This is a genomic window from Bacillus cereus group sp. BfR-BA-01311 (assembly GCF_022664295.1).
Classification (GTDB): Bacteria; Bacillota; Bacilli; order Bacillales; family Bacillaceae_G; genus Bacillus_A; species Bacillus_A cereus.
The window spans coordinates 1-115,343 of sequence record NZ_JAKUHC010000004.1 but is presented as its reverse complement, the minus strand read 5'-3'; the positions used below and the strand labels follow the sequence as shown (position 1 = coordinate 115,343).

The window sequence follows — 115,343 nt, the reverse complement described above, 5'->3', positions numbered from 1 at the left end:
TGTATCTGCAATATGGCCGATTACTTCTTTTATACTCCATTTAGTAGGAGCATATCGGAAAAGTCCCTCACTATCAGAAATCTCTTTTAATAAAAGATTTGTTTCCTCTATTTGTTGTTCTAAAATTTTTATGATATTTCCGTCTGATACTAAGTTAACATACGTTGCATAATAGGAGTTATATTCACTTGCCTTTGGTCTAATTAGCATACGAATCATCCTTTATATTTAATCTTTAAGTACAGCTTATCACAAAAGAGTTTCAAATTAACCTGAAAGTTCGGAATTAAAAAAATCATCTACTATAGTCGAAATCATGTACTTTCACATCATTTAACAAACAGAAAAAGGGTTTTTGATTTAATTCTTAGAATATCGTTCTATTAGAAGTTCTTTGAGATGAATTGTTTTTTTTGATTACTTTTGATGATAACTAGGAAATATAGGAAGGTTGTGAATTTATTTGATGGGTTATAAAGCTATGCTGTTTGATTTAGATGATACGTTACTTGATAGGGATAAAGCAGTAGAGGCATTATTTTTAATTGTTTTAGAAAAGTGTTATGAAAATGTAGATGGTGCGGTTAAAAGCAACATGTTACAGAAATTCAAAGAATACGATAAAAGAGAATATGGCATAAGTAATAAAACGACAGTTTTAGAATCATTGTTTGATGAATTCACGCCAAGGTATAGATTGCCACGCAATTACATCCAAGATTTTTGGAATAATAATTTCCCTAGATGTTTTTCAATAGACCAAAATACTATTCATTTCTTAAATCAAATAAAGAAGCACTGTAAAGTTGGAATTATAACAAATGGCTCAACTCAGAGGCAAAAAGCTAAAATATTTAACACGAATTTAAATAAGTATTTTGAAACAATCATTATTTCTGAAGAAGTGGGATTTAGTAAACCGGATAAACGTATATTCAAACTAGCATTAAATAAGCTAAATTTACAGCCGGAAAATACTTTATTTGTTGGGGATGACTTAGAAAGGGATATTGCTGGTCCTCAAAATGCAAATATAAAAGGTGTGTGGTTTAACCCTCAGAAAATCAAGAATACTACCAAAATACAACCATATGCCGAGATTAACACTTTGGATAGTTTGTTAAGTTATGTTACTCCACAATATTTTTATAACAAGTAAAGGCAATTCCATATATATATTCAAAAATATAAAAAAAGAGAAACGATCATTAATTTCATTGACCGTATTAGTAATAAAAAATATATACTTACAATAAAAAATAGAGACGATTTTAATAGCTGTGGCTAATTTAATCTATGATTAATACGAAGTTTTGTAAAACAATTTTACTCATACTGTGTAAATTATAAAGGGGTGGACTATGGAAATAAAGAAAGCAGTAATCGATGGAATCAATATTGCGGTCATTAGGAACGATAAGGTATTAATATCGGATGTTCAGTCTGCATTAGATACTATGGCAACAGTTCAATATGAGGTAGATGCGAAACATATTATTATCCATAAATCTTTAATAAGTGAAGATTTCTTTGACCTAAAAACACGGCTTGCGGGCGATATCCTTCAAAAGTTTATAAACTACAAGGTAAAGATTGCTATTGTTGGAGATTTCTCTATGTATACTAGTAAAAGCTTAAAAGATTTTATTTATGAATGTAATAAAGGGAATGACATTTTTTACTTAGCAACTGAACAACAAGCAATTGAAAAACTAAGTACATTAAAGTAATAATTATATCCTGCTAAATTCCCCCATTTCACTTAGTTCATAATTATATACGATATAGAAGAACTGATGTTTGTGGTAAACTAAGAGATGAATAAAGGGGGAGTTTTTTTGAACAATTTTAATAATATAATCCAAAATTTAAATAATATAGTTTACAAACCTAACAACTTAATGATTACGAATCTAAAAGAAGAAAAGCAAAACGCAGAATATGCCGGATGTTTATTCCACTTAAATAACAAAACCATTCGTTTTAGAAAATCAAAAGTTACACCTAATAAAATTGGTCAATTTGTTTCTTTTTGGGAGAAAGATGAAAATATGCGAAATAGAGCTTTCTCTTATGAAGCTGCTCCTGATTTATTAGTAATCACTTGTATTGCTGATAATAAACTAGGGCAATTTATTTTTCCTAAAGAGATTCTTCTTAAAGAAAAAATATTGAGAACACAAAGTCAAACAGGGAAAATGGCAATGAGGATTTATCCTGTTTGGGATACCACTGTTAGTAATCAAGCTAAAAAGAGCCAAACGTGGCAACTTCAATATTTTGTTGATTTAAGTGATAGTAATAATTTGCCTATAGATAAACTATTAAATTTATATTCGTAGCTTTTGATTTGCCCCAAAAAGAAGTAATTACAGAAAAGACATTTGTAATGACGCCTTCTATTAATTTACCTCGTGAATCGTAATTTTTGTACCGGTACAGTTAAATGAAATGTACATTGTTACAGTACCCCTTAAAATTTACAATCAGCATATATTATTTAAACTTATAAATTTTTAAGGGGTGCTAAATATGACAAGTTTACAAGATCAGCTTTTCACAAGATTAAATCTTAAAAAACGTAATGATGTAACGTTTGAAGAATTACCTACCATACTCTTTTCGTTTGCGCATACTATACCATTTGAGAATTTAGATGTTATAGCACGAAATACGAATCAAATCTCTCTGGAAAACTTACGAGAGAAAATTTTAACTAGTTCCCGTGGTGGACTTTGCTACGAATTAAACACTCTTTTTTACTATTTTTTAAGAGACTGTGGTTATGATGTACAACTGGCATTAGGTACGGTTTATAAAAACGATATAAATGCATGGGCACTTGAGGATGGCCATATAACAATTATTTTAACTTATAATAATGTACAGTATTTAATTGATGTAGGTATAGCTTCGTTAGTACCTCTTGTTCCTGTACCTTTTACTGGTGAATCTGTTTCTTCAAAAAATGGTTCGTACCGGGTGAGACAAAAAGATACGAGTAGAGGAAATTATGTTTTAGAAAGAAAAGATGCTGCTGGAGAATGGAAAGTTTGTCATGCTTTTTATAAACATAATATTGATGAGATAGTAGTAAATGATGTTCAAAGAAGAGTGATAGAAGATGAGAAGTCTATTTTTAATAAAGGACCAATTGCAGTAAAGTTGACGAACTCTGGCCATATTTCATTAACGAATACAAGTTTAACCGAAATTATTCATGGGGAAAAAACTAAGCGTGAAATTACAGAAGATCAATATAAAGAGTTTTTATATACTTTATTTGCTATTAAGTTATGAATAATAAAGATAGCCGGTTCTTATTCAGAAGCGGCTATCTTTATTATTTTTGGTGTAAATGGTTTTCTTCTAATATGTTTCGGAAACTGCGGTATAGTTAATGTTTTTAATGTTTCCTCAGCTTCTTCATATGTATGAAAAATTGGTTCTTTTCCATCATCCCCTTATAAAACTAGCCCTTCATCTCGGATTACATATGGCATAAAACCACCCCATCTAGTAAAGAATTATGTTCTTTTGCAGCAGAATAATACGATTTAAAGTTTGATTTTCTTAATACATATAATACACTAGAACAGTACGAAAAAGTATGTACAATGAATTTTGAATGTAAAGGAAGATTATTATGTCAGTTATTGATAAATTGAAACTTAATAAGTATACAAATATGGTCGTTATTAACGAACCAAGTGATTATGACATTTTTACAGGTAAAGAAACTGCATTCTCAAAAGAACACGATGCTATCTTTATATTTGTAGAAACGCTTGATGAAATGGTGAAACAAACGAATTTTATTATTAGTAATGAAGAATTACTAATTGAAAAAGGTTACGTATTCTTCGCATATCCGAAAAAAGGTAATGCGCGTTATAGTACGTTTATTCACCGTGATGAAATGTTTCCGGCATTAAACGTTGGAGAAGATGGTTATGTGGGAGAAAGCGATATTAAATTTGCACGAATGGTAAGTATGGATGAAGTCTTTACTGTTGTTGGTTTAAAACGTGAAAAGAAAAAAACAACAAAAACATCTGCTATGAGTCAATGTGTTGCCGATTATGCAGATCGAATTAAAGATGTTGAAGCATTATTAGCTAATCATCCGAATGAACTTAAGTTTTATCAAAGTTTAACGCCTGGATACCAAAAAGATTGGGCACGTAATCTTTTTTCTGTGAAACAAGAAAAAACACGTGAAAAACGTCTAGAGAAAATGATAGAAATCCTTTCACAAGGCTATAAAACAATTGAATTATTCCGTAAGAAGAAAAAATAATGATTAAGGAAGTCACAATGCTGCAACAATTAATTGTGATAAGTACATTGAAAAAAGCATTCCTTCCATTATACTAAGGAATGTTCTTATATTTATATAATTAGCAAAAGAGAAAAGGTGTTTGAAATGAAATCGTATATTGTAGTTGGATCTGGAATTTTAGGAGCGTCTACTGCTTATCATCTTGCTAAGGCAGGTGCGAATGTTACTATCGTGGATCGCCAACAATTAGGGCAAGCAACTGATGCAGGAGCAGGTATTGTATGTCCATGGCTATCACAGCGTCGTAATAAAGCATGGTATAAAATCGTTAAAGGTGGTGCACGTTACTATTCTTCGTTAATTCAGCAATTAGAAGAAGACGGTGAAACTGACACAGGATATAATCGTGTAGGTGCAATTAGTTTACATACTGACGAGAAAAAGTTAGATCAAATGGAAGAGCGAGCTTATAAACGACGTGAAGATGCCCCGGAGATTGGTGAAATAACTCGCCTATCAGCTGAAGAAACAAAAAAATTATTCCCAGCATTATCAGACGAATATAGTTCTGTTCATATTAGTGGTGCTGCACGAGTAAATGGAAGATTATTACGCAATGCATTAATAAGTGCTGCGAAAAAACATGGTGCAACTTTCATAAAAGGCGATGCTATATTAGTCCGTGAAGGAAATCATATTACGGGAGTTACAGTAAACGATGAAACAATTTTAGCGGAAAAGGTTATTGTAACTGCAGGCGCATGGGCGAATGAAATCTTGAAACCATTAGGAATTAATTTCTTAGTTACATTCCAAAAAGGACAAATTGTTCATCTGCAAATCGAGAATACAGCAACAGAAAATATGCCAGTTGTTATGCCACCGAACGATCAATATATTTTAACGTTTGACAATGGGCATGTCGTAATTGGTGCAACACATGAGAATGATACTGGTTTCGATCATCGTGTAACAGCAGGTGGTTTACATGAAGTATTTCATAAGGCATTAACAGTTGCGCCTGGCTTAGAAAATGCTACAATGCTTGAAACGAGAGTTGGATTCAGACCATTTACACCAGGATTCTTACCTGTTATCGGACCGCTACCTAACTTTGAAGGAATTCTCGTTGCGAATGGATTAGGAGCTTCGGGTTTAACAGCTGGTCCATATCTAGGAGCGGAACTTGCTAAACTAGCGCTCGGACAAACGATTGAATTAGATTTAAATGATTATGATGTTGCTGGCGCAATTGAATAATATAGGGTACTGCTAACATTTAGGAAAAACCATGCTAAACAAATTCGACAAGAAATAATCAGTTTTTCCTCTGTTAAAAGTAAGCCTGTTTATGAAAAATAAAATTATTTAAAAATAGAGGGCCGACATTATAAACCTGCATTAATAATGTAGAATTGTGATGGCGGCTCTTTATTCATATTGATTTAAAACTTATTTTCGAGAGGAGGTTAAGTAATGAGAGCGCCATATCAAGTATTGATATTTCCTTATATAAAAACTGCCGATTCTATTCAATATGCCATTTTTAACCGAAGTGATTATGGTTATTGGCAAGGAATAGCTGGTGGCGGAGAAGACGGTGAGATTCCTATTGAATCAGCAAAACGGGAAGCGTTTGAAGAGGCTCGTATTACAAGAGAATGTCCATATATACAATTAGATTCTGTGTCTTCACTACCAGTAGAGGATGTAGTTGGAGGATTCCGTTGGGGAGAAGAGGTTTATGTAATAAAAGAATTTTCTTTTGGAGTTAAAGTCCCTACAAAAAACATATCATTATCTAAAGAACACTTCAATTATAAATGGTTATGCTTTGAGGAAGCAGTAACGCTTTTGAAATGGGATAGCAACAAAACAGCATTGTGGGAATTAAACAAAAGACTATTAAAACAATGAAATTGTTAGCTAACAAAAATAGTAGTGGAACAAGAATTGAGTCATTAACAACCCCTTGCTACACTTCTAAACAATGTTTTAGATTATAAAATAGTGTAATATAGATTTGGCATGTTATGCTAAAATTCGCTTAGTGTATATTTTCGTTAAAATGTGGGTGGGCCCCCTTTTAGCAAAACCGGAGTGGGAATGATGAGTATAAATAGTTTTGTGGGATTGATAAAGAACGAATTATTAAAAGAGGTAAGAATAAGAAGTGAGGGTGAATTCGAGCCTGTAGTAGTTAAAGATATTCCTAGACTTTGGAAGTGTTTAGGAACAGGTAATTATGCCGCAGTATTCATGCACAGAGAATACAAAGATTGGGTAGTGAAAGTTTACGTGCGAGAAGGAGAAGGAATTGAAAAAGAGTCAGAAGTATACCGAAGAATTGGAGATCATCCTTCTTATTCAAAGCTTATATATAAAGGAGAAAATTTCATAGTATTGAAACGTTTAAAAGAAATTACCTTATACGATGCTGTTCATAAAGGGATTAAAATTCCTAAGCAGGTGATCCTTGATATCAATAAAGCTTTAGAGTATGCGAGGGAACAAGGATTAACTCCTTGTGATGTTCACGGGAAAAATGTGATGATGGAAAAAGGAAGGGGATATGTAGTCGATGTATCTGATTTCTTAAAAACAAAAGAAGATAGTAAGTGGAGGGACCTAGAAAAGGCATATTTCACTTTTTATTTTCCTTTCATTTATAAATTGCCTTTCACTGTTAAAATACCGTATTTTATGTTAAACATTGTTAGACGTTCGTACAGAAAATATAAAAAGCTTAAAAAGAAATTCAAATTGTAAAAGGACCACAAACTTATCTTTAAGTTAGATAAGTGAATCAATAGTAAAATTAGTACCGTATATTTCAGATATGTCTAATATGTACGGTACTAATTTTATAACTTCATGAAGTAATCAGAAAGTACTAGATTGCTGCTGGTTAACTAGACTAGCGTAATCACTTATCATTATTGGCTACTTTCAGTTTCACATTCATTATTTTATCTTCCATACCCTTATCCCGAGTATTGGTATAAGCGACATAACTGTATTCTATTTTGCTCATTTTTAGCTCCGTGTTATGTTTAGTCTGCTCCTCTCTCTTTGACGAACATCCATAATCCAATTGCAAAGAAAAACAAAATATAGGTGATATCTATCGCTAACGACATAAGTAAGCCAACTAATTCCGATTTATATTGTGACGTGCTCCAATAGACACTTAAATCATCATGATGAATGAATAGAATGTGTGTCCATGATGTAGATAAGAGACTACCTCCAAATATCATTTGTAAAAAGTATAGCACTAAGCTACTGCCTACTGCGATAGCAGCTGATCTCGTCCACACGCCAATCAAGGATGCTAGACTTGCATATAGGCAACATTGCAATGCGATTGCTCCAATAGAATATATAACATCCGTCATGTCGCCCCATTGTATGTTTTGGGGAGCCATCAGAAGATTCGCTAACAAAGAAACAATGCATATATTAACAATACCCGTAATGATGAGCAAAATCATCGCAGCAATTTTTGCAACATACAACCGTGAGCGCGAGGACGTATGCAGGAACAGTTGTTTCAAAGTTCCATATTGATACTCATCCGTCCAAATAAGAGGTGACAAAACAATCGCCCAAGGTAGAATAACAAGCATTCCCGATAGGCCAAGCAAAGCATTTACTATTTGAGCCACCGTATCATCAGCCTTGAGATCACTGGTGTATGCCCAAGATAACAGTACCGTCATCACAATAAAACCAATGTGTGAAAGAATAAAGATTCTTTTATTCACTATCTTCAAACATTCATTCCATAACAACTTAACTCACCTCACCACGCGCAGTTGTCCATTTTAAAAACTTATCCTCTAAACTCGTATGTGTCGACAACACCCGATGAACTTCCACCCCGGCAGCACACAATGCTCGAATCAACATTGGAACCTGCCCTTCATCAATAGCTACTGTTATAGTATGCACACCGTTAGATAATTTCTCTGTCTGCATATAATCCAATGCATGATGATCATCCCCAAACAAGTTAACCAAAACTTCGCTTGTAAGCTCAACATTATCAATGTGAAGAGTGATACAGAATTTCCCATCATTTAAGCCATCATCAATCCTTTGCTCTGTCACTAAGCAGCCATTCTGCATAATAACCACTCGACGTGCCATCTGCTCAATCTCAGACAGTTGATGACTGGAAATCACAATTGCTACGCCCAAATCTGTCGCAATTCTATTTAAATAGTTCCGGGTTTCACGGACACCAGCAGGATCAAGTGCATTCATCGGCTCATATCTAACACAAGCAACTTTGGCTTTCGCAGTAGTGCTTGTGCAATTCCCAAGCGTTGTTTCATTCCCATGGAGTACGTGCCTACTCGCTGATCAAGCGCATGTTCTATGCCGGTTAGACTGGCTACCTCCAGCAACCAGTCCTTACTTGCATTTTTGTGCAAACGCTGATATTGACGTAAATTTTCATACCCACTCAAATAAGGATAGAATGCAGGTGCTTCAATCACAGCCCCTACATTGAGGATTGCTTTAGAAAACTGACTTTTAATACTGTAACCTGCAATTTGCACGTCCCCGGCACTTATTGTGCTTAGACCAACTATCATCTTCATCGTGGTTGTCTTGCCTGCTCCGTTCGCACCAAGTAGTCCAATAATTTCTCCCGCTACCATATCGAACGATATGTCTTGTACAATCAACTTGCCCTTGATTTCTTTCGTTAGGTGTTGCACCGATAGTACTGTTTTCAATAGTCCCACTCCTTACAATATAAGTACAATCCCATTTCATGAATTCATTAAGAACAGCCTGTAAAGAAAAATCAGATTTGTCGCAACCGCACCTTTTGATTGATAAAATTTCGTTAATCCTTTTACTTCATTAACACTCATTTTCATATCATCTTATTTGTTTTCTTCTTATCCTTACTATAGAAAAAAATGGCGAATGAAACGAGTGATTTCCCTTACAAAATAGTTCGTTATCTTACAGTTTTGTCATTTTTCACATCATTTTGTGATACCTGGGATACTATCCACATCGTCATCAACTTAAGAAATTGATTCTTCCCCAAAACGGAAAAACGAGCCGAATTCTCATAAATAATTGTGAAAAGGTAAAGTTCTCGTTAAGGGGGTGTCTTAAAATCTTAGCTTGCTGGGCATATGGTGCTACCTCAAAATATAAAAAGATTAGGAGTGAATCCTAATCTTTTTATTTATACATATTTTTGTTAGTTATATCACTATCAATTCCAAAACGGGATATTTTGAATAAATGAAACCGTTAAAATAAGTGTTGATACGGAACCAGCAGTTACTAAAGTTACTATTTTTCGTCCATTCTGTTCTTTTGAAGGTTTTATAAGTTCTGTAATTAACACAATCCATATTATGATAGATACTATTGAAATAATATTTATAGACATATGTAACACATCCCTTCGTGTTTTTACATAAATATTTCTGCTTTTATAAAATAAAAGCAATTTAACAAGAAAATATGTAACGCATTAAAAATCAATATTTCCCTGTTAAACCACCTTTTTTAAATAGAAATACGACTGATAAAACGATAACAACAGCCTTCAAACTGCCCCAATATGGATAAATAGCATGATCTGTTAGACTAGCATATTGAAAAATATTCTCTAAACCGAAAATTCCTATCATGACTGCTAAAATGAATGAAGCTGATCCATACGTCCCGTTATGATAGAGGGTAAATAAATAGACTGCGAAAATTAGTGGTAAGATGATTTGTAGTACGATTATCATAGTTCGTCCCCCATATTATTTATAATTATATTATATACAAAATTGTAATAAAAAGGAATACGACTTATTTGATACTAACAGAACTACTCTAATCATATTCTTCTATAAAAAGAAGAAAAAGGGGTGTACAGTTAATTGACAAAAGTTAAAGTTAGTTTACGACCCATTGTTCAAAACGTAAATTTACCAACCGTATTGAAAACAACGATACTTCCAGGTGAATCGATCGAAAGACTATTTATCGCAACCCAATTAGGAGAGATTTTTTACATAGGGGACGGAGTTATAAAGACATTTTTAGATATTCGTCACCTAATTATTAAATTAGGTACATTTGAAGAAGGTGTTTCTAGTAGCGGTTATGATGAACGCGGATTGCTTGGACTTGCGTTCCATCCACAATTTTATCAAAATGGGTTATTTTATCTTCATTATTCAGTAGCTGGAACTCAAGGGCCAGTGCATTTTCTGAGCAATTTAAACCGAATCCTTGTGACCCTAAAACGCTAAATTTAAAGTGGGTTAATAGAAATACGCAATATGATCACATTGATACAGTAGAAGAATGGACTTTACAATCTAATGGTCAAGCTCAAAAGCGACGAACATTACTGAATGTAAGAAGACCATTTTTTAATCATAACGGAGTCAATAGTTTAAACTTTTCACCTGAGACTGGAAAACTTGTTTTTACAAATGGAGATGGCGGATCAGGTTATGATCCATTTAATTTAAGCCAAGATGATTTAGAAATAGCAGGTAAAATAATTGAAATCGATGTAAGTAAAAATACATTTATAAATAACCCTCCTGTAGTTACACGCTTTAATGAACTCCCTTTATCTATACAAGAAACACTTACAGTAATTGCAAAAGGAGTACGTAATATAACCGGCATTTCATTTCAAAGGTTTTATAATCAATATATCAAATACGCCGGAAATGTCGGACAAGATATTGTAGAGTCTATTTTTTCATTTATTCAATATAAACCTATACCGGTTACAGAACTTGTTCAAATGCATTTTATGAGGTTAACTCCCAATCAAGATGGGGTTATCAATTTTGGGTGGCGAGGATGGGAAGGGGATTTACCTACTTCTTTTATACGGCATTGTTCTGAGAATCAGACTTTGGATGAGAGAACAATGGTTTATTATGATGAAACAATACAAACTTCAGTGAAGCGTATTCTGCCTCTACTTAGTTATTTTCATAAAGATTCTAGAACAGATAAGTTTGGAGGAACTTCCCTTACAGGAGTTCAGCCATATATGGGAAATGCAATTCCAAATTTAACAGGTAGCGTAGTGTTTACTGACCTTGCTAAGAAAGAAGATTCTCGACCGCCAGTTAAAGGTGTTTTAGCCTTTACTAGAGCAGGTACAGACGGTAAACATGCTGACTTTCATGCTATTGAAACCAATTATGATTTTGGTACGCAAGCAGCTTATTATATGAGTTTAGGAACAAATTTGAATCAAACTAAATTATATTTAGGAGTTTACGGTTCTATGAAAGTAACTGATTTTAATAAAGGTACCATTTTTGAAATTATCCCTTAATACGATACAAATTATCAGTCTAACAATATAATATAAGGAATTAATTCTGTTCCCAAAACGCACGACTTAACTTATCCCCCTAAAAATCTTCAATGTATGAGCATCTATTAACTTGCAGAAAGTAACTCATAAACCGTATGTGTACGAATAATATAGAAAGTAATGAATGAGGTGTCTTTAGGGGGGATTTTAATGAATTGGTTTGTACGTTATTGGTATCAACTGATGATAGAACATGATACGAGCTTTGTTCATAAAAGAAAATTGTCCCTTGCGAATAAGTTAGTACTTACAGCTTTGATGAGTACATTATAGCCACCATGTTTCAAGCAGCAGGAAACCTAGTTCCTGGTATAGGTTTGCTCATTAGACCATTTTCGACATTACCGATTTTTTTTGCTATTTTCTATTCTATTCGTGAGGGAATACTTTCTTATATTCTTACTATTTTTCTATTATTTATTATTGAGCCAAGTGAACTAATTGTCTTTCCTTTTACTACAGGCTTATTAGGTCTAGCCTTAGGAGTATCTTTTTTAAAATTAAAGAGGAGAATTTGGATTGTTTCCTTTTCAGCAACTTGTCTAATTATTGGTATTATGATTGTTCTCGATGTTTTCCGTTTTCCGGTACTTGGTCCTGCTGTTCATACAACTATGGATATAAAAATTATTTTATCAATATCTATAATGAGCTTTCTATACTGTTGGATTTATGCAGGTTTTTGCAGAATAATGATGAATAGATTATATAAAGTGTTGTATTAACAATGGCATAATGAGGATTGGAGATTGAATTCATGACTAACGTTGCAGTTAGAAGACCGAATTTGAATGATGTAGATGAACTATATTTATTTTTCCGTATCGTTATTACGAATACATACAAAAATGAAGGATTGTCACAATCATTGGATGACATAGAAAATGAAATTAACTCAAAAAAGCAGTATTTGAAAAGTGATTTTGATAGTAACGGAGAAGGTCGTTACTTTTTATTAGCAATTGATACAAGTAACGATAAAATCATTGGAACAATCGAAATCGGTCCAGCAAGTACATTGATTAATAGTTGTACAGGTGGTGTACTTAAAAATTTGTATGAAATAGGAACTGTATTCATACTTCCGGAGTATCAGAGAAAGGGAATAGGGAGTTTATTACTACATACAATGTTTCTTACATTACTTAGCAGAGGGATAACAGAATATTGTTTAGATAGTGGATATAAAAATGCGCAAAGTATATGGACGAAAAAGTTTGGAAAACCTAGCTATGTATTGAAAGATTACTGGGGAGAATCCAGCGATCATATGATTTGGAAGAAAAGTTTACATGATACACCTATAATATTTGAATTATAAAATGAAATATGCCTCTGAACATAGCTTTTCTTACTTATGTATGCTATTATTTATCTTTATAATAAAAGAGGACGTGAATGAACTTGATTAAAATTAATATTCCTGAAGCTGATGTTTCAATTACTGAACGTAAACAAGTTATTAAAGGAGACGAGCCAATCATTACTCCAATTAATGGATTTATCGATTTCCACTTGTTCCCTAGAGATAAAGGCGGCATTTTTATGTTTTACAATATTAATGACGAACTTCTTTTCGTAGGTAAAGCTCGTAAAATTAGACAACGTATTAAGAAGCATTTTGAAGATAATGTTTCACCAATTAAAAATCACCGTGATGAAGTATACCGCATTGATGCATGTATCGTAGAAGATCCAACAGAAAGAGAAATTTACGAAACATATATCATTAATGAATACAAAGCGAAATATAACGTTGATAAAGTATTCTACAAATAATCAACATTAATAAAAAGCAATCCTAGCTAATATGCCAGGATTGTTTTTTATTTAGATTTATTCTTCATATCTTTCTCCTTTTTTCAAATGATTAGCAGCAACAAAACAGATTACACCTATAAATATAAGTACAATACCAACCGTTTTATGTTTTCCCTCAAAGAAAGGAATATCTGAAATAACATTTGTCATACATAGTCCTAAAAATACAAGGATAGGGCCCACCCAAAGTAATACATTACCGAATTTTGTGTGCTTCCACATAATAACCCTCCTTAACCCTCTTTACATATATATCCATAAATGAAAAGTAAATTCATAGAGAAATATAGTTTTTTTCATATCGAAAATTTAACCCTCATATATTGGTACAAGCAAAAGAGAAAGGAGACCATCATGAATTGGTTAGAAGCTTTCATACTAGGTATAATTCAAGGTTTAACAGAATTTTTACCAATCAGTAGTACCGGACATCTTTATTTAGGAAGGCATTTGTTCCGATTAGATGAGGCTGGCTTATTTTTAGATACGATGCTGCATATTGGGACTTTACTTGCGGTTTTTATTTATTACAAAAAAGAATTTATATATTTAATTAAAAACCCATTTTCAAAGCTCATGTTATTACTTATCGTTGGGACAATACCCGCAGTTGTAATTGGTTTATTGTTTAAAGATTTCTTTGAAGATATTTCAAAAACAGGAATCACGATCGGTTGGGAGTTTTTAGTGACCGGATTCTTTCTTTACACGGCAGATAAACAAAAGAATGGTCGTAAAAAAATGGATGACATAACATATAAAGACGCATTAATTATCGGTTCATTTCAAGCTGCTGCTATTTTTCCAGCCATTTCCCGTTCTGGAATGACAATTGTCGCTGCATTATGGAGAAAATTAGACCGTGAAACTGCTGCTTACTTTTCTTTTTTACTATCGACACCAGCCATTGTTGGAGCTATCATTTTGCAATTTGTAGACGTTTTTCAAGGGAAAGCAGAATCTATTTCTAGTACATCTTTAATTGTCGGAACGTTATCAGCAGCATTTTTTGGATACATAGCCGTTTCATGGATGATTCAATATTTAAAACGTCACTCTTTAAAAGTATTCGCGTATTACGTATGGGGATTAGGTATTTTAATTTTAATGTTGCAATTTACTGATGTATTTTAAGTATAATGATAAAGAAGTTAATTAGTTTAAGATCCTGTTTCATTCATACAAGGCAGGATCTCTTTTTATTAAGGGGGAAAATATGTTTAATAAGGCTATCGTTATTGGTGGAAGTATAGCAGGAAAGTTTGCAGCAAAAGCATTATCAACTTCTTTTAAAGAAGTAATCATTATAGAAGCTGGTGAAAGGTGGGATGGAAAGTCTTCGAGAAAAAGAGTTCCACAAAGTAATCATCCTCACGTGTTATTAAAAGGTGGAGAAAACGCAATTGAAGAATTGTTTCCTAATATTACGAATGAATTAATAGAAGCAGGTAGTATCGTAAATAACTTTACTCGTGATTTAAAATGGCATCAATTTGGTTTATGGAAACAGCCATTCATAGGGGAAGTACATATGATTCAACAAAGTCGTCCTTTGCTAGAATGGCATATTCAAAAACGAATACATCAAATTTCAAATATTACTATTAAATATGAAACATTGGTTAAAGGGTTATTGGTAGATGCAAAGCTTAACAAAGTGTGTGGAGTAAAAGTTAAATATTTAGAGACAGACATACAAGAAGAAGTTCATGCAGACCTTGTAGTTGATGCGAGTGGATTTGGCTCAAAAAGTATAGAGTGGTTACGAGAATACGAAATTGAAGTACAAGAAGAGAAAGTTCGTATTGATTTATTTTACGCAACGAAAATGTTCAAACTTAAAGAAAACGAGAAATTAGACTGTTGCAATGTGCTAATGTCTCCGAGTTTCCCTGATAACCCTTATGGCGTTCTTATTCAAACGATAGAAGATAATCGTTATTTTGTTACTTTCAGTGGATACGCAAACGAGAAAGCACCACAAACAGATGATGAGTTTTATGATTTTGCTGAAAACCTATCAATTTCTAATGTTACAGACTTCCTAAACAAGGCTGAGGGAATTACTGATATAAAGACATACAAAATTCCTTATCAAGTACGCCGGCGATTTGATTTAGTGAATAATGTACCAGAAGGCTTATTAGTTGTTGGAGATGCGCAATGTCGTTTTGATCCCGTTTTCGGCCAAGGCGTATCAGTTGCTGCTATGGAGGCTCACCAGTTGCAATTACTTCTGCAAGGTAGAAAACAACTTGATAAAACATTTACACAACAATTTTATAAAAAGGCAGCTACTATAATAGAAACCCCATGGGATATGACAACAACGGAAATATCACGTCATCCGCAACTAAAGAGAGAATTAACTACAAAACAAAAATTTCAGCTATGGTATACGAAACAAATATATCGACTATCCGCAAGTAATTCTGATGTTTATATTCGGTTAGTACGAGTTATGAATTTAATTCGTAGTCCATTTCATCTTTTTCATCCGAAAGTGCTACTATCTGTATTACTTAATCGAAAGTAATAGCAGGAATATAATTGATTAAAAAAGAATGTATAACAGTTAGTAAATCTAGAAGGAGAATACGGGATGGAAATATACATAGAGCAACTAAAGAAACAAGATGCTAAGGATTTATTTACGTTTGAACTTACGAATAAATCTTTTTTTGAAACAATGGTACCAAATCGTGGCTCAAAATATTTTGAATTTGAATATTTCCAAAAACTACTAGACGATTTATTAATAGAACAAGCAGATGGAGATTCTTATTTTTATTTAATTCGTAATGAAGAAAAAGAAATTGTAGGGCGAATTAATTTAGTAGATATAGATACGGAAACTCGAATTAGTTCGCTCGGGTATCGGGTCGGAGAAAAATTTACTAAAAAAGGAGTTGCAACAGCAGCCGTAAAATTAATTTTAGATGTAGCGAAAAATAATGAAATTACTGAAGTTCATGCTAAAACAACGACTAATAATCTCGCATCACAAATTGTACTAGAAAAAAGCGGATTTTCTTCTTACCAAAACGAATCAGATATAACATCTGTAGAATTACATGGAGAACATGTGAAGTTTGTACACTATATTTGGAGAAATACTTCGCGCTTATAATAAGGAGGACTTATTCATGAATGATTTACGTTATCCAATTGGCCAATTTACATACAAACGTCCTATAACTGAAGAAATGATTGATACATGGATTCAAGAAATTGAAGATTTACCTAATGAACTAACGAAGGCAATTAAAGATTTAGATCAGAAGCAGTTAGATACACCATATCGCGTTGGAGGGTGGACTGTCCGTCAAGTTGTTCATCACGTTGTTGATAGCCATATGAATAGCTACATACGCTTTAAATTAGCACTGACAGAAAAGAATCCAACTATTAAGCCGTATAAAGAAGAGAAGTGGGCAGAGTTACCCGATTCAAAATTACCGGTAGATGTTTCACTAGTAATGCTAGATTCATTACATAAAAGATGGGTTAACCTTTTATATTCTCTAGAAATTGAAGATTTAGAAAAGACATTTAACCATCCTGAAACTGGTGAAACAAAACTTGCTGTTGCAATAGGACTATACGCATGGCACGGACGGCATCATACAGCTCATATAACTTCATTAAGAAAGCGACTAAATTGGTAACATGGAGATTACATTAGAGAAGGCGACAGAAAGTGATGCAGAAGTTATATTTCAAATGCAAATAGACTCATTTAGCCCTTTATTACATAAATATAAAGACTATGAAACAAATCCAGCAAATGAAACTATCGAAAAAACTATTTGTAGAATAAATCATGTAGACGGTGGCTTCTATAAAATAATAGTGGCAATGAATCTTGTTGGAGCGATATGCATTTCACAAAAAGAAACACCCTCTAAATTTTGGATCAGTCCAATGTTTATTCACCCGAGTTATCAAGGAAAAGGAATTGCCCAAAAGGTACTTACATTAATTGAGGAAATGTTTCCTGAAGCAACGAGCTGGGAACTTGCTACTATTTTAGAAGAAGAGAAAAATTGTTTTTTGTATGAAAAGATGGAGTATAAAAGAACAGAAGTTATAAAGAAATTAAATGATGAAACTACACTTATTTATTACAAAAAAGAAAGGTAAAGCATATAAAATACGCTTTACCTTTTTATATTATTTTAGATTAAATATACAAAAACAATGTATATTCTTCCAAAATACTCGGGTTAGTAATTTTAAAAATGAATAAAAATACAAAAACCACTACTTGGTCGTAAAGGTTACTAACGCTTTTTGAATGCTTAAAATACTATCGTCACCTTTAAATTCTTTCGTAATTGGATCCTCCATACTAGACACCCAAATTTTAAGTTCTGCATCTAAATCAAAATGCCCAGCCGTTTCGATGCTATATTGTGTAATACTTTTATAAGGAATAGAATGGTATTCTGTTTTTTTGCCAGTTACTCCTTGTTTATCTACTAAAATAAGACGACGATTTGTAAATACGATTAGATCACGAATTAATTTATAAGCATGCTCTACTTTTTCATCGTCTAGCATAATCTTCTCTAAATCACGTTCTACACTTTCAGAACTCGTATTTGATGCATTTCCTAAAATACCGCTAAATAAACCCATATTAAATTCCTCCTTTAATATATGTGGAATGAATTACTTATATTGTAACATGTTACTCACAAAGATATTATGACATTACTTTAGTAGTTTCTGGTTATTGTTGTAATTAGTTTATAAAACCTCATCTTAAAATCTTATGCTAATATGAAATTAAGAAAAAAGAAGCAGAGGGATATAGCATGAAGAATATTGGTTTAGTATTAGAGGGCGGAGGAATGAAAGGTTTATATACTGCAGGTGTACTCGAATATTTCATGGAAAAGAACTTATTCTTTCCGTATGTAGTCGGCGTATCAGCTGGAGCCTGTATGGGAGCAACCTATTTGTCACGTCAAAAAGGTAGAAATAAGAAAGTAAATACAGAGCTAGTATCAGATTACAGGTATATATCTTATCGAAACTTAATTCGAAAACGTGAATTATTCGGAATGGATTTTTTATTTGATGAAGTACCTAATAAAATTGTACCATTTGATTTTCAAACTTTCTTAAACTGTAATGAACAGTTTGTTATAGGGACGACTGATTGCGAATCAGGACAAGCCATTTATTATAATAAAGCAGAACACGGAAATGATATTTTAAAAATCATTCGCGCCTCAAGCTCTGTACCGTTTATAGCACCTGCTGTAGAATATGATAATCGAAAATTACTAGATGGAGGAATTATAGATCCTATACCAGTTTTAAAAGCTCAAACTGATGGTTATGAAAAGAACGTTGTAATTATGACAAAGCCAGAAGGATATGAGAAGCAGCGGAATAAATTTTCAGGCCTGGCTAAAATTTTATATAGAAAATATCCGAAAATCGCAGAGAATTTAGTAGACCATTATCGTTTTTATAATGAGACGATATCTTATATGAATCGAGAAGAACAAAAAGATAATTTTTATGTAATTCAACCAAGTGTACAGCTTCCTATAAGCGGAATAGAAAGAAATAAGGAAAAGCTCGTTAATCTATATAATCTTGGGTATATCGATGCTCAATATCATTATGAAAACTTATTAAATTGGATAGAGAAATAAAGGGGTGGAAAGTTGCTATTAGGTAAAAAGGTGATTTTTAATGAATTGCAGAGAATGCATAGTCCACTGCACAAATCGTTTCCTTATCGTGCTACAGCAAAAATGCAGCTAAACTTAAAAAGTGAGTTTACCGAAGATGACTGTATAAACGCTGATTTTAATCATTATTGGATGCATACAGCAGCTACTTTAAATTCTATACTAAATGGAAACGAACTGAACATTACGTTTCAACAAATAAAGTGGTTAAGAAAATCGTTTTTTGAGTGGTTTTCGCAATATCGTTTTCTAGAAACAGAAATTGTGAATTATCCCATTTTGTATAGAGATTTCATAAGTTATAAAGCGAAAACGTACAGGTTACATTACTTGTACGTTTTTTTGTTCATAAAACATTCAATTTTAACAACTAGTTTATATAGGAATTCTAACGAGAAGAAAGAAGTACATATTATAGAATGATGTAGGGGAGGAGAGAGGAATAGCTGTTTTCCTTTAAGATATTGTCCAATTCGAATACAGTTAGTTATTTATGTTAAAATATTTCGAGTGAAATCAAGCTTTAAACAAAATAAGTCAACAATGCAGAAGGGACAACATTAACATGGAAAACGTATCAAAAATAGATAAATTGGAATCAATAAAATCTTTACAGTCAACAATCCGTAAACTTGAAAATGCCTTATCACAGATGACTCAAAAGGGCTCAAATACTACTTTAGTGAAAAAAAGACTCAAAGCAGCTAGTATCAGCTTAGCTATGTTAGAAAGTGTTTGGAAGCAAGAAACTCATCATTATACTCAAGAAGATTTAGCAGAAGCTCGTAATGTTCTGATTGGTTTGCTTCCATCAATTGAAAAGATTTACGATAAGTCAAAGCTTGGGAGTCCTCAAAGAACACTTTTAGAAAGAAGAATAAAATCATTGGAACTTTCTATTCAAGCGATTGATAATTTTTCTAATCAATAACTTCTCTAAACACATTACTTACGACTACTTTTATATAGGGATTCTAATGAAAAAACTACATATAGAGTACTACAAAAGAGGAAGAGAGGTGACTTCGATCATTAGTCATAAGTTAGAGCAGCTTAAAAATCAATTAAAGAATGGAAACGAAAAAGCTCTTTATACTTTTTTGCATGAAATCAAATCATACACCACTAATAGAACTATGCCCTATAGATAATCAGTATAAACTTATAACGTATATATGGTTAGGCAATCAAAATACTGAAAATGTTTATGTATTCGGTAGTTTTCCTGGTTGGGATCTGTCTGTAAATCAATTACAACGATTGTTACAGACAGATATTTGGTATGTTACGTTTAGAACAAATAAGAGTTTTATTTCAACTTATTATTTTACAGTAAATGATTTTTTCGAAAATAATTGGATAAAGCGTAGTGAACAGTATCGATTAGACCCATTTAATAAAAATACATTTGGAGAAGGTACCAATAAAGCGTCTGTGTTAAAAATAAGTATGGACATGCAGTATAGCAGTCGTTTCCCTTCAAATCATTATCCATCTGGGAGAATTGAAACATATTCTTTTCATAGTTCGATTTTAAATAACACACGTAAAATTCATATTTATACGCCTCATGATTATTCTCACACTCCACATCTTCAAGAACTTCTCATTGTATTTGATGGGAATTCATTCATTCAGAGCCTTTCAATTGAAAAAACACTTAATTATTTAATTTACGAAAAAGAAATCCCATCTTGCATTGCTGTTGCTATAGATCCTGTCGATCGATTAGAAGAGCTAACTTATAACGATAAAATGAATGCATTTTTAACGAAGGAATTACTTCCGTGGATTCAAGCTAAGTATCACGTTTATCAAGAAAAGAATCATACAACAATTGCTGGTTTCAGTCTTGGTGGCTTAGCAGCTTTTTATGCAGCACTTCAAAATCCACATATTTTCGGAAATGTGTTGTCAATGTCTGGATCCGTACATTGGAAAAAGGATAATTATGAAAATACAATTCCTTGGATTGAAAATCAAATTTCATCAATAAATTCTAATGCGACTCATCTACATTCTTACATAGCAGTAGGTGAACTCGAAAACGAACCTCTTTTAACAGCTAATAGACGGCTATATAAAGCTTTAGAAGCAAAGAAATACCAAACCACTTACGAAGAGTTTCAAGGTGGACATGATAGCGTATGGTGGCGAGAAAAGCTATTCGATGGATTAAGGGCATTAGAATTTACAAAAACGACATTAGAAAATAAAAAGGAGAGAGAATCTATGAATCAAGAAGAACTAGATAAAAAACTAAAAAAACAAGAGATTTTAGTAAAAGATGAGAAAGTTTGTTCTTATACGTATGAGGATCATATTAGTTCTATCGTTAAACAAGCAGAACAGAAAGGAGCTTTTGATCATTTACCTGGTAAAGGGAAACCTCTTAATCTTGATAAAGATCTTTCGTACAATCCTGAAAAGCAACTTTATAGAACTTTAGCAAATAATCATGTTTTACCTAGGTGGATTGAGCTTTCAAAAGAAATTGATGATTTAAAAGAAAAGCTAAAAGAAAATACAAATACTGCAGAAGCAGCGGATTTAATTCGAACTATTAATAAAAAGGTATTAGAACATAATCTACTTTGTCCACCAAGCGCGCAAAAAATGAGGGTGAAAATGGATTTTTAACGATTTTCAATTAAGCTATTGCTTACTATATAATTAAGTTAGGCATTTTCAATTCATTACTAAAAGGAGGCAAATATAGTGAAGAATACGTATCAACTTCAAATTCCGAAAGAACTAGAACAGTATCGTAGTATTTTAGAAGAAAGTGTGAAACCGTATGTTAAAGTGTCTGGAACATTAGCAGAGACAACGCTTTTTGAAAGTAAGTTTGGTGGATATCCGTATTTACCTATAGATCAAGAGCATCCTAAAGACTCAAACGGACAACCTATGATGCTACTTGCGCAGTTAAACCTTGAAGAAATACCAAACATTGAACATATGCCTCAACATGGAATGTTACAGTTTTTCATAAGTGCTGAAGAAGATCTTTTTGGAGCAGATTTTGATCATCCCACAAGCCAAAAAGACTTTCGAATTGTTTATCATTCTACAATCACAGCGGATTTAACTAAGGTGATTACTGATTTTAGTTATTTAAACACTTTAGATTTAGAGAATTTTATCATACCCAAAGCAGCAAAACTAAAGTTTGAGTTGGCATATCAACCAGTAACACCAAGAGATTATCGATTTGAAATGATTTTTAATGATAACATTGATTGGGAAGAAATTGTTGATGAAGAAAATAATACAGAATTAGGCGAACTGTATGATGATTTATGTAAGGATCAAGGACATAAAATTGGTGGTTATCCATTTTTCACACAGACAGATCCAAGGGAATGGGAAGAAAAATACCAGCAACATGACATATTATTGATACAAATCGATACAGACGATTCATTAAATATTATGTGGGGAGATTCTGGCGTTGCTAATTTCTTTATACGTAAGGAAGATTTGTTAAATCTAGATTTTTCCAATGTCATTTACAATTGGGATTGTTACTAGAAGATATAAATAAAATAATAGCAAACAAAAAATCTTCCTGAAGGTGAGGAGGATTTTTTTATGTTAAAAATAAGCGTTATGTTAACTAGAATAAAAAACAATGAGTGTAATGAAAGTCAAGTCTAAATAACAGAAATAACAACAAATAATGTAAAGTTGTAAAACATGTGCAAATAGCAATAAATTCATTAAGTAAAACATAAAATAAAATTACTAATTTATATTTTGTATAGAAATAATTTTTCTGTATAAAAATTTCTTGCCAATCAAAAATGTTTTTAATTCGTTAAATCTTAAGCGATTATTGATTAAGATTTGCTGTGATGAATTTATAACAAATAAAAACGATAAAAACTGAAAAAATTTGTTTAGATAAGATTTAATGTAAATCTCACCAAAAATCTCCGTTTCGTCTCATTAAGTATAGTTTACTTGGGTTTTGATACCTGGTATTGCTTTGTTTCTATAACTGCCTATAATATATATTATGTTAACTAACTTTAAATAATAAACTTATTATAGGTAAGTTATTTTTGTGATTAGCCTCCCCTCGTTCTTTTTAATCATTCTGTGTGATGGATTGTTTAGTTATTTGTTTTATAAGTTGTTGATGAAAATGTCTCCAGATATAAATTATATTTAAGACAATAAAAAATGCAATTCGTTTTAACTGAACACATTAAACGAATTGCATTGATATGATTCATAATAAGTTTTTAAAATTAGTTTGCTACAGCAATTGCTTCGATTTCAATTAAAAAGTTATCGTTAATTAACTTTCTAACTTCTACAGCTGAACTTGCTGGTGGATTTTTAGTATCAATGTATTGATCTCGTATATCTCTAACAGTGGCCATTTGAGAAATATCTGTTAGGAAAAATGTTAATTTTACTACATCATTAAATCTTAATTCCGAAGTTTCTAATGCACTTTTAATATTTTCGAAAACTTGTCGCGTTTGTGTAGCTAAATCACCAATGCCAACTATTTGACCATCAGTGTTAATCGCTACTTGTCCAGATATGTAAATTGTTCGTTTAGCGTTACTAACTTCCACTACATGTGAATATCCAGAAGTTGGTGGCATCGTTTCTGGATTGATAAATTTCTTTTGCAAGGTGTCTCTCTCCTTTTTTATCAAGACAATTGTAAAATCTATGTATTTACTATATTCAATCAATAAAATTAAGAATCCTTTATGATTTAAAAATAAAAAACCTTAGAATAGCTATCTTCATACCTATTCTAAGGTTTTTTAGGATTTTATATTTAGTTATCGCTAGTGGACATTGTTAAATTAATCTTTTCATAATCTCTTTTAAATTGATTATCATTTTTTAGCCAACGTTTGAAAGCCGATTCGCTTATTTCTAAATTTGAACAAGTTATAGCATTACATTTATTTTTCATATATTCTTCAAGGAAACTTTGTTTTCTTTGCTTAACAGCAGTTTGAGTTTGTTTTAATTTTCGATCTTGTAATTGATCTAAACTCAGACTTTCTTTCTGAAACACTTCATATTTTCTATGCAAATAAATATCTTTGTCTTTATAAATCCAATTTGAAAATAGTTGTATTGATTTTCTTCCAGATAAAATAACACGATAATGTTTGTTTTGATTTAGTAAATCGGCTCGTAAATTGCGATTTTGAAGAATTTGATGTAAAGAATTCATAAAGTTATATGATCCACCTACGAAATTAACTGTATAAGTTTCATACTTGACGTAACCATCCCCATCAAAATACCCACGAACAAAATGATGCAAATATTCTTCTGGTACAAAAGGAAATTCGATGTTAAATGATTTACATGGCATAATTCCGTGTATGTTCATAAGGTCGTCTTTTATTGTTTTGCTATTAATATTTAGCATATATACGCCTGTTTTTTTGTTTTGATAAAGTGGCTGGTTTGTTTTTAGTTCTTTTTTTATATCTTCTAAAATATAACTTTCTTTTTGAGATATACTGACACATTGATTTTCTTTCTGTATAACACCATCTGCTGCTATAAACCCTAAAATATAAGCCATATTGTTTGACCACGTTTTAAAATAATCTTCTGTTATGTCATACTTTCTCTTCCAACTCCCTATAGCGCGTCTTGGTACGTTATTGTCTGATAAAACCATACGAATATACCTTGCAGACACATTAGCAAGCATGGCGATTTCTGAGGTTCTCTTCCCTTCAGTATACAAATGCATGATTTCAGATTTTGATAGTTTACATTTTGATTTCTTTTTTCGCTCTATGTGCACTTACATCCTCTCCTTCCTTTCTTTTATTAGAGACATATTTTCTTCTATAACATACAACGAAACGTATGTTCTTTGTTGCGTATAAGAAGGAATTTACTAAATAAAAACAATTTACATGTACTTAATATTTGTTTTAGCTGCCACTGTGCAATTTGTACTTTATAGATACAAATAATGAATTTGACGAATTTATGAAATACAAGGCAATTTAGATGAAAGGTAAAATAATATAGTTTAAACTACAAATAGCTACAATAACAACATACGTAAATTGTTAATCGTAAAAAGGAGAACGAATGAATAAGAAATATACAAATCAAATTCATACTGATATGAGTTTTAAACCGAAAGATATTATAAGTTTAATGACGGATTACTTTAAAATAAAATCAAAGCTGCGTCCTATAAAGGATTTGCCTATCGTTTTATCAAATAAAGATAATGAATCGTTAGAGAGTGTTACATGGTTTGGCCATTCTGCTTCTCTTTTGAAAATAGAAGGTAAAAAACTATTATTAGACCCTATGTTTGGAGATGCCTCTTCCCCATTTCCTTTGTTTAATAGTAAACGCTATAGTGGTACTTTTTCTTTAGAACGTGATGACCTTCAAGAAATTGATGCGATTATCATTTCTCATAATCACTATGATCATTTGAATTACAAAAGTATTATGCAGTTAAAAGATCGCGCAAAGCACTTTTATGTTCCAACTGGAGTTGCACAATATCTTATTAAATGGGGTGTTTCGCCTAGTAAAATTAGTGAACATAATTGGTGGGACGAAATTACGTTTGATAATATTAAGTTAGTATGTGCGCCTGCAAGGCATTTCTCGGGACGTGGTATGACAGATAGAGATCGTTCATTATGGTGTTCATGGCTTATTCTTGGTCAAGAGACTAAAATTTTCTTTAGTGGTGATAGCGGTTATGCCCCTCACTTTAAGGAATTTGGTGATAAATACGGTCCATTCGATCTTACATTAATGGAATGCGGGCAATATGATCCGAGGTGGTCTGCTATTCATATGTTGCCTGAAGAAACGGTACAAGCTCATATTGATGTTAAAGGAGAATTACTTCTTCCGATTCATTGGGGTGCCTTTACGTTAGCATTACACGAATGGAGTGACCCGATAGAACGTGTTACGAAAGAAGCTAACCGTTTAGGAGTTAAAATTACAACGCCTCAAATTGGTGAATCTATTACGTTAAAATCTACAAATTATCCTTCATCCGCTTGGTGGAAGGAAATTTAATTTTAAAATATAAAAAGAGCGAATCCTCTTATAAAGAATTCGCTCTTTTTTCTGTATTTAAACTTATTTCACAATATTGGATTTCCCACTATCTAAAACTCTATTTGCTGGTACACTGGACATTTCAACCACTGTATTCATACTCTTATCAGTCAGTTCAATGAGTTCGGTTTCATGTTTTATTTTATTTAAATCCCACACCATCCCATGAAATTCATTATGCTGACCACTTACCTGTATAATGCTTTTTGTTTTATTTGAAGGCTGTATTTGAAGATTTGTAAATTGATTCCCACTAATTTCATTTGGCGTAGTTACTTGACTATCCATATAAATCATATTTACACAGTCTTCTAAAGAAAAGTTCATAAAACGATTGGCATTTATCCAAGCTTGTCCGGTGCTCGGTTTTTTTGCTACTAATTTTAGTCCGGTTTCCATTCCTACAATTTTAATGTTTTCAAAGTTAACAAACGAAATTTCATTTTCTTTTCCAGCAGAGTATAAAGAAATTCCGGTACCTTTATTCGTTTCCGTCCAATTGATAATATTTATATCTTTTATTTGTGTTTTGTTCCAAGTGTTATAATATTTATTTTTACCGTCTAAATAAATAACTTCAGAGTTAAATTTAGGATCGTCAATAGCTATATACGCTCCTTCAATGGATGCGTTGTTCTCCAGTTCTAGAACTCTAAAGTTTCCCTCAACTACAAATTGGGATCCATAACCAAATAATAATTTCACACCTTTTTTAACAATGATTGGTGACGTAATTTTATACTTCTTATCATCAAGTAATACCGTTTTAATTTTACTAGATTCTGCTTTATTAATAGCAGATTGTATTTTTATTGAATCATTTGCCCCTTTAAAGTTTTCTACATACAAGTTAGTACTTTTAGCTGCATAGTCTTTTTTGTTGTATTGATAAAAAGCAAAAGTAATTAAAACTATACCAATGAGTAAAACAATTATTTTCTTCATCATACTCACCCCATATCGATTAATCTATGGCTTTTATATTGAGGTTATTATTATTTTGCTTTGTATTTCAGATTACCATTGCTGCTTTGTCTATGATTGAATTATATTATGTAGGATTTAGTAAACTATTTGCTTTACTAATACATCATTCTTATAATGTATTGATTTATGATTTCATAAATCAATAGTCTGCTTGTACATAATGTAATTCCTTCCTCTATCCCTAATACGCTCTTACTGGTGATATAAGATGTACTGCTGCAGATTGTTCTCCTGCTTCAATCAATATCGGTCTCATAGAACCGCCAAAGCTTAAAGTAATCGTTTCTTCTTTTATTGTTCGTAAAGCATCAACCATAAAATGCCCATCGAAAGATATATTTAATTGTTTTTCACCTTGAATTGCATCTATTTGTTGCGTTTCGGATATTTGCCCAATTTGAGAAGCGTTTGAAGAAATTTTAATTGTGGATTCGTTTATGATTTCTAAGTTAACATTGTTATTGGCCCATTCACTTGCTAATAAACTTGATCGGTCTACACCTTGTAATATCTTTTTTCTATCTACGTTAATAATCGTTTTAAAATCATTTGGAATAAGGTTAGAAATATTAGGATATTTCCCTTCAATTAGTCTTGAATATAATGTAGTTGTTCCAAACGTAAATATAATATGACTCTCCGAAAAGTAGATATATACGAATTCCGAATTGCTGTTCATTAATTTTAGAAGTTCATTAATGGTTGCGCTTGGTACAATACAATTTGCTTTTACATCTGAGGAAAGTAGCGTTTCACGTATCGCTAGTCTATGTGAGTCAGTTGCAGCACAAATTAACTTATTATTAGATAACTCTATATGCACCCCAGTAAGAACAGGTCTAGATTCATTTTTCGCTACCGCAAAGACTGTTTGTTTAAATACTTCAATCAATTGCTCTGTCTCTACTTTGATTTCTGCATGATTGTCTATAAGCGGTACATTCGGAAACTCATCTGCAGGAAATCCATTTAAACTTAATGTGATTTCTTCTGATTGTATCGTAATTAATTGCTCATTCTTACTTTTTATTGCTATATCACTTGGCATTTTCTTTATTATTTCAATGAAATACTTTGCAGGTACAACAATAGTTCCTGCCTTTAAAATAGTTGCAATCTTTTCGTCTTCAATTAAAACAGGAATGAATTTTTCAATAAAAATATTCGAGTTACTTGCAATTAAAGTAATTCCAGATTGATCTGCAGTTATTTTTATACCAGATAATATAGGAATTAAAGATTTTGTTGATATTGCTTTGTTGACTTCTGAAAGTGCTTGAGTGAATTGTTTGTGATTAACGATAAACTCCATTTTTTCCCCGCCTTACATGAGATAATATTTTTATGAAGATTGATGAACGATTGTTCCGTTAAAAAAATAAGGTACTGTTTCTTTCTTTTGTAATAAATCTAGTAAATGTTCTGGTATGCGTAAATATGGAGCTGCTATATGTAATTCCATCCAAGTAATCTCTTCAATTTCTTTCGGCCTTGATATATATGTCTCTCCGCCAATTATTTCACCTAGAAAATTAAAGAAAATTGCATGATGATCTCTTTCCTCGAAAAAGGCTTCGCTGATAGAACAAATCCCTTTTACGTTTATATGTAACCCTGTTTCTTCTTTTACTTCTCGAATTACTGCTTCTTCCAATGTTTCTCCTAATTTAACTGCGCCACCTGGTAATGTATAATAAGAACCATTTTCCCCTTTGTTTTTTACCATTAAAATCTTTTCATTAGTTTTATCGTACAAAATCGCGTATGTAACATTAACTTTTTTCATATGTACCTCCTCCATTTTTAATAAAAGGAATTTTCTGTCTTCTATTCATTCTACCATTAACTCCTTTTAATATATATAAGTTAGTTAAGTCTTGCCTTTACCACTATTGGTGGAGTTAATAAGAATAGGCTACTGATATAAAAAAAGAACGTACCTTAGGAAGATTATCCAAAGTACGTTCTTGCAGTTTTAGAATAAAAATTGATCCAATTAATACTGAAATTAATAATAACCTCGCCCTTATTGCATGTGTATTCCAAATACTAATGTTAACAAATTCTATATACTTTTTAGCCGTTTTTCTAAATAATAATGATTATGTCCTTTCGGATGATCTTCACTTACTCCAATTACTTTATATCCATGTTTCTTATAAAAATCAGGAGCTTGGAAACTAAAAGTATCTAAATTAATTAACCTACACCCTTTTTCAATTGCAAATTCTTCAATAAGTTTTATTAACTTGGTTCCATAACCTTCATGCCTATATTCTTCAGAAACCCATAGAAATTCAACGTGTACATGGTGCCAAAAAGTTATTGCAGTTATTCCACCTACAATTTTTCCCTTTTCATTTCTCACTATAAAACTAATTTTTTCTGAAGGCTTTTTCTCTTCATCTGAAATATGTTTTTGGTTATATTCAATTACTTTTTCTCTTATGTAATCACTATCTTCTTGGACCCATTGTTTTACTATTTTCATTTTAATTATCACGCTCCTTTTACGATAGCTATTCAACTTCATAATGCTAATGTCCTGTCTAAATAATAGTCGTAGATCACTAATACAATTGTTCCATTTCACTAAAATAAAAAAGCCCTACTACATTTCATCTGTAATAAGACTTATATACGTTGTGTAGAATCTAATTAATCTCAATGAATATAATTGCTCAAAAAATATTAAAATTGTTCAATTCTTTTTTATGAAAACTTCCGTTATTTCAACACCTTAGGAGAATAGTCCAATTGTACCACTACGAAAAAGAATGAACATTCCTAAACCAATTAGAACAATTGGAACAATAATATGACAGTTTTCCTCAAGTACTTTAGCTAGTATAGGAGCTTTTATCAATTTGTAGCTAATAAAACACCATATCGCTATCATGGAAAAAAAGATAACTAATGTAACGATATTTGTTTCAAGAGTTTGACTAGCAAACATTGGTATATAAATCGAAATATTATCAGCTCCATTAGCTAATGTAATCGCAGCTACTTTAAATAATGAACTAGAAGCTTTATCAATGACTTTATTACTTTTGTTAGAACGAAGCGAGAATAGTCCTTTAACACCCATATAAATTGGCACGAATCCTAATACCCCAATCCACGAAACAGGAATGAAAAAAGAGCTTAAAGACCCAACGATACTTAGAAAAATAATCATACTAAACCCCACATATTGTCCAATAGCAATATAAAGTTTTTTTCTCATAGCTTTTTCGCGGACAGCTCTATCTTCTTTCCTAAGTACTTCTGTTCTTACTTGTGAAAATAAAACAAGCAGTATAAAAATATCATCAATATTTGTTGTAGCGAATGCCACAAAAGAAGAAATTATGGTTGTAATCAATATAAGCCAACTACTTTCATTGTAAACTTATAAGAAAATAATGATCTATGAATGAAGTGCACGTTCCATCACAAAGTTGGTTAACTGTAATTTTCTATATGTTTTTTAACAACATGTTAGTTCCTTTATAAAACAATATGAATATTCTACGCATCTGCTACTTAGTTCATCAAGAAATAAACAACTTTATTGCTTCTCAAATCATTTCATTTTAAATTAAATAACTCTATTCTCTACACAAAAAAGAGCCCTATTATTAGGACTCTTTTTTGTATTAAGCTACTTTCCGATGTAAATGTTTTAGTTCATTTTTCTTCTCTGCATTTGGTGGACGGATTAATATTGAAATAATGAAGGAAATAACACTTAAAACACCGATTATAATGAAAGTTGGTTGAAATCCCCCGAGTATCGCTCCAATAAATGATCCTGCAAGCGCACCAAATCCGAAACCTTGATAGACAATCCCGTAATTTGTACTATGGTTTTTTAATCCAAAGAAATCTCCGACAATAGCTGGGAATATAGTTATATTACCGCCGAAGCAAAAGGCGACACTTGCTACACAAGCAAAATAGATTCCGTAATTTAGCGGAATAAAACTTAAAGTAAAGACTGACAATCCTATAATAATAAACGTTGCAGAGACAATTTTCATTCGCCCGATTTTATCTGATAACGTCCCAAGAATGATTCTACCTACTGTATTAAAGATTGCAATCATAGCAACGGCGTTTGCAGCGGTTGCTGCGCTAAGTCCAACAAGTTGTACGCCGATATCTTTTACCATACTGATTAAATACAAACCACCCATACAAGAGGTGAATAACATAAAAAATAGCAGATATACTTGTTTCGTTCGCATCATTTCACGCGGAGTATAGTCATTGTGTAATGTTTCAGTTACAGCATTACTTACAATTGCCTCACGTAAGAAGAACGATCCGATTAACACTAAAAGTAACACGATAATACCCCAATATAAGAATGCTTGTGATACACCAAGGTTATCGATAAGATTTCCGTTTATATATCTAAAGATTAAGCTGCCCATTCCATACGCTGATACAGATATACCTGAAATAAGCCCTTTCCGATTTGGAAACCATTTAATTAAATTAGATAGTGATGTAATATAAGCTGTTCCATCCGCATAACCAACAACGACACCAGCTAATAAATATAATAGTGGTAAAGAAGAAACTTGTGAACTAAGTATTAAGCCGAGTCCTAAAACAATTCCTGCAGTAGCAATAAGTTTTCGAAGTCCTAATTTTTTCTGTAACTTTGCTGCAAATAAAGTTGAGAATGATAAAGAAAAACTTGTTATGGAGAAAGTTATCGCTACTGAATTAAGATTCCATCCAAACTTACTTACAAGGGGTTGATTAAATAAACTCCATGTATAAATTGTTCCAAGGCCAATTTGAACAATGATTGTACCTAGAACAATTAGTAACGGATTTATAGAAGTTTGTTTCATACTAACTGTCCCCTTCTTTTATCTTGACATGAATTTTCACAGTTAGTATATCCATCATAAATTGCAAGATACTGTACGGAAAATGGTAATTAAGTTCATATACACAAAAAGACACTTCATAAAGAAGTGCCTTTTGCAGGTTATATCAGATATTTCTAAAGAAAGCTTTGTTAAGATAAGACATTTTCAAATGCTTATGTATATATGTTATCAAATAATTTCTTAAATGTTATGAGACTTAAGACGTATTTTTCATTCATCATATAGTCGGATGAAAAATTAATATTCGATTTCATCAAAATCTTTCGGCTGCGGTACAGTTTGCATATTAGCTGCATCTTTAGGATCGCTATAAATTGCATTTTGCTCTGTATTTACATCTTTTATATTTTGTTTTTTATTTTTGTTCACTTTATCTTTCACTTTCAATCACTCCTTTTTGTTATAGGAGTAATTATGCCCTATTACCGTTACTAAATGTATCAGCGACTAAATTACTAAATTCACGTAAATAATATAAGTAATTATCACCGCCGTAGTTATATCTTTTATTATACATTTTTGCAACAACTACATTATATTCAGGTATTACTAAAATGGTCGGTCCAGTAATCCCTAATATTTGATACGACCCTTTTGGAACACGTTCACCAAGTTCGCTTAATTGCGCAGGCTCATTTTGGATGAACCAAAAAAATCCATTTTGTGGTAGCTCTTTGTTTATATATGTTGGACTCTGCAAACTCGTAGCGATTTTTATAACTTCTTTTGGAACAATTTGTTTACCATCTATCTCACCTTGATTTAAATGAAGATTGCCCCACTGCGCAAATTCTCTAGCTGAGACAAACAAATTTTTTTCAGTACCGTCATCTACCGTACCAATTTCACTAATTGCGTCTTCATTTGGATTATTAACAACGTCAACTAAATTTTCATCTCGCTGAACTCTCCAACCTGTTTCTTGAAAATTAGCAGGCTTAAACACACGCTCCTTTAACAATTCAGGAAAACTTTTGTTATATAGCTGATAAATAAGACGTGTCATCATTCTTACATTAATATCTCTATACGCCCATGATTGCCCCGGTGCAAATTCACGAAAAATTGTCCTGTCATTCGTTTCTTCTAATCCGTGCGAATGTGTTACTAAATGTCTTATCGTCGTTTTACTAAGCAATGCAGGATCAAAGTCTTTAAAATATTTTATCGCTTCATCATCAATAGAGTTTATTTTCCCCTCATAAAGCGCATACGCTATCATTAATCCTAAATAACTTTTTCTAGCAGAAGCAACGTTAAATTGTGAAGATGCTGTTACTCTCTTGCTTGTAGATGTATTTGAGTGATAACCACTATAATGCTCTAGTACGATTTTATTATCTTTTATAATACAAAGTGCTGTAGCAGAACTATGATTTTTTTCTTTTATATCCTCTACCCAAGAAATCAACTTATCATATGTATACAAATAAATCCCCCTTAATACACATCAAAATTACAGCATGAAAGAAAAGTGCAAAATAGTTTTTACACCTTTCTTTCATATAAAATAACTTGAATTTTCTATACTTAAATAATCCACCAGTTCCAGCAATTAAAGCAACTGAAACATCCTGCGCATCCTATGCATCCGCCGCAACGACCTGCACAACCACCACATCTACCGCCACATCCACCGCAACGTCCACCACAACCGCCACATCCGCCGCAACGACGTGCATCGTCTTGAATGTAATAGTATGGATATTGACTTTGTTGTTGATCCCAATACACAACATTGCCAGTTTGATAATCATTAAGGTTTAATGATTGTAGTTCTTGTTGAAACTGATTCATTATGAAACCCTCCATTTATAAATGTAAATTCCGTCCAAATATTAAAGTTAATAAATTCTTTTAAACAAAGTAGAAACAAGACTATAGACTAAATGCGTACATCAACAAAATATGAACTTACACTAGGTGATGTACCTTGTTTTTCAGCCTATTTTCTTTATATTCATTCGATGGACGTATTTACTATAAATAAAGTGATTTAAAAATTACTAATCCAACAATTTAGGAGTTCATCATTTAACTTACTTTCTAGTAATTCCTTTACTAAAGGCATTGGCATGATTTCATAATGATTTAAGGCTTCTTGATTATAAGCTATCCAGTGAAATACTAAATGAGACTCGCTAGATTGCGGTGTTAAGTCCGTATGTAAATCTTGTGACTCTACTTCAAAAATGTGGTTAATTTCATGATGAAGAATTTCTTTATCTTGCCATTGATTTTCTATGACGCCTAAAAATTGTTGTATACTACAGTTTACTCCAAGTTCTTCTCTTAACTCTCTTTTTAATGCATTCTCTGCTGATTCTCCAATTTCAACATGGCCACCAGGTAAAAAATAATGATGGCCGATATATTCAGCAACTAATAATTTTTCATCTTTTATCATGACTGCTCGTACAATATGATGAAATTTACTTTTCAATTGATATTCCTCCTAGTTATTTAATGTATAGTTTCTCAAAATAGTCATTTAGTATTGGTATAATATAAATCATAGGTGTTTCATACGGATGAATATCATTAATAACTTCAAGAGCATCTTTTACAAGTTCTCGTTTACACTTTATTTCAACTTTACATTCTTGTCCTTCGCATATTTGACCAATTTCTCCATTAAAAGGAGATGCCTCTTCTAAAGGTCTCCAATATCCTTTCACTGAACTATAGGAAAGACAATGGTCATATTCGCCCGTTTTACATGCTCCAATTTTATTTAATTCATCCCTTAATGTTTCAATATATTCTTCAGGAATGAACACTTCAGTAAATTGCATATTTCATTTCACACTTTTACTTCTTAATAGTTAAACAAATAAACGGTATACTTGCTCACCATCATACTCCTGTCCTAATGATATGAAACCATATCGTTCATATAATTTCTTTGCAGAGAGATTATCTTTATGTACGGTTAATCTTATTTCTTTACACGATTTAAAAGTATTTTTTATTATATCAATACTTTCTTGTAATGCTGCTTTTCCATAACCATTACCTTGTTGCGATTGATCAATAATAAATCCGTTAATCCAATACATATCCGATGTCTCTATTACAACAGCATGCATAACAAAACCAACCATAAGGTCACCATCGTATATAGCGAATGGTATGTACTCTACATTGTCACCATCTGGTTTTATATATACTTTAGCAAGTGAAACTGCTACAGCGGGGACAAATTTTCTTTGATCTTCTTTCACTTGTAACTTTAATGCATCTTCCCAATTGTCTCTCGTAACAACCTTTAACTGGACATTCAATATTGTAAGCTCCTTTATCTAGAGGATGTATTTTTATATTCAACGCATTGAAATAATTCCCTTTTTCGACAGCAACTTATAACATAATTTTTATAAAATCTTGAATGAATTTTTCTGCATCTATTTCTAAAGCTATACGGGCTCCTTCAGATTTAGAGTTAGGGCGAAAATCAGCAAATGTTTGTCCTTTCGTATCTCCGTATGTATCTACATTTACTGTACGATGCATAAATTCAAAAAAACTTGGATTTACTAATCCGCTTATTGCAACCACATCATGTAGCAAAGGTCCTTCCATAGATGGATTAAGTTTTTGGTATGCGGATAGATAGTAGTCATACATTGGTTTCATTATCATATGAAATGGATTCTTTGCATTAGCTTGAATATAGTTAAATACATTTGGTGTTAACACAGCTTTGTTTGTTACATTTAAAGAGAATATGAATAAATTCTTTGCTTGATGGAAAACAATTTTACTTGCTATCGGATCTCCATACACGTTTGCCTCTGCTAATGGCGTAACGTTTCCTACTTCTAAAAAAACACCACCCATGAAATAGATTCCTTTTACATTTAGCATTAAATCATTCCATAAATTAAAAGCAATTGCTAACGAGGTAGATCTTCCCTACATCAACAATCGTTAAATCTTTTCCGTACTTTATAAGAATCGCAGCAATACTGCCGAAATTATATATTGGAATAGATAATATATTTCCTGGAACATGGATGGGCCCTAATCCTTCTGTTCCGTGAATTTCAGGATAGTACGTAGTGATTTCTTCTGTCAGTGGTTTTGTTGCACCACTAATGACAGGAATGTCTTGTCTATTTGCTAACTGTAAAATATACGCTGCATTATGTGCAGCATGTATATGCTCAACATTTCCGTATCTGGTTACAATACCGACAATTTCAATTTCGGGATGCAGTAAACCATACATAATGGCAAATGAGTCATCAATACCTGGATCTCCGAAAAATAATACTTTTTCCAAGAAATACTCTCCCTTCATAAAAACATAGAGTCATCAATAACTATGTATATGAAAAAAGCAAGTATATCTATGCGAATTTTAGAATGGATAATGTTTTACAAAACATTAAAAAGGAACTAGCGAATGCTAATTCCTTTCTTCAGTAACCATTCTCAAATTTAATTAATTATCGTATCCTTCATAAATCGCATCATTTGTTAGATTTTGTGTTTTTTTATCATCAGGTACAGGCTTCCACCAATTTCCTGTAATAAATAACATAGTTAATAAATTATAACTATCACTAAAATAACTTTCTCTCTTATTCTTCATCCAATCCCAACCACTATTTACCCACTTTTGATTATTGCTACTCGTTATACTTGCAGCAATAAACGGTGAAACAAATACAGCAGTTGGATAACTACCAATATTGGATCCATTTAATTGATAACCATCCACAATTTTAGAAGGATTTCCATTCGTTTTATTTTGAACCCATGAAGAGACTTTATCAGAAATGACTTTACTTCGCTTCTCGCCGTACATCGCATAGTCCATTACAATTCTTAAAGGTACTCGACTAGCATTATAATAATATGCATTTGTATATTCTGACTCATCTAAGAAGTCTTTAGGTGCGGGTTGTGGTGGGTTTTTTACAACGAAATCTGAAATAAGTCCTGTATTTGGAGAGTACTTATTACTAAATTGCGTATAAACATCGTACAAATTATTAATAACAGTAAGCCAAGTTTTATCACCTGTAAATTCATAAAATGCTCTAAGGTGTGACATCATCCAATCAGATGGTCTCGTATCAAGTGAACTTTTAGAATCCCAATCTCCTAAATTTAGTCGGTTATTATTTGTAACATTACTAGCTTTAATACCTTTTGTAATCATGTCTTGTGCTTCTTTCAAATAATTAACTGTTCCATTAGATCCCCACTGCTTATGAGCAAGAAGAAGAGAATACGCAATATCTAAATCTCCATCAGTAGCAGAATCAAAATGACCTTGTGCTTTTTTACTATCTGCGACAACCCATCCCATTAAATTAGGATTTTGAGAGCTTTTAAAAGTTCTTGCTGTTTTAAATAATCCGTCATATATTTTTTGAGCATTCGAATCATAACCAGCCATTAATACTGTAATTATCATCCCATACCCTTGACCTTCTGAAGTTCCAAGTGGCTTAAACCCATCCGCATCACCTGTAATCTCTCCTTTTACGTAATAACCACCAGGTAAAGAAGATAAATCATTTTTCAAATATTTCTTTTTCCAATTATCGTAGTAACTTCTTACAGAAGCATTTAAACTTTCCTGTGTAACATGATTCGGTTTTATAACACCTGCATAATTAACTTGCTGGGGAAATGGTTTCATTTCCTTTGCAGCAGCTACTTGTTGATTAACTACGGGAATAGAATTTTGTATTGAATTGTCCGTTACACTTGCTGCGAAACTAGAATTAGAAAAACTAGCTAGTCCGATTCCTACAATAGAAATACATGTAAAAATATTTCTTTTTCCATTCATTATGTTGTCAGCTCCTTTTAAAATGCTTACTACATAAAATGTAACATACAATATTTAACTGAAATACAAAATATTATATTTATCAACATAAGAAAGAAACTATATAAAAAAGTATCATAAAATTATTATTGAATTACATTATACGGATTGATTATTTGCTAAATTCCTATGTTTTTCTTTTCTTAATACCGGTATATGAGCAATCACAATTCCAAGTATAGTAATTCCTCCGCCAATTATCGAAACTAAAGTTGGCACTTCTCCTAACCATATCCAAGCAATGAAACACGCAGTTATTGGCGTTAAATATAGAGAACTTGTTGCTTCAGAAGCACCAGCACGAGATATAATATAGGCCAATGCAATATACGGGAGTACTGTTGGAAAGACACCTAAATATATAACGCTCAAGTTAACTTCAAGAGGAGCTGCTAGTATTTCTTGATAAACTCCGGGTAAGAAAATAAGCATACATACAGTACTAGACAAAATTGTATATATGGTAAATGGTAAGAAGCCGTATTTTTTTAAGTAAGATGTTTGGAAAACGAAAAATAGACTTTCTGAAATCGCCGCTAATAATATAAAGAATCCCCCGCTATTCAATTGAATAGCATCGCCCTGGCTAAATGAAATTAAGGCAATTCCTGCAAAACTCATGACACCACCGATCCAGCCATTTAATTTCATTTTTTCATTCAAAAAAACAGAAGCAAGAATTGCCGTTACTATTGGAGTGACTGAAATTATTAAACTTGCAGATCCAGCATTTACTGTTTTTTCGCCGTAATTTAATGCGATGTGATAAATAGTAAACCCTAAAGCACCAAATATAAAAATTGCTGGGATATCCTTTAAATCCGGTAGTCGTAGTTTGTATATAAATGAAAATAACAAAAGTATAAATGAGGCGATTAATAAGCGTAGTAAAGTAAGGTGTTCAGGCGTATAAGATTCAAGCCCCATACGAATTGCTGGAAAAGCAGTTCCCCATATAAGAATTGTAAAAGCGTGAGCACATATAATGCGTAAATCCCATTTTTTATTATGCATATTTTCTCTCCTTCCCTAAAAAACCAACCATTTTTAAATTACCAATTATTTCTTTTCATCATATTTAATAGTTGATACAATGTCTTCAACCAGTTATTTATCGGAAAAACCAACCACTTTGAATCTTTTAAATAAACGAAGGAGTTTTTTATATGACGACCGATAAAAAAGTGCCCAAATATCAGCAGATAATAGACTATATGAAAGAAAAAATTGAAAACGGAGAATGGCCAATTGGAAGTAAAATCCCTAGTCAGCGGCAGTTAGCAAAATTATTTCATGTAAATCGAAGTACTGTAATTACTGCGCTAGATGAACTTATAGCAGATGGTTTAATTCAAGGACAAATCGGAGCAGGAACAATTGTAACAAATAATACATGGTCATTATTAGCAACTAATCCTCCGCCCGATTGGAGTGAATATGTAAAAGCCGGTATTCATAAACCAAGTAAGTTAATGGTGCGAGAAATAAATGAAGCAGAAGCAAATAAAACGCTTATCCATCTTAGTAAAGGTGAACTTGCACCTCATCTTTTCCCACTCGAAACTATGCAATCTATAATAAAAAACGTCAGTGAGGAATTAGATTATTTCGGATACGAAGAACAAAAAGGTATTTATCCGTTACGTGAAGCAATAAGCAAATATGTAAGATCATTTGGAATACATGCATCACCGGATTCTATATTAATAGTCTCTGGTGCACTCCAAGCATTACAATTAATATCGATTGGTCTTTTACATAGAAAATCAACTGTTTTACTTGAACAACCTTCTTACTTATATTCACTTCATGTTTTTCAATCAGCAAATATAAATTTATCCGGTATATCAATGGATCATCACGGTATTTTACCTAACGACTTATTAAAACGAATTAAATATAGTCAAAAGAATAATATTTTATATTCAATCCCTTGTTTTCAAAATCCAACGGGGATATTGATGTCCAAAGAGCGAAGAAAAGAAATATTAAAAATATGTGAAAAAGAGCAATTGCCTATCATCGAGGATGATATATACCGAGAGTTATGGCTTGATGAATCACCTCCAGCTCCTTTAAAGTCGATGGATAAACATGGACATGTATTATATATTGGTAGTCTCTCTAAAACACTTAGCCCAGGACTTAGAATTGGATGGATAATCGGACCAGAACCTGTTATTGATAGATTGTCAGATATAAGAATGCAAACAGACTATGGATCCAGCTCTTTATCTCAAAGAGTAGCTGCTGAATGGATAAATGAAGGTTTTTATGAAGAACATGTAGCAAACGTAAGAATGCACCTGAAAGAACGAAGACAAATAATGATACGAGCTTTAAATAAATATTGTGCAGATATTGCATCATGGGATATTCCTAGTGGTGGATTTTTTATATGGCTAAAGGTTATACATAACATTCCGATGAAAAAACTATTTTCAGAGGCACTATCAAAAGGAATTCTTTTAAATCCGGGACGTATTTATGAAGAAGAATCAGATCAGTACATTCGTTTATCATATGGATATGCTACTCCAGAACAAATGACTAACGGAATTAAATTGCTCAGTGAATTAATTCGGAAGTTAACGGCATAAAAAAAATCCTCTTTTGTTTTTGGAGGATTTTTTTATGTATCTTATTTACCACAATTTCATTTCCTGCCCTAATAAAATAAGCTCTTCATAAGGATCTCCGTCAATATTTAATACTTGAGCAAAAGCAGGTTCTGTTTTTAAACCTTGTTCCTTTAAGTGAATAACTTCTTCCCTTATATGGGGATGCTGCATTAATAACATGTGCTCCACTATCATATGTCTATATGCATTTTGATTACGCACTGGCTTAGGTTGAGCAAATAATTCAAATTCAAAACCTTCGAATTCAAAATTCACCTTTATCGATTCAGTACCTTTAATTTTTTTCTTTTTAATGTTGAACCCTCCATAAGAACCATATAAAGATCTCATTTCCTGCTCAAAAACATCAAAGTTATATACTTCCATTACAATATCTAAGTCAGATTGAGGAGTATCAATTCTTATCGGGATTGTCCCGCAAAGAACGGGATTATATAAAGCTAAATCCTCCATTATGTTTAGGCTATTCAAAACATCATATATTTTTTGTTGTTTCTCATTGCCAGATTGTAAATATGTAATAGATGTAAACATAGAAGTCTCTCCTTCATTTAACATAATAATCATCTCACTAAATATTTAAATCATTGGGTTTTGTTCTAGGAGTACCTTTATTTCAATATATTAAGCCGAACTAACTATATTTTTCAACTTTTCTCCTATACTGCAATACTATAAAAATAAAAAAGGAGGAATTATTATGAGCATTTTTAACATTCTTTTAACCATACACATCCTATTTGGAACAATATGCTTAATCACTGGTATTGTAGCGATGGTTGCCCAAAAGAAGAAAGGAAAACATACCGAATGGGGCGAAATATATCATGCATCCTATGTTGTCATTACCCTTACGGCAATAATATTATCCATTATCAACTGGGATAAAATCGCATATTTATTTTATGTAGCAATCTTCTCTTATTCATTTGCGATTTATGGATACCTTGCACGAAAAAAACGTTGGAAAAATTGGCTCCATCACCACATTAGAGGTATGTTAGGTTCTTATATAGGTGCAGTCACCGCACTTTTAGTAAATATCGGCATCCATATTCCCATTATAAATTTACTTCCGCCAATATGGTTTTGGTTTTTACCGACCTTAATTGGTATCCCCCTCGTAGCCAGTGTATCAAAAAAATATAAAAAGCGTAGTTGAAATTAATTACATTTTGATTACTTTCTGATTATTAGAATGAAAAATTATACTCTATGTATCACAAATGATATTATGAATGCTCGTCCTATGAATATTAAAAATAAAATGCCGCCCAACAGGACGGCTCTTATTTTTACTTTACAAACGTAACATATTCACCAGAAACCCATTGATTTCCACCAACATTATACCAACCATCTTTATATCCAAACGATTGATATTTTTCACCTTGGTACACGTTTTTCACAATGCCGTAATTTGTTCCTGGGCCGGTACGAACACGCAATACATCAGCGATTATAGTAACTACACCTACACCATCGTTTGATGATTGTGAAGTTGCTGGTACATTTCCTCCCGTATAACGGATGTATGATGGATCGTTATAAACCCACTGATCGCCACCTAGATTTAACCAACCATTTGTTTGTCCAAATACTTTGTAGGACTCACCTTTCCCTAATTGACGAATAACGCCATATCCAGTACCAGGTCCTTTTCGTAAATTTACATTACTACCGTTAATATAAGCAACCCCTACATTATCATTCGACGTGGGAGGAGTCACTACGTTTTGAGCACCTTTTCCAAAAGTATCCGTTCCATACCCTTTGTAGTTATATTGCAAATGCGGGCTATCCACAAATCCTTTCCAGTCACCGCCCCATTCGAAACCAATTTGTTTAGCATAACGAATTGCTGAAGCCCACGGTTCTTTATTATAGCCATTCCAATCTTCTGTACCATTCGACTGAATTGGAACAAAATCTAATGCCTGTCCTACTAAGTGATATGAGCGCATCGTTTGTGATGCTCCTTTACGAACATATTCACGTTGTTGCTCGACTGTACGGATTGTTTCATAAATTAATACTTCAATTCCATTGTCGATACAGTACTGATACCACTTAAAAGCTGCAGCTTTCGTATTATCCGCTAATTTATTCAGATTACTTACATTTCTATTGTGGTATTTCAATATGCAACATCTCCTTTTCTATTATCCTATGCAAAACTCGTCTCACGGGTTGTACATATACCTAGAACGATACGAAGTACAAATACATAGGAAGCCAATTCAGCTAAAAAGGTTTTCACTTCTAGCTTCAAACTTTGTAAGTTGAAATCGAAGCAATAAAAAAACCACAACCTAAGTCTTCAAGTTGCGGTTTTTGGTATTTTCTTTTTATATGCTACATGCCTTCTTGCATTGATAATCCTAATATGCAGGTTTTGTAAATTTTTCCTTTATGAATAACACTTCTTATTCATGACTTTTCAAATCCAATAATATTGAATGTAAACGATCCGGATAATTAGTAAACATCCCATCGACTCCCCATGAAAGTAACTTTTTCATATCTTTTTCATTATCTACTGTAAATGGATGAACTTCTAATCCGCTTTTCTTTATTTTCTTTACATAATCTGAATCAATATATTTGTAATTCATACCAAGACCTATGCAGTACGTTTTATACTTTTCTATCTCTAATTCTGTTAATTGAACTGCTTTTTTATAAGGTAATAATTGTACTAAGGATATATTACTATTTAAGCCATGAATCTTTTGTAGACTTTCTTCACTAAACGATTGAATAATAACTTTATCCTGTATTTCATAATGATTAATAATTTCTAATAATTTTTCTTCCATTCCTGGATATTCATTAGGTGATTTTGTTTCGATATAATAGTTCGCATTATGCCCAAACGTTTTAATAATTTCTGTTAATGTTGGGACTTTAACATTTTCAAATTCTTTCTTTGCTAAGTTCGGATATTTTTCATTAAAAAAAGAACCTGCATTTAGTTGCTTTACTTCTTCTAATGTATGCTCTTTCACTAGCCCTGTACCATTTGTTGTACGGTTTAAGGTTTCGTCATGCATAGCCACTAAATGTCCATCTTTTGTCATTTGGAGATCAATTTCTATATAATCTCCATTCATTTGTTGGCCTAATCGATATGCTGCTATTGTATGTTCAGGCGCGAACGCAGAAGCACCTCTATGTGCGATATTTTTTATATGATTTGATTGATTCATAGCTTTAGTATACTTATGTTCATTAATTTTCTGAAAAACAAAGATACTTATTATTATAAAGGCACAAATTATTGTAACGAGATATATCTTTTTCATAACGATTTATAAGCTCCTATATAAAGACAATTTAACTTGAATGATTTACTCAATTAAATGTCGATTTTCCAATACAGTCATTTTGCCGATAGCTTGAAATCCCGATTTTTTATAAATATTGATTCCATCGGTTGAAGCTTGTAATACACAATACGTATTTTTAAATTTATGTGCTTCTTGCAGCAGGAAATTGAACATAGCAGATCCGAACCCTCGTCCTCTCATTCCTTCTTTCGTTGCTATGTCATAAATACCAATACTATCTTTTGAACATATCAATGAACCAACAGTTACGACTTCACCTTCATATAACCCTAAAAATAATTTCAGATTCTCACTGTTACATATATCAAGATTAGAAATTTGATTATAGAATGCTTGTACATGTATACCTTCTTCTGATGTACCGAATAGATCAGCTAACGTTTCTCCAAATTTATTTATTTGTCCAGGTGAAGATGCTTGTTGAATAGTAAAACTTACTGGCATGTTTATTGTTGGGGAAATTGTTTTTAAGTCTGCTACCATCGCAATATTCTGTTCCACTTCTTTTAAACCGATTTTAATTAACTCACTTTTTATATCCCGCTCTTGCTCCTCATCCCATAACCAAACACTCATTGGAAAATTTCTTTGATAATAGTATTCTACCTCTTTATATAATTTCTCGATCCCTTCCGTTAAATTATTGTTTAGTAGAGTGATGATATTAAATGTATCGGCAGGTAATCCACAATCAACAGCAATATAATCTTTCGTTTCTTTTATACTCATTCCGGGCACAAATTGCGCAACATATGAAGTTTTAAATGCAAAGTTATCTATTAGTAATTGTTTATAATTCATCAATAGTTCTCCTTTTCATAAAAAGTAATACTCGAATCCCTCTATATTAAATATAACATATTAGAAATTTACCTTTTTTTATAAAAAGTACCTCTTTAAATTGTGCTCTATAGTTTAAAATAATTAAAAATGATATAACGTTGTCGGAATGAAAAAAGTGGTATATAATAAATATTAACATTACTAGTAATTATTTTAGGTATTCCTAGAATAAAGGAGCGATACATATGAAAATTACTATTTATTTCGGAAGTCATGAAGATCAAGATGTTCGTACTATGGACTGTCATTTAGATGTAGAAGATACAGAAGAGATTGTTTCTGTATCATAATATAAATAGTTAGGGTAAACCCTATTCCCTACAGCGTTTAAGGCACCTTTTATAAGGTGTCTTTTTTGTTATATTTTCATCAAAAACCCTTTACTTTATAGCGTTTTAATAGTAAAATATAATTATACGAACAAACGTTCTGTTTTATTTTAAACGTACATGAAGGGATGATTTTAACAATGGCTCCATTAAAGCACAGGGGAAGAAAAAAGCAAGCACCTATTATTTCAAATACAGGCTTTATCGGCTCTGTCTTTATTGATACATTGGAGTTACAAAAGAAATCCTATTATTTCGCTCGTAAAAAACTTCAAATTGTTCATCACGTATTAGATGGTCTCTCTGGAGCAACAAGCGCTTTGTTTAAAGAACATAACATTTCAGCATACATGTCATGTGTATATTTACATAAACAAAAGAAAATTGGCTTTGTTCTTTCAACGAAACCATTTGAACAAAGTGATGGCGTTGCTTATTTTGTAAATTATTTAATCGAAAAGAATTTTTACGGCAGCCATGACGAAGATGTAGAATATCAAGAAGTATTTAATACAGGTTTTATCGGTGTAGTATTCGCTGATTTATCTAGTATAGATCGCTTTAATTTCGAGTTTGAAATGGGTATGCTAACGAAATTAATGAAAGATATGATTATTCCGGTTAAAGAACTCTTTTTACGCCATAATGTACCGGCTTACATCTCCACTTCTCACTTAGAAGAACAAAACAAATTAGGTTTCGTTCTCTCTGTAAAGCCATATGACGAACGCGCTGAAGCAGATTTATATTTTGAAGCATATTTAAAAGAACGCGGATTATTTATTGGTGATGAAGAAGATGATATTGATAAGATTGTCATTAGAAAAACCGCTGAATTACGATAGAAAAGCGCAGGATGCTAATCCTGCGCTTTTTAAGTTACGTTAAACACTATAATCTTTTGAATGAATTTCTAAATTAAACTTATTTGCTAAAATTTTATTCAAAGTAAAAAATACAATCCCCCCTGCAATGGGAAGCGTGTAGGCTGGAATGAAATTTAATAATAGTCCTGATATTGCAAGTGCTATTGGTTGCATTATTTTACCTAAGCTTAATCCAATACTAAGAACTCTTCCTCTATATTCTTCAGGAATCTCATTTTGCATAAAATACATTAAAGGAATATCAATTTGTGCTATCATAAATCCTAAAAAGAACATAATCATGCAATACGTAGTAACATATACCAAATTATTTACTACAATAGATTTAAATAAAACAGGTATCCCTGAAACTATCATAAAAATTGCCAACATAAAACTTATTTTTTTCAATAGATAAGAATAAGAATAACAATCAGTTATCTTTTTCACTAATATTGCACCAACTATCATACCTATCGGAAAAGTCCCTTGAATCATACCAAATTGCTTAGAATTAAGATTGAGAACTGTGTTAATAATGTATGGCAACGGAACGGTTACAGCAAAGCCTAAAAAGAAATTAAGGGAAATTAAAATACTAAAAGTATTTTTTAAGCTTTTCCGCTCCAATAAGTAAGAGTATCCCTCCTTTATATCTTCAATAAAATTAATTTCTCTAATTGAACATTCCTCATTTATGTTTTGCTCGCACAATTTAAAGTTTATAAACAATATGGATATAGCCGAAAGGATAAATGAAATACCGTTAATAATTATAAAAGTTTTCATATCAAAGACTGCAAAAACAATGCCCCCTAACATAGGCCCTAAAATTAAAGATATAGAATCGATAATTTTACTTATAGAATTAATACTCATTAACCGTTCTTTAGTAACCATATTCGGTTTTACGGCCTCTAATCCTATTCCAAAAAACGTTGTAAATACGGTCATAAGAAAGGTAGTAGTATAAATAATGAATAAGTTTAATCCATAATAGTTGCTTAATATATAAACAGTTATTAATAAGCACCCGCTTAATACATCCATGCAAACGACGAGTTTCTTTTTATCAACCTTATCAGCAATGACACCGGCAAATGGATTCATAACAATCATTGGAATCGTTCCTAAAATAAGCGTAATCGCGAAATTTAAAGCAGATCCGGTTATTTGTAATACATACAATCCTAATGCGAAACTATAAATAGAGCTACCAAATAGTGATACTGTTTTTGCAATTGAATATAAACAAATATTTCTTAGTTCTTGGTTTCTATTTTTATTTTCTATATGTAATCGTAAACTTCCCATCATTTTCCCCCCTGCATAACTTTGTATTACGTACATTGTAAGTTCTTGGGTCAGCCCAATAGCAATATGTACGATTTGAAAAGTTTTAAGGGAAAATAAATAAAAGATGGAGTTAACCCCATCTTTTTCCGAAAAATGAATATGTATAAATTTCTTCTCCTTGAACAAAGAAATCTTCGTACTTTCCGCCTCTTTTTAAATAATTTGAAGTGCTTTCATCAATCGATTGAAACTGTAAATTTTGGATTTCTTTCGTTACTTTTGCAGATGTAAAATTCCCTCGGAGTCTAGGTGCAATTTGGCTATTTATACTAAATTTATTAAATAAAATAAATGAACTTAATAAATAACAATTGTGTTTAAAAAGGGAATTTAATTCGCGCAATAAGAACTCCTCATGTTCAAAACTATAATTACTTGTACCTGATTGATCGATTACAATATCAATAGAACTACTCTGAATAGGTATGTTTAGAAAGTCGGCACAAATAAATACAATATTTCTTTTCACATTTCTTCTCTCAATTACATCTTTTAAAAGTAAAAGTTTATTCAAATCTCGATCAACAGCAATATATAAACAATCTTCCGGTAGTTCTTCATAAATATTTCGTAAAAAGAACCCAATACCAGACCCTAAATCAAGTAGTATTTTTTCATTTAAATCTAGTTGCATTAGTTTCTTTTTTGACCATTCTCCTCCTCTTTGAACATTTTCCAAAAAAGCAGTATCGGTTTCATGGATATAATCCGAAATAGAATCTTCAAGTGATGTCTTTTCATACGCTTTCAACGAGTTACCAGCTGTTAAAACCCCTGAAATAATCGCGTATTCTTCACCACAATTACAAATTAACTTTCCTTCAATAATTTGATTCTTATTAATAATCCCATCTTCAAGAATTAAATTTCCGTTACACTTAACACATTTAAATAAATGAAGTACTTTTAAATCTACCCCTAAAATTGAACTCGAGATTTCAGTTTCTATAGATAAATTATGTAACGCTTCCTTTAATTTATCCCGTTTCTTCTCCAAAAGTTCTATTTCCTGTTCCATTTCGTCATATTTTAGTTTAAATAAAGATTGGTAAAAGGTAATTTTTTCGTAATTCATAGATTTCGCTAAATTTTTATAAAAAAATAGTTCTTTAATTTCATTCAAGCTAAACCCTAAATCTTTATAATGTAATATAAGTTCTAAATCTCTTTGACAATACTCATCAAAAAAATAGTGCCCTCCTTTTTTTTCAGGAATAATGAGACTGAGATCCATATAATGTCTAATTGTATCAATACTTATGTTATTTACTTCACCAAACTTACCGATTTTCATAATATCCCTACCATTTAAATATTTTTTTATATAGATTTCTATTTTTATCTTTAAAAATCCTTTCACCTTTTTTTATCAGCATTATTTACGGAATAAACAAATAGTATTATTTATATTGTTGTGCCTAATAATATAACATGCAACTTTTGGTTTTATGTATGTTATATTGTCAGTATCAAAATTATTAAACCTAAATAGATTTATTACTCTCTACTTAATGAAATGTACCTATAAACGGACATTATAGCATCGCTTTATTGAATTGTTGGAGTAGGATTACTGTAGAAGGTTACATAGGGGGAGCGTCAGGAAAATGCCGATTTACAATGATAAGGGAATTCCAAATTAAAAAGCGCAATTTCTCTGTTTTGATTTGCAGAGAAATTGCGCTTTTTAATTATTTCATTTTTTTATTGAATTCATTAACTGGAAGAAGTATTCAGGTTTATGAGTCTTATTTAGGTTATACCATGAATGTAATGCATCTGGTGTAAATACATCTATTTTTTTCAGTACCTCCCTTGCAAATTCCAGAGGAGCTATTCCTGATGCAGTAACTAAATTCGCATCAGATACCGCAGATCCCAACTCATAAAACTTTTCTCCTTTATAGTTAGGACATACCATTTTAGTATATTCTAAGTTATTACTTGTATGCTTTCTAGTATCCAAGTATCCCATATTCGCTAGGGCATCAGTTGCACCACAAATTGCAGCAACAATAGTGCCAATCTTTAAAGCTTGGCCAATTCTTTCTAAAATAGATTGATGAATTTCTTCACTCCAAGTAGTCCCTCCTGGTAAAATTAAAAGATCTTTACTCTCAAGAGTACATTCATCAAGGGAAATATCTGGTTTTATCCCCAGTCCTCCCATAGTAGTTATCATTTCTTTATTAGCTCCTACTGTAATTACTTTTAAAGGTGCTAAATCTTTTTTAAAATATCTTCCTGAGTTTAGTTCAGCAATTAAATATCCATATTCCCAGTCTGACATTGTATTAAATACATATAGAAAAGCTTTTTTTGTTTGCATCCAATAACACTCCAATCACAATTTATATAGCTATTATAATATAACTTCCCTGACAGTTAACGTCAGGGAAGTTATCATACTTGATGAAATTTTATTAATTCCGACAGAACTTCAATAAGTCTATTCTTAAGACTTATTGGCTCAATAACTTTAATAGATTTATTGTACGGTAAAAGTAAATAAGGTACATATTTATGTATCATATCTTTTTCAAGAAGAAAAACTGCTTGATTTGAAGTTCGTTCTTGTAAATAATGTCCTAAAAACCAATGTTGGCAAATATCAGCTAATACATTTTTATCCCCATTAATAACCAAAGAAATAATATCTTTCTTATCTTCTATAGTTGGAAGAAGACTTTTTATAAAAAAGTCCCGTGCTGAAAAATTTTCTGGCCGGTTAAACTTATTTTCGGTTAGCATTAAACTTTCAATTCGATCTACTCTAAAACTACGGATATCATTCCTAAGATGACAAAATCCAATCACATACCATTTATTATTCCAATAGATAATTCTGTATGGATCGACCAATCTATAATTTAATTGCTTTTCACCACTTTTATGGTAAAGAATTTTTACTGAGTACCCGTCAGCTACGGCCTGCTCCAACTCCTTCAAAAAAGTTTCTATAGAGAGTGGACTTAATCGACTTATTACTTCAAGACTAGTTAAGTGTTGGTTTATCTTTGTTTCCTGCTCTTGATTTGAGTATTTACTTAGTTTTGAAATGGCCCTATTTAATGCTTCACCTCCATAATACCCGGCTTCTTCTGCAAAAACAGCAGCATGAAATAGTGAAGTTTGCTCCTCAAAATCAAAAAAAAGAGGAGCCTCAATAAAATTGTTCAATAAAGTGTATCCACCGTTATGTCCTGGTTCTGAAATTATAGGTACGCCACTAGTTGAAATTGTATCAATATAACGATACACAGTCCTTATATTCATCTCTAACCTTTCTGAAATTTGTTTTGCAGTAATTTTTTCACCTGAACGAAGCATCCAAAGAATTGCTAGCATATTGTCAATTTTAGGCATATAATTCCACCTCTATATGAAAATTATTTTTGATTATATATTTTTGATTTTTGGTATAACTCATCAACTGTTCCTTTCCGATAGCTTTCTATATTATTAAGACCTAGACACATTTGTAATTTCACAAATGTGATTTACAGTCCCATCTCCCTCTTTGAGGAGCTTTACTGCATAATTCATTCCTGCATGATTTTTATGGTACTTCTTTAACCGACCTTTAAACTTTCCTTCTTGCTTAGCCAGAGTTCAATTCCTTCACGCTGCCACATACGGATAAGATCACGTTCTAATTGGTTTACACCTGCCATAACCGTAATTAAGAATTGACTGTAGAGATGTTCTTCTGAGAAATCCAACCATATATCTTTTAAGTAGTTTAAATTTTGTTGTTCCAGAAACTTTTTCTTCAAAATAATATCCATTCCGATTTCGTTCAGTTGCTGGAATTGCCTTGAAGAATTCTAATTAATTGAACTGACATGTGTAATAGCATAAATATTACTGCGAGCGTAATAGTTTCTTTGCTTACATATTAACCTTTCCCCCCTAAAAACAAAAATGTGTTTCTATCTGTGAATTTATAAAAAAGGATGACGGTTTTATTGCTATTTGTATGTGTGATAAATGACACTTATTTCCTTGAGAATTTTAAAAATTCTCATCCCCAATACCTTACTAGTTATTGCTACAGATCTTGGTTTTGTACAAAAAATCGATAGAAACCAAGAAAAAGATTTTATACCTGTTTATGTTTAGAGGAGTTAAAAAATCACTACACCTCCTTCATCTGCGTGTAATATACAGGAATTTATAACTTGATATAGAACATAAAAAGGAGATGTTTATATTATAAATAAAATGATATACATAAGTGGAGGGTTAGAAAATGAAAATTGCAATAGTCTGTTTCGATAACTTTACTGATATAGATGTTTTTCTACCAGGGGATTTATTAAATCGTGTACGTTTAGTCGGCGGTATTTCTGATTGGGATGTCCAGCTTTTAGGAACGGAAGAAACTCATATATCTATGTCTGGCTTGCGTATTCCCATGACAGGAAGCATATCTGATATCCCTTTTGCCGACGCCGTAATATTTGCAAGTGGTAAAGGTATAAAGGATTTATATAAAAATCAACAATATATTAATAGCATTCATGTAGATTCTCAAAGACAATTAATAGGGTCTATGTGTTCTGGTTCACTACTATTAGGAGCTAAAAAATTACTAACTGGTCAAAAAGCTACAACATATCCATCCTCAGTAGAACAGCTAAAACAATTTGATGTAGACGTTATTGAGCAAAGTTTCGTAAACGAAGGAAATATCTCAACTGCTGCGGGTTGTTTTGCTGCTCAAGAACTCTCAGCCTGGATTATAAGGACCCTACTTAATGAAGAAATGGTTGATATTGTACTAGAAACTGTTCAGCCAGTAGGAAAAGGTTTATATTTTTAATTTCAAATCAAGTCAAGGAATTGTGGTTGCTCCCCAAAACGATAAAATAAGATTTTTGTTTCGAGTTAACACAAATTTCGTTCTAGAGTGCTATAAAACTTCAACTTGATGGTGGCGTGGTGTTGCACCATTTATAAATAAAAAACCCGTGAATTATTCACGGGTTTTACTTTAATAACTAATTGCTATTGTTCCTTCACCTGCATGAACCGCAAATGAAATTGGTAAAGGATATAATTTGAAATCCATTTCAGGGAATGCTTGTCTAATATCTGCAATCCATTCTTCAGCTCCAGCTTTATCGTTAGCATGGAACATGTGAAGTACTTTTGGTAATTCTTTTTCAAGTTCATTTTTAATATATTCTCGACATTTTTGGATTTTACGAACTTTCTTTTCAAGTAAAAGCTCTCCACCTTTTACTTCTAATATTAAGTTCACACTTAATAAACTTCCAAGTAAAAATTGAATGCCCTTTACACGGCCACTTGCATATAGACCTTTTAAACTCTTTGGAAATACATGAAAAGGTCTTCTTTTTTCATCTACTAATGTTTTGTGTATATCTTGTAAAGTCATACCATCATTGTATAACGATTTCGCTTTTCTAATTAGTTCATCCATTGGATAACTTGTTGTTTCACTGTCTAATACCGTCAACGGAAAACCTGCCATTTCTGCAGCTAACTTCATATTTTGATAGGTTCCACTTACTTTTCCGCTAATAGCAACTGCAAATCCTTCTTCATATTCTTCTTTGCATTTCGAAAATAACTCTACCATTTCTCCTATGTTAGGCTGTGATGTAGTGACAGTTTTACCTTCGTTCAAAGCATTATAAACGCGTTCACGCACACCTTCTTCACAATCTTTGTACGACACACCATCAATAATAACTTCAATTGGGATAACAAAGTTATCTCCTTCTGTTTTAAAACTCGCAGTTGTACTATCAGTAATCCAAGCAACACGCTTCATGTTGTTCCTCCCTTAATTCAATTCCTCTTTTCTAATTTTTCTATATATTTATGTTATGAAAAGAGAATATCCCTGTAATAGTAACAGGACTTTATTGTTTTGGCTATAGTAGCTGCATATTAAATGTGACTATTTCTTGTCTATTTCACAAATAAAAAAGAAAATCAAGGAATTTGCTCGATTTTCTTTTTATCATATACTATTTAAAAGTTTCATTATCTAAAATTACAACATAATCATTCGTTAATCGGCTAGCTTCTTTTGTATAACTAACAAGCCTTTGTATATTATCACAGCAAATTTTTGCTCCCCATACGAGTAACGGTACGCCAATAAAATCAATATGGAACCTTCTAGAAAACAGCCCACCGAAAGTCATTGGTAAAGGTACGGTTGGTGATGTGTTAGAAAATATAATCTTTTCATGGCTTTGATAATGTTTTTGCAAGATTTCTCCTAAATGCTTCATCGCTGGTACAACAACTTTTGATGCGCCACATCCAATCGTATATACAGGATGACCATGTTCATCGATTCCATGAAAAATAATTTTCCCCATATCTTCTGTTTTCAATTTATTAAAGTAATCTACATTCAAAATTTCTTCTTTCGTTAACTTACGATCCGTTGGTAGTTTATTTAAATGATACGCTGCAGCTAGTGAGGTAGTATGTGTTCCACCAAAATCTGTGTAAATGTATATCATATTATCATCCCTTGTTGTAAAAGTTCAATGTTAATTAGTATTACCGTTCACAGTGTCGCTAAACACAGGATGAATTTATTTTCAATGTCATTTATTAATAAATTCCAGATTACTACCATTATATAGTAATGTTTTTCAATTTTAAAAATCCATATAAACATATGTAATTGTGCAGAATTACAAAAACCCCTTATTTAATAAATAAAGGGTTCCTCGTTAACTAAAATATTTTTCAGAACAGAAACAATCATAAACCCGTTTAAATTATTTTCGTATCTCTTCTTTTATATCCATATAATTAAAAAGCTCTTTCTATTTCTGTCATTAATTTTTCAGGTCCTGCCTCTTTATTCGATGGAATAACTAAAGTGATTCCTAATTCTGGATATATGGCCGAGCGAAAACTGACGCCTGGATCATATCCCATTACATGATATTTGAATACCTTGTTTTCTCGTGTTTCAATCCATATTCCATATCCGTAAGACTGTTTATCATTTACATGAATGTGGGGAGTTAAAAGTAACTTTGTATATTCCTTTCCTAAAATTTCATTATTAAATAGTGCCATCCAAAATTTCAACATGTCTGGTGCAGTAACATATGCACCTCCATCAGCCCCTCCTTTTATTGGTATAGAGTAAGCGTTTGTTCTCCAATTTTGGTTGGTTTCGTCCTTTATATATCCTAGAGCTGTATGTCTTGGTAATTTATCTAACGAAAAATAGCCAGAATCATTCATGCCAATCGAATTAAAAATGTTTGTTTCTATATACTCCGTAAATTTAAGTCCCGTCTGTTCTTCTATTATTAATCCAAGTATGATAAAACCTGCGTTGTTGTAGTGAAACTTACTCCCAGGTGCAAACATCATATTACTGTTTTGGAATAATGGTAAAAAGTCTTTTAAGCTCTTTAATAGATACATAGGTGTTTGTTTCCAAAGGTCTTCGAAGCTATCCATAATACTTTCATCAAAATAATCTGGTATACCAGCACTATGCGTTAGTAGTTGATGTATTGTAATATCTTCATCGAAGTTTGGAAATTTTATCTCTAGACAATCTTTTAATTTTGTATGAAAAGAAATAACACCTTTTTCAACAAGTTGACAGATGCCAATTGCAGTGAAGATTTTACATCCTGAGGCAATGCCAAATCTTGTTTGTATCGTATTGTTTATACATTCACTTTGGTTTGCGTAACCCAATGCTGTTTCATAGACTAAATCTTTTTCTTTTTTTACTAAAACTACTCCAGAGAAATCTATTTTCTTTTGTATTTCTTTTACAATTTTATCAATTTCATCTTTTGTTTTTATCACGACAACCACCCTTATCTTTCGGTATTGTTCTTTCCTCTTATTAATTTTTCCATATAAAGAGGAAAGAACCCTCTTATTAAATACGATAAATTGTTAATGAGAACACAAAGTTCATTTCGAATGTATTCCGCTATTTGTGGGCAGTAGGACCCCCATCTCAAAATTCAGCGAAAGCAAAGAAGTTAAGTGGGGACCCTGCTGCCCGTAAAAGTCCGATTGGTGAGGGCTGATAATCAGTGGGGGATGCCCCCCTGATTAAAGTTTCACTTTATTGATTCAGTAGAATACAACTTAGATTGTGATGGGAATAAAGTAAACACACACAAGACGATAGTAATAAATAACATGATCAATGAACCTACAATAACTACAAGTTGTATAGAAATGAACTGAGTCGCAACACCAGATAATATTGTAATAAAGATTGTTACTAACGCAATAACAAGTCCATATATACTTCCGATCCGTCCCATTATATGAACGGGAACGTTATTTTGGTAAAACGTATAAAATCCTGTATTTGCATATGCCATAGAGAAAGATAAAATAAAGAATCCAATAGCAGCTATTAAAAATATATTTGAAAAAGCATAAATTAAATAACCAATTGCGATGAATAATGATCCTATTCCAATTAGAAATGAAGGTGCTAATTTCTTTGACAAAATTGTATTTGTTATTGCACCTAAAATAAATCCTGCACCAGCTATACTAACTAGAAAACCATATTCACTATCTGTTAGTAGTAATACCTTTTTCGCAAACGATAGTTCAAGTGAATCAGTAGCGGTTGCTAATACGAACATACTTTGAAATAAGAAATACACACATACGACATACACATGTTTTCTACTAAAATTTATAACAGTGGTCCAATCTTTTTTTAATACTGTAAGAGATAATGTATTACTCGTTGTATCCGAAGCTTCTTTCTTATCAAGATTAGGTAAAAGTAATGTAATTAATCCTGATAAGAGAAATGCTATAGCATTCATATATATAGCAAACTCTGGTGTACCTGCAATTAATAATCCCCCCGCTACCGCTGGTCCAATTAATGATGCACCCGATCCTATTAAAGTACGTAATGAGTTAAAACGTTGTCTTTGCTCTACTGGAATTAATTTCGTCATATACGTCATAGCAGTTGGCTCATAAATTGCACTGGCCATACTTATAAAGAATACGAATACATAAACAATCCAAAGTGACGGAAGTAAAGGTAAAATAGCGATAAATAACGCACGATATATATCGAGGTGAATCATTAATTTCCGTTTATTTAAACGATCAATCATACTCCCAGACCAAGCGTTTGTAAATAAAGTGGCTAATGGTTTTATTACATATAAAGTAGCAACAGCTAAGGCTGAGCCACCCATATTATAGACAAGTACATTCAGTGCTATTAAGTAAATCCATGCCCCTAAATTCGCAATACCAACTCCGGACAATAGTAATAAAGGATATTTCCAATCTTTAAGTAAATTTTTCATTTTTGGCCCCCGCTTTCAAAATTGTTTTACAACAATAAAAAAATCCCACCCCCAAGACTTTTAATCTTAGGGACGAGATTTATCATCGCGGTGCCACCCTAGTTTGTTAATATGTCACCATACTAACCTTATCAGGTACTGCATTCTAATTCATGCTTATACCATAGCTCTATAACGGGAGCTCCCGTCACACCATCCCCTAATAATAGGTTCCGATGAGCTGCTCAGAGGCTTGGTTCAATAAAGAATTTTTACTCCTTTTCAGCTACATGGAGCTCTCTGTGAAAAATTCATTTTATTTACTCTTCTCTTCACTGCATTTATTTTTTCCATATTATCACATATACATTTAACTGTAAATAAACAATAATCAGACATTTAATAACGTGTCACTTTTAGTTCTTTTATTTATTATTTTTTCTAAAAATTACGGTGCGTGAAATTACTTACAACTCTAAAGAAAGAGCTATTTGCATATAGCTCTTTCCAAATGCCTGGATTAATTCGTATTCGCCTCTGTTAACGGTTGTAACGGCGGTTCTAATTCTAGTTCTAGTGTATCTCCTTCTTGTAAATCTTGTCCTTTTTCAATACTTTGACTCGTTACATAACCCGTACCAGAAGTTTTCAAATCTAATTTCAAAAGTTTAGAGAAATACATAACATCACGCATGGACCACCCTTTTACATTTGGCATTTGTGCGTTATTCCCTAATAAAAATATCCGATCACCTTCACTCATTACCTCGCCAGACTGTGGATATTGTTTTATTATTTTTCCTTCTCCTAAAATTACCGGCTGTAGCTTCTCTTTTTCTACACTTTTCTCTATTGTATCCATCGATTGATTTACATAATTTTGTACTTTTAATTGAGATTGTTTCGCTGCATCAGCTATTTGTTTTTCTGTATACGGTTTCACCTTTAAATATTCAAGGCTGTTTTTTATAACAGGTTTAAATATTTCAGCAAGAGGCTGAGCTCCATACTCATCTCCTTTTAACTTTGGCTGCTTAATAGCTAAGTATACGATTAACTCCGGATCGTCAATTGGAGCCATTCCTAAAAAGGAGAAAATGTAATTCCCTTTCCCTTCCATATATCGGCCATTTTCAGGATTCGGGATTTGTGCTGTTCCTGTCTTACCTCCAATTGGATAACCATCCACTTTATACATTGTACCAGTTCCTTTTGAAGATGTTATAACACGCTCCATTAAGCTTCTAACCTTGTCCGCTGTTTCTTTTTTTATCGGATTCCCAATTTCTTTCGGTTGATTTTCCATAATAACTTCTTTGTTTGTTGGATTTACAACTTTATCAACGATATATGGTTGCATCATTTTCCCGTCATTTGCTATAGCAGTAGCCGCTTGGATTAATTGAATTGGAGTTACTGTAGAACCTTGACCAAAAGAAGTTGTAACCTGTTGAATTTGCGTATTTAATAATAAAGTATTTTTACTTTCTCCAGGTAAATCTATTCCTGTTTTTTGATTGAATCCAAATTTATTCATATATTGCTTAAATTTATTTGGTTTCAGTAACTGATCTTCTAAAATAGAAAAAGCTACGTTTGATGACCTTTCAAAACCTTCATCAAATGTAATTGATCCCCATCCAAATCCACCATTATGGTCTTTTATATCAGATGAACCAACGGAATATTTTCCAGATTGAAAATATTCTTTTCCGTTATATACACCTTCATTGATGGCAGCTGCTAACGTAAAAACTTTCATTGTTGAGCCTGGTTCATATGCATTTGCAATTGGGTCATTTAAAAAGTATTCAATATCACCTACATTAGGATTGTAACTAGGTTTACTAGACATCGCTAAAACCTTTCCTGTTTTTGGATCAGCAATAATGCCAATTAACATAGAAGGATCATAATGTTCTTGCGCTTTATTCATCGCTTCTTCTAAAAAACTATTAATTTGTTTATCAAGCGTTAAATATACGTTATTCCCATTTTTAGCTGGTTCTACTTTACCTATATCATTTGTAAGCGGAATCCCTCTTCGTGTACCCACATATTCTATATTCCCGTTTGTAGAGCGCAAATATTTATCCAAACTCTTTTCAAGCCCAAACTTCCCTTCCGTATTCCCTTTATCATCTGGTCTAGCAAAACCAAGTATATAAGATGCAAAGTCTTCATTCGGATACACTCTTGCTTTTTCCGACATAAAGGATACACCTGGTATTTTTAAATCATTAATTTTTTCCTTCTTTTCCCTAGATAAGTTCCGACCAATTTTCCCAATTTCAACTTGCGTACGCCCTTCATGAAAGTTTTTTAATACTTCTTCTTTATCAATTTCAAGCGCATCGGCTAATTGTTGTGCGGTTTCATCTTTATTTTTCACTTTATCTTTTCCTTTTAAATTCACAACAACTCGATACGTTGTAGAATCTTGTACTAACACCTTTCCTGTTTGGTCATAGATAGTGCCACGATTCGATTCTAAAACACCTTTTTTATTATGTTGTTCATCCGCGAGGTCCTTTACATTTACATTATGCACGACTCCTACTGCCTGAATATAGAATATACGCAAAATCATAATAAGAAACAAAACAATAAAAGCAATCATCATATATCGAGCGCCTTTATTCGTTTGGAGTTTTTGCATACTTATCTCCTCTCTTTTGGAATGGATTCGTACGAAGATCCGTTTTAAAATTTGTAGTTTTTGTTTGCGATACTATATGTTTCGAAGTTTTCTTTTTAATTCCTTTAAAACAATGCAAAACTAACTGTTGTTATTTTGTGTCATTATTTTATATATTTAAAATACGGTGCGTGAAATTTCAGAATATTAATTAGTACAACTTGATTACAGAGCACTCTAAACTCTTTTCGTATTTCCTATAAAAAAATTCCCCTCTGGATGTCCAAAGGGGAACTTTTTATAGGAAAATTATGCGATATGGTTATATTTCGCTAAGAAAGGAATTCGTCTCGCTACTAATGCATACATTTTGAATACAAGTTTCGCTATTGGTTCAAACATACGTGTACTTTGCATTACTAAAGCACTCGTAATAAGTGTTAAGAATGCTGCACCAAGTATATCTAAAGGATAATGAACACCTACGTACATACGTGATATACCGACTAGTACTGCCCATAATAGCGCGATATATTTCAGTTTTTCTCCTCTAAGAATAAATACGAAGGCGATTGAAAATACAAGTACAGAATGATCACTAACGAATGATGAATCTGCTGCATGTGGTACTAATTGATGTACATCATGTGATACGAACGGACGCGGATGGTAATATACCGCGTGTATAAGAACATTTACTACTAATGCAATAATAACCGAAAGCGTCGTATATAAAACTGTATATTGTTTTCTAATTGCCTTCTCTTTCTTTCCATTGTTAAACCATAAGATAAGCATAAATAAAATGGCTACGTATGCAGCGCTATTTGTAATAGAAACCATTAACGTATCTAATAGTTTGGATGAATCAGCAAAATTATTAAACCACTGGAATACTGTGTAATTCATTAAACTCTCTCCTTACATACAAGTGTTCTTGATTTACACAGTATACAACACCATTATGAAAATGGACTTACACTTTTTTCATCTAATTCTCATTTTACTATTACTCATATGACAATTATAAAACAAATTTTATACGCTATTTATGTATAAAGCCAATAAGCCTTTATAATAAAGCGGTTCGTATTTTTTTCATGTTTGAAATACATAACATGTTCATTTAAATATACTAATTGCAAAATCATATTTTTTAATTCATTTGAAGTACAATATTTCCGAATTGTTCTCCATGTTCCATACGGCTTAGTGCTCGAATTGCTTCTTCTAACGAGTAAACTTTATCAATAATTGGTTTAATTTGATGTTTTTCTATAAACTTTATCATCTCATTAAATTCCTCACGGCTACCCATGGATGTTCCCATAATATCAATTTGATTGTAAAATAGCGCGCGTAATGGTAATTCAATTTTATCGCCTGAGCTTGCACCAAAATTCACGATTCTTCCGTTTGGTTTTAAGACATCAAAATATTTCAAAAAAGTTGCCGGACCAATACTATCTATTATTAAATCAACTTTTTCACCTTGTAAGCTCTCTTCCCAATTTCCAGCACTATGAAAAGAAATATCTGCACCATATTTCTTAGCAAGTTCCCTTTTATTCTCTACCCTTGAAGTAACACTCACTTTTGCGCCAATTGCTTTCGCGAATAACATGGCAAATGTAGCAACACCACCGCCTATTCCCGGAATTAAAACGTGTTCGCCGCACTTCAATCTACCTTTTGTAAAAAGCGCTCTATATGCAGTTAATGCAGATAAAGATAAAACACCTGATTCTTCCCAAGTAAGATATGACGGCTTTTCTACTACATTTTCTGCTGGTACAATTACATATTCAGCAAACGTTCCATCTTTCGGTCCACCTAGCACTTCTGGTAACTCCGGTACTTCAGTAGCATGTTCCCATTCAATACTAGGATTAATAATAACTTCTGTATGTAGTGTAATATTTGAAACTCCTTCTCCTATTTCTGTAACAATTCCTGAGCCATCTGACCCTATTACTAATGGTAGATCCATTTCTTTTCTATTATTTATAATAAATAAATCCCTATGATTTAACCCTGCAGCTTTTAACTTTACTTTTACTTCACCTGCATTAGGACTTATCTCAGGTGAAAATTTATATTCTAATCCCTCTAATCCTTTTTTATATTGATGTACAATAGCTTTCATTGCTTAATTCCCCCTTAATATTTCCAATGTACTAGAAATATCAAAATAAATAAAATAGTTTGCCTCCAATAATTAGAAATTATATATTTAGTCATGAAAAAACAAAAAATCCCACTCCCTATAAAAAGTATAGGAAGAGGTTTCAAAACTAGTTAGATAAGAATCTATAAATTCATTGAGTTCTAGCCAATTCTAATATTTTTCGAATAAACGGCGCTTTTGCCTTTGTATATGAAACACGATCAAAAGCATATGTAATAGCAAGCATCTCTTTTAATTCTCTATATTCTTTACGTGCCCATTCATTGCTTATTAGAAAGTCACGAAATAAAATATTGTTTCTCCACTCGTCACTATTATAAATATAAACATGCAAATGATGAGTACCTGCTCTCCACTTTCCTTTTCTAAAAAAACGCCAATTCGTTGCATCTTTTGGAACATACTCATATTCAATTTCCGATAGAACTTCAATCCACTTTTCAGTTATTTGCAATTCTGTTACGCCAATCATCATATCAATAAGAGGTTTAGCTCCTAATCCTTCTACTGCTGTGCTTCCTATATGTTCAACAGCAATTATTTCTTGTCCTAACAAGGAACAGAATTTCTCTTTTTCTTTTATATACTCTTCAACCCATTCTTTTTGATACGGTTTAATAACAATTTGTTGATCCATTGTATTCACCTCTCTATAAATATTTATCATTATATTTATAAAATTTTATATTGTTAGCATAGGATTTCCATAAAATATGTCGAATAGTGGAATGTACAACTTAATTATATTAAATGTGAGGTAATCTATGAAAGATAATTACGTGAAAATTCAGTTAAATGACGTAACATTCCAATTAAAAGAATATCATAATTTTGATTGGCTTATTAAATTAGGGACCGTATTTGCAGTTTTTGACCAACAAGATTCAGGTAATATAAGTTTTGGTGTAGAAAAAGATGGGCATAAGAAATTTATCAAATACGCAGGAGCACAAACAATTGCATATGAAGGAACAACGGGTGATGCTATTGAAAGGCTAAAAAATTCAGTTACTATCTATGAAGATTTAAAGCATAAATCGCTCATAAGATTAATTGATCATTTTCCAGTTCAATCTGGATATGTATTAATTTTCGATTGGTTTGATGGTGAGTGTCTTCATTCGCATTGGCGTTTCCCATCTCCTGAAAAATATAAAAATCCAAACTCACCATTTTATAAATTTAGACATTTATCTGCTATAGAACGAATTCATTCCTTACATTCCATTTTTTCTTTCCATACTTATATAGAAAAGAAAAACTATGTAGCATTAGATTTTTATGACGGTAGTATTTTATATAATTTTAATACAAACGAGACTAAAATTTGTGATATAGATTTATACAGTAAGAAACCTTACATAAATAAAATGGGTCGGCTATGGGGTTCCTCCCGTTTTATGTCACCAGAGGAATTTGAACTAAACGCAACAATTGATGAAAGAACAAATGTATTTAATATGGGAGCAATGGCTTTCTCACTTTTAGGCGGTGAAAAAGATCGTTCCTTTATAAAATGGGAAGCAAGTAAGGAATTATATGAGGTAGCGTATCGTGCTGTAAGTGACAATCGGGCAGAACGGTATGCATCAGTTATAGAATTCTACGAAGCGTGGTTAAAAGCAGCTAACGCAGAAAAGATATAACCCTAAATTATTAAAAGAAATATAGAGTTTATACTATACTTGTTTTGTTTTCTTTGCTATTGCAAACTTCAAAAAAGCTGCAAGTAGGAGGAGCGGTATGCCCTGAATAAAGAGAAATCCTCAAAAAAAATCAAGCGTAGTACTATATGGAGAGTCTGTTGCCACCACACCTATAAATAAAGCTATTGGACTTGTGAGTAGATTTATCCCTAAACAGATCATTATCAATGATAGATTTTTAGCCTTAATTTTTGATGAACCAGACAAGAAAAATAAGAATATCGTAGTACCAAATATAAGAAAAAGTGTTACATAAAAACTTACCATAATATCCCTCCATGAATCTAATTGTACCATTAGCAAGGACAAATTCGAGTAAATAGGATATTTATGTAAGTCAGATATAATGTCTCTTTATCAGTGGCAAGAAAAAAGTGGATCCCTACTCTCTCACAAGGAATCCACTCTTTCTATTTCTACAACTCTATTTTTATACGTTCCTCTTCTTGTCCTTACGCGAACTGCCATCACTAGATCATTAACATCATTATCTTTAGCGGAAGTTAAAGGTTTTTATTTGTGTCCTCTAGTTTTCTAGCCGGACTATATTCTATTTTCAAGCCCATTTCTATCCCCCATGAATAAAACTCAACGTTCTGTTTATACTACAACTACATCTAGAGACACATCACTGTTTAGAGCGGCTAGGTTTTGTTAGCTGCTCTTTTGTGTTTTACACAAATAAAATCAGTAACTCAGCATATAACTAGATTATTACCTCTGTATCGAGCAGTTAGGCTGGGCTAACTGCTCTTTTATTTATGGTAAAATGAAACTTTATAACAGAATTACTTTCGTATAACATTTCCAATCTCGCTTACACTATAACTTTAAGTTACACATCTATTGCTTATAGGACCTAATTTTCTTTTGTGTAACAATTGGTTAACTCATAAAGTTAACCAATTTGTTGTGTTAAATATTTTTTATTTCTCAATACTTAATACCTGAAATTAATTCTCATTTATTGGTACTAAACTATTGACATTGATTTTCCTCATATGCAATTTTTGAAAAGGCCTTTTCTCTCACATCAAGCTCTTTTATTTATTAAAAAAAGATTATTTTATATAGATTACTATAAGCATCCATAAAGCCAAAGCACCAATGATAGCGAGTACTATACGTGTAGATAGTATCCTTACTTCAAAGTCTGTTTTTTGGGAGGGTTCAGGATATGCAATTATGTAAATTCCCTTTAATAATGCAAACCATGCAATAACCGTTAGGAATCCCTTCCAGTTGAATACCCATACATTATGTAGAATTACAGTACCTAATCCTAGGAAAATCGATAGAAAACCATACATAATACCAAACCCTCTGTCTTCAACCACTAATTTTTTCAAGTCACGTAGCACCGATGGACGGACGAAAAGTATTCCCGATACGATAACCGTCATCCATCCCCAGAACAGCCCTAAAAAAGTACTAGTTTCCATTATTATTTCACTCTCCTCAATTATATTTATATTTCAGATATTCCTTCCTTTAGAAAAATTCCAGTACTTTTATATGTAGGTTAAAGTCTACTCTTTTTTAATACAAACATTCCGTATTCAATGCCCATCCTTAATCACCCCATTTCTCTACAAAATGAAATTTTTATTAATTTTTCATGTTTAAATAAATTTCTTTTACATTGTGATACAAAGATTATCAACTTATAGAATTCCTCTTAAACGCTTCACTTAACTTACCCTTGCATTAACACAACAATTCATTTGTTAACTTTCAGAAAATATCAACTTGTATTACAGTATCTGCTATCGTGCTTAGCGTAGAAACTGTTACTTTTAACGAGATACTATCCCCTGCTTGGAATGTTGTTGAAATATTATTAGTTATATTAGAAGTCTGGGCACCAGTTAATGAAACTACAAGAGGTGTATCCACACCATTTTTTCGAATAGTCCAAGTATCAATATTTGTCCCTCCAGGGCCAACTCGAGCACGTACCGATAGTGATTTTATAACAGATTTTTGACTTAATCGGATAAATACTTCTGTATTTGAAACAGCTGCTGTTCCTGGTCTATAAAAACGAGTCCCTCCAGTTGGTAGACCTGACGGGTCTGCCCAAATAATTGTAGTAGGCTGTAAAACTGTAGAAAAGCCCAAATTATTAGCGTTAGAATTTATAAGATTCGCTGAACTTAAAATCAATGTTCCAGCTGATTGTGATATATCCGCTGTAGTTCCTTGAATTGACGCTAAACGCAAACTTAATTGTGCTCCTATTCGATTTACTTCTGCCCCAATATAAGATCCTGCTCCAACTGAACTAGTAGTGGTTAAATTAACATCACGGCAATGAAAATTATGTGAATTTGTATTAACCAATATGGCTCTTTTATTCCCTAAACCAGCTGATTTTACTGTTATCGTTGTTGCTCTTACAGTACTTATACTTTCATCTGGAATTCCTGTTCCAAAAGAATGAATTCCATAAACATTTGAAGTTCCACTTGTTGATGCTGTAGAATTATCCACAGTTATAACTGCTGTTCTTAATCTAGAAGTTTGTGATGTTGTTCCAGGAAAAGCAATCCCTGTTAAATCCACATGGATAGAAGAGGTTCCTAATACCGTAATATCTTCTACTCTTGTATTTTCTCCCATTGTGAGTACAGTAGTATTTGATGTTGCATTCTGTTGACGAATTATTACTGTCCATAGACTAATTCCTCGTAATGAATTTCCATTAGGGATAACTACCTTTTCGTCATAAATTCCAGGAAACACAAAAATTGTAATCCCTGTAGCTCCTGTAGTATTAATCGCTGTAATCGCACCATTAATTGTTTTAAAAGGGTTTCCTCCAATAAATGCTGTTGAATCATTTCCTGATTTCATGACCACCGCTGTATTTGTTCTTGATATTAGCAGCTCTTGTAAACTCATTTACTGTTATTTCCCCCTTTCATCCTTTATTTCGTTTTTTGCCCATTAATATCTTATGAGCTGGGAAACAAATTAGATGCAAATAAAATTTTCATATTAAACCTCGCCTAACAGCATAACAGTTAAATAATTATGAGCTTGCTTTCTACTGGTCACTTTCTTTCTATTATCCGTTATTTTATAAAAGAGGATTGTCTTAGGAAGTACGCTCAAATGTTGAGCGCACTCCTGTATGGTTTTAGTACATATTAGCCATTTAGATTTCCCTTATAAATGGCATACTCCTTTAACTCCATTGCTCAACTTCCCCTTTTCTCTAAAATAATGTTTTTATTTAGCTCATTAATCTAGCTACTTTATCATTTATTGCGTACAAAATAACGTTTTCATTTAAATCCATCTTTTTTGACCGTAGCTTTACTAATATTTTTGCACTAATGAAACACCTGTACGGATATTAAAAAGATTATCTTAGAGCACATATAAACATGTATTTTTTTTCTTGTTATAAAATAAAGATTTTTGTATAAAACTACACCTATCTAAGAAACATACATACAATATGATGTGAACCTTTTTTCAAAAAAAGACTTGGTTATAAAGCACCTTCCTCCCAAAGCACTCTTTTTATTTGTAAATAAACATTTTGCTCAAATATACTCAAGACATATGTATTTACTAGGATAAGCATTATACTAGAGCAAGAATTATTTTATCCATGTTTATAAGGAGGGATTTTTATTAAGACAACTTTAATTTCCCATTTTTACAATGAAGAGTATCTACTTCCATGGTGGCTAATGCACCACACAAAACTATTTGATCACGGTATTCTTATTAATCGAGGATCTACTGATCGTTCAGTAGAAATATGTAAACTATTTGCGCCTCATTGGGAAATCCGAGATTCAAAAGTATTAGAGTTTGATGCTATATTAGTTGATAAAGAGATAATGGAAATAGAAAAAGAAATTAAGGGGTGGAAAATGGTTTTAAATACCACTGAATTTCTTTGCTGTTTTGATAAGGAAGCCTTTTTCTCATCTCTTGTCACTTTAAGGAAAAACATGTATGCTATTAGGACTATTCTGATGGTAGATGACCCTACTCATGGTTATTCCAATCCGAGATACGGAATTCCCCTTGTCAAACAGCGTTATCATGGGAGAATACTCCATCCTACTCCACCTGCCCCTTACTACGGAGGTAGACTAATCCACAATTATTCGCATGGTAACTATATAGCTGGAAGGCATTGGTCAAATCATTCATTTATCGTTTACATGTACCCTGCTTTCGTTTTAAAATTCTTTTACAGTCCATGGAACACAGCTATGAAAAATCGAAAATTACAAATCGGTCCAACCCTTTCTAAACATAGTATACAGAAGGGCTTAGGTACGCATCACCTAGTTACACTAGCTGAATTAGAAACAAAATATAAATTCTTTGCAAGTACAACTGTTGACCTTCGATTAATCCCAGAATATCAAGTTTTATTCCCAGATTTATGTTCTCCTAACCATTAATACATCTAAAAAGAACATTTTGGAACTCCCTATGCAACCCTTGCTTTTGAGTGAGAACCAACTCTTATTAAAATAGTGTTTTTGTTCAAATTAACGACCATAAAATTAGGCAAATTTACCAGTATTTTTACCGGGAAAATTCATGATATGGTTAATTAGTCGAGTACATCATTACTTGGCACTTACCCTTAGAAGCCCCGTCGACAATCGGGGGTTCTTTTATCAATATATATTTGTCAAAATAGTTAGTTGAGTGTTAAAATATCATAGATTCTCCTTAGGGAGTTTTCATGTAATTAAACAAGAGTTTACAAGTTCTCGAATCTTAGCCCCTTGGAGCGCCCTTCAAGGGGCTGAACTAATTAAAATAACGATTTTGTTCACTTTTTTGATACATTTATGAAACATTCATGTGTTATCTTCAGTACATTCTATTCTTTTTATAAAATCGTGTGAGATATACCAACACAAGACGCCTTAGGGCCCTAACTCTAGGGCTTCTTCATTTAAATAAAGAGTTTGTTTGAACCCATTCACCAATTTCATACTTTTACATACTTTAATACTACCTTTCTGTATTATATGAGTTCGTCACTTTCGTTATAATGAGGTATAAAGAGTGCTCTTGATTAGCGCTCTTTTTTATTTGTTGTTAAATGAGGATTTTGTTTAAATTTCTTTAACCTTATTAATTCATTTGCATACAGTATTATCACAAGAAATTCAATAAGTGCTCCGGTCTAGTTACCTTGAATTTCTTGCAAACCTTGTGGAAAGAATCCGTTTATAACAAACGGGTTCTTTTATCTATTCACCTTTTAACTGGACAAGCATATGTTATTGTATGGAGGCATCCACTCATAGAAATCTACCTTTATTATCCAAGAGCACATATATTGTGCTCTTTTTTATGCCCAAATAACTATCTTATTATGTTTCCTAACTTACAGTAATGTCCTTAAAAAACATTCATATATATTTATCAGATGCACTTTTAAATCCCAGAGTATCAAATACTTTTAAGAGTTGACTGACCAATAATATTCGACTTATCTTTAAAAACTAATTAAAAATAACTTAGATACAAAAAAGGTACATTTTATATAGGATAAAAAATTAACTTACGTAAAGGAGCTTGATTATTTGTGAATTATCAAAATGATAACAACTCTAACATTCACAAACCTTGTTCTTGTCCATCTCCCACGGCTAACAGTTTAAATGTTGTTCAAACTACCCCAACAATAGTTTCTGTAAATTCTGCAATTCCACTAGATACCGTGGTAAATTCTAATGGAACGGCAATCTTATTCACACCACCAACAACTGTTTTACTTGAAGGTGGAAGAACCTATTTGGTAATCTATGAAGTGCAAGTTATTATTCAACCAGGAGGTAATTCGGCAGGTATCACTATGTATCTGAATAATAATCCAATCATTGGCTCAGGTACTTCTCTAGGATATACTGCAGGATTTACTTCTGTATCAGCACCCGCCATTTTCACTACACCTCCAGGTTTACCAAGTACACTTACTGTTAATGTAGGCCCATATTCTAGTCCATTAAATACATTAGGCTTAACTCTTGCTGTTGTAGCATTAACATAATAAAATGTAAAACTCTCTAAAATGATTTTATTTGTCCCTTAACTGTCTATTGTGCTAGCCTCTAAGAACTCCACATAACTACATAGAGAAAAAGAACATTATTTGGTTCGATAGTCATAGGTGACTCGGCTAGCACAATAGCTGAGTCACCTATTTATCTATAACAAAATAAAGCTTTTGTTTAATTTATTACTTGTTCTTTTTAATGCATTTTTCTATTACAATTCATTTTCATGTTATAATTACCAACAGTACATATTTTAATAGGCACAACAAATCTCATAAATATAGGAGGACCTTAATGATCCTAACTCAAGAAAAGAACATAAAATTAATTATGCATTTTCTTACATCATTATCTTTTTTTATTCTTATTTTCTTTAGTGTCACAATTTTTTATATACCTTTGGTTTTCTATTTTGTATGTAAATCACAAAACATTCGAAAAAATATCCTTGAAGCTGTTTTTTACCAACTATTCATTTGGATAATTACAGTAATTTGGAATCTTTTTATAATAAGAATCTTAATGCTATTTTGGTCTAATTTAGACTTGGCTTCAATTAACGCTTTGTTTATTTTCGGGGTAGCTCCTTTATATCTAATACTGTTTCTCTTGTTAATTTTTGGACCTATAAAAGGAATTTTATATGTGCTACAAGAAAAAGACTTTCATTATCCCATTATTTCTAAATGGATTAACAAATAAAAATATGTGTAGAAGAATTCAGAGTTTTACTGAATTCTTTTTTTATGGCTCTTTCAAAATCTTTTACATCTTCCTTCATTCCTTCTTTTTAATAAAATCCAATTTCATACCAATTAATTGACTAACATTGAATTTTTTGGGATTTCATGATAATATTTAACTATAATATCATTACCCTCATACAAGGAGTTATGAGCCTTTCCACTCATGGCTCTTTTTTATTACGATTTTCACTTCACATCTACAAGATTTTGACTAGCTTCTCAACTAAATCCGTCTGGGCATCTTGTTGCTAATTTAGGTATGTTCTTTTTGGAAATATACCCCAAGGTATATCCCGTTTCGTGAGACATGATTAAAATGTAGTACAAGATGTCCCCTCCTAGCTCTAAAGCGATTTTATGCGTATTTCCTACTTCTCCTGGACACTGAGCTCGATCAAATCTATGACCATGAAAAATAGCTTTTTTACAACATCAGCTACCTAACCAGCTCCAGCTTTTCCCGTAAGCCCTAATGCTGTATTTAAAACACGTCCACCAAAATCGTTATTTGTATTCCATGTACGTAATGCGGCTTCTTGATATTGATCTAATTCACTAATCTGATTGATATTCATTACAGCTGGTCCTCCTTTTGATTTATTGATTAATTTTGTTACTCCAAACACACCGTTTTCTATTGCTTTCATTTTGATGTCTCCTTCCTATTTAACAAATCCCTAATCTATCGGACGATTTCCAATTAAATACTTATCAGCCTATTCTATTACGAGGAGTGCAACCTTCGTTTGATACGTCCTTAACGCTTATTCCATATTTAGCAAGCTCATACATTGACTCCACATTTCACGAAAACGAATTACATCTCTTTCATCTCAAATAAAGTTAGCTTCTTCTAAATCAATGTAAACCCTTACTAGAATTACTACACGACCTAGCTCGTCCACTTTTCTTGCAACACCTGTTTTTTCATACCTTACTCCCCTTTAGTATTTTTATATTTATTTAGAATCTCATCCAAACGTTTCTTATTATGAATGGGTTCTGCTTATCAAGATTAGGATTTAATTAATTGTAATAAATCGGGTGGGGGGTTATACAGAAATGCTTTCAGGGAAAAGGTTTATAAGGAAATAAAAAATGCAGCAGTGAAAAAAATTAAAACTCATAATTTAAGACATACACACGCAACTATACTATTGAAACAAGGAGTTAATCCTAAAATTATCAGTGAGAGATTAGGTTATACAGACATTTCATTAACTCTTAAGATTTATTCTCATGTTTTACCGAGCATGCAGGAAGAAGGCGTAAAAAATTTTGGTGAAAATATCTTTGGATAGCTAACGTTTGCAGAATGTTTGCATTTTATATCAAAAAGCCAAACAAATCTTGTATTAACAAGGTTTATTCACTTTAACATATGTTATCATGTATAATACATATGTTAAGTAAATTCAGAATAACGAGGCAAGTATTATGGACTTTGTTTATATTAATCAAAACGTGTTAAATAATCTTCTATACATTTTATGTAGTATATTTGTTTTTTATTTCATATATGATAGCCGGCACTATTTAAAGAAATATAAAATACTACTGATTACCCTTTGTTCTAGTATTCCGCTTATTTTATGTATGCGATACCCTATCTATATGGATGAAAGTTGTATTCATGATTTAAGACAAATTCCGGTCATAATAGGTACGCTTTATGGTGGATTCCCTGTCGGTATCATATTGTTTACAACTTTATTAATTACAAGATTTATATTTTATGGATTTAATATGCTAACAGTCGTTGTTTACGGAATAATGTTCATCGTTACAGCACTCGCATCTTCAAAATTTAATACATATAATAGAAAACTTAAAGTAGCTTTTTCCATGTTTTTAACCTTTTTCCTAGCAATATTTACAACTTTAATTGTATTAACTTTATCAGATTTTGAAGTGAATAATTTGTATATTATTTATTTCATGGCATTACCGACTACTTTAATGTTATTTATTGTTTATATAAATGAAGTTATAAAGGATGCTGTATTAATGCGCTCTAAATTAATTAAAATGGAAAAAATGGAGATTGTTAGCCAACTCGCTGCAAGTATATCGCACGAAGTAAGGAATCCCTTAACAGTTGTAAAAGGATTTACACAGCTTTTAAAAACACCAAATTTAACTCCCGAATCAAGAGACGAATATATTAAACATATACTTGAAGAGTTAAATCGTGCCCAAGAAATTATCGATGATTACTTAACGTTTGCCAAACCTGCTCCAGAAAAATTAGATCAAATTTCAGTAAAACAAGAGTTAAATCGAGTTATTAATATGATATTGCCATTGTGTAATATGAATACGATACATATTACACAGGATTTTTCTGAGGCAACCATTGTTGGTAATAAACAGCACTTTCAACAATGTTTTTTAAACTTAATAAAAAACAGTATTGAAGCAATGCCTAATGGTGGTACCTTAAATATTTCCTCATCTATCAATAATAGTAAAGTTGAAATACGAATTGAAGATAGCGGAGTTGGAATGTCACAGGAGCAAATACATCGATTCGGTGAACCGTATTTTAGTACAAAAACAAAAGGAACTGGTTTAGGTACAATGGTTGCTGTTAAGATTATTGAGACAATGCATGGAAGTTTAAAAATCCGAAGTATCGTTAGTAAAGGAACGACTTTAATGATTACGTTCCCGAAATATAGTAAGAATACGCATTAAAACAAATAAAAAAGGAGCGACCATGCTCCTTTTTTATTTGTTTCGATACATAAGTATCTTCAATGTTTTTTTAGTTTACATTTGTGAAGACTAATTAAAAATTAGTATCCTCCGCCCCAGCAGCTGCATCCTACAATTATTAATAGAATGAATAACACAACTAGTAAAGCGAAACCTCCACCAAAACCACAAGAACCACCGTAACTCATATTTTCTCCTCCTTTTGGTTTGAAAACTAATAGGTAGTTGATCATTTTAACTGGTTCGTATTATACATTATGTATATATCCCTTTTTTGAGCATGTCTACATAAAAATAAGTAAAAGCACTCGTTTAAAGAGTGCTTTAAAATGGATACCAAAAGTTTTGAAATACGTTTAATTTTAAATATACTGCAACAATAAATATAAAAATACCGGCAAATAAAGCGATGAAATCTTCACGTTTCGCCTTACTTGTATAAAACCATGTACGTTTATCCTTCTTTCCAAATCCTCTTAAATCCATTGCATTTGAAACCGTATCTATTCTTTCTAGAGAATGAATGATTAGTGGCCAGAAAATTAAAACACGGTTCTTCATACGAACCCATAAACTTGCTTCTCCTTTTTCAAAAGCCACTCCTCTCGCTTCTTGCGCGTGTTTAATAATTTTATACTCAGACTGAATGTCAGGAATATAACGTAGTGCAATATTTATTGCATATGTAATCTTATAATGAATACCAAGTTTACTTAAGCTACTTACAAATTCGCTTGGATCTGTCGTGTAAATAAAAAGAAGTGTAAATGGTAATAACGTAAAATACTTTAATGAAAGTGTAGCTGCATAAAATAATGTTTCATATGTAATCGTTGCATATCCAACATGTAAAAACACGGTATATGATTCAGTTAATTCAGATCCATGAGTTGGTGTAATAAATAAAATCATGACAGAGTTTAATAAACTAAATGTAAATATGACACTAAAAACAATTAAAATTTTACGAAATGGAATTTTAGCAATGCTGAGTCCGATACACCCAATAATAAATAATATTAGCAACACCCGAAAATCAAAAAACAAAAAAGTAAGCGTCATACAAAAAATAAATAAAAACAATTTCACTACCCCATCCATACGATAAAAATATGTACTATGCACCTTCCTCCCTCCTATTACTATCTAAATAAAGCTCCATAAATTTTTCTGGACATGAAATCCCACTAAATTTAACAAGCTTGGTTAAAGAACTCTCTCTTAAGTTAGCTCTTTGTAACGTTTCTTGATTACCAAATACATTAGACACTGTATTATCCGCAATAATTTTCCCTTCATGTAGAACTACTGCACGATCTGCATATTCTAGTGCGAGATTCATATCGTGAGTGATAAAAACAAATGAAATACCCTTTTTTGCTAGTTTTTTAATAAACGACATAAATTGTTTATAATGATAATAATCTTGTCCCGCTGTCGGTTCATCTAATATGATAAGCTTAGGATTTGTTGTTAATACAGATGCGATTGTTAATCTCTTTTTTTGCCCATAGCTTAGTGCTTGAATTGGCCAATTACGAAATGGATATAAACCACAAATTTTTAAAGTTCCTTCTACTCTATTCTTAATTTCTTCCTTAGAAAAATTATGTAATGTTAATGTAAATGAAACTTCTTCAAAAACAGTAGGCTGTGTAATCATATGATTTGGATTTTGCATCACGTAAGATATGATTTCCCCACGTTTACGAATAGACCAAGAACTAATATCTTCACCTTTTAACAAGATTTTCCCATTTTTCATTTTGTTTATACCTATAAGACTATGAGCTAATGTTGATTTCCCTGCTCCATTATGTCCTAACAGTGCCACAATTTCTCCTTCATATATTAAAAGGTTTACATTTTCTAATACTTTTTGTTTATTAGGGTATGAAAATGATAAATTCTCCACTTTAAGTAATTCCTTGTTTTTAGCATTCCTTTTTAATATGACTTGTTTCTCCATCCACTCTTTTATAACGTTGCTTACCTTTTCTTTTTGAAGGTTTTCCATTGGATATATTACGTCATTATTACTATCAAAATGTAATCTCTTTAATGCTTCGATGTAAATAGGCTCTCTTAAGCCAATACGTGGTAATATATTTGACGCTAAGATTTCTTTTGGTGTTCCCATCGCAATGACTTTACCTTCATCAATTAATATAACTTTATCTAAATCCAGTTTGAAAATTTCTTCTATCCTATGTTCGATAATAACAATCGTTTTATTATACTGCTCATGTATATCTTTCATAAGTTCTATCGTATGTATGGCGCTTAGTGGATCTAAGTTCGCTAATGGTTCATCGAACAATAATATATCCGCATTTGTTGTTAATAAACCAGCAAGAGAAACTGTTTGCTTTTGACCTCCTGATAATTCATGTGGACTTTGTTTATGAAACGTATGCATCTTCACCTTTCTTAATGAATCCGAAACAATCTTTTTCATGTTATCTTGCTTTACACATTCATTTTCTAAATAAAAAGCTACATCTTCTTCTACTGTCAGACCAATAAATTGAGCATCTTGATCTTGCAAAATTGTTCCTACCTGTTTACTTTGTTCAAAAATACTTCCTTCCCTTGGGTCTTTACCGGCAATTAAAACGTTACCTGTGCTATTCCCTTCGTAAGAAAATGGGATTAGCCCATTTATACAATGAGCTAATGTCGACTTTCCTGAACCACTTCGTCCAGCAATTAGCACTTTTTCCCCAGGGTATATATGAAAGGTAATATCACTTAAAGTAGGCTGCGCAGCATGCCCATATTGAAAGGTGAATTGTTCAAACGAAATAATTGGTTGCATGTTAACATCCCTACTTTTCAATTTTTAAATGTGTATGTTTCTTATTGGATTTCGCCAAACCAATTGTAAGTGGCAATCCAAGTACTAAGAAAACGATGACATCGGAAATTGTTGCTCCTAATACTTGGATAACAATTTTGTCAAATGGTTCTCCCATCACAATAATATCGAATGCCCCAGCAAATATAATAGCGATGACAATACCAACTAGCCCAGTAATTGCTAAATAAGAAATATCCCCCTTGTTAAACGACCCGTTTTTCACACTAAAGCCAACTCTTTTTTGAATAAGCCCCATTGAAAAACCAATAATACCTGAACTAATAACCCAGCCCCACCAAATACCCCAGCCAGCAATCGTATCTGTTACGGTATGACCGATAAGTCCGATTAACAGTCCTGCCACTGGACCAAATAATGCTCCAAAAACAGTTAATATAGCTAATGCTGGTTTAATAAATGTATTCGGTGCAATAGAAAATCCCCAAAGTCCTAATATCCCGTATAATGCTGCTCCAATACCGATTGCTACTACTAACTTTGTTGATAATTTGTTCATGACAATTCCCCTCTCGTATTAGTCAACTTTTATTACTCTATATTTAATTTAAAAATGAATTATGCATCGACACTCCCTTTCTATACAACAAAAAAATGACCTCTTACATAAGAGGTCACTTTCTTTCACGTTCAAGAATCCTCTTATCTTTCAAAAAACACATCGTGTCCTCTGCGGAATTAGCACCTTCCTATAAAATTGCATAGGGGTTGCTGAGGTTTCTTAGGGCCGTTCCCTCCACCTCTCTGGATAAGTATTAATTTGTAATTCGTATTATGGCACTAAAGAATGTAAATTTCAACACTTTTCTCACTATTTTTATTTTTTATTAAACAGTGCATTTAAATCATTGTATTCTTATCGGAATTATGAAATAATAAATTCAAAATCGTTTCGGGAGGAATGCATTATGAAAGTTATTGGTTTGATTGGAGGATTAAGTTGGGAATCTACATCATTATACTATAAACATATTAATACACTTACACTCTCTCAATACGATCAAAATGCAAAGTTAGTTTTATATAGTATGGACTTTGGTGAAGTAACTACTTTATTACAAAACCATCAATATGAAGAAGTGAAAAATGAACTAGTTACAGTTGCAAAGAAAGTTGAAAAATCTGGGGCTGAATGTTTATTAATGTGTTCAAATACTGTACATCTATTTGCTGAGGAGGTAGAACAAGCAATATCTATCCCGCTTCTTCACATTGGTGATGTAAGTGCTAAAAAAATGGTAGAACAGAATATAAAACGTATCGGACTATTAGGAACAAAACAAACGATGGAGCAAGATTTCTATAAATCACGATTAGCGAAATATAACATTGAGACAATTATCCCAAATGATGAGGAAAGAACTTTTATCCACCATGTCATATTAGATGAATTAAGTAGAGGGATCATTTCAGAAACATCTAAAGAAAGGTTATTACAAATTACAAAATCATTAATTCAAAACGGCGCTGAAGGTATATTATTAGGCTGCACTGAAATACCTTTACTCATCTCCCAAAATGATCTTACTGTTCCCGTTTTTGATACTGCTTTTTTACATGCAAATACTGCTGTACAATTTGCTGGATAAGAATACACAAGCATAAAGGTGAGAACCTCTATGCTTGTATACAGTTACGACTATTTATCCCGCTATTTGCAGGCAGTAAAGCCCCACCAATTAAAGTTTTACTTTATTTAAAAGAGATTCAATAACTGCAATGGCTTCTTTTGAACCACCACATTCTAAAAAGCTATCATTAAGTTTTCTTATACCATGTTTATACTTTTCATTTGAAAGTACATCTGTTACGGCCTCTTTTAAAGAGTACACATTAACATGTTCTTTCAATAGTCTATGTGCTGCTTCCAGTTCAGTTAATCTTTGCGCTATCATAGGCTGATCTTTATCATGCGGTATTATTACAAATGGGACATTATAATGAATGGCATCGTGTACACTATTCATACCGCCATGTGTAATAAAAACATCTGCTTCATTTAATATTTCTGATTGAGGTACGTATGGAGCAATTATAAAATTATCTGGTGCTTCCTTAATTTTAGAAATATCATTTCTATCACCAATTGCCATTACAACTATCCCATCAAAATCTGAAAAAGTATCAATACAAGTATTAAAGAATGGTTCGAGTCCTTCAAGCAGTGTTCCCATTGAAATATAAATAACTTTCTTTTCTTTAAGTAATTCCAGTGGAAACTTTATATTTGTTTTACGCTTTGAAATACTCGGTCCAATAAAAATGTTATTTTCCCCGAACGATTCGCTATTAGGTTGGAAATAACGACTTGTGTATACGAGACAAACATCACCCTTATTATTCATAAATTGAAGATTATTCTTTGGTTTTACTCCAAATTTATGTTCCATCTGATTTAGTAATTTTTCAGAGATTTCCTCTGGTTGAAATGGCATATCTGCATTTGGATGAAAAGGTAATGTCTTCAAAAATTCTGGCGGAATTAAAAATATAGGTGAGGACACTACACCTGGAACTTGTAAATATTCCTTTACTAACTCTCCTGCGCCAAATATATCATAAATTACGAAATCAAAATTTATACTTTCATATAATTGTTTCGTAATTTCTAATATATATAAAGAAGTTTGAACATGCACATGAAAGAAAGCATTTAACCCAGATGAGGTTTCAGCATCAATAGAAATCTCTTTTAATAGATCCGGATGAGTATGTACAGTAGCTCCTAAATCTTCAATTCTATCCTTAAAGTTTGCCGTTGTAATATAATGTACGTTATCCCCTCGTTCAGTAAAGGCTTTTACTAAATTTAATGTAGGGTTTACATGCCCCTCTGCTGGAAAATTAACTACTAAAATATTTAGCACTTATTCCTCACTCCTTACATTTCACTGTTTTAATTAAGCATACTGTTATTTGTACAAGTAATCTTCCCCTAATAGTCCTAATATGCTTGCTACATTATATTGATAAATAATTTTCAGTCATCAACATAAAAAAAGCATCTACCTATGTAGATGCCTAACCGTGATAAGGAGTGTTCTGTGAGGTTAGAACAAGCGTTTCTGCTTGTCCTATGCTATCAATATATGATTTATTTTATAAAATGTGAATCGTTAATAGAATTATTTTATCCATTTTATATGATCAAATGGATAAAATACCATTTCTACTTTACCTATTATATTTGATTCATCAATAAGTCCAAGTGTATTCCTACTATCTTTACTATGATTACGATTATCACCTAACACAAATAATTTATGCGTAGGAACTTTTATTTCTCTAAAATTTGAAAAACGATTGGATACTTGTGACATATCTAAATGTATATACGACTCATCACGCTTTTTACCGTTAATAAATACCTCATCCTCTTTTAGTTGTATGTTATCCCCCGATAATCCAATAATTCGTTTCACATAGTAAGTAGGCGCGTCTTCTTTTTTTATAATGACAACATCTCCATGATGAAAAGACGATAAACAGACGTTTACCTTATTAACAAGTATATAATCTTTTTCATTCAAAGTAGGTTGCATCGAAATTCCTTCTACCATACAAAATAAAAAGGACTTATTAATAAAAATAACCCCTATTATAATGAATATGTAGCCACATATGTTCCTCCAATATTTTAGAATAAACAGCTTCATATATACCTCATTTCTAATCTATTCCCAGATAAAAACGCCTCTAGTTTACAGGAATGCTAGAGACGTTTCGTACATTTTAATTCTCTTTAGAGGCATCTGTTTTTGGCGCTTCACCAGTTAATCTCTTATTTTTCAAATCAAAATAAGCATCTAAAACTTCTTTTCCAATATCGGAGTTAATGCCCGATTTATCATTTTCAACCCATGGTACTACAACAGAAAATGCTACTTCTGGATCATCATATGGCGCATATCCAGCCAATGTTAAGTTATAACATTCTCTACGATCACCTTTCGCATTTCGCCCAATTTCATTTTCTCCACCATATACAGTTTGTGCGGTCCCTGTTTTACCAGCTGGTTTATATGGTGCTTTTTGGAATGCTCTTACTCCCGTTCCATCTCCCTCTTGAAATACTTTTCTAAATCCTTCTTTTACTTGATTAATATATTCTTGTTTCATATCGATTCTATTTAAAACAACGGGTTCTATTGATTGTACTACTTTACCAACCTCATCTTTTTGAACGGTTTGTTCTCTAATCTCTTGAACAATTTGTGGTTTCATTCGATACCCTCCATTTGCGATAGTCGAAATATATTGTGCAAGCTGAAGTGGTGTATACGTATCATATTGTCCAATAGAATAATCTAATAAGAAACCAGGCTGATTATCTTTTCTTCCAATTTGCCCTGCGGTTTCATTTGGTAAATCAATACCAGTTTGTACGCCTAGTCCAAATTGCCTGAAATAATACCTCATTTTATCAAAATATTCTTGTTTAATATCTAGTGAACTATTTTTCACATAACCCACGCCAGCAATTTTTAATGCTATATTAAACATATAAACGTTTGAAGAAACTTGTAACGCTCTTAGATCGTCTATATCACCAAAATTTTTCCAAGACTTCTTTTCCTTAGTTCCTTTAAATTTCATAGGTGCATCATAAAAATGTGTTCCAGGAGTTATTGCATTTGTTTCAAACCCTGTTAACACTGTCGCACCTTTAACCGTTGATCCAAGCTCATATGAACTTGTCAGCGTGCCTAAAGCATAATCTTCAACTTCCATTTTCCCGTCTTTTTCTACAAGCCTTTTCCCAGCCATTGATAATACTTGGCCATTTTTCGGATTCATCATCACTACGAAAGCACGGTCTAACATTGATTCTGATCCTTTATATTGTTTTAATATTTTTTCTATGCTCTCCTCTACTTTTTTTTGCAATTCCATATCTATTGTTAAAGTTAAATTTTTACCGCTTTTCCCTTCCGAAACCGTTTCCGTTCTAATAGTATTTCCTTGTTTATCAGCAATGCTTCTTACTTCTTTTTTTGTACCATGAAGTACATCTTCGTATTGCTGTTCGATATAACTTTTGCCGACCCTATCATTTCGGCTATAATCACGCACTAAATAATAATCTAATCGTTCACGTGGCAATCCTTCATCAGCATTTGAAACGTTACCAAGGACAGAACGGAATAATCCATCATTTACATAGATTCTCTCCCAATCAACTGATGCGTCTACTCCTGGAAGGTTCGCTAAATTTTCACTAATCACCGCATATTCCTGTTCACTAACGTCCTTTTTAATAATTTGAGGTGCCATTTGAAAACCTGAGGTCATTTTACTTTTAATAGCTAACACTTCTATATCTTTAGCCGTTAGTTCTTGAAGATTTTTATCTGTAACGCGTTTCCTTTTTAAATCTTCTATTTTTTTGTCTAGCTCTTTTCCGGTAATATCCTTATCTCGGAACTTATCTATTTCTGTTTTTGATACTAAGTCTTGAGCAAGTTCTGGATTTAATTGCATCCAAAAGTCTTTCTTATCAGTCTCAGTTAACTTATCTATATCTTCTTGTGGCATTTCAATAATATCTGCAAGTTGTCTTGCTGATTTTAATATTTCTTCTTGTTTTACACCTTTCACCTTTGTATATGTAATCGTACGTAAAGACTTATTATCAACTACTGGATTTCCTTCACGATCAAATATTTTCCCACGTGGTACAGAAAGGCCCACGGTTGCATTTTCTCTCTTTTCTACTTCATTTTTATATGTTTCTCCATCAAAAATTTGCACTTTCCCTAACTGAATAATAATGCCAGAAAATAATAAAAATACACAAAGGAATAAAATATTTAACCGGAGAGGTACTACTCTACCACTTTTCTTCTCTTGCTTTTTCACCTTGTCATAATCTCCTCCTTACAATATTTCAAATAATAATCACATTTCTATATTAAAAGTAATGTACAATTTCTATACATTGCTTTGTACAAATATTAATATAATGTTTAAAACTTAATAGAAATTAAAACAAAGGTAAAGAAAAGGTAAAGTTTACTAAATTAAATATAAAAAATACCCAATAACAAAAAGCTTAGTTTTCACTAATCGCTTTGTTATTGGGTATTAATTGATTTAAGAATTACTACTAGTGCGTATTGCTATACATTTGTCGTCACAATTAGAAAGAGATTGTTTACTTAGTACTTTCGGTAAGTAAATAGTTACTGTTGTCCCGACACCAACCTCGCTCATGATACTAATTGTCCCTTGATGACTTTCAATAATTTTATAACTTAACATTAATCCAATACCAGTCCCTTTTTCTTTCGTACTATAAAAAGGTTCACCTAATCTCTTAATTCTTTCTTCAGGTATTCCTATTCCTTCATCTATTACATGAATGATGACACCATCATCATTTATTTCTTTTATGTGAATTGAAATTTCCCCACCATTTGGCATAGCTTCGATTGAATTTTGCAAAATATTAATAAATACTTGTTTCAATTGATTTTCTGAGCATTCAATAATTATATCTTTGTCATCCGTAAATAGTTCAACTTGAATATTTGTCATAATTGCTTTTGTATTCATTAACGATACGACATTTTTAAAAATTTGATAAATATTTTTCTTTTCTGTATTTATCTCATCTGTTTTAGCAATTGCCAGAAATTCTTGCAGGATCGCTTCTATCCTTTCAATTTCAGAGAGCATAATATCAAAATATTTTTCTTGATCTTCTTTATTAATTTGAAATAACTGTATAAAACCTTTAATTACAGTTAAAGGATTTCTTACTTCATGAGCCACGCCAGCTGCTAATTGACCAATTGCTGCAAGCGTATCTGATTTATTTAGCAATTCTTCTGTCTTTTTTCGCTCTGTAATGTCGCGTACAATAATCATAATTTTATCATGTAATAATGGTAAGCACCTAGCCTCAAAGAAATCAATACTTCCATTAAGTGTGAGTGGATATTCTACAATTACATTCGTTCCTTTTTCCTTCACTTGATTAATGGCTTCCTGAAACTGCTGTGCTACTGACGTTGGTAATACTTCATAAAACTTTTTTCCCATAAAAGTTTCTGCGGGTACGTAAAACCTTGTAGGAGATCCTGCCTTGTAATCTATAATTGTGCCATCATCTTCTGTTAAGAAACATAAATCTGGTAAAGCTTTAAAAATTAATTCCAGTTCAGATGTTTGTTGTTTTAACTGCTCTTCTATCGCTTTTAAATGTGTAATATCTACACCAACAGCCCAATAACTATATCCTGTTACAGGAAACTGTTCTGATATATTCGACCACATTATTGTTTTGATTTCACCATTTTTACATGTTAAGTGCATTTCCCAATCTCTGAAATTTTTTCCACAAGTTAAAAATTTCTTTTGTATTTGATGGCGATAATTATGATCAGGATACAATAATTGCAGTGCATTGGGATTTCCAATTATTTCTTCAGCGGTATAACCTGTTACAATTTCGCATTCTCGATTCCACAAAACAAAATCTCCATTATAATCAAGCGCATCGACCATAACAGGCATGTTTTGTAAAATCGTATGTAGTTCCTCTTCTTTCCGAGAAAGCAACGTTGTATTTTTACTTTGAAATACTTTTATTGCACCATCTAAAATTAAACTTGAGAGCATTTCAAAGTATTTTTGACAACTGAAAATTTCACTTTTTTTGGACCATACAACAAAAGATCCTAAATGTTGATTGTATAAGAAAATGGGGATTTCAATCTTTGGAAGTTTACTCTTTTTTATCTCATTCATTCCGAATGAAAAAACACACTCTTTTTCAGCATCAAGAAGTTGATGTGATATGTTAGTTAATTTATAAAATTGTTCTGCCATGGTTTCTATTGTACTCACATCAATAAGTTCCATTAGCCGCGAATTCATTCCTTTTTCACCTCAATATGTAAAATTAATACAAATCTAAAATTCATACTTCTCCATTATACGAAGAAAGCTAGTGTAGGTATATAGCTGTAGAATAATTATTCGAACAAATTTTATTTTTCAATTAAAACAAGAAAAGAATATATATACTGAATATACCTTTAATTAGTATATATTTCATTGATTCCTCACTTATTATCTAGATAACTTGAATTCCTTCTTACATTCACTGAATTTTTACTCGAGAGTCATACACGTTACTAATAGCGGTATAAACATGTAATAAGTATAAAGTTCATAAAATATTCACAATTTTTATGAAAAATATAAACATTTATTCCAATATATTCTATATAATAAAATGTAATAAGGCTTCTATGAATCTCATAGAATACCTTACCCCTAATAAAAAAGAAAAAAGAATCCAAATGGATTCTTTTTTCTTTTTTATTTACATTACATATTTATATAAAGCATGTGCCACACCATGTTCTTCATTTGATAACGTTTCGTATTTACACATTGCTTTTATTTCTTCTACTGCATTCCCCATTGCAATTGATATGTTCGCTTTTTCCATCATAGAAACATCGTTTAGGCCATCACCTATCGCTACAGTATTTTCAACCGGAATATTAAGATGTTCTGCTAAAGTATATAATCCATTCCCTTTTTGAGCATCTCGATGATTAATCTCTAAATTGTGCCAATATGAAGATGTAATTGCTAAATCTGTATTATGAAGAAATGTTTCTTTTAGTTTTTTTAATTTCTCAATATCATAAGAAAATGGTAATAGTTTATGCACATGTATATCTGTTTCTACAATTGGTTTACAACTTTCCGCACTATGAAACGCTGTATGCTCAAGATATAATGCTGCGATTGTTTCTAACTCTTTCAAGTCGAAATTTTCTTTTGAATTCTTCACATACTCAATTTCATTACGTACACTCTCTACTCCATAATCCGGTACATACACACCTTTATCAGTATAAAGCTGATAATATAAACCATTCTCTTCAAGATATTCTACAATTTCAAGTGCCTGCATATTTTGAATTGGATATCTCTTCATCATTTTTTTATCTTTATATATAAGAGCCCCATTTTCCGCAATGATTGGACACTCTAAATTAACTTCTAACAATAATCGCTCAATGTCAACAATAGAACGTCCTGTACAAATTGCTACAACATGGCCAGCTTCTTGACATGTTCGAATTGCTTCTGCATTTTCTTTACTTATCATTTTATTCCCCGAAAGAAGAGTTCCATCTAAATCAATTGCGATTAATTTCATTATTTCTTCACCACTTTCTATAAATACACGAGTTCTAATTAATTATTAGGTATCGTTTTCATACAATCCTCGTGAGGTACTTCTTATTTATAATTTATGAAAAGCGTTTCAGGTCAAGAAATAATTAAAAATAAAATCCAAAGCTTTTCTTTTTAAAAAAGCTTTGGATTTTAAACTATGAATTATAACTAATGTATTTTGTCTCACACATGTACACATTTTTTTCTTCAGTTGGGATATATACTTTAAACTTTTCTAGCCGTTTTCCATAGACATGAATCGTAATAACGCTTTCATTTTTACTAATTTCAAGAATATGACAATCCGCTGGTGGAATTACTTTATCTGTTTCTCCTTCTCCCAAATAAAGATTTCCTGTATGTGTTAAATAAACAAGTGAATTTCCAAGTTGTTTCGTTTGTATAAAGTTCTTCACCATAATCCTTCCTGAAAAAACGCCTTCTACTCCCCATGTGCCGTCATGGTCATGTAAAGGTGTAGATTGTCCATCTTTCCATACGAGAGCTAGTACTTCAAAACGTTTGAGCGGATCTTCATACAATAAATGTCGTGCATATTGAGTCAAATTGGCCTTCTGTTTATCTAACGGAAGCCATGTTTTCTTTTCTAAAAGTTCTTCTAGTAACTTTTCAATGCCACACACTATTTCTTCTTCAAATAAACCGTTTTCCATAAGATTTGTAACACCTTTAATAAACTTTTGAAATGATTTACTTCCATTACAAGTCAACATAAGAATCCTCCTCTACGTTTTATACAATTCCATATTAAGGTAATTGCCGAAAACTCACAATTGAGAAACAAAAAAACAAGATGCAAATGTATGCACCTTGTTAAGATTTTTATTTGGCTTTCAATCGAATAGGTAAGTATTTTAATGTTTGTTCATTTTCCAATATACATTTTTCTAAACAGAAAGATGGAGATAGCTCTATTTTTTCAAAAGCATTTATAAAGGTAGTTAATGCAATCTCAGCTTCTAAACGTGCAAGTGGTGCTCCTAAGCAAAAGTGAGGACCTTTCCCAAAGGTTAAATGCTTTTCATTTCCTGTTCGATGTACATTAAATTGAGAGGCTTGTGAAAATTTTTTCTCATCTAAATTCGCTGCACTAACCCACGCAACAATCATCTGATTCTTTTTCATGAAAGGACCAAATATATTTGTATCCTCTGTAATCCTCCGGGCCAATGTAACAGGAAAGCGATAGCGTAATACTTCCTCAATCGCTTTTAAAATTAAGTTAGGTTCTTTTCTTAACTCTTCATAAATTCCAGGTGAATCTACTAAAAAGCAATAAAAGCTATTAATAATTAAATTTGTAGTGGTTTCATTCCCAGCCGCTAGTAAACCTAATGAAAAGGTTACAATTTCTTCATCGGTTAATCTTTCGTCTTCATATTCAGCTCGAATTAAATCAGAAATGATATCATCGGTTAAATGATATCTCTTTTCCTGAACAATCGGTAGAAGGTATGCTTTGAATTCATGTAATGCTATCCCTTTCTCGGCATCCAGATCATTAAACTTTTCTTTACTATACGGCATAAATAAAATATCAGACCATTCTTTCATTTTTTTACGATCTGTTGTTGGGACTCCTAATAAATCGGAAATAACGGTAACAGGTAAAGGTGCAGCAAACTGTTCAACGATATTAACTTCACTACATTTTTCGATATGTTGTACAAGTTCATCTGCGATAGCCTGTATTCGAGGTTTCCACTGTTCTAAACTTCTTGGAGTAAATGCCTTAGAAACAATGGAACGTACATTGCGATGTTCTGGTGGATCTGTAGAGTTTATATTTATTCTAGTTTCTAAAGGAGGGATTGAGAATTGTCTGCGCTCCCTTCTACTTGAAAATAAGCGATAATCTGATAAAACACGATTTACATCATCATATAAAAAAACATTCCATACATCCTGCTCTTCATCATAATGAACTGGGTGATTATCCCTCATCAAACGATACCATTCATATGGATTCCATAATTCTTCTTTTGTTTTCAGCTTTGAAATTTCATGAACTAAAATAACATTTTCAGGTGAAGCCATAGTTCTTTCCTCCCTTTTCTTTTACAATAAAAGTGATAGGTCGGCAGTCCAAAGTTGTATAAACTATCATATGTTATTTTAACATATACCAAAGGGGATTTTTCATTAGAGAACTTGAGAAATATATAAGGGGGATTTTTATGTACGTTGACATTTTACTACTAGCAGAATTAACGACAGGACCAAAACATGGATATGAAATTAAAAAAAATGTTCAAAATCGTTTAGGTGAAAATTTCGAATTAAATCACAACATGCTTTATCCTGCCCTTCGGCGCTTTGAAAATATGGGTGCTATAACGAAAAAAATACATAAACAAGTCGGAAAACCAAACCGAAATATGTACGATATAACAGAAACAGGAGAAGAAATTTTTTCTGAAATGTTACGAGAGTTTCCCGAAAAACTTGCGACAAACAATACAGAATTTCTTGTTCGTATTGCGCTATTTGAAAAACTTGACTATGAGGATAGAAAAGAGATTTTGACTGTACGTCAAAACGTACTATATAATCAGCTTACTGCTATTCAGTCTCTAGATGTTACCTCATCTTTTATTACTGAAGTCATTGAATTTAGTAAATCACGAATTGAACATGAATTGAGTTGGATTACATCACTTATGAAAAAAATATGAAAAAATAACAAGAAAAGTTAAAAACAATGAATGAAAATGATATTTATTATCAATACTATAATTAATAAAAGGGCAACCACGATTTGGCTACCCTTCAAACATTTATACTTCTGGATCGAAAGTTTTGCAATCTGTTTCTTCCGTTGTAGATGCATGTTTACCTTTATGACTTACTACGTAAATTGCCTCTGCACTACATTTATTACCGTTCGCCCAAAATTTACAGTTATTTACTTCACATAAAACGTCTTGTGCCATAGTATCACACCTCCTTGTTCTATTATCATTAACAAAATTCGGAGGTATGATACTCTTTGTCATGCATTTTTTATTCCCTTTTTAGCTTTCTTAATGGTTCAATATCTCCTCGTACAATCACATCTATATTTTCAGTTATTTTTTCAATGTCAAAATGCCACCATTGAATTTGTAATAATTCTTCTATTATTTCATTTGAAAATCTCTCTTTTATTTTATTTGCTGGATTTCCACCAACAATTGTATATGGTGCGACGTCTCTAGTCACAACAGATTTAGCTGCAATGATTGCACCATCTCCTATTTTTATTCCGGGCATAATAGTTGTGTCCATACCAATCCAAACGTCATTTCCTATAACTGTATCGCCTTTGTAAGGTAAATCAGACAAACTAGGTGTATACTTCTCCCACCCATTTCCAAAGATATTAAATGGATATGCCGAAAATCCATCCATCCGATGATTCGCTCCGTTCATAATAAAGTTAACTCCAGATGCAATACAACAAAACTTTCCAATAGTAAGGCGATCCCCAAGAAATTCATAATGATGTAATACTCGATTTTCAAATGTTTCTCCATCTTTCGCATCATAATAAGAATAGTCACCAACAAGTATATTAGGTTTTGTTATTGTATTTTTTATAAATTGAACGTTTTGATTTCCTTCAATAGGGTATTTAATATTTGGATTAGGATTCATTTTGTACAGCACTTCCTTTACCACTTATTTCACTTTCTACCGCTATTACTGGCTTTAAATTGTATATAGGTAAAATAAACAATAATCCAATTATAAAAAGTAAAGCCGTCCCTTCATACATCATACTTAATGAAAACATCTCTTTTAATGAGCCAGCTATACTCATCGTTACTACCATTGAACCGGTAAATAGCGGACTTAAAATACCATTTACACGACCTATAAAATCGGTATCGCTATTTTGAATAATAAGCGTATTAATACCAATTTGGATACAAGGAAGAGCTAAGCCACTAAAAAGCTGAGCTGTAAGTGTCACCCATAAATTTGTAGAATATCCTATAATGCCAATACCAATTGCTTGACCAAGCATACCGATAATTAACATCTTTTGCGGAGCAACGTTTTTCGCAAATACCATTGCTAATGCTCCGCCAACAATCATTCCCGCACCATTTACTGTTAGTAGCCACTGTAAACTCTCTTTTGATAATCCTAGCTGCTCAGTCACAATAAATATACCTAATGGTTGAATTAATCCTATACCTAGTCCTGCAGCCATAAAGCAAAGCCCTAGCAAAGTTAATGCTTTTTTCTTTTTGACATACTTAATACCATCCTTCATCTCCTGCAGCAGAGTGATATCTTTCTTTTCTACGTCGTTTTCAAGATCTTTCGGAAGAAATAACAATACAACTGCCGCAAGTAAAAACGAGATACCTGTTATGATGATTGAAATATAAATTCCAAAACTATGAAAGATAAATGTCCCTAGAATTGGTCCTAATACCATAAATATTGCAAATATCGTTTGATATATAGACATCGCTAATTGAATTTGTTCCGTTGATAAATGTTGTTTAAACAACTTCATTCCAGATGGTTGTGAAAACTGTGAAAGGATTGCAGAGATGAGTGTCACAAAAAACACAATTTTCCACGTTCCAAACATAAGCGTAATTAATACAGCGAATACTGAAATGGAACTTAACGTTTCACACCATATCATTGTCTTCTTTGGCTTCCACCTATCAGCAAAGGTACCGCCAATAAATGAAAAAATAAAAATTGGAGCGAATTCAGCAACTGAAATCATAGAAATAGCAAAAGCATCACCTTTTGTCATTTCCATTACATATAGTAATACCGCAAAGTTTCGAACCCATATTCCTATTTGTAAAAATAATGCTGATGCTAAAATCCCTTGTACAAACCGATTTTTTAATACTTGTGATACCCCATTGTTTTGTTTCGTTACTACATTTGTCGACATAAAAAAGCCTCCTATTTCATGTTCTGAACAGGAGGCAGCACAAATCATATAAAAAGACTATATATTCGCAGAGCGAAATACATCCCTTTTCTATAAATGTACAGACTAACCCTATTCAGAAGAATATTTCGTTTTTTAACGAAGATCTCTTACAAATAGAATTAGTTGATCATTGGGATGTCTTCACCCTTCCGTTTCGAATTTAAATAACACATACATACTCTATGTAAATCATTTTCGATGTATGCATGTCTCCTTTTAACTATTCTAGAAAGTTAAAGGTAATTCCTCTAAAGAACGCATTAAATAGTTACCTTGCCATTTAATTTCTTCACGATTCCCTTTTATTTGTAGTTCAGGCATTCGATTAAACAAAGTAGTAATAGCAATCTTTGCTTCTAACCTCGCAAGTGGGGCGCCTAAGCAGAAATGACTACCATGACCAAAGGCAATATGACGATTATTTTCCCGAGTAATCTCGAATACATCTGGGTTTTCAAATACAGTTTCATCACGGTTTGCAGAAGCTAAGGCAATGACAACCATATCTCCTTTTTCGATTGTTCGGTCGTGAATTTGAAATGGCTCCGCTGCCCATCTTGAAGTTGTAACCTCAACTGGAGAATAATATCGTAATCCTTCCTCAATAGCAGCATCAATTAATTTTGGGTTTTCTTTTAATAACTGTAATTGATTTGGATTTTCAAGAAGTGCTAATACCGTATTTGTAATTAAATTCACTGTCGTCTCGTGTCCTGCTACAATTAATAGCATTATCATTGAATATAATTCCCGAGCGCTAAGTTTATGCCCTTCACTCTCTGCAAGTATTAAAGCACTCACCAAGTCTTCTTTTGGCTCTTTTCTTTTAATATCAACTAAATAATGAAGATATGTAATAAAGTCAGATAGTTGCTTTTCAGTTTCTCTTATTTCTTCTGGTGTTTCTGGATAAGCAATGACAGCATGAGACCAAATTCTAAATTTCGCTTGATCTTCTTTTGGAATACCGAGCATTTCACTTATTACAATGATAGGTAAAGGGAACGAATAATCATCAACAAGATTTAATGAACCCTTTCGCTCGACTTCATTTAACAAACCATCTGCAATATCCTGTATTCTTCCTTCCAATTGCGTGATCATCTTCGGTGTAAAAACTTTTTGTACGAGTGATCGTAGACGATTATGGTTAGGTGGATCTGAATTTAACATATGAGTAGTTAAATAATCACTATTGTCAACTGTAAGAAACACATTCAATGCATCTTGAGGAAATATATTGGCTGGATCTTTTTTTAAGCGACTGTCTTTTAAAAGCGGCAAGGCATCTTCATATCTTGTGACAAGCCATTCCGCTCCTAGTTCAGTTTTATTCACAAATAAGATAGGTTGCATTTTTCTAGATTCTTTATAAATTTCATACGCATCTTCTTTAAATTGAGCTGAAGCTAAATTAATGCCATCCTCTATTTTTAGTCCAACTTTGTTTTTCATTGACATTGTATTCCCTCACTCTCATTTGTTTTTGAAAACCAACCCAACATATGCATTATACTCTAATAAAAACGTGAAAATTGTAAATTTTTAATCGAAATCTTACTTCGTATATTGAAAAATAAAAAAGTGAGAGAGTAAAATCGTTTCACTCTCTCACTTCTCTTTATGCGAAGCACATAAAATTACTAATTTGTTGATAGCGATAACTTACTTTACGACGACGACCACCTTGCCACGTGTAACCTGACACTCCATTTCTTCTCACTTCAGTCGGGAAGAACCATAAATCCCTTCCGAAAGGACCAGGACGATGTAAGCGTAAATAGCCCCATCTTCCTAGACAGTTACACATCCATGATTTCATATTACCTGGTTGTGCCGGAGAAGCAAATGTAGACGGTAACGACGGCGCTTGTGACGGTGGTGGTGACGTTGGAGCATCTTCCGCATCATCTGGTCTGTAATCTTCTTGTTCAATATCTCTTACTTCATTTGTAGGTTCATACCCGTAGTTTTGTGGATTGTAATACATCGCTTGATCATATGGATAATTTTGTTGGTTATACATATTAACAAATCACCTTCTTTTCATTCATTACCTTTACCATTCATATGTGATATGCCCTCGCTGGGAAGCTTGTGTATAGCCCAAATTCAACTTAAAAAGCTCGTATTATTAAAAATACGAGCCTTTCAAAAATAGAATGTGTTTATTATTTCCTTAACTTCACACTATAAAAACGCATTTCATCTAACGTACCTTCAAATTCAAATACTTCTTGTTTAATTAATTGTTTCAAGCGATATTCTAAGAAAGTATCTCCAACCAATTGTTCAACAAGACCAAGTGCTTCACCAATTACTCTAGGAGCTTTGAGGAACTCTCGATCAGCACCCACACTTTTCGCGCATTCAATTATAAATTGATCAAAATAATCTTCTTGTACAGAATGCACTTCATTTTCTTTCCACACTCTTAAACATTCTATGCTTTCCGATAATTTATCCCACTCATGTTCAAACTTCATTCGCTTCTCTTCAGTTAAATAAGGTAACTTTATAAAACTTTTTTGGAATAGAGCTAAACTTTCAGGTGGTAATTCTCCCGTTCCACGAATATCATACTCTTGTTTTAATATTTCTCTACTTGCTTCAGACGTATTAATAACTCGAATGTTTTTCTTATCCTTTAATTGTGCTATTACAAAACTTAGGCCTACATGTTCATGTGCATTATCAGCCTTCCAAATTGTAATAGGCGTTTCAACAGGAATAGTATGTAGTTCTTCTATAGTTGCTATAAATCTTGATAAATATTCTTCTTCAAAATAACTATCATAAGCAGTTAAGTTATTTATTAACCACTTCTGTCTTGCTAGTTGCCCCTCATTCGTATGCAACCTATATATCGGTCCAATTGAAAAGAATTCCGAAAAAGCAACAACACTCTCTTCAAATAATTCTTCTTGACTTAACATATATTTTAAGCAACCAACCGTTGAATCATCAAAAGCAATATGTACGTGCGTACTTTCTTTTACATTCCTTTTATAAGTAGGATTACTCGTTAATTGTTTCGGAATATCCATCAAATTTTTAATTGTATCTTCACTATAGTTTTCTTCTAATAAGTTTAACTGTATGAGAATACTTTGAAGTAAATCTTTAGCCTCATCTTCGTACATATCCTCTACAGCATTTTTAATTTTATCTATCACACAAATCCCTCTATTCATTTCAAAAATAACGTAGACTATAGTGTATCATTTTAGTGTAGTTCTTTAAAGTCAAATTCAGATTGCTACAGCAATCTGGATTTTCAACAAAAGCTCTCCTTATATTTTTGAATTGCTAAATATTTTACTTTGAAAATCTTTGTATCTAAATGTATAATTATATAAAAACAAAAATATAGGAGCTATATTTATGGATAAAGTACTTACAAATTATAAACATTACTTAAAAAATTGGAGATTTATATTTATTTGCATACTACCTGCTATTGCCTTATTCGTTACTTTCGATGTCATCTTTGAACTACTGTTTCATCAAAATTTCTACTTATCTAACTTAATTTCTGCTATCATATTATTTTTAATATTTATTAACGTTAAAGATAAATTTAACATTAAAGGCTAAAAAACACTATTTCAAAATAGCCCTTTATTATTACATCCTACTATAAAATAAGGCTCATAGTAGATTTTCATAAAAAATAAGAGCACCCTGCAATTGGCTGCTCTTATGTGATTAGAGGTTTTTTCTGAGTATTAAGTAGGACACGAAGATCTTGTCCTACTACATAATATATGCTTGTACTTATTATTTCGTGCATGTATTAAGCACCATGTTCAGGTACTTAATATATGCATAGTCATTGCTAAAAAATCTACTCAAATATTCACTGTACAATTTCATATTTATAAATTAAAAAACATCCTCAATGGATGTTTTTTATCTAACGATTTTAAGCTTCCATAAACTTAGCCGGTACACCAATTTTTTCAACTACAGAAGATATATTAGTAGGATTAATCATTACATTTTCAATACATACTAATTTATTTTCTAATATCCCATTCTCTGTAGTAATAAGTTCTTTAAACCGATCTAAAGTCATTGAGAATTTATGTTCACTTCCACCATTCATACTAACTTTTACATACTTCATAGTGTCACCGCCTTTCATAATAATTTACATTTCGACAAGAAGGCGCTTACATCCATTTTATTTACTCTTAGATTTCTCACGTTTACATATATGTTGAGAAAAGAAACTACTATTATTTACTCACAAAATTATTGCTAATAAGAAAGATAAAGATAAAAATGCACAAAGTGGAATATATAAACTGGTATCCATTCTTGCAAAGTGCGTATCTTTTTGTCGTTTAAAGATACCAAAATAGTTAAACTCACCAATCACTCTAATAGAAAAGACAATCATACAAATCCAGGAACCGACTTGAATAATAACATTAGGAACTGCAAAATGAACAATATTTGCTTGTTGCAACAAAATTATTGCTGCCATACTTAATAATAATGCAATGAACAATGTCATTCCGGCGCGAGGTGTAAACGCCTTTTCCCCTGATTTAGTTGGAATAACACTATTTGTCCCCCAATTACCTCCGAAAGCCCAATATACATGTAAAAAGCTAACTAAGAATAATATACAAGCAGATATATATGTAATGATAAGCATTTTATCCTCCCCTTATTTTAGTTCCTATCTATAAAATATGCTATTCCCCTCCGCAATAGCAACCTTCATTTCATTACATAAAAAAACCGTAATGATTTATCAATATTAAGATAAGTCATTACGGGGTTATTAAACTTCATTATGCATTATACCTATTTCTTCGGCGTTCCATCCTTGTTTGACCTTGAACTGCATTTTCTTTGTATGGATCTATTTGCTCTGTCATTTCATATGTTGCAACTGGTTCTTCGTACTTATACTCATGGATCTTTTCTGGCATTTTACTTTTAGATTCTTTCCCACCAAACTTAAATAGTTTCATCTTTAATTTCGGCAATCTTGGAAGTCGAATCTTAATTGATAATCTTTTGCGTTTCTTTTTTGGTCCAAGTAGATTTATATTTTCTTGATTATCTTTCTCTTTGCGGTGAATGAACATCGCAAGTAATCCTCCTAATACAAGTCCTCCAATTAATAGTAATATATATACATAATGGCTTGTCATTAAACTCGTTATGCGTTCAAGTATGACTAACGACTGTACTTCTTTTATATCCCATAGTAAAGCGGCCCATAATGAGAATAAGCCCAAAGTAAGTCCATATGTACGAAAACGGAATAAACATGGAATTAACGCGACACATGCAGCAATTTTCGCATTTGCTATGATTGAACTTGTTGAAATATCCTGATGCCAAATAACTAACAGTAATGTTATAAATGGCGCATACGCTATCCAGCTGCATATACGTGAATACATCTTTTTAGCAAAATAACTACCGAAACTAGTAAAAAATAAAAGCCCTCCAATATATATAGATTGTTCTAGAGGGATTTGCTTTGTAAGTCCTGCAATTGGAAAGAGGCCGCTCAATAGCATTAAGAGCACATCTAATTTCTTCACAATTCCCCATTCCTTTCAATTTTTTTCAATTAATAAAAATCTTTTTCCATATGATATAGTTTTTGTATTTCTAAAAAACATATTAATCCTGTCTGCACATAAAGTAAATATGTAAACGAAAAGATACTTGACAAAGGATATCCTTATTTACATAAAAAAATGACAAATCCTGATCGATATAACGAGCAGGATTTGTTTACTAGTATTTAAAGTAGAGTAATTGAATCTTTCTTTTCTACCTTTACTACATCTACATCCAATTCATCATCAAATTCTTTAAACTCTCTTGCATCTATGTCAGTAATATAAGTCTTCATTACTTTTTCCATATGTACGGAATATGTCATGTGTACATTCTTTTTCGAAAGCATACTAGAATTACAGCACATGTAATGTATCATTTTAGCGATATAATCCCTTTCTACAGGTTTTACACCCAATGGTAAAATTTCAAGTATATATCGCTGAAAAATCCCACTACAATTAAGTGAATATTCACCAGTGCTATAATACATCCCTTTTTGATCTGCATATAAGCCAATGCTATCTAGAGCATCATCAGATTCTATTACACCGTAACTTGGTACATCAAAACCTGTATTTATTCTAATAATATTTAAATTTGGAACCTTTAACACCTCTGGAACAATATCAGGTAAAATATCTATATTAATTTCTTTATTTTGTAACTCTTTTATCCAATATTTTCTCAAATTTGCATCTACAATGAAGTAAACTTGTTCATTTTGGTCTTTTGCATATTGTACAATTTCCATTAATGTTTCGAAAACATATTGTTTAAAAAGAGCCCCCATATCATTTCTCTTTGATGGTTGTGGTAAAAATGCATTATGTTTATTTATATTTAATAATACGTAATCAATCGTTTGCCACTCTGTACTCCCATATAATTTATATAAAATTTCTTTTCCTTTTATTTTTGAAAAAATAGGTAAGAAATCGAATTTCGATATTCGTTCAATTGATAAACTAACATATGTACAAGGTAAATTTATCTTATTCCAACTACGCCTCAAAAATCCTTTTTGTTCTAATAGACTAAAAATACTATTTACAATTGTTTTACGAGATACATTTTGTCCTATAAATAAATTAATAAATGTTGAAATACGGTTTGTTCGTGCAAATCCCTCTCTAATGATTTGTTTTGGATCAATTTTTTCGCGTCCATCACAATTCTTCATCGCGATTAATGCTAATGTCGCATCACTGCGCTTACCCGCGGTAGTATAGACAGCTTTCTTAACATCATCTACAAGATTTGTTTTATATTTTTGGCAATATTGCATTTTATATGGATTTTGTAACACCTTTTCAATATTGTATCTCACAATCTTTAATAACACTGGAAAATCTGTATTCAATACATACGAATTTTCACCAACTTTAGTCAAAACAATTTCGCTATCAAGTAATGCTTGTTCTATTTCCAGCGCTATATTTTCAGACCAAACTTCTAATGTTAATGTCTCTAATCCTTTTGGTGCAAATAAAGGAAATAATTCATTTTTGTTATTTGTTGCTACCTTTTTACATTCTGGAAGTATTGTGAAATAAGAGAATTTACGCTGAAATTCTTTAAATAAATACTCTCTTTCCTTTACTGTTATACCCGGTTCTATTTTAGTACCTTGAACTTTATAAATTCTCTCATTGTATGGAAATAACACCCTTTTATTTTCTCCTACAATATAATCTTTCGGATATTGGAGAATATGGTCTAAATCCACCTCTCCCCCTATTTGAAAATCATCTTTTAAATTTCTAAATATCTTAATCCATTTCATGCCGGTTGTAGCTTGTTGTATTTTTAGTTTTACAAACCGTATTTTTTTATTATTTGACGCAAACTCTGAGGTAGAAATCAATATCATGCCTCGTTTTCGTCTTAAAAGTAAAGGAATATCTGGATGATTATATTCTTGATATTATGGTTATCTTCATAAGTATTGTGAATTTGTGATAAACGTTAGGATAATCCTATTTTTCTAAGTGACATATCAGCGATATTTTATATCTATTCTGTAAAAGTGTTAGCAAGTTCGTTTGCAAACTTGTTAGCACTTTTTTATTTGATTAAACCAATGATTATTTACCACTTCGTTTAATTCATCCGCTAATGCATCCACCTTTCCATTTCTTTTTCACCAAACTCTTCTACGGAATTTTCACGATAATCTTCCGTCATTCGTTCTATTGAATTGATTCAACGAAAACTTAATGAGTATAAGGAAATTAGAGATTCATTGAAAAATGAAATTGGAATTTTTGGTATCCGAAAACATAAACGTGAATATATAGGAGAGAAGCGGAAAATTAATGGGTAATAAACATCCAAATACAACGTGGTTATTGAATTACGCTTCTAAAAAAAGAAGAAAACGCAATATCGACTGAATAAAGTAATACAGTTAATGATTAAAGAAGGACAAAAAATTAATTTTAATTCAGTTTCAGAAAAAGCACGGGTTTCAAAAGCATATTTATATAGAGAACCCTTAATACAGCAGGCTTTGAACATTTTTATTTTAAGAAATAGAATTTAAATCATAATGATACATATTAAAATCTTTTGCAAATACCTCTTGAACCAATTGAATCGTTTCTTTGTCATAAAAACTATCATAAGTAGGTAATCGTGGGAAAATAGGGTTTGTAATATCAGCTTCTGCATAAACTCCTTTGTAAATCATCTTACTCGCTTGATAATGCCAAGATTTTGATAATAGATCTAATGGTGATTTTTTTAATTTATACTCCTCTTCTAGTTTTGAAATACCTGTGTTGAAATTTTCTAGATAAATATAGTTTGTAACAAATTCTTCTTCTCCCTCGATATATTGTTGAGTATAGTGAGGGTCAACCTCATCCAATTTGGTCATATGAGCTTTTAGGTAATACAAAAATAATTTAAAAGAAATTGGTTTGTTGCATGTCTCATCCCCATAAAGGAATGATCGAATAGGCCTCCATGCAGGGTGAGAAATATTTGGAGGAGAAATGAGAGAAGTAAAAGAACTTACTGCTCTTCTATAAGGGTTTCTTACTAATTTATAAGTATCCTTTTCTTTTATTTGTAATGCTGTAGCTACTTGTATTAAATAGTTTGTAGAATTTTTATATACATCATACTCATAGTTATGGATAAACGAGTCATATTTTATTGCTTCTTTAAATAAATTTATTTGATAAAAAAACCAATGTGCTAGTGAGGTGCAACCGCTTTTTTGACTCCAAAACAAGATAAGAGGAAAATCTCTATGAAAATGAGGTACACGCCCTTGCTTGAGTATAAAATTATATAGTTCTGTATGATCCATTTTGAACCTCCAATCTTATATACCAAAAACATAAAATATTTTTAATAAGCGATAACTAGCTTTAATCCACTAACACCAATAATGATAGCTAAAAATATTTGAAGAGGCTTAACGGGTATCTTAGTGGAGAATTTACTACCAAGTATGACACCTGGGATAGAACCAATGAGTAAGTGAATTAATAAGGGGTAATCTACGTTTCCTAAGTTCATATTTAATACGCTTGCAACCGTTACTAATAAAAAAGCATGTGTAATATCTGTTCCTACTAATTCGGATGGTCTCAGTTGATATAAATATATCATTGCAATAGCGAATAAAGAGCCTGATCCAACAGAAGTAAGTCCTACGATAAAACCAAGTATTGCACCAATAAGAATTGTTAGGTTCTTTTTTTGTACCATGGTCTGTTTTTGGAAATAATTTTGGGTTGATTCATTATAGAAAAATGTTTTTATACAAATAGAAATTGCCGCAAGGATTAAAACATATCCTAATATATATTTTATAATTCCCTCTCGATTATCATGAAAAATTGGTAAAAAATAAATTGTTACTACTGCAATAACCGCACTAGGTATACTCCCAACAGCTAGATATTTTACTAATCTAAAATTGATGGTCTTCTGTTTCCAGTGTTGGGATATTCCAAACATTTTAGTGATAGAATTATATACTAGATCTGTTCCAACAGCTACAGAAGGACTTATACCTAATGTTAGAAGAAATGGAGTCAGTAATGCAGCTCCGCCTATCCCTGTTACTCCAACTAATATTCCTATAATAAAACCCATTAATATAATAGAAATATTCATTATATTTATCCTTCCATACTAAGAGTTCTTACTATTCGTTACCATTTTTAAATAGCTGTGTTACACATAATTGGTATTTGGTAAGAGATATCATTTCTCTTATACCCATACACGCAAAAAAAGATTAACTAAATGGAAAAATGGTAACTACTCATACCATTGTATTAAAATAATCCTGTAAAGTTACTTAATTTTATGGGTGACATTTTAGTGTATTGAAAATAATTCATATATGTCTAAAATTTCTCGACATATTGAACCTTATTAGGGAGTACAGCTGATACATATGAAAAAATTGTATTATAGAGAACATTTAAAAATTCATCTGAACAATAAAAGAATCTTGTTGTATTCCAAAAAATTTTCCATTAAGTGATTTCTTTTTCAATATCAATTCCCTCTTGGTTTACTAATACAGTATCAAATTTAAGGACTTTTAAATTCCCTATCCCACGATATGGTGCATCTCGATTAATACGTATTCCATATTTATACAAAAAATTATTCGATACAAATTTAGTGACAGGTGAGCGTATTCTGCGTAAGTTAAAAAAAGTTTTCATAACTGATTTTGTAAAAGTTTTAATTCTATTTTCACAGTGTCTACACATTCAATTAATCGTTGATGTATCATGTCTGTCATATCTTTATTATAATATTGAAAAGCGTATAAAATTCTCTGTAAAACTTCCTGTAAAGCCTTTTGATATTCTGTTTTATTTTGTAAAAAACCATAATTTTTAGATACAGTTATGAGATGTGTCAAATCTTCGATACCTTCTAATAGTTTCATATTTGATTGTAATTGTTGACCAGAATGAATACGAAAAGAGCTTAATGGTTCTGATATATATGTTAAATTTCCTTTTGATAATAAATGAATCCATGATGCCATATCTACACAACAGTTATATTTTCTTCCATTTAAAGATCCGAAAGCTTCTGTTAAATGTTTTTTTTTGAATAATGGTGTAGTGGGTTCCCCGATATAATTGCAACAATTCATTAACATTTGATTTCCTACATCCATTCCAGATAATTTGGTAGTAATTTCGCTTAATTTAATATTGATAGGACCATCAGGTATATGTTCCCCCTTTTCATCAATCAAATTCCTATATGATGTTACAAGAGAAAGACTTTTATCTGTTAAAAACAAGTCCATCATTTTTTGTATTTTATCTGGATGTAATAAGTCATCATCCATTAAATAATTAATATAGCCCCCCGATGCTTTTTCAAATAAAAGTAAGCCATTTTGAAATTGCCCCAAAGAAACAGCATTTTGAATATAAACAATATTTTTATATACAGGTAAATAAGATCGCTTAATTAACTCTTGAGTTTTATTGTCATTACTATCATCTCCAATAATAATTTCAATATGTGGGTACGTTTGTGCTAACGCTGAATCTAAAGCTAATTCAAAATAATGAGGCCTGTTGTATGTGGGAATTAAAATAGAAACAAGTGGATATGTGTTAAGGATCATATAAATCACTCCCATTTTTATTATAAACTTATGAAGTATGTTTAAATATCTATTCACAATATTTTAGATTAAAGGCTTTTTTTCATCCATATTCCTAAAAAGGTCACAATCAAGATAGATGAGAATGTTTGCGGGGAAGTTATTTTTGTTATAATTCAAGGAAATATATCTTGAATTAGCGTCAGTATTTTTTATAAAAAACTTATTTTAAAATTAGATGAAAATAAGAGATGATATTATGGATGTTCATGTGAATTTTTCATTTTCGGGGTATTACTTATCAAATGTTAAAATATAAAAATCTATTATAGGAGAATTATGTATGAAGAAATGTGTACAAAGATAGAGGGATTAATATCACTACAACAATTAAAAAATGTCCTGATAACAAACGGCTTCACTTCCAGAACAATTTATCGGAATTAAGGAAATGCTAAACGATTTGAATAAAGTTCCTAAACAAATGATCACTGAAGATATGCGCGAACAGATTGAGCGTGGACTTATGCATTCAATGCAAAATAAAGAGGAAATATTAATTTCATACTATCGTGACGGAATAGTTCACGACATGTACATAAATGTATTACATATTAATCCAATGATGCGAACTGTATATTGTACAGATGCATTTAGACTGAATACGGAATTTAAATTCGATGAATTAGTAAATATATATTAAAAAAGCCATCCAAATAGGACAGCTTTTATTTTTGTACATAAAACTATTCTTTTGTGAAAATATATTTAACATATACATTTATCGTTCAATAATAAGTTCTATCCTTCACTAATATTGGATATACTATTTATACATCTAGAGAATCACCACATGAGGCACCTTCAGCTGGGGAAGGTGTCTTTATTATTTTTGAGTCATATTGTATGTAGTAGATTCATATAATTAAAATGCCGATACTGTAATATAGAAAAAGACTATTCCTCCCATCCAACCAGGAATGCTCTTTTTCCATTTCCTTACTTCACATACACATAGGCTTCACTTGCTGTTACATAGTATGTTTTTCCTTTGCTATTATGCACTTTATATTGCGGTGAACCATTTACATTTACTTTCGCATCAATTGTAAATCCTAATCCTGCATCTACAGAACCAGCCACATCTTTATCCTGCCAAGATGGAGCATCATAGAAACGTAGATTGTTAACTTTTGAAACAACACGCTTTCCAACAATAGAAGAATCTACTGTGCTTTTCTTATTAAACTTCACATAAGATGGATCGTTCTTAATCCACTGATTTCCACCAAGATTTAACCAACCATCCTTTTCCGCCCACACAATATAAGATTCAGGTTTGTTTAGTTGACGAATTTTAGAATAGCTTGTACCTGGTCCTTTACGTAAGTTCACGTTGTAACCTTCAATATAGGTGATACCGTCTGTTACTGCTGTTGGTACTTCCGATGGTTTAGATGGCTTCTCAGGAACAGAAACATCTACACTAGAATTATTATTTGCTCGTTGTACATCTGCTCTAAATTGAGCTTCCGAAACGCCATGAGATTTTAAGTAATCAATTGGATCTTCATGATCCGTACCGCCTAGGTAATGAGTTACATCGCTATGTGTCCACAATCCTTTTTCTACAGATAACCCACGGACACGTAAGATTTTGGCTAGTAACTTAACGTATTTGTCATAGCTACGTTTGAATTTTGTATAGTCCGCTGTTTCGCATAACTCTACATGTACAAATCGTTTATTCGCAGCAGGACCGCCACCATAAGCAATGTATTTTGTATCAGCAATTTGGATTGTTTCGTCCCAATCGACTGCATAGTGAACAAATGCATTTCTCCATGTTCGAGACTCATATTTTTGAATATTAATAGCTGGAGCTTCTGGAGTTGCTGTAGAATGTGCTACAACGCCCTCATAAGCGCCTACACCATAACGGTATGGTTGTTTTGGTAAATCAGGAATAATAAGCGTTCTATCAGCAAAAGCACTTGTAGCAAAAGAACTAGCAAGTACTAGAATCATAAGTAACGAGGGAATATGTTTCATGGTCTTTTTCATTTAGCATCAACATCCTTTTTCATAATTTTTGTATGGTCAAATAATCCACTCGCTGACAGTCCAATGATGATTCCTTGAAATACATTTGTTTTGATATCTCCGCCCATAAATAAAACGCCTAGCATAATGCCAAGCGTTAAATTTAGTAACGGAACATATTTTGTTTGTAATCCGATTGTTTTTCCAATCTGCGAAAGACCAACGACAATTCCAATCATTACAGTTATTTCAAACATTACATACCACCTCCTTTCATTAAGATGGTGAGAATGCCACCAACGATGCCACCCACAATGAGACGTAAGATCCAAGTTGTATTGGCGCTTATCTTATCTAACTGTTTGTTGATATTGATAATGTCTTTTTCGTTACCCGTTGTTCGCATTTCTAAACTTTTAATCTCTAAACGAATGTCCTTGATATCTTGTTTTATTTCTTGAACATCGCTTCTTACTTCTTGTAACCCTTCCACCTTGACCACCTCATTTCAAAATAAAAAGAGAGACGATTATTCGCCCCTCTTTGAGTTGATTTTATAATACTTTACTAGAAATCAAACCTTTAACGATCACTTTTCCTTCGTATAACGTTTCCCAAATCGATTCTACTTTATTATCTGGTCCTTCATAGATACCAAAATTCAATGAATTATCCTCAACACTCTTCCTGCTATAATAATAATTCGCCATTTCCTTTACTGACTCGTAATATTGAAGATTACTAAAATCCATCCAACTCATATCATAACTTATAGCAAATTCAGGACTTTCAACTGCTACTTCATATATGAAATGCTCTTGCTGTTTATTTTCATACCTTTTAATGTAATTCTCTGCTTTTTTTACTTCGTCCCATAAATATACTGATTTAATACGAGAAGGTAATGAAGGAAACTTGTCCCTTCGTACATCTTCAAAGATTTGTTCTTTTAAGTATTGGGAGTACTTGTTTGAATCGGACCTGAAATATTTGTAATCACATGTTGTGAAACCATATCTAGGTTCTAGGTTTACTCCTTTTTCTAACTGAATAGATGAAACATGATAAAAAATCCCCAATTTGTCTCCTCCTAAAATTTATATCTAAGGATATCTTATCATGATTTGATATTTCTTCTTTATAATAAAATCCATATTTTGTGCAAAATAAAAACAGTTTATGGCTGCTCTGGTTTTTCACTTATTAATTTTTGAACTAAATCTGTTAATGTAGACACATCGTTTGTCAGTGTTGCAACCTGCTCTTTTAGTTGTTTATTATCACCTTTAACAGTAGTTAACTCTTCGTTAAATTGATGATACTGCTGTTGGAAAGCTGCAATAAGAATAGAAACAGTATTATATAAATTGATGGCCCGCTTCTCTTTATCTGTAAATATAGCATCCGTATCGTCTGCAATCATACCAAAATAGGTTTCAATTTCTTTTGTTGTATATGGTTCTGTTTGTTCCTCTGGTTTGTTCACGCGCATTTGATACAGATCATACATATCGTCTTTAAAGTTGTATTGTTTTATAGCCAAACTCATGATTTTATCAAGAGCTGAGAAAGGAATATCTTTTATATTTTCTTTCATATTTCTAGCCGATGTAGTCTTAAAGGCTTTTGCCCACATATTTTGAGTAGCTATCGCATCCTCTTGCGCATATAGCGTTCTTAATTCTATATCTTTCCATCCCTGACCCATCATATCTTTAATCTGCAAGCCATTGTTATAACCTTGTACAAAACTTGACCTTATCATTGCATTACCCATGATTAAATCATGATCGGTGGCGCCGTTTAAGAAATGTATTTTATAGTCACTGCCTTTTCTTTTGAAAGTAAACTGTCCCCAGTTATTTGTAAAAGCATGAGGCTCCGTTGTGGTCACGCTGAAGGAACCAGATCCAGATGTCCATCCTTCAGATTCTATCTCAATATTATTCAAAGATTTTAAACGTAACTTCCCATCTGCATATATGTCCATATGACCACCATCATTTTGCATTTGAATATATGATGACCATATATTGTTCCCTTCAGCGTTTTCTCCTTTAGAGATTCCAAATTTAGCCCAAGCTTTAGAAGGTTGTTCGAATCCATTGATTCGCGGAGTCGCTTGATAAATATAGAAAGCTCCTGCACCCCTGTATTTAATATTGTCAGAACCAAGGACGAGTGAAGGTTGAATACTTCCATCTGTTGTCTCCATAAACCCAAGATAAGCACGATTAGCGCCACTTCCATATAAAGTCATATCCTGTGCATTTAAGCGGATGTGGTTACTATTAGAACCCTGTGGTGCTGTTTTGATAGTAACTCCTACTAATTCTTGTGCTCTTAAGTGTTTTGCTTCAATGTATCCGTCAAGATAAATTTTCCTAGCCTGAATCAATACAGCTTGAGCTGTTTGGTTAATTGCGGAAGCTATTTCACCAGCTTTAATTCTTGTGCTAATTTCATTACTCATTACAGATAACTGAGAACTATGAGATTCTACAATAGCTTTGCTTCCAAATGTACCGTCCGCTTCTGTTTTCGTGTAAACATTTGTAGCTTCTGCCTTTAAGTCAATTCGGTTAGATTGCTGATTAATTGTCGTCTCCATTTGATTGACTTTATTGTTGAAATCACTAGTAGCTACTTTTTTAGCAATCTCACCAACTAGAGCATCATAGTTTCCTATATCTTTAGGGTTTTCCATGAATGTAGAAGGAGTTGACCCTTGTTGTAACATTGGTTGAGAAACCCACATTCTACCGTTTTTACGTACCCAAATCTCTGCTCTAATATGAGTTACGTCTTTGTTTGGCATTCCTAATTTAACGCTTACGAATACCCAAGAGCCGTTTACTAATAGTGGCTCAAGCTCTGTTTGTACGTGGTCTAGTGCTGTGTTACCATTCCACAGTTGCATTTTAATGACTCCGCCTTGTCCTTCAAACAATGATTTATTGTCTGTGTAAAACCATGCTGAGTAAACATATACACCACTCCTGCTTGTCACAGGTATTATTTGATTAATTCCCGCATATACAGGATCGGTTTGTCCTGTCTTCTCAATCTTTGCAGAGTTGTAGCCGTCATGATGTCTCGCAACATCTACAGTTACTCCAGCAGGAACTATCCATTTATCGAAGCTAGGAGTACGACTGGTAATTGCACCGGAGTTCTTATCTATGTCTCTCTTTTCAAATGCAGTATTAAGTAACATATTAGTAGAACCTAATCCTCCTACATAATTTTGCATTTGAGTCTCAGAAACTTTAGATTTAATCTGATTATTCAACTGTGTGATATCACTCGTGTTTTGTTGAATAATCTCCCCTTGTTTACCTTGCGTTTGAGATAACGTTGTGATGGTTTGTGAATTAGAATCTGTAGTCTGTTTAACTTGATTCAAAGTGGTTTGCATTGTACCTTGGTCTTTTTGTACCGTCGAGATTGTTTGTGAGTTCGTATCTACTGTTTGCTTAATCTCATTTGTTGTTTTAGTAAAATCAGCTTTAGAAGTAACTTCTTCATTGGCTGACTGCCATGTAGTTCGTATGTTACCCTCTTCAAATTTAGCATGATGTGAGTTTAAATCCCCCTCAATATTACGACCGGAATAGTAAAATCTAATTAAAGTTATATCCTTATCTTTTGTTTTGAACGTGACTGATAGAGGTTCATCTTTATAATCTACATTAATCTTTAACGGTGAATCTGCACGTACAGATTTCCATTCTTGTTCTCCATCTGCATACGTTATTGCTGTTTCAACACCAAACCAAGGATTTGAATTGAGTTTCGTCATTTTTCCAGTAAATAAGAAAGAAATAGTGAACGTTTTGTTTCTGAAATTAATCTTATCGGAAAGAGTCATTTGTTTACTGTCTGACCAGGTTCCAGTTACGTTCTGTTTATTTAACCCTGTTTCTGAACCGCTTGATAGGTTTATTGAACCTACTGAGATATTACTTACGTCGGTTTTTAATTGTGAAATTGTTTGCTTATTAGTATCAGCAGTTTGTTTTATTTCATTTGTTGTTTTTGTCAGGTTACTTGTTGTTTGCTGTATATCGGATATAGTCTGCTTAGTACCTTCCACAGTCGATTCAACTGTATTTAATTTATTACTAATCTCAGTATCTTTCTTAGTTAACGATTCAATAGAAGTTTTAAATCCATCTGCGGTTTGCTCCGATTTTGCCATCCGTTCAGTAAGCTTCCCTTGATCTTTTTGTATATTTTGGATTGTACTTATATTGCTATCTACTGTTTGCTTAATCTCGTTTGATTTTTTTACTATTGTAGCGTTATCCTCGGGTGCTGTTCGCCAAGTGTAAAGTTTATCCCCTATAGTTAATTGAGGTTGACTTTGTTGATACCATACAGTAGCTCCTGTATTGGCTTCTATTTCCGTTCTTATAAAACTCTCTACTACGTTCCCGCTAGTGCCCATCATATCAGCGTTAATAGTAAAGGTTACGCTATAGCGTTTCCAATCTTTATTTAGGTCTGTCCATCTAGTGCCTGAAGCAGAACCCCTAAAGAAAAATACATGAGGTCTTGTTTCACCTGCGGGCAATCCTTTTAAACGAGCGTAAAAGCTGTAATTAACTGTATCGCCCACCTTTAAGACTCCTCGGTTTATAAGGTCTTTAAAATTGTATCCGATACCTGACCAACTTGATTGCGTTTCAAATACAGCACTTCCTTTGAAAACATCTACTGAGATTTTAGCACCGCCCCCCTTTAAGTACCATCTCTCAGGGAAGTTAGCGTTAATTGCACCTTCAAATGTACCTGAATCAATTAGCAAATTAGTTACGTCATCATTAATTTTATTTACTGTAGCTTGCAAACTAGTAATAGTATTGATATTTCCCTCTGCGGTTTGTTTTGCTTCATTAGCAACCTTAGAAACTTGTGACAAATTATTCCCTAAATCCGTAACACTTTGTTTCTCTGCTTTTGATTTGATAGCTTCATTTGTTTGTTCAAAGGATGTACTGATTTCTTGGAACTTCTTGATATTACCTTGTTTATCAGTTTCATAGACTTGTTTACCAACAGTGTTATTATCGATGTAATCTTTCGTATAAACACCAGTTTTATCAGCTTTATCTTTCAACTGATTATCAATCCAGGTTTGATCTACTTTGCCGTTAACCTGATTTTGAACATCCACTATTTGTCCAGCTATTTCTTGCGCTTTACCTTCCACACTTTGAACCTTTTGATTCAATTCTGTTTTAGCTGTTTCAATATCTTCCTTAACCTCTTTAATACTTTGCTTTAATGGTCCTGTATCTGGAGTAACCCTTTGCCATTGACCACCTTTCCAAAGTTTCTGCACCTTATTTTCAGGATCAGAACTATCTATCCACAAAGTTTTTCCATCACGTAAATTCTCAGTAGGAGCTGTAGGTTGTTCGATAATATCAACCATGTTCTGCTCTATATATTTCTGCGTTGTTTCTGCCAAATCTTTTGCCGTTTGACTTTCTTTTTGAGCCTGATCAGCTTTATCTTTAGCATCAATGATGTCTTTGTTTTGTTCCTTTACTTTATTATTTAATTGGTCAAACAACTCTTGCGGAACCTTGTCATACAATGAACTTAGTATCTTTTGATACAACCTTCGCAACTCATCATTTTGATCCACGATTTCACGATAATCACCAAATACATAGTTATCTTGTGTAGGATCTTTAAAAGATTCATCACCAGCAATAGCACGAGCTTCAAGATATAGCTTAGGTGTAAACCCTTCATCTATAATTCGAATTGTATCTCCTTCATTGATTTCTTCATGTGATAAACCAGGTATTCTTGCTATATTTTGTGCATCGACTCCATAAGAAACGGAAGCATTCACAAGCTTACTCATTTCCGTTTTCATTAGAGTTAACAGTCTCTCTGGAGACATATTTTGGTTGTCTGTTTGTGGAGTGTAGAAAGCGAATTTATGTTTTCCGTTCTCATTCCAGCGTTGATAAGCTGCATCATCCACAAGATAAGGAACGCCCTTATTTATGGATGAGATTGTAATGAATTCTCCATTTTCTTTTTTTACAAAACCTAATAAGGCTGTACAAATGCTTTGAGAATTCTCAATACGTTTAATTCCTATTAAATCTTTACCAAAGGTTACTTCTTTTCTTGTATCTCTTCCTCGTTTCTGAACCATGTCCACATAACGGCCAACGATTTTAGACCCAACAACTTCAGCACGATATTGAATTTCTAATTCAAATGAAGCGGCAATTTTCTTAAGTAAATCCAATGGATCAGTAAATTCTTCAATTACCATTGAATGCGCTCCATCATGTTCGGTTTTACCTATTTTCCACTTCGTCCCTTTAAGAGCTATTTCCATACATTGTTTCAATGTTTTACTTTCTATTTTTTGTGGCTCAATAATTCCTGCTTTAGCAAGCTGAATCCATTCACCAGATGCATAAACCATTAATGATCTATCTTTAGAATCTTTTTCCGTTTCTGTAACGACATAAGGAACGATTCTACCGCCACGCACTTCTTTTAATACTAAATTTTGCTGTACAAGTGTTGCTGCGTGATCTGTATTCTCGAATACCCTAAATTCTAGTGTATCGATATTATTCTTAATTTCCCAATGACGTTTATCATCCCAATAGTCTTTATGCTGTACAGCTGAAACGATTTGATTTGTTTTAAAATCAACAACATGTAAGTCTCCACTTGGTGTACTCATCTAAATCGCTCCCTATACGTTAACTTTGCTATTCCTACATTTGCTGGACGTATTATAACTTCATTTTTCCCTCTTTTTATAACAGGGAATGAACTAAATATATCTTTTAGTGCAATTGCATTTGTTCCATTGATTGTTACTAATGATCTTTCTGTGTCTATTTGAATTTTATCTCCTATATCAAAAATATAAGGTGTTACATCTTTATCGAAATGATTAATCTTGTAAAACTTAACGTCTTCAACAAACGCAACTTCCATCGCATCATTATTTCCGTATTTAGTAACTGCTACAGCAATTTTTTTGGGCTTCATGCTTGTATACTTAGACGTCTTGCTTACGTCTATCCAATAATCTAATTCAGTATCGTTATCAATCTCTGTATTCGTTCTGTATTTAGATACTTTAGCAAACCACTTGTTACCCTCGCGCTTCATTGACAAATGACCTCTAAAGTCATTAAATGATCCTTCACGAATACCACCTGTAGATTCGATAATTCTATAGTTATCTTTATTAACTTCAGATTCCATCCAACCCACACCAACTCTAGCATTAATGTTCTGCATAGTATTGTAGTAATCTGTTAAATCTAACATGGTCATAACTTCATCATTGTCTCCTAGAAGGAATACAGCTACAGAACCCATCTGACCAACTCTATTAGAACGTATTGTAAATTGACAATCTAAAATAAAATCAGTAGTATCTTGAGGAATTGCTCTAGTCATTACAGGCCCATGCCATGCGGTACCATTACCATGATCTTCAGCATAGAATGCGTAACCTTGCCATACTTTAAAACTACCTGCAGGCTGAATATAACCGATTTTTTGAGTATACGGTGTCCATTTAGTTAAGTCGGTCATTTCGTCCCATAAAATACGTTCCTCTTTAGATACTACAACCGTCTGTACTGGGACTGGATAACCAAGTCTGAAGTACTCTAGACCGTTCCATACATCCAGAAAAGGACTCTTTGCCCCTACAGTTATATCAATAATTGGATTAGACTCTACAGATCCTTTGTTAATAAAGTTAGACTTTAAGTCACTGTTCTCAATAGCAAGGGTTTTATTTTGTATAGGCCCTAACTTATATGGCATTGGGCAAATGAACGTAAGTGTTCCTATTCCAAGTGTTACAAACTCATCTGGATCAAAACTGTCATCCACAACTGCTAAATATGTTCTATTGGGTTCTACATCAAAAATAAGCTCTACTGGTTGATCTGTTATTAACCAACTTGCAATTTCTTCTTTTAACATTTCTAAATCAGCATCATCAGGAACTATAATCCCTACAGGAATTGATAAAACACGCATTTCTGTTTGTGTATTTAATAATCTTGCTCCTGGATATCCTGGGGTAAGTAGAAAATTCCGTTTCAATGGTGCCCAAGTTGGTCTTTTCCAACCTTTTGCAATTTGGATATACTTTTTACGTTCATTGTTAAATTTGAAAGAGCTCATTTTGACACCTCATTTCTTTATAAAATAAAAGAAACCCAAACCTAAAAGTCTGAGTTTCGTTTTTCTTCTCTTTCTTGATACTCGGTTGTATATCGATAAGTACCACGTGCCACATCTCGTCCATCTAAAACAACAGGAACTTCCACAACTAAATCACCACCCAGCATTGGGGTTACTCCATTACTTGATGAACCAAAAGAATTATTAACTACTTGATTTGATACATTATTTGTCATCGCCTGTCTGCTATTCGACATACTTCCATACACACCACTCATGACAGACTTTAATCCGGATAGCTGATTCATAGAACTAGCCATCATACGGCTCATGTCACCCATTAATTGATTCATAGTCCCTGTAATACCAAGCGATTTTTCTTTCGATGATAAAGGTGTAACTGTGATTGAATTACCCTTCTTCGTAAATAACTCTGGTCCGGCTTCTCCTGTGATAAATGAACCATCACCTACTGGCTTTCCGCCTTTAGCAAGCATTGGTACATGTGGAATAGTTGGAGCGCTAACTCCTGGGATCTCATTCAACAATTCTGCTGGTGTATTAAAGCCATCTATGAATTTATTAATAATACGAATGATTCCGTTGATAGCTGTACGAATACCACTCTTAATTCCATCCCACACGCCTAATACTGCTGACTTCATTCCATTAAATGCACCACTAACAGCGCTTGTTACCCAACGAACAGGAGTCATAATAGCATCTCTTAAACCATTCCAAACTGAAGATGCGGTTGACTTAATACCTTCCCAAATGTTTGAAAGCGTAGATTTAATACCATTCCATACGCTGCTACTTGTACTACTAATCATATTCCAAACAGTTGAAATGGCTGATTTAATGCTATTAAAAATTGAACTAGCTGTGGAAACAATTGAATTCCATAAGCTAGAAAGATAACTTTTAATTGAATTCCATACTGCGCTTGTAGTGGCACTAATTGTATTCCATGTATTTACGATCCAATCTTTGATTGATTGAAAAATCGGTGTGACTATAGAAACTAGTGCGTTCCAGCAAGATTGTAAAAATCCTTTTACTGCATTCCACACCGTCATTGTGGTGGAACTAATAACATTCCATACATTCACAATCCAATTTTTAAGTGTTTCAAAGACAGAAGTTGCAACCGAAACAATACCATTCCAACAACTCTGAAGAAAAGAAACTATAGCATTCCACACCGTTTTTGCTACTGAACTAATAGCGTTCCATACAGAACCAATAAAGTTCTTTATCGATTCAAATATTGGCGTTGCAAAGTACAAAATAGCTGTCCAAATCGCTTGTAAGTATTGAGAAATGAAATTCCATACAGTTTGAACCACTGTAGAAATACCATTCCAAATCATAGAGAAGAAATCAGCAATCCCTTGCAAAATAGGAGTTAGAAAGGCAACTAATCCATTCCAGGTATCTTGAAAGAACGTCGATATTGAAGTCCATACCTCGGTGAAGAAAGTTGCTATTCCTTGTAATACAGAAGTAAGATATTCTACAATTCCATTCCAAATTTCCATGCAGAAATTAAAAATAGAAGTCCAAATACCAACATATGCTTCTAAAATAGCGGTTCCCCAGCTTACAACAAACTCAACTATTCCATTCCATAAGCCTATTAAGAACTCCTTAATTGAGTTCCAAACTTCCGATGTATATTCACTAATACTATTCCAGGTATCACTTGCCCATTGCACAATACCGTCCCATATTCCTACTAAGAACTCTCCAATTGCATTCCAAGCATCAATGGTCCATTGTTTTATAGAATCCCAATTTTGATAAATTAGTACGCCCAAGGCAACTACAGCAGCTACAACCACAGCGATTAACGCTACCCATCCCATCATTGCAGCCCCTATACTCGATATGACGACAACAATTGGTGCTAAAGCCATAAATGCTCCAGCAATTACACCAATAGCTACGGCAATAGCTGCTAATGTAGCTGCTAATTTAGGATTATTAGAAATCCAATCAGCTATTTTAGCAACGACATCAGCTATAACACTAAGAACCGGCTGAAGTGCAACTTGTAAATCCTGCATTGCTTTTTGAAATTTAACTGCTGGGTTTGCATCCATTTTTTTAATAGAGTCATTCAATTTATCCTGTTGTTTTCCAAAATCGACTGTTTTATCTTTCGCTCCTAGCAAAGTATTAATGATATTTTCCCCTTGATCTTCGTACATTGTTCCGAAAAACTTAACACCTAATTCATTACGCTTTGTTTCATCATCAACTTGCGATAGAGCTTGTGCAATCTCGGTCATTGCTGCTGAACCTTCTTTACCACCATTAGCTACAGCTTGACCCCATTTTTGAACTTGTTCTGCTGAAATTTGTGTACCTTCAAGGGCTTCTGTCATTGCTTTATCGACACCTTGACCGAATTCAGCCGCTTTAATACGTCCTTCTTTTAAACCCGTTATGTTCAGTAAAGTACGCAACACTTTACCCGTCCTCAAAGGACCGCTCACTGTCGCCAGTAAGACCAGACTATATCATCATCTAAGCAAAAACAGATCCTAGATGCTCCCCATTTCCACTATCATTCGCTTATAGTGTACGTCTCTCGACTAGTCGTTACACCTTCATCTAACAAATCAAATTTGTACCCTTCTAAATGACGATATTTACTTTTTTGCCTATTAAAATCATCTTCTACAGAAATTTTCTTACCTAATAACTTTGTTAGTAAATATAAACTTATTTTAAACTGTTTACTTGTTACTTCTTTCGTTTCATAGATTGTAACATTACCTAGCTTGTCAGTAACTTTAACTTTTACAGCAGCGGGATTTTTACCTCCTGCAATAGCTTGGCCGTTTCCGTAGTTTGGGTTATTAGCTCCACCTACGTCTATTTTCTCTCTAGCTATTTTTAAGTTTCTTTTGTGTTCTTCTGATTTCTTTTTTCCTTTTAACGCTTGGCTTATATTTAAACGCTCTTGTTCAGTTTTCTTACGTCCGTATATCGGACTTGAATCCCCACGTTTTCCGTACATTCCATTTCTTTTTCCAGAACGAGCTAGACTTTGCTTTCTGCGAGTTTCTTCTGACACAACCACGCCATAATTTGGATGTAACGATCCTTTCCGACCGTACATGTGGTTAAACTTTCCTTCTACCGCACCAAGCCCTCCATCATCTAAATTAACAAGTTTGTAGTTTAAAACATGCTTATATTCATAAATAAACCAAACTTCAGCGTCATAAGCCTCTTTTTCGGTTAAATTATTAGATATGATAGCTACAGCTACCTCAGTTTTGTTTAAAATATTTTTAAAATACCTATTTCTACTTTTATCAATTTGATACGCTCGATTACCACTACCTTTTCCTACATAAAAAGGCTCGTTAGTATCAAGCCTTATCCATTCGTAAATATAAAATCTTCTATCCATACCCTCACTCCTAATACAATATCTTACAGCAATAGAGAGGATTGTTGAATAATTAAAAGTAGTATCAACAGTAAAAATGAATCATCAATTTAAAATAATTAAATCATCTGTAAAAGAATGTCTGTCTAAATATACTAAGTAAATAACATCTTTGATTTATTAAATGCTTGGCACGGTATTGTCTCTATAATAGAGAGTTCCACCGTTTTAAAGGAGTTTTCTATGAATGTCACCACCCATAGGGACAATACTTTATCCAATAAATTATCGATATTCCAAGTACCTGTTTCAACACCAGCCTCCATAATAGCCTGTACTTCTTCAGCGCTATATCCAGCTCTTGTTAACTGTCCTCCATACTCAGCGATAATGTCTAATTGTTCAGGTGGAAATCCCATTTTTAGCAAAGCGTTTGTTAAACCCAGTGCGCCATCTTGCGAAATTCCTAATTCGTTTCCAATTTCATTCGTTTCTTGAATTAATTCAGTAAAATCTATTCCTTCATAGGATTGCGCAATTGTCGCTGCTCCTTTAACAATAGCTGCATTTGCCTCATCACTTACATTCTTATTTAAAGCCCACTGTCTACGTACACCTTCTAATGATGCCTCTGCATCCACACCATAAGCCGTTACTCCCCTTACAGCGGCTTCTACTGAC

At 32.4% G+C, this 115,343-nt stretch carries 104 protein-coding genes, 14 pseudogenes, 1 riboswitch and 1 other annotated feature (1 of these 120 running past the window's edge); of the genes and pseudogenes, 38 read left to right on the top strand and 80 right to left on the bottom strand.

The window, feature by feature from the left end; all coding sequences use genetic code 11:
* Window positions 1-210 carry the beginning of a DinB family protein gene (locus MR136_RS11200; protein WP_103622012.1) on the bottom strand. Its footprint begins 327 nt before the window's first position, so only the first 210 of its 537 coding nucleotides appear in the window; its start codon is at window positions 208-210; the stop codon falls past the left edge of the window.
* A gap of 256 nt (window positions 211-466) precedes the next feature.
* Here MR136_RS11200 and MR136_RS11195 point away from each other — a divergent pair, with 256 nt between their 5' ends.
* The 4 genes from MR136_RS11195 (at window position 467) to MR136_RS11180 (ending at window position 3,300) form a co-directional block, all read left to right on the top strand.
* Entirely contained in the window at window positions 467-1,159 is a 693-nt protein-coding gene (locus tag MR136_RS11195; RefSeq protein ID WP_142391024.1) for an HAD family hydrolase, read from the top strand.
* A 202-nt stretch (window positions 1,160-1,361) separates the two neighbouring features.
* Window positions 1,362-1,730: a DUF4180 domain-containing protein gene (locus MR136_RS11190; protein WP_103622014.1), complete on the top strand. Its 369-nt coding sequence runs from the start codon at window positions 1,362-1,364 to the stop codon at window positions 1,728-1,730.
* 108 nt (window positions 1,731-1,838) lie between these two features.
* The gene (locus MR136_RS11185; RefSeq protein WP_001058863.1) at window positions 1,839-2,342 is read left to right on the top strand and encodes a MepB family protein; all 504 of its coding nucleotides are present in this window, start codon (window positions 1,839-1,841) and stop codon (window positions 2,340-2,342) included.
* 190 nt (window positions 2,343-2,532) lie between these two features.
* Complete coding sequence (locus MR136_RS11180; protein WP_103622015.1) at window positions 2,533-3,300, top strand: arylamine N-acetyltransferase family protein; 768 nt, start codon at window positions 2,533-2,535, stop codon at window positions 3,298-3,300.
* Window positions 3,301-3,320: 20 nt separating this feature from the next.
* Here the strand turns inward: MR136_RS11180 and MR136_RS11175 are convergent.
* Window positions 3,321-3,503, bottom strand: a pseudogene (locus tag MR136_RS11175) (hypothetical protein).
* A 143-nt stretch (window positions 3,504-3,646) separates the two neighbouring features.
* Here MR136_RS11175 and MR136_RS11170 point away from each other — a divergent pair.
* The 4 genes from MR136_RS11170 to MR136_RS11155 all read left to right on the top strand — a co-directional run bounded on the left by MR136_RS11170 (window position 3,647) and on the right by MR136_RS11155 (window position 7,051).
* Window positions 3,647-4,300: a YdeI/OmpD-associated family protein gene (locus tag MR136_RS11170; RefSeq protein ID WP_000110844.1), complete on the top strand. Its 654-nt coding sequence runs from the start codon at window positions 3,647-3,649 to the stop codon at window positions 4,298-4,300.
* A gap of 126 nt (window positions 4,301-4,426) precedes the next feature.
* Window positions 4,427-5,542 carry an NAD(P)/FAD-dependent oxidoreductase gene (locus MR136_RS11165; protein ID WP_000844381.1) on the top strand — a complete coding sequence of 372 codons (1,116 nt, stop codon included), beginning with the start codon at window positions 4,427-4,429 and terminating at the stop codon, window positions 5,540-5,542.
* Between the two features lie 216 nt (window positions 5,543-5,758).
* On the top strand, window positions 5,759-6,199 hold the full coding sequence (locus MR136_RS11160) for an NUDIX hydrolase (RefSeq protein ID WP_001202589.1): 441 nt from the start codon (window positions 5,759-5,761) through the stop codon (window positions 6,197-6,199).
* Window positions 6,200-6,391: 192 nt separating this feature from the next.
* Window positions 6,392-7,051: a protein kinase family protein gene (locus MR136_RS11155; RefSeq protein ID WP_142391017.1), complete on the top strand. Its 660-nt coding sequence runs from the start codon at window positions 6,392-6,394 to the stop codon at window positions 7,049-7,051.
* A gap of 284 nt (window positions 7,052-7,335) precedes the next feature.
* Here the strand turns inward: MR136_RS11155 and MR136_RS11150 are convergent, their stop codons facing one another.
* The 4 genes and pseudogenes from MR136_RS11150 to MR136_RS11135 form a co-directional block, all read right to left on the bottom strand.
* Complete coding sequence (locus tag MR136_RS11150) at window positions 7,336-8,076, bottom strand: ABC transporter permease (protein WP_000964516.1); 741 nt, start codon at window positions 8,074-8,076, stop codon at window positions 7,336-7,338.
* A 1-nt stretch (window position 8,077) separates the two neighbouring features.
* Window positions 8,078-9,030, bottom strand: a pseudogene (locus MR136_RS11145) (ABC transporter ATP-binding protein).
* A 497-nt stretch (window positions 9,031-9,527) separates the two neighbouring features.
* The gene (locus MR136_RS11140; protein WP_098582558.1) at window positions 9,528-9,707 is read right to left on the bottom strand and encodes a hypothetical protein; all 180 of its coding nucleotides are present in this window, start codon (window positions 9,705-9,707) and stop codon (window positions 9,528-9,530) included.
* A gap of 91 nt (window positions 9,708-9,798) precedes the next feature.
* Window positions 9,799-10,056 carry a hypothetical protein gene (locus MR136_RS11135; RefSeq protein ID WP_000587696.1) on the bottom strand — a complete coding sequence of 86 codons (258 nt, stop codon included), beginning with the start codon at window positions 10,054-10,056 and terminating at the stop codon, window positions 9,799-9,801.
* Between the two features lie 135 nt (window positions 10,057-10,191).
* On the opposite strand from MR136_RS11135, the pseudogene MR136_RS11130 reads away from it, so the two are divergent.
* The 4 genes and pseudogenes from MR136_RS11130 to MR136_RS11115 all read left to right on the top strand — a co-directional run bounded on the left by MR136_RS11130 (window position 10,192) and on the right by MR136_RS11115 (window position 13,442).
* A pseudogene (locus MR136_RS11130) lies at window positions 10,192-11,621 on the top strand (PQQ-dependent sugar dehydrogenase).
* 192 nt (window positions 11,622-11,813) lie between these two features.
* Window positions 11,814-12,388 (top strand): annotated as a pseudogene (locus MR136_RS11125) (hypothetical protein).
* A 32-nt stretch (window positions 12,389-12,420) separates the two neighbouring features.
* Complete coding sequence (locus tag MR136_RS11120) at window positions 12,421-12,984, top strand: GNAT family N-acetyltransferase (protein ID WP_000185966.1); 564 nt, start codon at window positions 12,421-12,423, stop codon at window positions 12,982-12,984.
* A gap of 77 nt (window positions 12,985-13,061) precedes the next feature.
* A complete protein-coding gene (locus MR136_RS11115) occupies window positions 13,062-13,442 on the top strand; it encodes a nucleotide excision repair endonuclease (protein WP_001048941.1) in 381 nt (126 codons plus the stop codon).
* A gap of 57 nt (window positions 13,443-13,499) precedes the next feature.
* Here the strand turns inward: MR136_RS11115 and MR136_RS11110 are convergent, their stop codons facing one another.
* On the bottom strand, window positions 13,500-13,706 hold the full coding sequence (locus MR136_RS11110) for a hypothetical protein (protein ID WP_000265477.1): 207 nt from the start codon (window positions 13,704-13,706) through the stop codon (window positions 13,500-13,502).
* Window positions 13,707-13,838: 132 nt separating this feature from the next.
* Here MR136_RS11110 and MR136_RS11105 point away from each other — a divergent pair, with 132 nt between their 5' ends.
* The 5 genes and pseudogenes from MR136_RS11105 to MR136_RS11085 all read left to right on the top strand — a co-directional run.
* The gene (locus MR136_RS11105) at window positions 13,839-14,618 is read left to right on the top strand and encodes an undecaprenyl-diphosphate phosphatase (protein ID WP_001104304.1); all 780 of its coding nucleotides are present in this window, start codon (window positions 13,839-13,841) and stop codon (window positions 14,616-14,618) included.
* A gap of 82 nt (window positions 14,619-14,700) precedes the next feature.
* Window positions 14,701-16,020 carry an FAD-dependent oxidoreductase gene (locus MR136_RS11100; protein ID WP_103622019.1) on the top strand — a complete coding sequence of 440 codons (1,320 nt, stop codon included), beginning with the start codon at window positions 14,701-14,703 and terminating at the stop codon, window positions 16,018-16,020.
* A gap of 66 nt (window positions 16,021-16,086) precedes the next feature.
* On the top strand, window positions 16,087-16,614 hold the full coding sequence (locus MR136_RS11095) for a GNAT family N-acetyltransferase (RefSeq protein ID WP_000409241.1): 528 nt from the start codon (window positions 16,087-16,089) through the stop codon (window positions 16,612-16,614).
* A 16-nt stretch (window positions 16,615-16,630) separates the two neighbouring features.
* Complete coding sequence (locus tag MR136_RS11090; protein ID WP_000999070.1) at window positions 16,631-17,152, top strand: YfiT family bacillithiol transferase; 522 nt, start codon at window positions 16,631-16,633, stop codon at window positions 17,150-17,152.
* Between the two features lies 1 nt (window position 17,153).
* Window positions 17,154-17,627, top strand: a pseudogene (locus MR136_RS11085) (GNAT family N-acetyltransferase); the annotation flags it as partial.
* A 120-nt stretch (window positions 17,628-17,747) separates the two neighbouring features.
* On the opposite strand, the gene MR136_RS11080 reads toward MR136_RS11085, so the two are convergent.
* The gene (locus tag MR136_RS11080; RefSeq protein ID WP_000522472.1) at window positions 17,748-18,125 is read right to left on the bottom strand and encodes a PH domain-containing protein; all 378 of its coding nucleotides are present in this window, start codon (window positions 18,123-18,125) and stop codon (window positions 17,748-17,750) included.
* Window positions 18,126-18,304: 179 nt separating this feature from the next.
* Between MR136_RS11080 and MR136_RS11075 the strand changes: the two genes are divergently transcribed.
* From MR136_RS11075 to MR136_RS11055, 5 genes and pseudogenes are all read left to right on the top strand, one after another.
* Window positions 18,305-19,156 carry a patatin-like phospholipase family protein gene (locus MR136_RS11075; RefSeq protein WP_103622021.1) on the top strand — a complete coding sequence of 284 codons (852 nt, stop codon included), beginning with the start codon at window positions 18,305-18,307 and terminating at the stop codon, window positions 19,154-19,156.
* Window positions 19,157-19,168: 12 nt separating this feature from the next.
* Window positions 19,169-19,528, top strand: a pseudogene (locus MR136_RS11070) (YxiJ-like family protein); the annotation flags it as partial.
* Between the two features lie 232 nt (window positions 19,529-19,760).
* On the top strand, window positions 19,761-20,126 hold the full coding sequence (locus MR136_RS11065) for a hypothetical protein (RefSeq protein ID WP_103622022.1): 366 nt from the start codon (window positions 19,761-19,763) through the stop codon (window positions 20,124-20,126).
* An 88-nt stretch (window positions 20,127-20,214) separates the two neighbouring features.
* A pseudogene (locus MR136_RS11060) lies at window positions 20,215-21,835 on the top strand (DnaJ family domain-containing protein).
* A gap of 78 nt (window positions 21,836-21,913) precedes the next feature.
* Entirely contained in the window at window positions 21,914-22,729 is an 816-nt protein-coding gene (locus MR136_RS11055; protein WP_119683486.1) for a YwqG family protein, read from the top strand.
* Between the two features lie 722 nt (window positions 22,730-23,451).
* Here MR136_RS11055 and MR136_RS11050 read toward each other — a convergent pair.
* Together MR136_RS11050 and MR136_RS11045 are read right to left on the bottom strand one after the other, a co-directional pair.
* Complete coding sequence (locus tag MR136_RS11050) at window positions 23,452-23,847, bottom strand: RidA family protein (protein ID WP_001169716.1); 396 nt, start codon at window positions 23,845-23,847, stop codon at window positions 23,452-23,454.
* Window positions 23,848-23,999: 152 nt separating this feature from the next.
* Window positions 24,000-24,995: an LAGLIDADG family homing endonuclease gene (locus MR136_RS11045; protein WP_242259392.1), complete on the bottom strand. Its 996-nt coding sequence runs from the start codon at window positions 24,993-24,995 to the stop codon at window positions 24,000-24,002.
* A 296-nt stretch (window positions 24,996-25,291) separates the two neighbouring features.
* Between MR136_RS11045 and MR136_RS11040 the strand changes: the two genes are divergently transcribed.
* Window positions 25,292-26,254: an MBL fold metallo-hydrolase gene (locus MR136_RS11040; protein ID WP_098582548.1), complete on the top strand. Its 963-nt coding sequence runs from the start codon at window positions 25,292-25,294 to the stop codon at window positions 26,252-26,254.
* A 63-nt stretch (window positions 26,255-26,317) separates the two neighbouring features.
* Here MR136_RS11040 and MR136_RS11035 read toward each other — a convergent pair whose 3' ends face one another.
* From MR136_RS11035 to MR136_RS10965, 15 genes and pseudogenes are all read right to left on the bottom strand, one after another.
* A complete protein-coding gene (locus MR136_RS11035; protein WP_141540571.1) occupies window positions 26,318-27,241 on the bottom strand; it encodes a hypothetical protein in 924 nt (307 codons plus the stop codon).
* A 223-nt stretch (window positions 27,242-27,464) separates the two neighbouring features.
* On the bottom strand, window positions 27,465-28,595 hold the full coding sequence (gene dnaN, locus MR136_RS11030; protein WP_242259391.1) for a DNA polymerase III subunit beta: 1,131 nt from the start codon (window positions 28,593-28,595) through the stop codon (window positions 27,465-27,467).
* A 30-nt stretch (window positions 28,596-28,625) separates the two neighbouring features.
* Window positions 28,626-29,069 (bottom strand): NUDIX hydrolase, encoded by a 444-nt coding sequence (locus MR136_RS11025; protein WP_000757601.1) that lies wholly within the window; start codon window positions 29,067-29,069, stop codon window positions 28,626-28,628.
* Between the two features lie 279 nt (window positions 29,070-29,348).
* On the bottom strand, window positions 29,349-29,774 hold the full coding sequence (locus tag MR136_RS11020) for a GNAT family N-acetyltransferase (RefSeq protein ID WP_242259390.1): 426 nt from the start codon (window positions 29,772-29,774) through the stop codon (window positions 29,349-29,351).
* A gap of 249 nt (window positions 29,775-30,023) precedes the next feature.
* Window positions 30,024-30,650 (bottom strand): cadmium resistance transporter, encoded by a 627-nt coding sequence (locus MR136_RS11015; protein ID WP_242259389.1) that lies wholly within the window; start codon window positions 30,648-30,650, stop codon window positions 30,024-30,026.
* A gap of 274 nt (window positions 30,651-30,924) precedes the next feature.
* The gene (locus MR136_RS11010; protein WP_242259388.1) at window positions 30,925-32,133 is read right to left on the bottom strand and encodes an L-lactate MFS transporter; all 1,209 of its coding nucleotides are present in this window, start codon (window positions 32,131-32,133) and stop codon (window positions 30,925-30,927) included.
* A 279-nt stretch (window positions 32,134-32,412) separates the two neighbouring features.
* Window positions 32,413-32,556, bottom strand: coding sequence for a hypothetical protein (locus MR136_RS11005; RefSeq protein ID WP_000653680.1), 144 nt, complete (start codon window positions 32,554-32,556; stop codon window positions 32,413-32,415).
* A 31-nt stretch (window positions 32,557-32,587) separates the two neighbouring features.
* Window positions 32,588-33,604: a serine hydrolase domain-containing protein gene (locus tag MR136_RS11000; RefSeq protein WP_242259387.1), complete on the bottom strand. Its 1,017-nt coding sequence runs from the start codon at window positions 33,602-33,604 to the stop codon at window positions 32,588-32,590.
* A gap of 101 nt (window positions 33,605-33,705) precedes the next feature.
* Window positions 33,706-33,972, bottom strand: coding sequence for a heterocycloanthracin/sonorensin family bacteriocin (locus MR136_RS10995; RefSeq protein ID WP_001071389.1), 267 nt, complete (start codon window positions 33,970-33,972; stop codon window positions 33,706-33,708).
* Between the two features lie 199 nt (window positions 33,973-34,171).
* The gene (locus tag MR136_RS10990; protein ID WP_000836829.1) at window positions 34,172-34,618 is read right to left on the bottom strand and encodes an NUDIX domain-containing protein; all 447 of its coding nucleotides are present in this window, start codon (window positions 34,616-34,618) and stop codon (window positions 34,172-34,174) included.
* Window positions 34,619-34,634: 16 nt separating this feature from the next.
* A complete protein-coding gene (gene cutA, locus MR136_RS10985) occupies window positions 34,635-34,970 on the bottom strand; it encodes a divalent cation tolerance protein CutA (RefSeq protein WP_061457298.1) in 336 nt (111 codons plus the stop codon).
* A gap of 30 nt (window positions 34,971-35,000) precedes the next feature.
* Window positions 35,001-35,459 (bottom strand): GNAT family N-acetyltransferase, encoded by a 459-nt coding sequence (locus MR136_RS10980; protein WP_001102671.1) that lies wholly within the window; start codon window positions 35,457-35,459, stop codon window positions 35,001-35,003.
* A 76-nt stretch (window positions 35,460-35,535) separates the two neighbouring features.
* A pseudogene (locus MR136_RS10975) lies at window positions 35,536-36,460 on the bottom strand (nucleoside hydrolase).
* A 162-nt stretch (window positions 36,461-36,622) separates the two neighbouring features.
* Window positions 36,623-37,984 carry a family 8 glycosyl hydrolase gene (locus MR136_RS10970; protein ID WP_017673334.1) on the bottom strand — a complete coding sequence of 454 codons (1,362 nt, stop codon included), beginning with the start codon at window positions 37,982-37,984 and terminating at the stop codon, window positions 36,623-36,625.
* A 138-nt stretch (window positions 37,985-38,122) separates the two neighbouring features.
* The gene (locus tag MR136_RS10965) at window positions 38,123-39,037 is read right to left on the bottom strand and encodes a DMT family transporter (RefSeq protein WP_098582539.1); all 915 of its coding nucleotides are present in this window, start codon (window positions 39,035-39,037) and stop codon (window positions 38,123-38,125) included.
* Between the two features lie 152 nt (window positions 39,038-39,189).
* Here MR136_RS10965 and norG point away from each other — a divergent pair, with 152 nt between their 5' ends.
* On the top strand, window positions 39,190-40,623 hold the full coding sequence (gene norG / locus MR136_RS10960) for an efflux pump transcription regulator NorG (RefSeq protein ID WP_242259386.1): 1,434 nt from the start codon (window positions 39,190-39,192) through the stop codon (window positions 40,621-40,623).
* Between the two features lie 45 nt (window positions 40,624-40,668).
* Here the strand turns inward: norG and MR136_RS10955 are convergent, their stop codons facing one another.
* Entirely contained in the window at window positions 40,669-41,199 is a 531-nt protein-coding gene (locus MR136_RS10955; RefSeq protein ID WP_048656837.1) for a DUF4269 domain-containing protein, read from the bottom strand.
* A gap of 166 nt (window positions 41,200-41,365) precedes the next feature.
* Here MR136_RS10955 and MR136_RS10950 point away from each other — a divergent pair, with 166 nt between their 5' ends.
* On the top strand, window positions 41,366-41,827 hold the full coding sequence (locus tag MR136_RS10950) for a DUF2306 domain-containing protein (RefSeq protein ID WP_000021743.1): 462 nt from the start codon (window positions 41,366-41,368) through the stop codon (window positions 41,825-41,827).
* Window positions 41,828-41,960: 133 nt separating this feature from the next.
* Here MR136_RS10950 and MR136_RS10945 read toward each other — a convergent pair whose 3' ends face one another.
* The 3 genes from MR136_RS10945 to MR136_RS10935 form a co-directional block, all read right to left on the bottom strand.
* Window positions 41,961-42,806, bottom strand: coding sequence for an SH3 domain-containing protein (locus MR136_RS10945; protein ID WP_000873738.1), 846 nt, complete (start codon window positions 42,804-42,806; stop codon window positions 41,961-41,963).
* Window positions 42,807-43,091: 285 nt separating this feature from the next.
* On the bottom strand, window positions 43,092-43,970 hold the full coding sequence (locus MR136_RS10940) for a glycerophosphodiester phosphodiesterase (protein WP_000725649.1): 879 nt from the start codon (window positions 43,968-43,970) through the stop codon (window positions 43,092-43,094).
* A 45-nt stretch (window positions 43,971-44,015) separates the two neighbouring features.
* Window positions 44,016-44,816, bottom strand: coding sequence for a GNAT family N-acetyltransferase (locus MR136_RS10935; RefSeq protein ID WP_242259385.1), 801 nt, complete (start codon window positions 44,814-44,816; stop codon window positions 44,016-44,018).
* Between the two features lie 511 nt (window positions 44,817-45,327).
* Here MR136_RS10935 and MR136_RS10930 point away from each other — a divergent pair.
* A complete protein-coding gene (locus MR136_RS10930; RefSeq protein ID WP_242259384.1) occupies window positions 45,328-46,032 on the top strand; it encodes a hypothetical protein in 705 nt (234 codons plus the stop codon).
* 39 nt (window positions 46,033-46,071) lie between these two features.
* Here the strand turns inward: MR136_RS10930 and MR136_RS10925 are convergent, their stop codons facing one another.
* The 5 genes and pseudogenes from MR136_RS10925 to MR136_RS10905 form a co-directional block, all read right to left on the bottom strand.
* A complete protein-coding gene (locus MR136_RS10925) occupies window positions 46,072-47,367 on the bottom strand; it encodes an MFS transporter (RefSeq protein WP_025687543.1) in 1,296 nt (431 codons plus the stop codon).
* 112 nt (window positions 47,368-47,479) lie between these two features.
* Window positions 47,480-48,703, bottom strand: a complete 1,224-nt coding sequence (locus tag MR136_RS10920; protein WP_049108006.1) for a methyltransferase domain-containing protein — start codon at window positions 48,701-48,703, stop codon at window positions 47,480-47,482.
* Window positions 48,704-49,105: 402 nt separating this feature from the next.
* Entirely contained in the window at window positions 49,106-49,738 is a 633-nt protein-coding gene (locus MR136_RS10915; RefSeq protein WP_063536502.1) for a type 1 glutamine amidotransferase family protein, read from the bottom strand.
* A 74-nt stretch (window positions 49,739-49,812) separates the two neighbouring features.
* Window positions 49,813-50,775: a helix-turn-helix transcriptional regulator gene (locus tag MR136_RS10910; RefSeq protein WP_061457290.1), complete on the bottom strand. Its 963-nt coding sequence runs from the start codon at window positions 50,773-50,775 to the stop codon at window positions 49,813-49,815.
* Window positions 50,776-50,871: 96 nt separating this feature from the next.
* Window positions 50,872-51,236: pseudogene (locus tag MR136_RS10905) on the bottom strand (helix-turn-helix domain-containing protein); the annotation flags it as partial.
* A 425-nt stretch (window positions 51,237-51,661) separates the two neighbouring features.
* On the opposite strand from MR136_RS10905, the gene MR136_RS10900 reads away from it, so the two are divergent.
* Window positions 51,662-52,234 (top strand): DJ-1/PfpI family protein, encoded by a 573-nt coding sequence (locus MR136_RS10900; protein WP_061457289.1) that lies wholly within the window; start codon window positions 51,662-51,664, stop codon window positions 52,232-52,234.
* A gap of 171 nt (window positions 52,235-52,405) precedes the next feature.
* Here MR136_RS10900 and MR136_RS10895 read toward each other — a convergent pair whose 3' ends face one another.
* From MR136_RS10895 to MR136_RS10860, 8 genes are all read right to left on the bottom strand, one after another.
* The gene (locus tag MR136_RS10895) at window positions 52,406-53,212 is read right to left on the bottom strand and encodes a DegV family protein (protein WP_000831930.1); all 807 of its coding nucleotides are present in this window, start codon (window positions 53,210-53,212) and stop codon (window positions 52,406-52,408) included.
* 199 nt (window positions 53,213-53,411) lie between these two features.
* The gene (locus MR136_RS10890; RefSeq protein WP_061457288.1) at window positions 53,412-53,918 is read right to left on the bottom strand and encodes a DUF3189 family protein; all 507 of its coding nucleotides are present in this window, start codon (window positions 53,916-53,918) and stop codon (window positions 53,412-53,414) included.
* Window positions 53,919-54,216: 298 nt separating this feature from the next.
* Entirely contained in the window at window positions 54,217-55,242 is a 1,026-nt protein-coding gene (locus tag MR136_RS10885) for a serine hydrolase domain-containing protein (RefSeq protein WP_061457287.1), read from the bottom strand.
* 263 nt (window positions 55,243-55,505) lie between these two features.
* Window positions 55,506-56,738, bottom strand: a complete 1,233-nt coding sequence (locus MR136_RS10880) for an MFS transporter (protein ID WP_242259383.1) — start codon at window positions 56,736-56,738, stop codon at window positions 55,506-55,508.
* A 65-nt stretch (window positions 56,739-56,803) separates the two neighbouring features.
* Window positions 56,804-57,062, bottom strand: a binding site (T-box leader).
* 175 nt (window positions 57,063-57,237) lie between these two features.
* Window positions 57,238-59,376, bottom strand: coding sequence for a penicillin-binding protein (locus tag MR136_RS10875; protein ID WP_061457286.1), 2,139 nt, complete (start codon window positions 59,374-59,376; stop codon window positions 57,238-57,240).
* A gap of 288 nt (window positions 59,377-59,664) precedes the next feature.
* On the bottom strand, window positions 59,665-60,264 hold the full coding sequence (locus MR136_RS10870) for an undecaprenyl-diphosphatase (protein WP_061457285.1): 600 nt from the start codon (window positions 60,262-60,264) through the stop codon (window positions 59,665-59,667).
* A 247-nt stretch (window positions 60,265-60,511) separates the two neighbouring features.
* Entirely contained in the window at window positions 60,512-61,501 is a 990-nt protein-coding gene (locus MR136_RS10865; RefSeq protein WP_061457284.1) for a zinc-binding dehydrogenase, read from the bottom strand.
* A 172-nt stretch (window positions 61,502-61,673) separates the two neighbouring features.
* Window positions 61,674-62,180 (bottom strand): GrpB family protein, encoded by a 507-nt coding sequence (locus MR136_RS10860; RefSeq protein WP_000372696.1) that lies wholly within the window; start codon window positions 62,178-62,180, stop codon window positions 61,674-61,676.
* A 127-nt stretch (window positions 62,181-62,307) separates the two neighbouring features.
* On the opposite strand from MR136_RS10860, the gene MR136_RS10855 reads away from it, so the two are divergent.
* Entirely contained in the window at window positions 62,308-63,189 is an 882-nt protein-coding gene (locus MR136_RS10855; RefSeq protein ID WP_242259382.1) for a protein kinase domain-containing protein, read from the top strand.
* A 33-nt stretch (window positions 63,190-63,222) separates the two neighbouring features.
* Here the strand turns inward: MR136_RS10855 and MR136_RS10850 are convergent.
* From MR136_RS10850 to MR136_RS10840, 3 genes and pseudogenes are all read right to left on the bottom strand, one after another.
* A pseudogene (locus MR136_RS10850) lies at window positions 63,223-63,516 on the bottom strand (hypothetical protein).
* Window positions 63,517-64,310: 794 nt separating this feature from the next.
* Complete coding sequence (locus MR136_RS10845) at window positions 64,311-64,691, bottom strand: hypothetical protein (protein WP_017673345.1); 381 nt, start codon at window positions 64,689-64,691, stop codon at window positions 64,311-64,313.
* A 292-nt stretch (window positions 64,692-64,983) separates the two neighbouring features.
* A complete protein-coding gene (locus MR136_RS10840) occupies window positions 64,984-66,153 on the bottom strand; it encodes a pectinesterase (protein WP_017673346.1) in 1,170 nt (389 codons plus the stop codon).
* Between the two features lie 800 nt (window positions 66,154-66,953).
* On the opposite strand from MR136_RS10840, the gene MR136_RS10830 reads away from it, so the two are divergent.
* The 3 genes from MR136_RS10830 to MR136_RS10820 all read left to right on the top strand — a co-directional run bounded on the left by MR136_RS10830 (window position 66,954) and on the right by MR136_RS10820 (window position 70,001).
* Window positions 66,954-67,682: a hypothetical protein gene (locus MR136_RS10830; RefSeq protein ID WP_017673347.1), complete on the top strand. Its 729-nt coding sequence runs from the start codon at window positions 66,954-66,956 to the stop codon at window positions 67,680-67,682.
* Between the two features lie 1,145 nt (window positions 67,683-68,827).
* Complete coding sequence (locus MR136_RS10825) at window positions 68,828-69,292, top strand: hypothetical protein (protein ID WP_017673491.1); 465 nt, start codon at window positions 68,828-68,830, stop codon at window positions 69,290-69,292.
* Between the two features lie 301 nt (window positions 69,293-69,593).
* On the top strand, window positions 69,594-70,001 hold the full coding sequence (locus MR136_RS10820) for a magnetosome magnetite crystal formation protein family (protein ID WP_242259381.1): 408 nt from the start codon (window positions 69,594-69,596) through the stop codon (window positions 69,999-70,001).
* Window positions 70,002-70,264: 263 nt separating this feature from the next.
* Here MR136_RS10820 and MR136_RS10815 read toward each other — a convergent pair.
* Both MR136_RS10815 and MR136_RS10810 read right to left on the bottom strand, forming a co-directional pair.
* Window positions 70,265-70,692 (bottom strand): annotated as a pseudogene (locus tag MR136_RS10815) (nucleoside triphosphate pyrophosphohydrolase family protein).
* Between the two features lie 69 nt (window positions 70,693-70,761).
* Window positions 70,762-70,950 (bottom strand): annotated as a pseudogene (locus MR136_RS10810) (hypothetical protein).
* Window positions 70,951-71,064: 114 nt separating this feature from the next.
* Between MR136_RS10810 and MR136_RS10805 the strand changes: the two are divergent.
* Both MR136_RS10805 and MR136_RS10800 read left to right on the top strand, forming a co-directional pair.
* Window positions 71,065-71,346, top strand: a pseudogene (locus tag MR136_RS10805) (tyrosine-type recombinase/integrase); the annotation flags it as partial.
* A 136-nt stretch (window positions 71,347-71,482) separates the two neighbouring features.
* Window positions 71,483-72,742 carry a sensor histidine kinase gene (locus MR136_RS10800; protein ID WP_078421649.1) on the top strand — a complete coding sequence of 420 codons (1,260 nt, stop codon included), beginning with the start codon at window positions 71,483-71,485 and terminating at the stop codon, window positions 72,740-72,742.
* Window positions 72,743-72,843: 101 nt separating this feature from the next.
* Here MR136_RS10800 and MR136_RS10795 read toward each other — a convergent pair whose 3' ends face one another.
* From MR136_RS10795 to MR136_RS10780, 4 genes are all read right to left on the bottom strand, one after another.
* The gene (locus tag MR136_RS10795; RefSeq protein ID WP_000120182.1) at window positions 72,844-72,951 is read right to left on the bottom strand and encodes a YjcZ family sporulation protein; all 108 of its coding nucleotides are present in this window, start codon (window positions 72,949-72,951) and stop codon (window positions 72,844-72,846) included.
* Window positions 72,952-73,087: 136 nt separating this feature from the next.
* Window positions 73,088-73,888 (bottom strand): energy-coupling factor transporter transmembrane component T family protein, encoded by an 801-nt coding sequence (locus tag MR136_RS10790; RefSeq protein WP_048535402.1) that lies wholly within the window; start codon window positions 73,886-73,888, stop codon window positions 73,088-73,090.
* Entirely contained in the window at window positions 73,881-75,581 is a 1,701-nt protein-coding gene (locus tag MR136_RS10785; protein WP_098584680.1) for an ABC transporter ATP-binding protein, read from the bottom strand. The genes MR136_RS10790 and MR136_RS10785 overlap by 8 nt, the downstream gene beginning before the upstream one ends.
* Window positions 75,582-75,591: 10 nt before the next feature.
* Window positions 75,592-76,140, bottom strand: coding sequence for an ECF-type riboflavin transporter substrate-binding protein (locus MR136_RS10780; RefSeq protein WP_001038210.1), 549 nt, complete (start codon window positions 76,138-76,140; stop codon window positions 75,592-75,594).
* A gap of 140 nt (window positions 76,141-76,280) precedes the next feature.
* Window positions 76,281-76,396: riboswitch (SAM riboswitch) on the bottom strand.
* Window positions 76,397-76,549: 153 nt separating this feature from the next.
* On the opposite strand from MR136_RS10780, the gene MR136_RS10775 reads away from it, so the two are divergent.
* Entirely contained in the window at window positions 76,550-77,230 is a 681-nt protein-coding gene (locus tag MR136_RS10775) for an aspartate/glutamate racemase family protein (protein ID WP_000864400.1), read from the top strand.
* Window positions 77,231-77,320: 90 nt separating this feature from the next.
* On the opposite strand, the gene MR136_RS10770 is transcribed toward MR136_RS10775, so the two are convergent.
* The 7 genes from MR136_RS10770 to MR136_RS10740 all read right to left on the bottom strand — a co-directional run bounded on the left by MR136_RS10770 (window position 77,321) and on the right by MR136_RS10740 (window position 86,903).
* Window positions 77,321-78,508: a macrolide family glycosyltransferase gene (locus tag MR136_RS10770; RefSeq protein WP_098584578.1), complete on the bottom strand. Its 1,188-nt coding sequence runs from the start codon at window positions 78,506-78,508 to the stop codon at window positions 77,321-77,323.
* 258 nt (window positions 78,509-78,766) lie between these two features.
* Window positions 78,767-79,297: a signal peptidase I gene (gene lepB, locus MR136_RS10765; RefSeq protein ID WP_000765190.1), complete on the bottom strand. Its 531-nt coding sequence runs from the start codon at window positions 79,295-79,297 to the stop codon at window positions 78,767-78,769.
* A 76-nt stretch (window positions 79,298-79,373) separates the two neighbouring features.
* The gene (locus MR136_RS10760) at window positions 79,374-81,500 is read right to left on the bottom strand and encodes a peptidoglycan D,D-transpeptidase FtsI family protein (protein WP_000743775.1); all 2,127 of its coding nucleotides are present in this window, start codon (window positions 81,498-81,500) and stop codon (window positions 79,374-79,376) included.
* Window positions 81,501-81,734: 234 nt separating this feature from the next.
* On the bottom strand, window positions 81,735-83,522 hold the full coding sequence (locus MR136_RS10755) for a PAS domain-containing sensor histidine kinase (RefSeq protein WP_078421653.1): 1,788 nt from the start codon (window positions 83,520-83,522) through the stop codon (window positions 81,735-81,737).
* A gap of 451 nt (window positions 83,523-83,973) precedes the next feature.
* Window positions 83,974-84,825 (bottom strand): Cof-type HAD-IIB family hydrolase, encoded by an 852-nt coding sequence (locus tag MR136_RS10750; RefSeq protein ID WP_000766393.1) that lies wholly within the window; start codon window positions 84,823-84,825, stop codon window positions 83,974-83,976.
* A 175-nt stretch (window positions 84,826-85,000) separates the two neighbouring features.
* Complete coding sequence (locus tag MR136_RS10745; protein ID WP_000954442.1) at window positions 85,001-85,579, bottom strand: cysteine dioxygenase family protein; 579 nt, start codon at window positions 85,577-85,579, stop codon at window positions 85,001-85,003.
* Window positions 85,580-85,688: 109 nt separating this feature from the next.
* Window positions 85,689-86,903: a cytochrome P450 gene (locus MR136_RS10740; protein ID WP_078421450.1), complete on the bottom strand. Its 1,215-nt coding sequence runs from the start codon at window positions 86,901-86,903 to the stop codon at window positions 85,689-85,691.
* A gap of 140 nt (window positions 86,904-87,043) precedes the next feature.
* Between MR136_RS10740 and MR136_RS10735 the strand changes: the two genes are divergently transcribed.
* Complete coding sequence (locus MR136_RS10735) at window positions 87,044-87,541, top strand: PadR family transcriptional regulator (RefSeq protein ID WP_000289127.1); 498 nt, start codon at window positions 87,044-87,046, stop codon at window positions 87,539-87,541.
* A gap of 102 nt (window positions 87,542-87,643) precedes the next feature.
* Here the strand turns inward: MR136_RS10735 and MR136_RS10730 are convergent, their stop codons facing one another.
* From MR136_RS10730 to MR136_RS10705, 6 genes are all read right to left on the bottom strand, one after another.
* Window positions 87,644-87,799: a DUF1540 domain-containing protein gene (locus MR136_RS10730; protein ID WP_000046095.1), complete on the bottom strand. Its 156-nt coding sequence runs from the start codon at window positions 87,797-87,799 to the stop codon at window positions 87,644-87,646.
* 70 nt (window positions 87,800-87,869) lie between these two features.
* A complete protein-coding gene (locus tag MR136_RS10725; RefSeq protein ID WP_001069204.1) occupies window positions 87,870-88,502 on the bottom strand; it encodes a Vat family streptogramin A O-acetyltransferase in 633 nt (210 codons plus the stop codon).
* Window positions 88,492-89,775, bottom strand: a complete 1,284-nt coding sequence (locus MR136_RS10720; RefSeq protein WP_000106396.1) for an MFS transporter — start codon at window positions 89,773-89,775, stop codon at window positions 88,492-88,494. Before MR136_RS10720 ends, MR136_RS10725 begins: the two co-directional genes overlap by 11 nt.
* 267 nt (window positions 89,776-90,042) lie before the next feature.
* A complete protein-coding gene (gene cypA, locus MR136_RS10715) occupies window positions 90,043-91,278 on the bottom strand; it encodes a cytochrome P450 (RefSeq protein ID WP_000062092.1) in 1,236 nt (411 codons plus the stop codon).
* 160 nt (window positions 91,279-91,438) lie between these two features.
* On the bottom strand, window positions 91,439-91,843 hold the full coding sequence (locus tag MR136_RS10710; protein ID WP_000282687.1) for a hypothetical protein: 405 nt from the start codon (window positions 91,841-91,843) through the stop codon (window positions 91,439-91,441).
* Window positions 91,844-91,988: 145 nt separating this feature from the next.
* The gene (locus MR136_RS10705) at window positions 91,989-92,993 is read right to left on the bottom strand and encodes a DUF1835 domain-containing protein (protein ID WP_078421451.1); all 1,005 of its coding nucleotides are present in this window, start codon (window positions 92,991-92,993) and stop codon (window positions 91,989-91,991) included.
* Window positions 92,994-93,201: 208 nt separating this feature from the next.
* Between MR136_RS10705 and MR136_RS10700 the strand changes: the two genes are divergently transcribed.
* Complete coding sequence (locus MR136_RS10700; RefSeq protein WP_000362068.1) at window positions 93,202-93,414, top strand: hypothetical protein; 213 nt, start codon at window positions 93,202-93,204, stop codon at window positions 93,412-93,414.
* Window positions 93,415-93,742: 328 nt separating this feature from the next.
* On the opposite strand, the gene MR136_RS10695 is transcribed toward MR136_RS10700, so the two are convergent.
* The 4 genes from MR136_RS10695 to MR136_RS10680 form a co-directional block, all read right to left on the bottom strand.
* Window positions 93,743-93,946 (bottom strand): hypothetical protein, encoded by a 204-nt coding sequence (locus tag MR136_RS10695; RefSeq protein ID WP_000878372.1) that lies wholly within the window; start codon window positions 93,944-93,946, stop codon window positions 93,743-93,745.
* Window positions 93,947-94,066: 120 nt separating this feature from the next.
* Window positions 94,067-94,483, bottom strand: a complete 417-nt coding sequence (locus MR136_RS10690; RefSeq protein ID WP_000905572.1) for a DUF3995 domain-containing protein — start codon at window positions 94,481-94,483, stop codon at window positions 94,067-94,069.
* Between the two features lie 139 nt (window positions 94,484-94,622).
* Window positions 94,623-95,387: a DUF3959 family protein gene (locus tag MR136_RS10685; protein ID WP_000732187.1), complete on the bottom strand. Its 765-nt coding sequence runs from the start codon at window positions 95,385-95,387 to the stop codon at window positions 94,623-94,625.
* 206 nt (window positions 95,388-95,593) lie between these two features.
* Complete coding sequence (locus MR136_RS10680; RefSeq protein ID WP_000626130.1) at window positions 95,594-97,276, bottom strand: RNaseH domain-containing protein; 1,683 nt, start codon at window positions 97,274-97,276, stop codon at window positions 95,594-95,596.
* Between the two features lie 546 nt (window positions 97,277-97,822).
* Here MR136_RS10680 and MR136_RS10675 point away from each other — a divergent pair.
* Window positions 97,823-97,954, top strand: a complete 132-nt coding sequence (locus MR136_RS10675; protein ID WP_242259380.1) for a DUF6262 family protein — start codon at window positions 97,823-97,825, stop codon at window positions 97,952-97,954.
* On the opposite strand, the gene MR136_RS10670 is transcribed toward MR136_RS10675, so the two are convergent.
* From MR136_RS10670 to MR136_RS10660, 3 genes are all read right to left on the bottom strand, one after another.
* Window positions 97,937-98,728, bottom strand: coding sequence for a sulfotransferase family 2 domain-containing protein (locus MR136_RS10670; protein ID WP_242259379.1), 792 nt, complete (start codon window positions 98,726-98,728; stop codon window positions 97,937-97,939). The genes MR136_RS10675 and MR136_RS10670 overlap by 18 nt on opposite strands.
* Window positions 98,729-98,769: 41 nt before the next feature.
* Entirely contained in the window at window positions 98,770-99,543 is a 774-nt protein-coding gene (locus MR136_RS10665) for a sulfite exporter TauE/SafE family protein (RefSeq protein ID WP_150158974.1), read from the bottom strand.
* A 559-nt stretch (window positions 99,544-100,102) separates the two neighbouring features.
* Window positions 100,103-101,035 (bottom strand): glycosyltransferase family 2 protein, encoded by a 933-nt coding sequence (locus MR136_RS10660; protein WP_242259378.1) that lies wholly within the window; start codon window positions 101,033-101,035, stop codon window positions 100,103-100,105.
* 430 nt (window positions 101,036-101,465) lie between these two features.
* Here MR136_RS10660 and MR136_RS10655 point away from each other — a divergent pair, with 430 nt between their 5' ends.
* Window positions 101,466-101,717 (top strand): YolD-like family protein, encoded by a 252-nt coding sequence (locus tag MR136_RS10655; protein WP_242259377.1) that lies wholly within the window; start codon window positions 101,466-101,468, stop codon window positions 101,715-101,717.
* 296 nt (window positions 101,718-102,013) lie between these two features.
* Here the strand turns inward: MR136_RS10655 and MR136_RS10650 are convergent, their stop codons facing one another.
* From MR136_RS10650 to MR136_RS10610, 9 genes and pseudogenes are all read right to left on the bottom strand, one after another.
* Window positions 102,014-103,078, bottom strand: coding sequence for an N-acetylmuramoyl-L-alanine amidase (locus MR136_RS10650; RefSeq protein ID WP_242259376.1), 1,065 nt, complete (start codon window positions 103,076-103,078; stop codon window positions 102,014-102,016).
* Complete coding sequence (locus tag MR136_RS10645; protein ID WP_000461723.1) at window positions 103,075-103,314, bottom strand: hypothetical protein; 240 nt, start codon at window positions 103,312-103,314, stop codon at window positions 103,075-103,077. Before MR136_RS10645 ends, MR136_RS10650 begins: the two co-directional genes overlap by 4 nt.
* A complete protein-coding gene (locus MR136_RS10640) occupies window positions 103,314-103,550 on the bottom strand; it encodes a hemolysin XhlA family protein (protein WP_242259375.1) in 237 nt (78 codons plus the stop codon). The genes MR136_RS10645 and MR136_RS10640 overlap by 1 nt, the downstream gene beginning before the upstream one ends.
* Window positions 103,551-103,611: 61 nt before the next feature.
* On the bottom strand, window positions 103,612-104,136 hold the full coding sequence (locus tag MR136_RS10635) for a DUF2441 domain-containing protein (protein ID WP_242259374.1): 525 nt from the start codon (window positions 104,134-104,136) through the stop codon (window positions 103,612-103,614).
* A gap of 98 nt (window positions 104,137-104,234) precedes the next feature.
* A complete protein-coding gene (locus tag MR136_RS10630; protein ID WP_242259373.1) occupies window positions 104,235-109,784 on the bottom strand; it encodes a phage tail spike protein in 5,550 nt (1,849 codons plus the stop codon).
* Window positions 109,781-111,256, bottom strand: a complete 1,476-nt coding sequence (locus tag MR136_RS10625) for a distal tail protein Dit (RefSeq protein ID WP_242259372.1) — start codon at window positions 111,254-111,256, stop codon at window positions 109,781-109,783. Before MR136_RS10625 ends, MR136_RS10630 begins: the two co-directional genes overlap by 4 nt.
* 41 nt (window positions 111,257-111,297) lie before the next feature.
* On the bottom strand, window positions 111,298-113,646 hold the full coding sequence (locus tag MR136_RS10620) for a phage tail protein (protein ID WP_242259446.1): 2,349 nt from the start codon (window positions 113,644-113,646) through the stop codon (window positions 111,298-111,300).
* A gap of 182 nt (window positions 113,647-113,828) precedes the next feature.
* Window positions 113,829-114,683 carry an NUMOD3 domain-containing DNA-binding protein gene (locus tag MR136_RS10615; protein ID WP_157418563.1) on the bottom strand — a complete coding sequence of 285 codons (855 nt, stop codon included), beginning with the start codon at window positions 114,681-114,683 and terminating at the stop codon, window positions 113,829-113,831.
* 134 nt (window positions 114,684-114,817) lie between these two features.
* Window positions 114,818-115,343: pseudogene (locus MR136_RS10610) on the bottom strand (hypothetical protein); the annotation flags it as partial.

Bases quoted from the DNA above. Each gene is read 5' to 3' on its own strand.
- MR136_RS11195 (WP_142391024.1), top strand. From the start codon at position 467: ATGGGTTATAAAGCTATGCTGTTTGATTTAGATGATACGTTACTTGAT.
- MR136_RS11190 (WP_103622014.1), top strand. From the start codon at position 1,362: ATGGAAATAAAGAAAGCAGTAATCGATGGAATCAATATTGCGGTCATT.
- MR136_RS11180 (WP_103622015.1), top strand. From the start codon at position 2,533: ATGACAAGTTTACAAGATCAGCTTTTCACAAGATTAAATCTTAAAAAA.
- MR136_RS11170 (WP_000110844.1), top strand. From the start codon at position 3,647: ATGTCAGTTATTGATAAATTGAAACTTAATAAGTATACAAATATGGTC.
- MR136_RS11165 (WP_000844381.1), top strand. From the start codon at position 4,427: ATGAAATCGTATATTGTAGTTGGATCTGGAATTTTAGGAGCGTCTACT.
- MR136_RS11160 (WP_001202589.1), top strand. From the start codon at position 5,759: ATGAGAGCGCCATATCAAGTATTGATATTTCCTTATATAAAAACTGCC.
- MR136_RS11155 (WP_142391017.1), top strand. From the start codon at position 6,392: ATGAGTATAAATAGTTTTGTGGGATTGATAAAGAACGAATTATTAAAA.
- MR136_RS11140 (WP_098582558.1), bottom strand. From the start codon at position 9,707: ATGTCTATAAATATTATTTCAATAGTATCTATCATAATATGGATTGTG.
- MR136_RS11135 (WP_000587696.1), bottom strand. From the start codon at position 10,056: ATGATAATCGTACTACAAATCATCTTACCACTAATTTTCGCAGTCTAT.
- MR136_RS11120 (WP_000185966.1), top strand. From the start codon at position 12,421: ATGACTAACGTTGCAGTTAGAAGACCGAATTTGAATGATGTAGATGAA.
- MR136_RS11115 (WP_001048941.1), top strand. From the start codon at position 13,062: ATGAACTTGATTAAAATTAATATTCCTGAAGCTGATGTTTCAATTACT.
- MR136_RS11110 (WP_000265477.1), bottom strand. From the start codon at position 13,706: ATGTGGAAGCACACAAAATTCGGTAATGTATTACTTTGGGTGGGCCCT.
- MR136_RS11105 (WP_001104304.1), top strand. From the start codon at position 13,839: ATGAATTGGTTAGAAGCTTTCATACTAGGTATAATTCAAGGTTTAACA.
- MR136_RS11100 (WP_103622019.1), top strand. From the start codon at position 14,701: ATGTTTAATAAGGCTATCGTTATTGGTGGAAGTATAGCAGGAAAGTTT.
- MR136_RS11095 (WP_000409241.1), top strand. From the start codon at position 16,087: ATGGAAATATACATAGAGCAACTAAAGAAACAAGATGCTAAGGATTTA.
- MR136_RS11090 (WP_000999070.1), top strand. From the start codon at position 16,631: ATGAATGATTTACGTTATCCAATTGGCCAATTTACATACAAACGTCCT.
- MR136_RS11080 (WP_000522472.1), bottom strand. From the start codon at position 18,125: ATGGGTTTATTTAGCGGTATTTTAGGAAATGCATCAAATACGAGTTCT.
- MR136_RS11075 (WP_103622021.1), top strand. From the start codon at position 18,305: ATGAAGAATATTGGTTTAGTATTAGAGGGCGGAGGAATGAAAGGTTTA.
- MR136_RS11065 (WP_103622022.1), top strand. From the start codon at position 19,761: ATGGAAAACGTATCAAAAATAGATAAATTGGAATCAATAAAATCTTTA.
- MR136_RS11040 (WP_098582548.1), top strand. From the start codon at position 25,292: ATGAATAAGAAATATACAAATCAAATTCATACTGATATGAGTTTTAAA.
- MR136_RS11035 (WP_141540571.1), bottom strand. From the start codon at position 27,241: ATGAAGAAAATAATTGTTTTACTCATTGGTATAGTTTTAATTACTTTT.
- dnaN (WP_242259391.1), bottom strand. From the start codon at position 28,595: ATGGAGTTTATCGTTAATCACAAACAATTCACTCAAGCACTTTCAGAA.
- MR136_RS11025 (WP_000757601.1), bottom strand. From the start codon at position 29,069: ATGAAAAAAGTTAATGTTACATACGCGATTTTGTACGATAAAACTAAT.
- MR136_RS11020 (WP_242259390.1), bottom strand. From the start codon at position 29,774: ATGAAAATAGTAAAACAATGGGTCCAAGAAGATAGTGATTACATAAGA.
- MR136_RS11010 (WP_242259388.1), bottom strand. From the start codon at position 32,133: ATGAAACAAACTTCTATAAATCCGTTACTAATTGTTCTAGGTACAATC.
- MR136_RS10995 (WP_001071389.1), bottom strand. From the start codon at position 33,972: ATGAATCAGTTTCAACAAGAACTACAATCATTAAACCTTAATGATTAT.
- cutA (WP_061457298.1), bottom strand. From the start codon at position 34,970: ATGCAATTTACTGAAGTGTTCATTCCTGAAGAATATATTGAAACATTA.
- MR136_RS10970 (WP_017673334.1), bottom strand. From the start codon at position 37,984: ATGAATGGAAAAAGAAATATTTTTACATGTATTTCTATTGTAGGAATC.
- MR136_RS10965 (WP_098582539.1), bottom strand. From the start codon at position 39,037: ATGCATAATAAAAAATGGGATTTACGCATTATATGTGCTCACGCTTTT.
- norG (WP_242259386.1), top strand. From the start codon at position 39,190: ATGACGACCGATAAAAAAGTGCCCAAATATCAGCAGATAATAGACTAT.
- MR136_RS10955 (WP_048656837.1), bottom strand. From the start codon at position 41,199: ATGTTTACATCTATTACATATTTACAATCTGGCAATGAGAAACAACAA.
- MR136_RS10950 (WP_000021743.1), top strand. From the start codon at position 41,366: ATGAGCATTTTTAACATTCTTTTAACCATACACATCCTATTTGGAACA.
- MR136_RS10940 (WP_000725649.1), bottom strand. From the start codon at position 43,970: ATGAAAAAGATATATCTCGTTACAATAATTTGTGCCTTTATAATAATA.
- MR136_RS10935 (WP_242259385.1), bottom strand. From the start codon at position 44,816: ATGAATTATAAACAATTACTAATAGATAACTTTGCATTTAAAACTTCA.
- MR136_RS10930 (WP_242259384.1), top strand. From the start codon at position 45,328: ATGGCTCCATTAAAGCACAGGGGAAGAAAAAAGCAAGCACCTATTATT.
- MR136_RS10925 (WP_025687543.1), bottom strand. From the start codon at position 47,367: ATGGGAAGTTTACGATTACATATAGAAAATAAAAATAGAAACCAAGAA.
- MR136_RS10920 (WP_049108006.1), bottom strand. From the start codon at position 48,703: ATGAAAATCGGTAAGTTTGGTGAAGTAAATAACATAAGTATTGATACA.
- MR136_RS10915 (WP_063536502.1), bottom strand. From the start codon at position 49,738: ATGCAAACAAAAAAAGCTTTTCTATATGTATTTAATACAATGTCAGAC.
- MR136_RS10910 (WP_061457290.1), bottom strand. From the start codon at position 50,775: ATGCCTAAAATTGACAATATGCTAGCAATTCTTTGGATGCTTCGTTCA.
- MR136_RS10900 (WP_061457289.1), top strand. From the start codon at position 51,662: ATGAAAATTGCAATAGTCTGTTTCGATAACTTTACTGATATAGATGTT.
- MR136_RS10895 (WP_000831930.1), bottom strand. From the start codon at position 53,212: ATGAAGCGTGTTGCTTGGATTACTGATAGTACAACTGCGAGTTTTAAA.
- MR136_RS10890 (WP_061457288.1), bottom strand. From the start codon at position 53,918: ATGATATACATTTACACAGATTTTGGTGGAACACATACTACCTCACTA.
- MR136_RS10880 (WP_242259383.1), bottom strand. From the start codon at position 56,738: ATGAAAAATTTACTTAAAGATTGGAAATATCCTTTATTACTATTGTCC.
- MR136_RS10875 (WP_061457286.1), bottom strand. From the start codon at position 59,376: ATGCAAAAACTCCAAACGAATAAAGGCGCTCGATATATGATGATTGCT.
- MR136_RS10870 (WP_061457285.1), bottom strand. From the start codon at position 60,264: ATGAATTACACAGTATTCCAGTGGTTTAATAATTTTGCTGATTCATCC.
- MR136_RS10865 (WP_061457284.1), bottom strand. From the start codon at position 61,501: ATGAAAGCTATTGTACATCAATATAAAAAAGGATTAGAGGGATTAGAA.
- MR136_RS10860 (WP_000372696.1), bottom strand. From the start codon at position 62,180: ATGGATCAACAAATTGTTATTAAACCGTATCAAAAAGAATGGGTTGAA.
- MR136_RS10855 (WP_242259382.1), top strand. From the start codon at position 62,308: ATGAAAGATAATTACGTGAAAATTCAGTTAAATGACGTAACATTCCAA.
- MR136_RS10845 (WP_017673345.1), bottom strand. From the start codon at position 64,691: ATGGAAACTAGTACTTTTTTAGGGCTGTTCTGGGGATGGATGACGGTT.
- MR136_RS10840 (WP_017673346.1), bottom strand. From the start codon at position 66,153: ATGAGTTTACAAGAGCTGCTAATATCAAGAACAAATACAGCGGTGGTC.
- MR136_RS10830 (WP_017673347.1), top strand. From the start codon at position 66,954: ATGCACCACACAAAACTATTTGATCACGGTATTCTTATTAATCGAGGA.
- MR136_RS10820 (WP_242259381.1), top strand. From the start codon at position 69,594: ATGATCCTAACTCAAGAAAAGAACATAAAATTAATTATGCATTTTCTT.
- MR136_RS10800 (WP_078421649.1), top strand. From the start codon at position 71,483: ATGGACTTTGTTTATATTAATCAAAACGTGTTAAATAATCTTCTATAC.
- MR136_RS10795 (WP_000120182.1), bottom strand. From the start codon at position 72,951: ATGAGTTACGGTGGTTCTTGTGGTTTTGGTGGAGGTTTCGCTTTACTA.
- MR136_RS10785 (WP_098584680.1), bottom strand. From the start codon at position 75,581: ATGCAACCAATTATTTCGTTTGAACAATTCACCTTTCAATATGGGCAT.
- MR136_RS10780 (WP_001038210.1), bottom strand. From the start codon at position 76,140: ATGAACAAATTATCAACAAAGTTAGTAGTAGCAATCGGTATTGGAGCA.
- MR136_RS10775 (WP_000864400.1), top strand. From the start codon at position 76,550: ATGAAAGTTATTGGTTTGATTGGAGGATTAAGTTGGGAATCTACATCA.
- lepB (WP_000765190.1), bottom strand. From the start codon at position 79,297: ATGAAGCTGTTTATTCTAAAATATTGGAGGAACATATGTGGCTACATA.
- MR136_RS10755 (WP_078421653.1), bottom strand. From the start codon at position 83,522: ATGAATTCGCGGCTAATGGAACTTATTGATGTGAGTACAATAGAAACC.
- MR136_RS10750 (WP_000766393.1), bottom strand. From the start codon at position 84,825: ATGAAATTAATCGCAATTGATTTAGATGGAACTCTTCTTTCGGGGAAT.
- MR136_RS10745 (WP_000954442.1), bottom strand. From the start codon at position 85,579: ATGTTGACTTGTAATGGAAGTAAATCATTTCAAAAGTTTATTAAAGGT.
- MR136_RS10740 (WP_078421450.1), bottom strand. From the start codon at position 86,903: ATGGCTTCACCTGAAAATGTTATTTTAGTTCATGAAATTTCAAAGCTG.
- MR136_RS10735 (WP_000289127.1), top strand. From the start codon at position 87,044: ATGTACGTTGACATTTTACTACTAGCAGAATTAACGACAGGACCAAAA.
- MR136_RS10730 (WP_000046095.1), bottom strand. From the start codon at position 87,799: ATGGCACAAGACGTTTTATGTGAAGTAAATAACTGTAAATTTTGGGCG.
- MR136_RS10725 (WP_001069204.1), bottom strand. From the start codon at position 88,502: ATGAATCCTAATCCAAATATTAAATACCCTATTGAAGGAAATCAAAAC.
- MR136_RS10720 (WP_000106396.1), bottom strand. From the start codon at position 89,775: ATGTCGACAAATGTAGTAACGAAACAAAACAATGGGGTATCACAAGTA.
- cypA (WP_000062092.1), bottom strand. From the start codon at position 91,278: ATGTCAATGAAAAACAAAGTTGGACTAAAAATAGAGGATGGCATTAAT.
- MR136_RS10710 (WP_000282687.1), bottom strand. From the start codon at position 91,843: ATGTATAACCAACAAAATTATCCATATGATCAAGCGATGTATTACAAT.
- MR136_RS10700 (WP_000362068.1), top strand. From the start codon at position 93,202: ATGGATAAAGTACTTACAAATTATAAACATTACTTAAAAAATTGGAGA.
- MR136_RS10695 (WP_000878372.1), bottom strand. From the start codon at position 93,946: ATGAAGTATGTAAAAGTTAGTATGAATGGTGGAAGTGAACATAAATTC.
- MR136_RS10690 (WP_000905572.1), bottom strand. From the start codon at position 94,483: ATGCTTATCATTACATATATATCTGCTTGTATATTATTCTTAGTTAGC.
- MR136_RS10675 (WP_242259380.1), top strand. From the start codon at position 97,823: ATGATTAAAGAAGGACAAAAAATTAATTTTAATTCAGTTTCAGAAAAA.
- MR136_RS10670 (WP_242259379.1), bottom strand. From the start codon at position 98,728: ATGGATCATACAGAACTATATAATTTTATACTCAAGCAAGGGCGTGTA.
- MR136_RS10665 (WP_150158974.1), bottom strand. From the start codon at position 99,543: ATGAATATTTCTATTATATTAATGGGTTTTATTATAGGAATATTAGTT.
- MR136_RS10660 (WP_242259378.1), bottom strand. From the start codon at position 101,035: ATGATCCTTAACACATATCCACTTGTTTCTATTTTAATTCCCACATAC.
- MR136_RS10655 (WP_242259377.1), top strand. From the start codon at position 101,466: ATGCTAAACGATTTGAATAAAGTTCCTAAACAAATGATCACTGAAGAT.
- MR136_RS10650 (WP_242259376.1), bottom strand. From the start codon at position 103,078: ATGAAAAAGACCATGAAACATATTCCCTCGTTACTTATGATTCTAGTA.
- MR136_RS10645 (WP_000461723.1), bottom strand. From the start codon at position 103,314: ATGTTTGAAATAACTGTAATGATTGGAATTGTCGTTGGTCTTTCGCAG.
- MR136_RS10630 (WP_242259373.1), bottom strand. From the start codon at position 109,784: ATGAGTACACCAAGTGGAGACTTACATGTTGTTGATTTTAAAACAAAT.
- MR136_RS10625 (WP_242259372.1), bottom strand. From the start codon at position 111,256: ATGAGCTCTTTCAAATTTAACAATGAACGTAAAAAGTATATCCAAATT.
- MR136_RS10620 (WP_242259446.1), bottom strand. From the start codon at position 113,646: ATGACAGAAGCCCTTGAAGGTACACAAATTTCAGCAGAACAAGTTCAA.
- MR136_RS10615 (WP_157418563.1), bottom strand. From the start codon at position 114,683: ATGGATAGAAGATTTTATATTTACGAATGGATAAGGCTTGATACTAAC.